The organism is Agrobacterium sp. 22-209-1, from assembly GCF_053522485.1.
Genome location: NZ_JBNWCH010000009.1, coordinates 1 through 112293, shown reverse-complemented (window position 1 = coordinate 112293; position 112293 = coordinate 1). Strand labels below are relative to the sequence as shown.

At 59.7% G+C, this 112293-nt stretch carries 108 protein-coding genes and 2 tRNA genes (1 of these 110 only partly in view); 44 read left to right on the top strand and 66 right to left on the bottom strand.

The window, feature by feature from the left end; genetic code table 11:
- The 9 genes from tatC to ACQZ48_RS18660 form a co-directional block, all read right to left on the bottom strand.
- A protein-coding gene (tatC, locus tag ACQZ48_RS18700) for a twin-arginine translocase subunit TatC (RefSeq protein WP_191218226.1) crosses the window boundary here: on the bottom strand, positions 1 to 315 show its 5' portion. The gene continues 489 nt to the left of window position 1, outside the view; the window shows 315 of its 804 coding nt (coding positions 1–315); the start codon lies at positions 313 to 315; the stop codon falls past the left edge of the window.
- A complete protein-coding gene (gene tatB / locus ACQZ48_RS18695) occupies positions 312 to 1040 on the bottom strand; it encodes a Sec-independent protein translocase protein TatB (RefSeq protein ID WP_191218225.1) in 729 nt (242 codons plus the stop codon). The genes tatC and tatB overlap by 4 nt, the downstream gene beginning before the upstream one ends.
- Before the next feature lie 158 nt (positions 1041 to 1198).
- Entirely contained in the window at positions 1199 to 1405 is a 207-nt protein-coding gene (locus ACQZ48_RS18690) for a twin-arginine translocase TatA/TatE family subunit (RefSeq protein WP_003509722.1), read from the bottom strand.
- Between the two features lie 128 nt (positions 1406 to 1533).
- On the bottom strand, positions 1534 to 2268 hold the full coding sequence (scpB, locus tag ACQZ48_RS18685) for an SMC-Scp complex subunit ScpB (protein ID WP_089153214.1): 735 nt from the start codon (positions 2266 to 2268) through the stop codon (positions 1534 to 1536).
- The gene (locus ACQZ48_RS18680; RefSeq protein WP_077982155.1) at positions 2261 to 3106 is read right to left on the bottom strand and encodes a segregation and condensation protein A; all 846 of its coding nucleotides are present in this window, start codon (positions 3104 to 3106) and stop codon (positions 2261 to 2263) included. The genes scpB and ACQZ48_RS18680 overlap by 8 nt, the downstream gene beginning before the upstream one ends.
- Positions 3107 to 3164: 58 nt before the next feature.
- The gene (nagZ, locus tag ACQZ48_RS18675; protein WP_191218224.1) at positions 3165 to 4181 is read right to left on the bottom strand and encodes a beta-N-acetylhexosaminidase; all 1017 of its coding nucleotides are present in this window, start codon (positions 4179 to 4181) and stop codon (positions 3165 to 3167) included.
- A 271-nt stretch (positions 4182 to 4452) separates the two neighbouring features.
- Positions 4453 to 7473: an SPOR domain-containing protein gene (locus ACQZ48_RS18670; RefSeq protein WP_173989237.1), complete on the bottom strand. Its 3021-nt coding sequence runs from the start codon at positions 7471 to 7473 to the stop codon at positions 4453 to 4455.
- Positions 7474 to 7539: 66 nt separating this feature from the next.
- The gene (gene argS / locus ACQZ48_RS18665; RefSeq protein WP_142912316.1) at positions 7540 to 9297 is read right to left on the bottom strand and encodes an arginine--tRNA ligase; all 1758 of its coding nucleotides are present in this window, start codon (positions 9295 to 9297) and stop codon (positions 7540 to 7542) included.
- 76 nt (positions 9298 to 9373) lie between these two features.
- Positions 9374 to 10591, bottom strand: a complete 1218-nt coding sequence (locus ACQZ48_RS18660; RefSeq protein ID WP_077982151.1) for a deoxyguanosinetriphosphate triphosphohydrolase — start codon at positions 10589 to 10591, stop codon at positions 9374 to 9376.
- A 226-nt stretch (positions 10592 to 10817) separates the two neighbouring features.
- Here ACQZ48_RS18660 and erpA point away from each other — a divergent pair, with 226 nt between their 5' ends.
- Together erpA and xth are read left to right on the top strand one after the other, a co-directional pair.
- The gene (gene erpA / locus ACQZ48_RS18655) at positions 10818 to 11150 is read left to right on the top strand and encodes an iron-sulfur cluster insertion protein ErpA (RefSeq protein WP_077982150.1); all 333 of its coding nucleotides are present in this window, start codon (positions 10818 to 10820) and stop codon (positions 11148 to 11150) included.
- Positions 11151 to 11245: 95 nt separating this feature from the next.
- A complete protein-coding gene (gene xth / locus ACQZ48_RS18650) occupies positions 11246 to 12043 on the top strand; it encodes an exodeoxyribonuclease III (protein WP_137410484.1) in 798 nt (265 codons plus the stop codon).
- Between the two features lie 74 nt (positions 12044 to 12117).
- Here the strand turns inward: xth and exoR are convergent, their stop codons facing one another.
- From exoR to ACQZ48_RS18615, 7 genes are all read right to left on the bottom strand, one after another.
- Positions 12118 to 12912: an exopolysaccharide production regulator ExoR gene (exoR, locus tag ACQZ48_RS18645; RefSeq protein ID WP_448729165.1), complete on the bottom strand. Its 795-nt coding sequence runs from the start codon at positions 12910 to 12912 to the stop codon at positions 12118 to 12120.
- Positions 12913 to 13474: 562 nt separating this feature from the next.
- Complete coding sequence (locus ACQZ48_RS18640) at positions 13475 to 14764, bottom strand: outer membrane protein transport protein (protein WP_077982146.1); 1290 nt, start codon at positions 14762 to 14764, stop codon at positions 13475 to 13477.
- Positions 14765 to 15223: 459 nt separating this feature from the next.
- Positions 15224 to 18067, bottom strand: coding sequence for a valine--tRNA ligase (locus ACQZ48_RS18635; protein WP_173989245.1), 2844 nt, complete (start codon positions 18065 to 18067; stop codon positions 15224 to 15226).
- 218 nt (positions 18068 to 18285) lie between these two features.
- A complete protein-coding gene (popZ, locus tag ACQZ48_RS18630) occupies positions 18286 to 19278 on the bottom strand; it encodes a cell division protein PopZ (RefSeq protein ID WP_191218219.1) in 993 nt (330 codons plus the stop codon).
- 389 nt (positions 19279 to 19667) lie between these two features.
- Positions 19668 to 20339: a protein-L-isoaspartate O-methyltransferase family protein gene (locus ACQZ48_RS18625; protein ID WP_077982143.1), complete on the bottom strand. Its 672-nt coding sequence runs from the start codon at positions 20337 to 20339 to the stop codon at positions 19668 to 19670.
- A 231-nt stretch (positions 20340 to 20570) separates the two neighbouring features.
- Positions 20571 to 20644: transfer RNA gene (locus tag ACQZ48_RS18620), tRNA-Cys, on the bottom strand.
- 239 nt (positions 20645 to 20883) lie between these two features.
- A complete protein-coding gene (locus tag ACQZ48_RS18615) occupies positions 20884 to 21036 on the bottom strand; it encodes a DUF3309 family protein (protein ID WP_003495626.1) in 153 nt (50 codons plus the stop codon).
- Positions 21037 to 21746: 710 nt separating this feature from the next.
- On the opposite strand from ACQZ48_RS18615, the gene ACQZ48_RS18610 reads away from it, so the two are divergent.
- A complete protein-coding gene (locus ACQZ48_RS18610) occupies positions 21747 to 22052 on the top strand; it encodes a hypothetical protein (protein ID WP_077982113.1) in 306 nt (101 codons plus the stop codon).
- A gap of 94 nt (positions 22053 to 22146) precedes the next feature.
- The gene (locus tag ACQZ48_RS18605) at positions 22147 to 22392 is read left to right on the top strand and encodes a DUF982 domain-containing protein (protein ID WP_137410489.1); all 246 of its coding nucleotides are present in this window, start codon (positions 22147 to 22149) and stop codon (positions 22390 to 22392) included.
- 24 nt (positions 22393 to 22416) lie between these two features.
- On the opposite strand, the gene ACQZ48_RS18600 is transcribed toward ACQZ48_RS18605, so the two are convergent.
- Together ACQZ48_RS18600 and wrbA are read right to left on the bottom strand one after the other, a co-directional pair.
- Positions 22417 to 22647 carry a hypothetical protein gene (locus ACQZ48_RS18600; protein ID WP_137410490.1) on the bottom strand — a complete coding sequence of 77 codons (231 nt, stop codon included), beginning with the start codon at positions 22645 to 22647 and terminating at the stop codon, positions 22417 to 22419.
- Between the two features lie 257 nt (positions 22648 to 22904).
- A complete protein-coding gene (wrbA, locus tag ACQZ48_RS18595; protein WP_191218218.1) occupies positions 22905 to 23504 on the bottom strand; it encodes an NAD(P)H:quinone oxidoreductase type IV in 600 nt (199 codons plus the stop codon).
- Positions 23505 to 23782: 278 nt separating this feature from the next.
- On the opposite strand from wrbA, the gene ACQZ48_RS18590 reads away from it, so the two are divergent.
- The 5 genes from ACQZ48_RS18590 to ACQZ48_RS18570 all read left to right on the top strand — a co-directional run bounded on the left by ACQZ48_RS18590 (position 23783) and on the right by ACQZ48_RS18570 (position 32206).
- Positions 23783 to 24574, top strand: a complete 792-nt coding sequence (locus tag ACQZ48_RS18590) for a competence/damage-inducible protein A (protein WP_137411021.1) — start codon at positions 23783 to 23785, stop codon at positions 24572 to 24574.
- Positions 24575 to 24676: 102 nt separating this feature from the next.
- Positions 24677 to 25522 (top strand): universal stress protein, encoded by an 846-nt coding sequence (locus ACQZ48_RS18585; RefSeq protein ID WP_137410492.1) that lies wholly within the window; start codon positions 24677 to 24679, stop codon positions 25520 to 25522.
- A gap of 290 nt (positions 25523 to 25812) precedes the next feature.
- On the top strand, positions 25813 to 26310 hold the full coding sequence (gpt, locus tag ACQZ48_RS18580) for a xanthine phosphoribosyltransferase (protein ID WP_448729164.1): 498 nt from the start codon (positions 25813 to 25815) through the stop codon (positions 26308 to 26310).
- A 665-nt stretch (positions 26311 to 26975) separates the two neighbouring features.
- Complete coding sequence (locus tag ACQZ48_RS18575) at positions 26976 to 30794, top strand: vitamin B12-dependent ribonucleotide reductase (protein ID WP_448729163.1); 3819 nt, start codon at positions 26976 to 26978, stop codon at positions 30792 to 30794.
- Between the two features lie 737 nt (positions 30795 to 31531).
- Positions 31532 to 32206, top strand: coding sequence for a hypothetical protein (locus ACQZ48_RS18570; protein ID WP_448729162.1), 675 nt, complete (start codon positions 31532 to 31534; stop codon positions 32204 to 32206).
- A 77-nt stretch (positions 32207 to 32283) separates the two neighbouring features.
- On the opposite strand, the gene ACQZ48_RS18565 is transcribed toward ACQZ48_RS18570, so the two are convergent.
- On the bottom strand, positions 32284 to 33609 hold the full coding sequence (locus ACQZ48_RS18565) for an Nramp family divalent metal transporter (RefSeq protein WP_448729161.1): 1326 nt from the start codon (positions 33607 to 33609) through the stop codon (positions 32284 to 32286).
- A 231-nt stretch (positions 33610 to 33840) separates the two neighbouring features.
- Between ACQZ48_RS18565 and ACQZ48_RS18560 the strand changes: the two genes are divergently transcribed.
- Positions 33841 to 34068: a hypothetical protein gene (locus ACQZ48_RS18560; protein WP_077982108.1), complete on the top strand. Its 228-nt coding sequence runs from the start codon at positions 33841 to 33843 to the stop codon at positions 34066 to 34068.
- Between the two features lie 23 nt (positions 34069 to 34091).
- On the opposite strand, the gene ACQZ48_RS18555 is transcribed toward ACQZ48_RS18560, so the two are convergent.
- Positions 34092 to 35825, bottom strand: coding sequence for an ABC transporter ATP-binding protein (locus ACQZ48_RS18555; RefSeq protein ID WP_077982107.1), 1734 nt, complete (start codon positions 35823 to 35825; stop codon positions 34092 to 34094).
- Positions 35826 to 36053: 228 nt separating this feature from the next.
- Here ACQZ48_RS18555 and ACQZ48_RS18550 point away from each other — a divergent pair, with 228 nt between their 5' ends.
- The gene (locus ACQZ48_RS18550) at positions 36054 to 37292 is read left to right on the top strand and encodes an AI-2E family transporter (protein ID WP_077982106.1); all 1239 of its coding nucleotides are present in this window, start codon (positions 36054 to 36056) and stop codon (positions 37290 to 37292) included.
- Positions 37293 to 37363: 71 nt separating this feature from the next.
- Here the strand turns inward: ACQZ48_RS18550 and ACQZ48_RS18545 are convergent, their stop codons facing one another.
- The gene (locus ACQZ48_RS18545) at positions 37364 to 37819 is read right to left on the bottom strand and encodes a GNAT family N-acetyltransferase (RefSeq protein ID WP_077982105.1); all 456 of its coding nucleotides are present in this window, start codon (positions 37817 to 37819) and stop codon (positions 37364 to 37366) included.
- A gap of 106 nt (positions 37820 to 37925) precedes the next feature.
- On the opposite strand from ACQZ48_RS18545, the gene ACQZ48_RS18540 reads away from it, so the two are divergent.
- The gene (locus ACQZ48_RS18540; protein ID WP_077982104.1) at positions 37926 to 38345 is read left to right on the top strand and encodes a hypothetical protein; all 420 of its coding nucleotides are present in this window, start codon (positions 37926 to 37928) and stop codon (positions 38343 to 38345) included.
- Positions 38346 to 38519: 174 nt separating this feature from the next.
- Here the strand turns inward: ACQZ48_RS18540 and ACQZ48_RS18535 are convergent, their stop codons facing one another.
- The 3 genes from ACQZ48_RS18535 to ACQZ48_RS18525 form a co-directional block, all read right to left on the bottom strand.
- Entirely contained in the window at positions 38520 to 39710 is a 1191-nt protein-coding gene (locus ACQZ48_RS18535) for a DUF2336 domain-containing protein (RefSeq protein ID WP_173989259.1), read from the bottom strand.
- 75 nt (positions 39711 to 39785) lie between these two features.
- Entirely contained in the window at positions 39786 to 40397 is a 612-nt protein-coding gene (locus tag ACQZ48_RS18530; RefSeq protein ID WP_077982102.1) for a flavin reductase family protein, read from the bottom strand.
- Positions 40397 to 40978 (bottom strand): nitroreductase family protein, encoded by a 582-nt coding sequence (locus ACQZ48_RS18525; RefSeq protein WP_137410499.1) that lies wholly within the window; start codon positions 40976 to 40978, stop codon positions 40397 to 40399. The genes ACQZ48_RS18530 and ACQZ48_RS18525 overlap by 1 nt, the downstream gene beginning before the upstream one ends.
- A 111-nt stretch (positions 40979 to 41089) precedes the next feature.
- Between ACQZ48_RS18525 and ACQZ48_RS18520 the strand changes: the two genes are divergently transcribed.
- Entirely contained in the window at positions 41090 to 42070 is a 981-nt protein-coding gene (locus ACQZ48_RS18520) for a hypothetical protein (RefSeq protein ID WP_137410500.1), read from the top strand.
- Positions 42071 to 42278: 208 nt separating this feature from the next.
- Here the strand turns inward: ACQZ48_RS18520 and thrS are convergent, their stop codons facing one another.
- The 4 genes from thrS to ACQZ48_RS18500 all read right to left on the bottom strand — a co-directional run bounded on the left by thrS (position 42279) and on the right by ACQZ48_RS18500 (position 45739).
- Positions 42279 to 44282: a threonine--tRNA ligase gene (gene thrS / locus ACQZ48_RS18515; protein WP_448729160.1), complete on the bottom strand. Its 2004-nt coding sequence runs from the start codon at positions 44280 to 44282 to the stop codon at positions 42279 to 42281.
- A gap of 126 nt (positions 44283 to 44408) precedes the next feature.
- A complete protein-coding gene (locus tag ACQZ48_RS18510; RefSeq protein WP_137410501.1) occupies positions 44409 to 44933 on the bottom strand; it encodes a DUF1697 domain-containing protein in 525 nt (174 codons plus the stop codon).
- Positions 44930 to 45289 carry a membrane protein insertion efficiency factor YidD gene (gene yidD / locus ACQZ48_RS18505; protein WP_077982097.1) on the bottom strand — a complete coding sequence of 120 codons (360 nt, stop codon included), beginning with the start codon at positions 45287 to 45289 and terminating at the stop codon, positions 44930 to 44932. The genes ACQZ48_RS18510 and yidD overlap by 4 nt, the downstream gene beginning before the upstream one ends.
- A 3-nt stretch (positions 45290 to 45292) precedes the next feature.
- Positions 45293 to 45739 (bottom strand): iron-sulfur cluster assembly scaffold protein, encoded by a 447-nt coding sequence (locus tag ACQZ48_RS18500; RefSeq protein WP_077982892.1) that lies wholly within the window; start codon positions 45737 to 45739, stop codon positions 45293 to 45295.
- Between the two features lie 283 nt (positions 45740 to 46022).
- Here ACQZ48_RS18500 and folE point away from each other — a divergent pair, with 283 nt between their 5' ends.
- The 3 genes from folE (at position 46023) to ACQZ48_RS18485 (ending at position 48164) form a co-directional block, all read left to right on the top strand.
- Positions 46023 to 46649 (top strand): GTP cyclohydrolase I FolE, encoded by a 627-nt coding sequence (gene folE, locus ACQZ48_RS18495; RefSeq protein ID WP_003495569.1) that lies wholly within the window; start codon positions 46023 to 46025, stop codon positions 46647 to 46649.
- A 26-nt stretch (positions 46650 to 46675) separates the two neighbouring features.
- Complete coding sequence (gene hisI, locus ACQZ48_RS18490) at positions 46676 to 47128, top strand: phosphoribosyl-AMP cyclohydrolase (protein ID WP_077982096.1); 453 nt, start codon at positions 46676 to 46678, stop codon at positions 47126 to 47128.
- A gap of 94 nt (positions 47129 to 47222) precedes the next feature.
- Positions 47223 to 48164: a patatin-like phospholipase family protein gene (locus ACQZ48_RS18485; protein WP_173989270.1), complete on the top strand. Its 942-nt coding sequence runs from the start codon at positions 47223 to 47225 to the stop codon at positions 48162 to 48164.
- A 150-nt stretch (positions 48165 to 48314) separates the two neighbouring features.
- On the opposite strand, the gene ACQZ48_RS18480 is transcribed toward ACQZ48_RS18485, so the two are convergent.
- Together ACQZ48_RS18480 and ACQZ48_RS18475 are read right to left on the bottom strand one after the other, a co-directional pair.
- The gene (locus ACQZ48_RS18480; protein WP_080790547.1) at positions 48315 to 48749 is read right to left on the bottom strand and encodes a CBS domain-containing protein; all 435 of its coding nucleotides are present in this window, start codon (positions 48747 to 48749) and stop codon (positions 48315 to 48317) included.
- A 153-nt stretch (positions 48750 to 48902) separates the two neighbouring features.
- Entirely contained in the window at positions 48903 to 49640 is a 738-nt protein-coding gene (locus tag ACQZ48_RS18475; protein WP_142912337.1) for a rhomboid family intramembrane serine protease, read from the bottom strand.
- Positions 49641 to 49993: 353 nt separating this feature from the next.
- On the opposite strand from ACQZ48_RS18475, the gene ACQZ48_RS18470 reads away from it, so the two are divergent.
- Positions 49994 to 50551: a PAS domain-containing protein gene (locus tag ACQZ48_RS18470; protein ID WP_165691128.1), complete on the top strand. Its 558-nt coding sequence runs from the start codon at positions 49994 to 49996 to the stop codon at positions 50549 to 50551.
- A gap of 183 nt (positions 50552 to 50734) precedes the next feature.
- Complete coding sequence (locus tag ACQZ48_RS18465; RefSeq protein ID WP_077982091.1) at positions 50735 to 51352, top strand: PilZ domain-containing protein; 618 nt, start codon at positions 50735 to 50737, stop codon at positions 51350 to 51352.
- A 213-nt stretch (positions 51353 to 51565) separates the two neighbouring features.
- Here ACQZ48_RS18465 and ACQZ48_RS18460 read toward each other — a convergent pair whose 3' ends face one another.
- Positions 51566 to 51841 (bottom strand): hypothetical protein, encoded by a 276-nt coding sequence (locus tag ACQZ48_RS18460; RefSeq protein WP_173989272.1) that lies wholly within the window; start codon positions 51839 to 51841, stop codon positions 51566 to 51568.
- 207 nt (positions 51842 to 52048) lie between these two features.
- Here ACQZ48_RS18460 and ACQZ48_RS18455 point away from each other — a divergent pair, with 207 nt between their 5' ends.
- Positions 52049 to 52657: a transglutaminase-like cysteine peptidase gene (locus ACQZ48_RS18455; RefSeq protein WP_003523403.1), complete on the top strand. Its 609-nt coding sequence runs from the start codon at positions 52049 to 52051 to the stop codon at positions 52655 to 52657.
- Positions 52658 to 52739: 82 nt separating this feature from the next.
- Here ACQZ48_RS18455 and ACQZ48_RS18450 read toward each other — a convergent pair whose 3' ends face one another.
- Complete coding sequence (locus ACQZ48_RS18450; protein ID WP_191217999.1) at positions 52740 to 53174, bottom strand: DUF1489 family protein; 435 nt, start codon at positions 53172 to 53174, stop codon at positions 52740 to 52742.
- A gap of 65 nt (positions 53175 to 53239) precedes the next feature.
- Positions 53240 to 54643, bottom strand: a complete 1404-nt coding sequence (locus ACQZ48_RS18445; RefSeq protein WP_077982089.1) for an L-serine ammonia-lyase — start codon at positions 54641 to 54643, stop codon at positions 53240 to 53242.
- Between ACQZ48_RS18445 and ACQZ48_RS18440 the strand changes: the two genes are divergently transcribed.
- Both ACQZ48_RS18440 and ACQZ48_RS18435 read left to right on the top strand, forming a co-directional pair.
- Positions 54642 to 55031, top strand: coding sequence for a hypothetical protein (locus ACQZ48_RS18440; protein ID WP_191217998.1), 390 nt, complete (start codon positions 54642 to 54644; stop codon positions 55029 to 55031). The genes ACQZ48_RS18445 and ACQZ48_RS18440 overlap by 2 nt on opposite strands.
- Before the next feature lie 270 nt (positions 55032 to 55301).
- Positions 55302 to 55652, top strand: coding sequence for a hypothetical protein (locus tag ACQZ48_RS18435; RefSeq protein WP_191217997.1), 351 nt, complete (start codon positions 55302 to 55304; stop codon positions 55650 to 55652).
- A gap of 9 nt (positions 55653 to 55661) precedes the next feature.
- Here the strand turns inward: ACQZ48_RS18435 and ACQZ48_RS18430 are convergent, their stop codons facing one another.
- Together ACQZ48_RS18430 and ACQZ48_RS18425 are read right to left on the bottom strand one after the other, a co-directional pair.
- Positions 55662 to 56426: a phosphodiester glycosidase family protein gene (locus tag ACQZ48_RS18430; protein WP_191218011.1), complete on the bottom strand. Its 765-nt coding sequence runs from the start codon at positions 56424 to 56426 to the stop codon at positions 55662 to 55664.
- Between the two features lie 105 nt (positions 56427 to 56531).
- Entirely contained in the window at positions 56532 to 56693 is a 162-nt protein-coding gene (locus ACQZ48_RS18425) for an entericidin domain-containing protein (RefSeq protein WP_004442283.1), read from the bottom strand.
- 192 nt (positions 56694 to 56885) lie between these two features.
- Here ACQZ48_RS18425 and ACQZ48_RS18420 point away from each other — a divergent pair, with 192 nt between their 5' ends.
- Together ACQZ48_RS18420 and ACQZ48_RS18415 are read left to right on the top strand one after the other, a co-directional pair.
- Entirely contained in the window at positions 56886 to 57662 is a 777-nt protein-coding gene (locus ACQZ48_RS18420) for a formyl transferase (protein WP_077982088.1), read from the top strand.
- Positions 57663 to 57753: 91 nt separating this feature from the next.
- The gene (locus ACQZ48_RS18415) at positions 57754 to 58674 is read left to right on the top strand and encodes a methylenetetrahydrofolate reductase (RefSeq protein ID WP_077982087.1); all 921 of its coding nucleotides are present in this window, start codon (positions 57754 to 57756) and stop codon (positions 58672 to 58674) included.
- A 114-nt stretch (positions 58675 to 58788) separates the two neighbouring features.
- Here the strand turns inward: ACQZ48_RS18415 and ACQZ48_RS18410 are convergent, their stop codons facing one another.
- Positions 58789 to 59727 carry a LysR family transcriptional regulator gene (locus ACQZ48_RS18410; protein ID WP_170985519.1) on the bottom strand — a complete coding sequence of 313 codons (939 nt, stop codon included), beginning with the start codon at positions 59725 to 59727 and terminating at the stop codon, positions 58789 to 58791.
- Between the two features lie 125 nt (positions 59728 to 59852).
- Here ACQZ48_RS18410 and ACQZ48_RS18405 point away from each other — a divergent pair, with 125 nt between their 5' ends.
- Both ACQZ48_RS18405 and ACQZ48_RS18400 read left to right on the top strand, forming a co-directional pair.
- On the top strand, positions 59853 to 60071 hold the full coding sequence (locus ACQZ48_RS18405; RefSeq protein ID WP_077982086.1) for a hypothetical protein: 219 nt from the start codon (positions 59853 to 59855) through the stop codon (positions 60069 to 60071).
- Between the two features lie 271 nt (positions 60072 to 60342).
- A complete protein-coding gene (locus tag ACQZ48_RS18400) occupies positions 60343 to 61383 on the top strand; it encodes a GlxA family transcriptional regulator (protein WP_077982085.1) in 1041 nt (346 codons plus the stop codon).
- A gap of 60 nt (positions 61384 to 61443) precedes the next feature.
- Here ACQZ48_RS18400 and ACQZ48_RS18395 read toward each other — a convergent pair whose 3' ends face one another.
- Entirely contained in the window at positions 61444 to 62919 is a 1476-nt protein-coding gene (locus tag ACQZ48_RS18395; RefSeq protein WP_448729159.1) for an NAD(P)H-hydrate dehydratase, read from the bottom strand.
- Positions 62920 to 63276: 357 nt separating this feature from the next.
- Here ACQZ48_RS18395 and ACQZ48_RS18390 point away from each other — a divergent pair, with 357 nt between their 5' ends.
- From ACQZ48_RS18390 to hspQ, 4 genes are all read left to right on the top strand, one after another.
- Complete coding sequence (locus ACQZ48_RS18390; protein ID WP_003515720.1) at positions 63277 to 63615, top strand: P-II family nitrogen regulator; 339 nt, start codon at positions 63277 to 63279, stop codon at positions 63613 to 63615.
- Between the two features lie 71 nt (positions 63616 to 63686).
- Positions 63687 to 65096 (top strand): type I glutamate--ammonia ligase, encoded by a 1410-nt coding sequence (gene glnA / locus ACQZ48_RS18385; protein ID WP_077982083.1) that lies wholly within the window; start codon positions 63687 to 63689, stop codon positions 65094 to 65096.
- Between the two features lie 99 nt (positions 65097 to 65195).
- Positions 65196 to 66116: a DMT family transporter gene (locus tag ACQZ48_RS18380; RefSeq protein ID WP_191217995.1), complete on the top strand. Its 921-nt coding sequence runs from the start codon at positions 65196 to 65198 to the stop codon at positions 66114 to 66116.
- Positions 66117 to 66201: 85 nt separating this feature from the next.
- Positions 66202 to 66531, top strand: a complete 330-nt coding sequence (hspQ, locus tag ACQZ48_RS18375) for a heat shock protein HspQ (protein ID WP_003508038.1) — start codon at positions 66202 to 66204, stop codon at positions 66529 to 66531.
- A gap of 92 nt (positions 66532 to 66623) precedes the next feature.
- Here hspQ and ACQZ48_RS18370 read toward each other — a convergent pair whose 3' ends face one another.
- Complete coding sequence (locus tag ACQZ48_RS18370) at positions 66624 to 67280, bottom strand: invasion associated locus B family protein (protein WP_077982081.1); 657 nt, start codon at positions 67278 to 67280, stop codon at positions 66624 to 66626.
- 304 nt (positions 67281 to 67584) lie between these two features.
- Here ACQZ48_RS18370 and ACQZ48_RS18365 point away from each other — a divergent pair, with 304 nt between their 5' ends.
- Genes ACQZ48_RS18365 through ACQZ48_RS18355 form a run of 3 tightly spaced genes read left to right on the top strand, consistent with a single transcriptional unit; the run spans position 67585 to position 71124 of the window.
- A complete protein-coding gene (locus ACQZ48_RS18365; protein WP_191217994.1) occupies positions 67585 to 69432 on the top strand; it encodes an extracellular solute-binding protein in 1848 nt (615 codons plus the stop codon).
- Positions 69433 to 69471: 39 nt separating this feature from the next.
- Positions 69472 to 70140, top strand: a complete 669-nt coding sequence (locus ACQZ48_RS18360; RefSeq protein WP_077982079.1) for a DsbA family oxidoreductase — start codon at positions 69472 to 69474, stop codon at positions 70138 to 70140.
- 51 nt (positions 70141 to 70191) lie between these two features.
- Positions 70192 to 71124: a DMT family transporter gene (locus tag ACQZ48_RS18355; RefSeq protein WP_077982078.1), complete on the top strand. Its 933-nt coding sequence runs from the start codon at positions 70192 to 70194 to the stop codon at positions 71122 to 71124.
- Positions 71125 to 71178: 54 nt separating this feature from the next.
- On the opposite strand, the gene ACQZ48_RS18350 is transcribed toward ACQZ48_RS18355, so the two are convergent.
- From ACQZ48_RS18350 to ACQZ48_RS18340, 3 genes are all read right to left on the bottom strand, one after another.
- A complete protein-coding gene (locus tag ACQZ48_RS18350; protein ID WP_173989294.1) occupies positions 71179 to 71508 on the bottom strand; it encodes a hypothetical protein in 330 nt (109 codons plus the stop codon).
- Positions 71509 to 71903: 395 nt separating this feature from the next.
- Complete coding sequence (gene mfd / locus ACQZ48_RS18345; RefSeq protein ID WP_448729158.1) at positions 71904 to 75401, bottom strand: transcription-repair coupling factor; 3498 nt, start codon at positions 75399 to 75401, stop codon at positions 71904 to 71906.
- A gap of 4 nt (positions 75402 to 75405) precedes the next feature.
- Complete coding sequence (locus tag ACQZ48_RS18340) at positions 75406 to 75717, bottom strand: FAD assembly factor SdhE (protein WP_077982075.1); 312 nt, start codon at positions 75715 to 75717, stop codon at positions 75406 to 75408.
- Positions 75718 to 75906: 189 nt separating this feature from the next.
- Here ACQZ48_RS18340 and recG point away from each other — a divergent pair, with 189 nt between their 5' ends.
- Positions 75907 to 78012, top strand: coding sequence for an ATP-dependent DNA helicase RecG (recG, locus tag ACQZ48_RS18335; RefSeq protein ID WP_269825153.1), 2106 nt, complete (start codon positions 75907 to 75909; stop codon positions 78010 to 78012).
- Positions 78013 to 78024: 12 nt separating this feature from the next.
- Positions 78025 to 78297 (top strand): hypothetical protein, encoded by a 273-nt coding sequence (locus ACQZ48_RS18330; protein ID WP_077982073.1) that lies wholly within the window; start codon positions 78025 to 78027, stop codon positions 78295 to 78297.
- A gap of 25 nt (positions 78298 to 78322) precedes the next feature.
- On the opposite strand, the gene ACQZ48_RS18325 is transcribed toward ACQZ48_RS18330, so the two are convergent.
- From ACQZ48_RS18325 to pcsA, 12 genes are all read right to left on the bottom strand, one after another.
- Positions 78323 to 78613, bottom strand: a complete 291-nt coding sequence (locus ACQZ48_RS18325; protein ID WP_077982072.1) for a type II toxin-antitoxin system RelE/ParE family toxin — start codon at positions 78611 to 78613, stop codon at positions 78323 to 78325.
- Entirely contained in the window at positions 78610 to 78855 is a 246-nt protein-coding gene (locus ACQZ48_RS18320; protein WP_077982071.1) for a CopG family ribbon-helix-helix protein, read from the bottom strand. Before ACQZ48_RS18320 ends, ACQZ48_RS18325 begins: the two co-directional genes overlap by 4 nt.
- A gap of 114 nt (positions 78856 to 78969) precedes the next feature.
- Positions 78970 to 79638: a DUF502 domain-containing protein gene (locus ACQZ48_RS18315; RefSeq protein ID WP_077982070.1), complete on the bottom strand. Its 669-nt coding sequence runs from the start codon at positions 79636 to 79638 to the stop codon at positions 78970 to 78972.
- A gap of 13 nt (positions 79639 to 79651) precedes the next feature.
- Positions 79652 to 80155: a GNAT family N-acetyltransferase gene (locus ACQZ48_RS18310; protein ID WP_448729157.1), complete on the bottom strand. Its 504-nt coding sequence runs from the start codon at positions 80153 to 80155 to the stop codon at positions 79652 to 79654.
- Entirely contained in the window at positions 80152 to 81978 is a 1827-nt protein-coding gene (gene glmS, locus ACQZ48_RS18305; RefSeq protein ID WP_077982068.1) for a glutamine--fructose-6-phosphate transaminase (isomerizing), read from the bottom strand. The genes ACQZ48_RS18310 and glmS overlap by 4 nt, the downstream gene beginning before the upstream one ends.
- Positions 81979 to 82080: 102 nt before the next feature.
- On the bottom strand, positions 82081 to 83442 hold the full coding sequence (gene glmU, locus ACQZ48_RS18300; RefSeq protein ID WP_137410517.1) for a bifunctional UDP-N-acetylglucosamine diphosphorylase/glucosamine-1-phosphate N-acetyltransferase GlmU: 1362 nt from the start codon (positions 83440 to 83442) through the stop codon (positions 82081 to 82083).
- 223 nt (positions 83443 to 83665) lie between these two features.
- Entirely contained in the window at positions 83666 to 84403 is a 738-nt protein-coding gene (locus ACQZ48_RS18295) for a FadR/GntR family transcriptional regulator (RefSeq protein WP_077982066.1), read from the bottom strand.
- Between the two features lie 212 nt (positions 84404 to 84615).
- Positions 84616 to 85689, bottom strand: a complete 1074-nt coding sequence (locus ACQZ48_RS18290) for a BMP family ABC transporter substrate-binding protein (protein WP_077982065.1) — start codon at positions 85687 to 85689, stop codon at positions 84616 to 84618.
- 35 nt (positions 85690 to 85724) lie between these two features.
- Positions 85725 to 86645 carry an ABC transporter permease gene (locus ACQZ48_RS18285; protein WP_191218010.1) on the bottom strand — a complete coding sequence of 307 codons (921 nt, stop codon included), beginning with the start codon at positions 86643 to 86645 and terminating at the stop codon, positions 85725 to 85727.
- Complete coding sequence (locus tag ACQZ48_RS18280; RefSeq protein ID WP_137410518.1) at positions 86645 to 87736, bottom strand: ABC transporter permease; 1092 nt, start codon at positions 87734 to 87736, stop codon at positions 86645 to 86647. The genes ACQZ48_RS18285 and ACQZ48_RS18280 overlap by 1 nt, the downstream gene beginning before the upstream one ends.
- On the bottom strand, positions 87726 to 89285 hold the full coding sequence (locus tag ACQZ48_RS18275) for an ABC transporter ATP-binding protein (RefSeq protein ID WP_448729179.1): 1560 nt from the start codon (positions 89283 to 89285) through the stop codon (positions 87726 to 87728). Before ACQZ48_RS18275 ends, ACQZ48_RS18280 begins: the two co-directional genes overlap by 11 nt.
- Before the next feature lie 210 nt (positions 89286 to 89495).
- Positions 89496 to 90221, bottom strand: a complete 726-nt coding sequence (gene pcsA / locus ACQZ48_RS18270; RefSeq protein WP_080792861.1) for a phosphatidylcholine synthase — start codon at positions 90219 to 90221, stop codon at positions 89496 to 89498.
- Positions 90222 to 90430: 209 nt separating this feature from the next.
- Here pcsA and ACQZ48_RS18265 point away from each other — a divergent pair, with 209 nt between their 5' ends.
- Positions 90431 to 91639, top strand: a complete 1209-nt coding sequence (locus ACQZ48_RS18265; RefSeq protein ID WP_137410519.1) for a UbiH/UbiF family hydroxylase — start codon at positions 90431 to 90433, stop codon at positions 91637 to 91639.
- Here the strand turns inward: ACQZ48_RS18265 and ACQZ48_RS18260 are convergent.
- Both ACQZ48_RS18260 and ACQZ48_RS18255 read right to left on the bottom strand, forming a co-directional pair.
- Positions 91623 to 92561: an AEC family transporter gene (locus ACQZ48_RS18260; RefSeq protein WP_077982060.1), complete on the bottom strand. Its 939-nt coding sequence runs from the start codon at positions 92559 to 92561 to the stop codon at positions 91623 to 91625. The two genes, ACQZ48_RS18265 and ACQZ48_RS18260, sit on opposite strands and share 17 nt — an antisense overlap.
- A 34-nt stretch (positions 92562 to 92595) precedes the next feature.
- On the bottom strand, positions 92596 to 93342 hold the full coding sequence (locus ACQZ48_RS18255) for a cytochrome c biogenesis CcdA family protein (protein ID WP_089153212.1): 747 nt from the start codon (positions 93340 to 93342) through the stop codon (positions 92596 to 92598).
- A gap of 282 nt (positions 93343 to 93624) precedes the next feature.
- On the opposite strand from ACQZ48_RS18255, the gene ACQZ48_RS18250 reads away from it, so the two are divergent.
- Positions 93625 to 93700, top strand: a tRNA-Lys gene (locus ACQZ48_RS18250).
- Positions 93701 to 93945: 245 nt separating this feature from the next.
- Here the strand turns inward: ACQZ48_RS18250 and ACQZ48_RS18245 are convergent.
- Together ACQZ48_RS18245 and ACQZ48_RS18240 are read right to left on the bottom strand one after the other, a co-directional pair.
- Positions 93946 to 95220 (bottom strand): YcbK family protein, encoded by a 1275-nt coding sequence (locus tag ACQZ48_RS18245; protein ID WP_191217991.1) that lies wholly within the window; start codon positions 95218 to 95220, stop codon positions 93946 to 93948.
- A 156-nt stretch (positions 95221 to 95376) separates the two neighbouring features.
- Entirely contained in the window at positions 95377 to 95817 is a 441-nt protein-coding gene (locus ACQZ48_RS18240; RefSeq protein ID WP_077982885.1) for a VOC family protein, read from the bottom strand.
- A 192-nt stretch (positions 95818 to 96009) separates the two neighbouring features.
- Here ACQZ48_RS18240 and ACQZ48_RS18235 point away from each other — a divergent pair, with 192 nt between their 5' ends.
- Positions 96010 to 96588 (top strand): cold-shock protein, encoded by a 579-nt coding sequence (locus ACQZ48_RS18235; RefSeq protein WP_191217990.1) that lies wholly within the window; start codon positions 96010 to 96012, stop codon positions 96586 to 96588.
- Positions 96588 to 97070, top strand: a complete 483-nt coding sequence (locus tag ACQZ48_RS18230; protein ID WP_165691125.1) for a DUF192 domain-containing protein — start codon at positions 96588 to 96590, stop codon at positions 97068 to 97070. Before ACQZ48_RS18235 ends, ACQZ48_RS18230 begins: the two co-directional genes overlap by 1 nt.
- Before the next feature lie 60 nt (positions 97071 to 97130).
- Here ACQZ48_RS18230 and ACQZ48_RS18225 read toward each other — a convergent pair whose 3' ends face one another.
- Positions 97131 to 97379, bottom strand: coding sequence for a BON domain-containing protein (locus ACQZ48_RS18225; protein ID WP_077982057.1), 249 nt, complete (start codon positions 97377 to 97379; stop codon positions 97131 to 97133).
- A 213-nt stretch (positions 97380 to 97592) separates the two neighbouring features.
- Between ACQZ48_RS18225 and ACQZ48_RS18220 the strand changes: the two genes are divergently transcribed.
- Together ACQZ48_RS18220 and ACQZ48_RS18215 are read left to right on the top strand one after the other, a co-directional pair.
- Entirely contained in the window at positions 97593 to 97862 is a 270-nt protein-coding gene (locus ACQZ48_RS18220; RefSeq protein WP_035262940.1) for a DUF982 domain-containing protein, read from the top strand.
- 213 nt (positions 97863 to 98075) lie between these two features.
- Entirely contained in the window at positions 98076 to 99218 is a 1143-nt protein-coding gene (locus ACQZ48_RS18215) for a ceramide glucosyltransferase (protein ID WP_142914250.1), read from the top strand.
- A 252-nt stretch (positions 99219 to 99470) separates the two neighbouring features.
- Here the strand turns inward: ACQZ48_RS18215 and ACQZ48_RS18210 are convergent, their stop codons facing one another.
- From ACQZ48_RS18210 to ACQZ48_RS18180, 7 genes are all read right to left on the bottom strand, one after another.
- Positions 99471 to 100694 carry a hypothetical protein gene (locus ACQZ48_RS18210; RefSeq protein ID WP_448729156.1) on the bottom strand — a complete coding sequence of 408 codons (1224 nt, stop codon included), beginning with the start codon at positions 100692 to 100694 and terminating at the stop codon, positions 99471 to 99473.
- A 625-nt stretch (positions 100695 to 101319) separates the two neighbouring features.
- Positions 101320 to 103332 (bottom strand): AAA family ATPase, encoded by a 2013-nt coding sequence (locus tag ACQZ48_RS18205; protein WP_448729155.1) that lies wholly within the window; start codon positions 103330 to 103332, stop codon positions 101320 to 101322.
- Between the two features lie 50 nt (positions 103333 to 103382).
- Positions 103383 to 103682, bottom strand: a complete 300-nt coding sequence (locus ACQZ48_RS18200) for a hypothetical protein (protein ID WP_448729154.1) — start codon at positions 103680 to 103682, stop codon at positions 103383 to 103385.
- Entirely contained in the window at positions 103679 to 103984 is a 306-nt protein-coding gene (locus tag ACQZ48_RS18195; RefSeq protein WP_448729153.1) for a hypothetical protein, read from the bottom strand. The genes ACQZ48_RS18200 and ACQZ48_RS18195 overlap by 4 nt, the downstream gene beginning before the upstream one ends.
- The gene (locus tag ACQZ48_RS18190; protein WP_448729152.1) at positions 103984 to 104520 is read right to left on the bottom strand and encodes a hypothetical protein; all 537 of its coding nucleotides are present in this window, start codon (positions 104518 to 104520) and stop codon (positions 103984 to 103986) included. Before ACQZ48_RS18190 ends, ACQZ48_RS18195 begins: the two co-directional genes overlap by 1 nt.
- A gap of 205 nt (positions 104521 to 104725) precedes the next feature.
- Positions 104726 to 105580, bottom strand: coding sequence for a hypothetical protein (locus ACQZ48_RS18185; RefSeq protein WP_448729151.1), 855 nt, complete (start codon positions 105578 to 105580; stop codon positions 104726 to 104728).
- On the bottom strand, positions 105577 to 107130 hold the full coding sequence (locus ACQZ48_RS18180) for a replication initiation protein (RefSeq protein ID WP_448729150.1): 1554 nt from the start codon (positions 107128 to 107130) through the stop codon (positions 105577 to 105579). The genes ACQZ48_RS18185 and ACQZ48_RS18180 overlap by 4 nt, the downstream gene beginning before the upstream one ends.
- Positions 107131 to 107720: 590 nt before the next feature.
- Between ACQZ48_RS18180 and ACQZ48_RS18175 the strand changes: the two genes are divergently transcribed.
- From ACQZ48_RS18175 to ACQZ48_RS18160, 4 genes are all read left to right on the top strand, one after another.
- A complete protein-coding gene (locus ACQZ48_RS18175; protein ID WP_448729149.1) occupies positions 107721 to 108071 on the top strand; it encodes a hypothetical protein in 351 nt (116 codons plus the stop codon).
- Complete coding sequence (locus tag ACQZ48_RS18170) at positions 108068 to 108460, top strand: hypothetical protein (RefSeq protein WP_448729148.1); 393 nt, start codon at positions 108068 to 108070, stop codon at positions 108458 to 108460. The genes ACQZ48_RS18175 and ACQZ48_RS18170 overlap by 4 nt, the downstream gene beginning before the upstream one ends.
- Before the next feature lie 148 nt (positions 108461 to 108608).
- Positions 108609 to 108998 carry a hypothetical protein gene (locus tag ACQZ48_RS18165; protein ID WP_448729147.1) on the top strand — a complete coding sequence of 130 codons (390 nt, stop codon included), beginning with the start codon at positions 108609 to 108611 and terminating at the stop codon, positions 108996 to 108998.
- Positions 108999 to 109051: 53 nt separating this feature from the next.
- A complete protein-coding gene (locus ACQZ48_RS18160; protein ID WP_448729146.1) occupies positions 109052 to 110545 on the top strand; it encodes a DNA cytosine methyltransferase in 1494 nt (497 codons plus the stop codon).
- 302 nt (positions 110546 to 110847) lie between these two features.
- On the opposite strand, the gene ACQZ48_RS18155 is transcribed toward ACQZ48_RS18160, so the two are convergent.
- Positions 110848 to 111378 (bottom strand): hypothetical protein, encoded by a 531-nt coding sequence (locus ACQZ48_RS18155; protein ID WP_448729145.1) that lies wholly within the window; start codon positions 111376 to 111378, stop codon positions 110848 to 110850.
- Between the last annotated feature and the right edge of the window lie 915 nt (positions 111379 to 112293).

Genomic DNA, 112293 nt, shown 5'->3' with positions numbered 1-112293 from the left:
CGCCACGAATTTATAAAGCTGTGAGGCGATCACCGGGAAGGAAATCACAATGGCGCCAAACATGGCGACCTTGATCTGCGTGAAGAAGAATTCCTGCGGCGCGGTATAGATCAGCGACGACTTCGCAACATCGAGCCCGGCCCAGATCACCGCCCATTTATAGGGAACGACCAGCAGGTTGAACAGATGTTTGGCAACGGCGAAACAGGCGATGAAGGCGACGAAGAACGCGCCGAGCGACCAGATCAGCCGCGTGCGCAGTTCCATGAGGTGCTCGATCAGCGGCTGCGGCTTATCCTCGATATCCCCGCTCATGCTTCATCCTTTTTGGGCTTTGCAGCCTTGGTTTTTGCCGTTTTAGCCGGCTTGGCCTCGGCCACGGCCGCCTTGTCTGCGGAGGACTTGCTGGCAGCCGCCTTTTTGGTGACCGTCTTCACGGCGGGCTTCAAGGCGGCGGGCTCACTGGTTTTCACGGTGGCGGCGGTTTCTGGCGCTGCGGCAACCTTGCTCCGCGCGGCACGTTTCGGCTTGGCGGCAACCGCTTCGGCCTCAACAGTCGCAATGGATTTCGCCCGCGCGCGCTTGGGCTTTTCCTCCGCGGCGACAGCTGCGGCAACCTGCGCATCAACGGCAGGCGGCGCATCCGGCAGCTTCATGTCAGGCTCAGGCACGCTGACCAGCGGCGCGACCGGCTCCCCTGTCGCCGGCGCCGGCGTGGACGAAAGGCCATCCGGCGCAGCCGTCGCCTTCTGGAGATCGGATTTGATCTCGTTGCCCAGCTGGCGAAGTGGGTTCATCGCATCGCGCAGCGAATTGGTCGGGTTTAGATTGCGGACATCGGAGATGGTTTGGCGCACATCGTCCATGTCGGCTTCTTTGAGGGCCTCATCGAACTGGCTGCGGAAATCCCCCGCCATCTTGCGAAGGCTAGCCATCGTTTTGCCGAAAGCGCGGATCATGGGCGGCAAGTCTTTAGGCCCGACGATCACGATCAACACGACCGCAATCACCAGCAGCTCGCTCCAGCCGATATCTAACATCAATATGCTCCCGAGACCCTAGCGCTCCGGCCCGACAATCGGAATCGATTTTCGACGGGAATGAAGCGCAACATACAAGTGGCAGAGCGTCCTTGGTGCGTCAAAAAAGGACGCAAGGCGCTCTAGCGCCAGTCTCACACCAAGCGGCGAAAGGCCGCTTACTTGATCTCGTCAGCCTTGTGGTCGACGGTCTTCGTGTTGGCATCGGCCGGCGGCGGCGTCTGGTCTTCGTCAGCCATGCCCTTCTTGAAGCTCTTGATGCCCTTTGCGACATCGCCCATCAATTCCGGAATCTTGCCGCGTCCGAAGAGGACGAGAACAATCACCAGCACGATGAGCCAATGCCACACACTAAAAGAACCCATAACTGAAACTCCTGAATTTCGCTTTCAGACGATGTAAGACGTTTGAAAGGCTTTTTCAAACGACAAATCACCCCTTCGACAGCGAGTGCGCATAAAGTTTTCGTGGCCGCGCCGGCAGGATGTCGATATCAGTCGTCGCCATCGCCGCCGCCGGGGGCCAGCAGGCCCAGTTCCTCGAGATCCAGCTGTGTGATCGGATCTTCATCCTCGCGCAGCTCGTCACTCATCATCGGCAAAGGTACGCCGAAATTGGAGGGAATGCGGCCCGAAAGCAGCCCTGCCCCCTTCAACTCCTCGAGCCCCGGCAGATCGCGCAACTCCTCAAGACCGAAATGATCGAGAAACTCCACCGTGGTGCCGATCGTCACCGGCCGGCCGGGGGTGCGCCTGCGGCCACGGAACCTGACCCAGCCCGCCTCCATCAACACATCGAGCGTGCCGCGCGATGTCTGCACGCCGCGAATCTCCTCGATTTCGGCGCGTGTCACCGGCTGATGATATGCGATAATCGCCAGAACTTCCAGCGCCGCGCGCGACAGCTTCTTCGGCTCCTTTTCCTCAGCGCGGATGACGAAGGAAAGATCGCCGGCGGTGCGGAAGGCCCATTGCCCGCCCACCTGCACGAGATTGACGCCCCGCTCCGCATAAAGCACCTTGAGACGCTGCAGAATGGCAACGACATCCATGCCGCGCGGCAGGCGCTCGGCGATGAAAGCCACGGAGACCGGCTCGGACGAGGCGAAGACCAAAGCCTCGGTGATCCGCTCGGCCTCCTTCAGTTGCCGTTCGGAAAATACCGTGGGTTCGAATCCCACCCCATCTGTTACGATCATCGCCTCGCCGGTCTCTTCATCATCAGTCATTGTCGCTCCTCCCGGCACTGGCCGCGGGCTCATCCCTCGTGCCGCGGCGCATATAGATGGGCTGGAAAGCGCCCTCCTGCCGGATTTGCAGCGATCCCTCGCGCACCAGTTCCAGCGAAGCGGCAAAGGCGCTGGCGATCGCCGTCACCCGCATGGCGGGATCGGGTACATATTGCAGCAAATATTGGTCGAGCACGGTCCATTCCCCGACATCGCCGAGGAGGTTGGTCAAAAGCTCACGCGCCTCGACAAGCGACCAGACCTGCCGTTTTTCAATCGTGACCTGGGTAATCGCCTGCCGCTGCCGCAGATTGGCATAGGCGCTGAGCAGGTCATAAAGGCTCGCCTCATAGGCGGAGCGGTTGATGTGCGGAATATGCTCGGGCGCGCCGCGGGCGAACACATCGCGGCCGAGCTGAGCGCGGTTGACGAGACGTTCGGCCGCCTCGCGCATCGCCTCCAGACGCTTCAGCCGGAAGGCCAGCGTGGCGGCCATTTCTTCGCCCGAGGGACCGTCATCCTTGGATTGCTGCGGAATGAGGAGCTTGGATTTCAGGAAGGCGAGCCACGCCGCCATGACGAGATAGTCAGCCGCAAGCTCGATGCGGACGCGGCGCGCGCTTTCCACGAATTGCAGATATTGTTCGGCAAGGGCCAGCACCGAAATGCGCGACAGATCGACCTTCTGCGTCCGGGCAAGATGCAACAGCAGATCGAGCGGGCCTTCGAAACCCGCGACATCGATGACCAGCCCGGCCTCGCCCGTCAGCCGCTCCGGCGTCACATCTTGCCAGAGCTTGTCCATCGGTGTCGAATTGCGAGACTTGTCTGCGGCCATTGTTCCATCCGCCGGGCGTCCGGCCTGTCGTCCCGAGTACCGGGCCGCCGCCCGACTGTCAGGAAACGGCCCACATGGCGTTGAATTCGGCTCTCAGCTCCGCTTCGTCGGAAGGGTCCGCAACAGGGAAACCCGCTTCCACGGCCCGCACCCGCTCCAGCGAACGGCCGGAAAGAACGGGAACCTCCTTCACGACCTGCAGCATTTCACCCATCACGCCGTTGCAATGCAAGACTATATCGCAGCCGCCCGCAACAATATTCGCAGCTCTTTCACCGAGCGTGCCCTTCAGCGCATTCATGGAGCTGTCGTCGGACATCAGCAGACCGTCGAAGCCGATCCGCCCGCGAATGATCTCCTCGATCACCTTCGGCGAGGTCGTCGCCGGGCGTTCACGGTCGACGGCGTTGAACACCAGATGCGCGCTCATCGCCATCAATTCGCGGTTCAGCGCCCGGAACGGCACGAAATCATGGGCGTCCAGCTCATCGAGCGGCACATCGACGACCGGCAGTTCATGGTGCGAATCCACCATGCCGCGGCCATGGCCCGGCATATGTTTCATGACAGGCAGCATGCCTCCCGCCTTCAGGCCGTCGGCCGCTGCTTGCCCCATCTCGGCCACCATGGTCGGCGTGTAGCCATAGGCGCGATTCCCGATGACATTGCTGGCGCCTTCCACCGGCACATCGAGCACCGGCAGGCAATCGACATTGATGCCGAATTTCATGAGGTCGAAGGCATGCAGGCGCGACATCAGCCAGGCGGCGCGCAGACCCGCCCCCCGGTCGCGCTCATAGATTTCACCGAGAATGCCGGCGTTCGGATAGGCCTGCAGGATCGGTGGCTTGATACGCTGCACGCGCCCACCCTCCTGATCGATCAGAACCGGCGCATCTGACCTCCCGACGGCGTCGCGCATGGCGGCGACGAGATCGGTGATCTGCTGCGGCTCGCCGATATTGCGCCCGAACAGGATGAAGCCCCAGGGCTGTTCATCGCGGTAAAGGGCAATCTCGTCGGCCGTCAGCGAAAGCCCGCTGCATCCGAGGATCATAGCTTTGCAATCGGTCATGGGTGTCACGCTCAAAGGGAAAAGAGATGGAGGGTGGGTAAAAGGGGATGTGCTCTCGGAGTGCGAAAACAGTCAGGTGGACCTGCGGCCGCCATCCTCGCATAACCTCTCCGCCGTCATCCTCGGGCTTGTCCCGAGGATCCATCGCTCCGGGTGTGGATCCTCGGGTCAAGCCCGAGGATGACGGCGGAGCGTGAGGAAAGGCCGAGTGCCATCCAAAAAGGCTGCCTCACGCGGCAGCCCCGATCTGTCTAAGCCAATCCGGCCACTATCACCGCGCCACCAGGCAGCTGCCGCCGGCTGAGCGGAACCTTTCGCACAGCGCCACGGCTTCGCTCTTGTCACCCGCCGGGATACGGACGCGGTAGAACGTGCCCTTGCCAGCGATTTCGGCGGCCTTGATGTCGACGCCGCGTCCACCGATGACCGAGCCGAACTTGGCCGACATGTTCTGGTAGGACTTCTGGGCTTCCGCCTGGCTCGGCAACGAGGCGATCTGGATGTAATAGCCGCCGGCGGAAGGCGTGCTGGTCGCCGCCGGCGTCGCCGCCGCCGTCTGCTGCTGTGCCGGAGCGTTCGTGGGGCGGACATTGCCCTGGTTGGTCACAGTCGCCACCACATTGGCTGGCTGCGAGGACGGACGCGCCGAGGGAACTGGCGCCGCCGACTGTGCTGCCGGTGTCGTGGCGGCAGGCGTGTTCGCCTGCGGCTGAGCCTGCTCCGGTGTGACCGGGACCCGCGATGCGGCGATGACGGCGGGCGCGCCCTCACCCGGCTTTGCGGTCTGTGGTGCTGCAAGCTCCTCAACCTTGTCGGCCTTCGGCGGCTGGGCGGCCGGCGCTTCGACTTCCTGGGCAACCAGCGTGCCGTCAGGCTTGACGATCATGGTGCGGACCTTACGCGGCGAAACGCCGGTTGCAGCCGAACCTTCATTCTGCGCAGCCTTTTCTTCCGGCGAAAGCAGGCGCGGATCTTCTGTTTCGCCAACCGGCGTGCCGGCGGGTTCCATATCCGCATCGTTTTCGCCTTCCAGCGGCAATTGTTCGGGGATCAGCGTACGCTGCACCACATCCACCGGCTGCTCGTTGCTGGAAATCAACGACGGCTGTTTCGGATCGGCAGCGCCGCCGCCGGCCACGCGGTCATAAACCGCCTTGTCCTGGTTCGGCACAACGCGACCGCCCGGATTTTCCGGAACGACCTTCATCGGATCGCTATCGGCGGAGATGATGACCGGCGCGCCATTCGAACCCATGCTGGACGAACCGCCGGAAACCAGCGCGTAAACGCCGCCGCCGACCAGCACCAGACCGATTGCCGCGGCAACCGGCATGATCCAGCGGCGACCGCCGCGTTCATCCTCACCACGATAATCCGCCGGATGCTCCACATAGGTATTCTCGGCGTCGCGGGATGCGTTGCCACGGGAAGCCGCAGCCTCCTGCATGGAACGACGGAAATCCTCTTCCAGCGCCCTCTCGAACTCATCGGCCTCTTCCGGAGCCGGCGCAGGACGCGCCTGGGCGGCGCCGCGACTGTCGCCATGTTTGTGACGGTCGAGACCACCGGCGACAGCAGGCGCAAACAGCGTCGCAAGCTCGGTATCGATATCGAGATCTTCCTCGTGACGGCGCGCGGCCGGCTTGGGTTCAAAAACACCGACCGGCAGTTCCGGCACATCCATTTCGACGATGGTTTCCGGATGTTCTTCCGTCTCGCCGATCTGCGAAGGATCGAAAGGCAGGCTTTCCAGCGTCTGCGGTGCGACTGGCTGCGGTGCTGCTGCAACAGCGGGGCGCGGCTGAACCGGAACGGCGGTCACCGATGCGGCCACGGAAGCCGGGCGCGGCTGCGGCGCGGGCTGTTCCCTCACCGGCTGCGGCGCGGCGGCCGCAACGGCAACCGGAGCGGCTGGCGGCTGGCGAACGGGTTGCGGCGCGGGCGTAGGTGCAACTTCCGCCTCGGCGATTTCAGACAAATCAAGATCCAGATCGAGATCGTCGAGCGCAAGCTCGAAATCATCATCGTTGAAGCCGGCGAAATCCGTGAAATCCAGCTCTTCTGCGGGTGCCGCAGGCGCAGCAGCGGCAATCGGCGCGGCCTTGACCGGCGCGGCGGCAACCACGGGCGGCTCCACCTTCGCAGCCTGCGCAGCGGGAACATCTTGCACGAGCGGTGTTTCGCCGCGACCGGGAATGGAATATTTCGCGACGTCGTAAATCAGTTCGTCCATCGGCGACAGATGTTTCGCTTCCGGCTTCTCGGCAACCTCAAACGCCATACGCTCTGCGGCAGGCGTGAAGGTCTCGGCGACCGAAGGCGCAAAGGACGGAGCGGCCTCCACTGCCTGAACGACGGCAGGCGCGGGAGCGACTTCGACCTGCGGCTCGATGCGGGCTGCGGCAGGCTGCTGCTCGGAGCGTGGCTCAACCCGCCTCGGATCGACAGCCGAAACATCCCGGCGCGCGCCGAAATTGGCGAGCGGCAGCCGCAGACTGGAAAATTCCAGCGAGGACCGGCCGCCATGCGACGGCGGACGCACGGAAACCGGTGCGGGCGCCTCCTCGGCGACAGCTATTTCCACCTCGTCGGCGAGATCGAAAGCCTGCGGCTCCGGCGCATAGGAATGACCATCGGCGTGAATGTTGCTCGAAACATCGGCGGGAAGCTCCGGCATCGCATGCCATTCGGTCGCGGCGGGTTCCGCTGCCTGCGGCTCTTCCCACCCAGCCTGCTCGGCGACGGGCTGGTAAACCATCGGCTCGGCGGGACGCGACTGGCGCGAATGCACATCGAAAACTTCCGCCACCGCGGAGGCGTCGTCGCGGAAATCCGCACGAATATCCTGCGCGGTCGTTTCGACGTAGTTGTGAATATAGGCCTGATCGACTTCCGGAAGCGGCTCTTCCATCACCTCCGGTGCGGATGCGGCAACAGGCGCGGGTTCATCCGCCGGCGCAAGCTCGGGCTCGCGGCGGGCGAAAACCTGCTCGACACGCTGCATGAAATCGTTGGGATGGATGCCTGTGCGAACATCGTTTGCCGGATCAAGAACGACCGGATCGGCATGCGGCGCATCGTAGACTTCGAACTCCCGCAGAAGCTCGTCCTCGAGATTAAATTCCGGTTCGCGGCGGGTCGCCGGCGAAGCGGCGCGCGGCGCAGCCTCGGAACCCGCATGCGAAGGACGATCTTCGAAGCCGACGATACGCGCCAGTTCTGCCAGAGGATCGTTGTCAGCGAACCCTTCGGACCGGGCGTCCCGGTTATACGCGACTTTTTTTTCGACCATTACGTGTTCCACCATCTACGCATTGCAGCTCTTGCCAGCGTATTGTGAGCAAATAATGGTGATATGTTATCGCATTTCGGCAGGTGCGTCCGCTCCTAAAAGCGTGAGGCCGGACCTTAAAACATTTGCGACAGCATTCACCAGCCCAAGTCTGGCAATGCTCAATTCTCGGTTTTTATCGTTAATAAAACGTAATTCCGGCTGGTCTTTGCCCTTGTTCCAGTGTCCATGGAAGGAACTGGCGAGGTCATAGAGATAAAAAGCAAGCCGGTGCGGCTCGTGCGAAAGAGCCGCCGATTCGATCAGGCGCGGGTATTCGGCGAGCTTTGCAACCAGCTGCAACTCGTTGATATCGCTAATCAAAGCGACGGAGGCCGCCATCTCCTCAGCCGAAGGAGAAAGCCCCGGAAACGCTTCCTGCGCCTGCCGGAAGATCGACTGTGAGCGGGCGTGCGCATATTGCACGTAAAAGACCGGATTATCCTTCGATTGTTCGGTCACTTTCGCGAAATCGAAGTCCAGCGGCTCGGAATTCTTCCGATAAAGCATCATGAATCGCACCGGGTCGCGACCCACTTCGTCGACAACATCGCGCAGCGTGACGAAGTCGCCGGAGCGCTTCGACATCTTCACCGGCTCACCATCGCGGAACAGCTTGACGAGCTGGCACAGCAGCACCGTCAGTTTCGATTTGCCTTCGGAGACGGCGCGCGCGACCGCCTCCAGCCGCTTCACGTAGCCGCCGTGGTCGGCGCCGAGCACATAGATCATCTCGGAAAAACCGCGGTCGAACTTGTTCTTGAAATAGGCGACGTCCGCGGCGAAATAGGTGTAGGAACCGTCCGATTTCATCAGCGCGCGGTCCATGTCGTCGCCCACCTCGGTGGAGCGGAACAGCGTCTGTTCGCGGTCTTCCCAGTCGTCAGGCAATTCGCCCTTCGGTGGCGGCAGGGTGCCCTTGTAGACATGGCCCTTGAACGTCAGGTCATTGATAGCAGAGAGGATCGGACCGCCATTGCCCTCATGCAGCGTGCGCTCCGAGAAGAACACGTCGTGCCGGACGTTGAGCAGCGCCAGATCCTCGCGGATCATCGCCATCATCGCGTCGATCGCCTTGTCCTTGACGATAGGCATCCACTTTTCCTCGGGCATGGCGCGCAGCTTGATGCCATATTCATCCGCCAGCGCCTGGCCGACGGGAACGAGGTAGTCGCCGGGGTAAAGACCGGACGGAATGGTGCCGATATCTTCGCCGAGCGCCTCACGGTAGCGCAGGAAGACGGAACGGGCCAGTACATCGATCTGCGAGCCGGCATCGTTGATGTAATATTCCTTGGTAACGCCGTAGCCTGCGAATGCCAGCAGGTTCGCCAGCGTGTCGCCCACAACGGCGCCACGGCAATGGCCGACATGCATCGGGCCTGTCGGATTGGCGGAAACATATTCGACGTTGATCTTCTGGCCGGAACCGATGGTGGAGCGGCCGAAATCGATGCCCTGCCCGATCATGTCTGCCAAAAGACGCTGCCAGTAACCGACCGAGACCTTGAGATTGATGAAACCAGGACCCGCGACATTGACGCTGTCGACATCGCTATCCGCCTGAAGCGCGGGCACGATGAGTTCGGCGAGCGCGCGCGGATTGGTGCCGAGCGGCTTGGCCAGCACCATGGCTGCATTGGTTGCAACATCGCCGTGGCTGAGATCGCGCGGGGATTCGACGGTAATTCGACTGAAATCGACCTTTTCGCGGTTCTCTTTCACGAGATCGAGGGTCTCGAGCGCGTTTTTGATCCTGGTATCGAAATCAGCAAAAATGTTCATCGTTCCAACCTGCGCGAAGGGCTTCTGTTTATGTCCGGCCATCATAACCGGGTCGGCTCCGCGATTGCCCGCTGCCCTATCGCAAATCGGGGGTGTGGTCAAACAGCCGCTGGTGGGCGCGCAGTGCATAACTATCGGTCATGCCGGCCAGATAGTCGCCCACATGCCGGGCTTTTGCGGCCACGCTCATGCCGGAAATGCTGTCCACCCAGTAATGGCTCTGCATTTCCGCCGGCACTTCCATATAACGGTGGAAAAGATCGGTAACGATCTGCGTGGCACCGGCGCGGATGCGCATGATTTCCGGATGGCGGTAGATATGGCCGAACAGCAGCTTCTTGATCTGCCGGTCGGTCTCGGCCATTTCCGGCGAGAAGGTCGCGACGGTGAAATCGGCGGCGCGGATATCGGCCGCGCTTCGTGGTTTCAGGCGGGCAAGATTCTGCTGGGCAACGCCGATCACATCCTCGACCATATGGGTGATCTGGCGGCGCATGATCTCATTGGCAAAACGCTCCTTGTCGAGCACGGGATATTTCGCCCGCACCTGCGCCATCAGTCCGCTGAGGAATGGCACCTCTTCCAGCATCTCGAAAGTGAGATAGCCGGCACGCAATCCGTCATCGATATCGTGGGTATTATAAGCGATGTCATCGGCAATCGCCGCCACCTGCGCCTCGAGGCTCGCATAGCTGCCGATTTCCAGATCCTGCTGCTCGCAATATTCGAGGATGGGCAGCGGAACCGGCCCCTTGATCCCCTCGCCCTTCGCATTCACCAGCGGACCGTTGTGTTTGACGAGACCTTCCAGCGTCTCCCAGGTGAGGTTGATACCGTCATATTCGGCATAACGGCGCTCCAGCTTGGTGACGATGCGCAGCGACTGGGCGTTATGATCGAAGCCGCCATAGGGGAGCAGCACCGCATCCAGCGCGTCTTCGCCGGTATGGCCGAAGGGCGTGTGGCCGAAATCATGCACCAGCGCCACGCCCTCGGCCAGATCCTCATCCAGCTTCAGCGCACGGGCGAGCGCACGGGCGATCTGCGCCACCTCGATGGTGTGGGTAAGCCGCGTGCGATAGTGGTCTCCGTCAGGGCTGATGAAGACCTGGGTCTTGTGCTTCAGGCGGCGAAAGGCCGTCGTGTGAACGATGCGGTCGCGGTCGCGCTGGAATTCGGAACGCGTCAGGCTTCCCTCTTCGGGAAAAAGACGCCCGCGCGTGGTCCATGGATCCGAGGCGAAAACCGCCCTCTCACCGCTTCCGAAACCCAATGCGCGCTGGTCTATGATCATGCATCCACCTGTTGTCTTCGCCGCCATGACCTAGACTGTGACTTCCTTTTCACCTCGGCCATTGACCTTTTCATTTACCCTTCATACCTATCGCAGAGGTCGGCGCAAAGCATCATCGCCGCGCTGACCGCCTTCACACAGGCTATAGACCGTTAATTTGACCGGTTTATAATGGTGACAACGAGATTATTGCTCTCCGGTTCTTGACCCCGGCAGGAGGAACGACATGGAAAACAGCGACATTACCCTTTCGGAAGCCGCGGCAAAGCGAATCGCCCAGATCGTCGCCGCCGACGCCGGCAAACAGGCGCTGCGCGTCTCGGTGGAAGGCGGCGGCTGCTCGGGCTTCTCCTACAAATTCGATCTGGCCGAAGACAAAACCGATGACGACATCGTGATTGCCCGCGGCGACGCCAAGGTGCTGATCGACAGCATGTCGGTCATCTATATGGCCGGCTCCGAAATCGACTTCGTCGATAATCTTCTGGGCCAGTCCTTCCAGATCAAGAACCCCAATGCCGTGGCAAGCTGCGGCTGCGGCACCAGCTTCTCGATCTGACGATTCTATCCACCACATCCTCGCCACCACCTTCCAAAAACGGTGGCAATCGGTTTTGCATCGGGTAAAAGTACCCCCACAAAAGGGAAACTCCGATGAAGATTGCCACCTGGAACATCAATGGCGTCAAGGCGCGTATCGAAAACCTCTGCCAGTGGCTGAAGGATTCATCGCCTGACATCGTCTGCCTTCAGGAAATCAAGTCGGTTGACGAGGGTTTTCCCCGGCTGGAGATCGAGGCGCTCGGTTATCACGTCGAGACTCACGGACAGAAGGGCTTCAACGGCGTCGCGCTGCTCTCGAAGGTGAAGCCGGACGAGGTCAATCGCGGCTTGCCGGGTGACGATGCCGATGAGCAGGCCCGCTTCATCGAAGGCGTGTTTTCCGTGGAAGGCGGCGCGATCCGCGTCTGCTCGCTTTACCTGCCGAACGGCAATCCGCCAGACGATCCGGTGAAATATCCCTACAAGCTTGCCTGGATGGAGCGCCTGCAGCGCTTTGCCGAAGATCGCCTTGCAATGGAAGAGCCGCTGATCCTGGCCGGCGACTATAATGTCATTCCCAAACCCTTCGATTGCCACGACCCTCGTGTCTGGGAAGGCGACGCCCTGTTCCTGCCGAAAACACGCGCGGCCTTCCGCAAGCTGGAGAATCTCGGTTTCACCGATGCCGCGCGGGCGACGACGGATGAAGCAGGACTTTATTCCTTCTGGGATTATCAGGCTGGCGCATGGCCAAAAAACAACGGCATCCGCATCGATCATCTGATGCTGTCAGCCGAAGCCGCGGACAGGCTGGAATCCGTCAGCATCGAAAAACATGTGCGGGCCTGGGAAAAACCGTCCGACCATGTGCCGGTCTGCGGTTATTTCGCTTTCAATCCGGTCGGCTGACCGGCCCCTTCAGGCGGAAGAAACCACCCTGATCGCCATTCTCAATCCGGGCCATCTCTCAATCCGGCCAACTCTCAATCCGGATCGCTAAACTGCATGTTCTGTGCGAGTGCGATTGCCGCGCGGCGATCCTTCTCACCGGCGAGCGAAAAAGCCTGCTCCTGCAGGTTCTGTATCCAGGTACAGTCCGCCGCCGCGCATTTGTCGAGCGCAGCCGTCATGAAGGCCAGCCCCCGCGTCGTTTGACCTTCCTGGAAGATCAGGTTGCCGAAGATCGACATCGCGCCGGCATGGCCGTGTTTGCGGGCCTGATTGAGCCACTTCTTGGCCTGCTGCACGTCGGCGCGACCGCCCTCGCCGGCGAGAATCATCTCCGCCAGACGGAACTGCGCCTCCGCGACGCCAAAGGTGGAGGCAACCTGGAAATAAAGCTGGCGGGCCTGCGACAGGTCCATCTTCACCGGGCTGCCGGGAATGCCGTGACGGTAATAATCGGCAAGGGAAAGCAGCGCATTGACAAAAAAGCCGGTATCTTCCGAACCGGGCTCAACGCCCTGGCTGGCGATTTCGCTGTAGATCTTGAAAGCTTCGAAGTCGTTCTTGGCAACGCCGTCGCCATAGGCATACATATTGGCAAGCGCCCAGCGAGAGCCGGTATGGCCTTTTTCAGCCGCATAGCGATAGGCCTCGACGGCTTCGCCCTTGTTGCCGTTCTTGTAGGCCTTGAAGCCGAACTTGAACAGGTCGAAGGGGCCGGATTCCTTGGTCACGCCCGCATTGATGTCAAAAGCCGCAGCAGGCATTGCGAGCGACGCAAGCAACATGCCGATGAGGAGCGGCTTTAAAACGTTGGCTTCACATTTCAGCATTTCAGCGAACTTCTCTCACTCTTCCCGGCATATAGCCAATACTTGCGGAATACTGCAAAGCCGAACTCCGCCGGGTCGCGATTTTTCGAACACACTGCGTCTTTCCGGCAGCACTTTCCAGCGCACCACCGGTGGTCTTTTGCAGCAAGTGCCCTAATTTTCCAGTGAGACAGATATAGGCATAATTTCCGGCAATATAACGGCATTTCGCCGTCCACCGGTCAGACCTGAACAAGAATGCCGGATGTAATTCCCGTATTACTTGCTTAAACCCTGAATCCAAACCCGTTTTCACTTTCCGGCCTTGCGCATCACCACATCAAACGCCTGCATGTTCTTCCATTCCCGCGTCCCTAAACATAAGCCAAGCACCCTGTTTGTGGCGGGAAATGGACAGATATGCTCACATTCCAACGCGACCACACGCTTGCAGAAAAGTGTTGCCAAATCGTCACAAAACTTTCGGCCTAGAAAATTTTATCGAGCATGAATCATAGTCGCGCACGAAAAAGGCCCGGCTGGTAAACCGGACCTTTATTTTAGCATCTGCGGAAGGATGCTGTCAGAATTTGACCTTCACGCCCGTGGAGATTGCTGCCACGAGGTCGTTGCCGAAGTCGTAGCCCACCTCGTTGCCGCAAGTGAACCCGGCACCGCACGGTCCGCCATTAATGGAAGAGCTGCCGGAGGTCAGGAGGCCGAGAGCACCGGCAATCTTGAACTCGATATTCTTGTTCGGGGAGTAGACAATCTGCGTGCCCAGCGTCCAGGTGTCGGTCTGGGTACCGATGACAGTCGATGTACCGCGATCCCAGGTCAGGCTCACAGCGCCGCTCCACTGCTCATTGAACTTGTGGCCAACGCCACCGGAAATCGTCCAGCCATCGCGGTAAAACAGGTCGAGCGTGTTCAACGTGTCTTGTCCAGCGGGAACGCAAGGTGACGTGCCGACAGCGCAGAAAGGAATGACCTGAATCTGGCTCCAGTCGGTCCATTTCACCGAACCGAAAGCAAGCCAGTCCGGCGCAATGCCGGATTGCACCTTGAGTTCGATACTGTCTGGCATGGAAACAGAGCCATAGATCGGCACGAGCTTGCCGCCGTATTTCGCAAGCGTCGGAGAAATGGACGGCGGCGTCTGCGGAATCGCCCTGACATCGGCGAAGCCGGTCAAGTCGTGATCGACGGCGCTGTTATAAACAAGGCTCGCACGGAAGGCGATCTCTGGAATCTCATAGGCCATGCCGGCGCGCCAGCCCCAGCCATCACCTTCCATCTCAAGTTTGCCAACGCCGCTGAAGCTGGACCAGGCCGGATTGAGGCCCAGAACGGCCGGCCCGAGAACCTGACGGTATTTATAACCGCTGATCTCCTGGTAGAAACCGCCGCCGATGATCGAGAAGTCGCCTTTGCCAAGATCGAACTTCACCCGGCAGGTGGTAGCGTAATTGTGCGACTTGACCTTGGTCTCGATATTGTAGCTCGATCCCTGCCAGATGCCGGGATTGAGATGTGCGCCCCATGGCTGCGAATAATCGAACATGCAGTCGCCGAAATCGCCGATTGCCGCCTTGGCACCGACGCGGGTCGACCAGAAGTTTTCAGAGTCGTCTGCGGTGCTTGACCAAGAAGCAGGTAAGGGACCGCTCTTTGCCGGGTTGTCGCGCGCATTCTCCACCTTGCGCTGCGGCGCGACGAAGGTTGCGGAACTGTCGAGAACATAATCGGACGGATCGAACAGCAGGTCGATATTGTAACCGCCACGCTCAAGGCCGCCGGCCAGTGAAGGCGTTACCGCCGCGATGCTGACTGCGAAACATACCGCGCCGCGAAAAATTGCAGTTTTTGCCATCTCTCTCCCCAATCAAGGCAATGTGATCGTCAAAAGAGTGAAGCGCTTCGCGGCAAATGACAATCTGCCGCACACTGGCACAGTTCCGCGACACTTCTCCATTTTTTACGTAAGAATTTTATGCGTATGCCCTTAAATAGTCATTTTAGGTTATTTTTCTAATCCAATTGAAGCAATCAGACATAAAATGAAACAAATTCCCACTTGAGACAGGAATTGTCGCCAAATAACCACACTTGCGAGTTTCCCGAAGAAACGCACTTATCAGGCCGTTTTTGTTGGATTTTTTGGCTGTTCCAAAGGTTTTCGGGCGGGCATGGCCTGAAATAATCGCTCTTTCGAACCCGCGTGATTCGTCGTTGCGGCGCAGCAATCAACCGGGGCGAATTGTTCCGCCAAAACAAAAAACGCCCCCTTTTCGAGGAGGCGTTTTGTATTCGTAAATGACGGAGGCAGCTATTATCCGGCTTCGCTGACCCGCGTAAGTGCTGTTCTCAAGCTTGCAAGCTGCACTTCCAGCTCCGCCTTGCGCTCGCGCTCGGCGGCCACGACTTCCGGATCGGCATTGGCCACGAACTTCTCGTTCGACAGCTTCTTGTCGATGCGTTCCATTTCCGCATCCACCTTGCCGATCGCCTTTTCGAGCCGGGCCTGTTCAGCCGCGAGATCGACGAGGTTGCCGAGCGGCAGGCAGACCGTGGCCTCACCGACGATGATCTGGGCCGAACCCTTCGGCGCGACATCGGCAGCGCGGATTTCATCCGCCCGCGCCAGACGCCGGATGGCCGCGGCATGGCGGTCCAGTCGCGCTTCCGTGGAGGTATTGGCACCGACGACGACAAGCGAGGCGGTAGCGCCCGGCGGCACGTTCATCTCCGCGCGCGCGGAGCGAATGCCGGAGACGAGATCGATCAGCCAGTTGATTTCGGCGGCTGCCGCATCATCACGGAATTCCGGCTCCGGCCAATCGGTCAGGCAGAGCAGATCGTCGCGCTCCTCGCCCTCGCCGGCCGTATGTGCCCACAGTTCTTCGGTCATGAAGGGCATGAAGGGATGCAGCAGCTTGTAGATCTCGTCCAGAACATAGGCCGCGCAGGCCTGCGATTCCCTCTTCGCTTCTTCGTCTTCGCCGCTGAAGACAGGCTTCAACAGTTCCAGATACCAGTCGCAGAACTGGTTCCAGACGAAACGGTAGAGAATTCCGGAGGCGTCGTTGAAACGGAAGTTCTCAAGCGCCGCCGTCACGTCGCGCGCCGTATTGGCAAGCTCGGTCAAGATCCAGCGATTGATCGTCAGCGACGCGGTCTCGGCGAGGAAATGCGGATCGCGCTTCACGCCGTTCATCTCGGCAAAACGGGTCGCATTCCACAGCTTGGTGCCGAAGTTGCGATAACCGGCGATACGCGCCGGATCGAGCTTCACGTCGCGGCCCTGCGCCGCCATGATGGCCAGCGTGAAACGCAGCGCATCCGCACCATATTCGTCGATCAGTTCCAGCGGATCGATGACATTGCCCTTCGACTTCGACATCTTCTGGCCGTTCTTGTCGCGAACCAGCGCATGGATATAGACCGTGCTGAAGGGTTCGACCGGATTGCCGGCATCGTCCTTCATGAAATGGAGACCCATCTGCATCATGCGGACAACCCAGAACGGAATGATGTCGAAACCGGTGACCAGCACATTGGTCGGATAATAACGCGCCAGTTCCGGCGTCTGCTCGGGCCAGCCAAGGGTCGAGAACGGCCAGAGCGCCGACGAGAACCAGGTGTCGAGCACGTCTTCGTCGCGCGTTAGGATTTCGCCCGGCTTGAAGTTTTCGAGCTTCTCTTCCACCCAGGCCTTCCACGGACCTTCATGGGCAATATAATGCTGGATGGCCGCCTGAAGCGCCTCTTCCTCGGTTTTCTCAACGAAGACCTGCCCGTCCGGGCCATACCATGCCGGAATCTGGTGTCCCCACCACAATTGCCGCGAGATGCACCAGGGCTGGATGTTCTCCATCCACTGGAAGTAGGTGTTTTCCCAGTTCTTCGGCACGAAATTGGTGCGGCCTTCGCGAACCGAGGCAATCGCCGGCTGGGCAAGCGTCTTGTTGTCCACCCACCATTGGTCGGTCAGGCGCGGCTCGATCGGCACACCGCCACGGTCGCCATGCGGCACGACGTGCTTGTGCGGCTCGATCTTGTCGAGCAGACCGGCTTCCTCGAAGATTTCGACGATGATCCTGCGGGCGGTAAAACGGTCCTGCCCTTCCAGACGGTCCCATGCGCCATGCAGCGCAGCCGGATGGCTGAGGCCTTCGAGGAAATCCTCATTCTCCTTGATGGAGATCGTGCCATCGATATTCATGACATTGATGGCGCGCAGACCGCAACGCTTGCCGACTTCGAAATCGTTGAAATCATGCGCAGGCGTGATCTTGACCGCACCCGTGCCGGCCGTCGGATCGGCATAATCATCGGCGACGATCGGGATCTTGCGTCCGACGATCGGCAGGATGACATGCTTGCCGACGATGCCCCTGTAACGCTCGTCTTCCGGGTTCACCGCAATGCCGGTATCGCCGAGCATCGTTTCCGGACGCGTCGTTGCGACGACGATGTAATCGCGGGTTTCGAACTCGGTGGGCTTGCCCTCTTCGTCGAAGGCAACCGGATACTGATAGGTAACGCCCTTTTCCAGCGGGTAACGCAGGTGCCAGAGATTGCCCTTCATCTCGATCTGCTCGACTTCCATGTCGGAAATCGCCGTCAGCAGCTTCGGATCCCAGTTGACGAGGCGCTTATCCTTGTAGATCAGGCCCTGCTTGTAGAGCGTGACGAAAACTTCGAGAACCGCTTCGGAGAGGCCTTCATCCATGGTAAAGCGTTCCCGCGACCAGTCGCAGGAGGCGCCGAGACGTTTCAGCTGGTTGAAGATGAGGCCACCGGATTCGGCCTTCCATTCCCAAACCTTTTCGACGAAAGCCTCACGGCCCATATCGCGGCGGCCCGGAAGCTGCTGTTCCATCAGCTTGCGCTCGACGACCATCTGCGTGGCGATGCCGGCATGGTCCATGCCCGGTTGCCACAGCACGTCCTTGCCGCGCATGCGCTCGAAGCGGACCAATATATCCTGCAGCGTGTTGTTGAGCGCGTGGCCCATATGCAGGGAGCCGGTCACATTCGGCGGCGGAATGACGATGGTGAAGGTTTCCGCACCCGGTTTGGCGTTGGCGCCGGCACGAAAAGCGTTAGCCTCGTCCCAGGCTTTGGCGATTTTCGGTTCGACGGAAGCGGAATCGTAGGTCTTTTCGAGCATTTCCTGACCTGAATTTTAGAGTTCTTGTGTGGATTTTTTAAATAAGGATGGACGGGAGAGAGTCAACAGAAACCCGCCCGCGAGCCAACCATTGAGCGGACCCACGGGTGACTATGCCCCCATAACACCTTCATCTTCAACAAAAAAGCCGCCCCTATGCCGGAGCGGCCCCTGTTTCGTCGCATCCGCCGCAATCGCTCGTGCGGCCGGAGGAGAACTTAGCGGCGCGAACCGCGCGCCACGCGCTCGATTTCCTCACGCACCAGACGCTCCACGAGCGTCGGAAGATTGTCTTCCAGCCAGTCCTGCAGCATCGGGCGCAGCATTTCAGCGGCCATGTCCTCGATCGAGCGCCGCTCGACGCCGTCGAAAACCTGCGCAAGCTCGCTGAAGGAACGGGCGATCTGCGCGCCGGCAGCGGCGGAAAGGAGATTGAGCGACAGGCCGCCCTCACCATCCGCCACGTCTTCTGCCTGTGGCTTGGCCAGATCGAATGCATGTTTTTCAACAGCAGGTTCCAGCACCGCCATATCGAAACGATCCGCTGTCAGCGGCGTTTCGATGGCGCCGCGCAGCGACAGCTGATCGAAGCGGTTTTCGGCCGAAGGCGCGCTCTCGATGGCGGCAGCGGCGGCGCGATCCTCGGCGGCAAAAGATACCGGCTGCTCGCTCACGCTGGATGCCGGCTGCTCGCCGACGCTCGCGGCGGCCGCAGCCATCAGCGGCCGAACATCCGTCGGGCGCTGCGGTGCGGCGCGTTCCGAAGACGTCGCGGACAAAGGCTGCGATAGAGCCGGCGGCGCGGTCTCGGACGCTCCACTGCGGGCCTGCGCGGCGAAAGCCTGCGGCCCCATGGCCGCGTTACGGTCTGCGGCGGCACGCACACGGGCGGCAACATCGGCAAGGGACATGGTCTTTTCGGCGGCGCTTTCCTGCCCTTCAGCCATTGGCTTTTCGGAAACCGGCGAAAACTCCTGCGCAGGCCGTGAGCCGAAAGCCTGGTTTGCAGCGGGGGGAACGCGCGCCGGCGGGCTGATGGGCTCCGCCACGAAGGCCGCTTCGCTCGCAGCCTCGTCTTCATCGTCATAGACCGGCGGCAACTGCCCGGAAAACGCACCGGCAGGTCCGGTCTCGTTGCTTTCGATGATCCGGCGGATAGACGCCAGAATCTCTTCCATGGACGGTTCACGCGCTACGCTTGGCTGAGCCATATCAATCCCCGGTTTCCACTCTTCGAGCGCCCTTGCCGCATCCCTCGGACACCGGATGAGCGCTCCTTGACCTGTTCAATTTGCACATCGCGTTTTCGACAACCGAAATCGATCGTCACACCGATGCTCTGAAACATGGCCGGCCAAGCGCTTGAGCATTTCGCCGTCCCTGTCGCAGGATCATGCGGGGCAGAAAAACGCACACCCCGAATCACCTTAGTTTAGGTCAGCATAGCGAGGAACTAAATCACTGATTCGACAAGTTTCGTGATGATGCACAGCTTTGTGAGAGCGGCCCGGAAGGAAGCGCTCCGCCGGCAAACCGAACATAAAAACGCCGGGGCGGAAACGTCACCCCGGCGTCAAAAGAGAAGATGATCCTTTGCCGATCAGAAAACGAATTCGGCCGCCTTGGCAAAACCCGGCAGCGGCTTGATCGAAGCATTGAAGAAAGCGGCTGCCGATGTGCTGTTGCCATCGCGGCGATAGACGGTGGCCTTTGCGGCGCCACCATATCCGACGACCACGACCAGACGTCCGCCGTCGCGCAGCTGGTCGATCAGTGCCGCCGGCACTTCTTCCACCGAGCCGTTGATGAAAATGAGGTCATAGGGCGCTTCGCCCGCATAGCCCTTTTCGAGATCGCCTGTCACGACGGCGACATTGTCATATCCGAGCGAGGCGAGCGTCTCGGTCGCCTGTGCGGCCAGCGCCTCATCGCTTTCAAGCGAAACCACCGAACCGGCAAGCTGCGAAAGGATGGCAGCCGCATAACCTGCGCCGCCGCCGACTTCCAGCACCACGTCCTCCTTCGACACGGCCGAAAGCTGCAGCAGCTTTGCCAGCGGCGAGGTCTTCATGACATAACGGGCCGGACGGCCATCGCGGGCGGGACAGATCTGCAGATCCTCGTCCACATAGGCAATCTGCCGCACGCCCGCCGGCACGAATGCCTCGCGCGGCACACTCAAAAACGCCTTCAGCACGGAATGCGACGTCACGTCGGTCGTACGCAACTGGCTGTCGACCATATTGGCGCGTGCGGTTTCGAAATCCATCATATCGTCTCGCCTCAATTTCAAGGATGCCGGTCGGGAAGCCTCGGCTCCAAAAGCTCAAAATGGCAGGGGCTCACCCTCGCCTTTGGATAATCTCATAATTGCCCAAGCGCACGCTTTCAAGCGCGGTGAGCGGGATGTGCGGGAAAAAGCGAAACAGTGGAGTTTTCCGGAGCAGCAAATTACCGCGAAGCGGGGCACAAATACCGAAAACATTGTGTTCGTGGAATTTTTTGGAGGCCTCGCCCGGAATTGAACCGGGGTACAAGGATTTGCAGTCCTCTGCGTCACCACTCCGCCACGAGGCCTCACACGCTCATCAATCAAGCGATGGCGGGCATTTAGAACGAATCCATTATGGGCGCAAGAGGGTTCGTTCCGAATGTGGTGTTTTTTCGGGCCGGACCGGCACACCACAGCAGCCGAACTCCTAAGCGCTTAAGATTATGAAGCTTTTCGTATCCGCTGCATATTTCGGAACAAAAAAAGCCCGCACCCGGCGCGTTTGCGCCGTTGCGGGCGATGCTGCATTTGCTGTGCCGGGAGGTCAGATTCGCCCAAGCAGAACCAGGATCAGGACGATGACCAGAACCAGTCCGAGACCGCCTGACGGGCCGTAGCCATAATTATGGTAACCCCAGCTTGGCAGTGCGCCGATGAGAAAAAGAATGAGAAGGATGACGAGGATGGTGCCGAGCATGTGTAACCCTCCACTATTGGCATATGTCCTGCGTGTTTGAATGATGAAACGCGCAAAAAGTTCCCTTCTCTCTATAGCCGGCAGCATAAGGGTGGAAACGCATCCTCTTCAGTTTCAACGGGTTACACCGGAAATTTTGAAATGCTGCCTTGCCGCTCCGTCTCGGGAAATAATTCTCCGCCAAGTTAGGTCGCCACAAAAGCCCTGAGGAACTGTGGCGGGCCGGCCTTCACCGGGATGACCAAAGCAGCGATTTATCCGAGGTGATTTCTCGGCCTATGTCTATTGGCGGTTGTCCGTCATATTAATGCCAGTCACCCGTCCCCTGAAACTGGCGGGAGACGGAGAGATCCGGCATCACTGGCAGTGCGCCGGATCTCTCCCGCCCCTCCCAACAGCCCCTCATATCCCCTTCACCTTCGCAGGCACACGGATATTTTACCGGCTATCTCCTGCCTTTCGCTTGCATTGCCGGTTTCACTCCGGCTAGACCCCGGACAGGGAGGGAGAAACGAGCATCACATGTCCGGTTTTGCGAACCTCATCCCGCTTTTCATCTTCGGCCTCCTCGTCTATTTTTTCTTTCGCTGGGTCGCGCGCGACATTCAGAAGCCGAAGAGCAAATAGTCGGGAAAATCGTCTCCGCTCCTCTGCCGCCGGGAACCGTCGCGCCTCGACATCGTTTTCACAGACGCACTTGGGAGGACAGGATGAAAACGCTCGTATCGTCGGCCGCTATCGCGCTTGCACTGGCGCTTGCCGGATGCACCACGGCCGGGCCGGCCGCCTATCTCGGCCCCGCGCCCTATGTCGAACCCATCCCCGGCAGCATCATCTACAGGGGCCAGCCGCGAACCAAACTGACGAAATCGCCAATCGGCAGCACTTTCACCCATGAGTTCCGCATCGACGGCAGCACGAGAGCGGTGGAAACCTACCGCATCGCGCCGGACCGCTCGCTGGAACTCATCGACCGCCGCATCATCCGCGAATGGCTGTTCGGGCGCGACGACTGACCGCACCGTAACCGGCAGAAACGCATCCGCAACGGGATTGCGCATCCTGACCGCTTGGTTTAGAGCCGGGCGCAACAACCACGATGGATAGGCGATGAATACGCGCTGGCAGAAACCCGTCCTGATCGCGTTCGAAACGCCGGGCGATTATACGAGCATCGACACCACGCAGGCCGCCTCCTGGGCGCTGATCGAGGACTGGCCGATAGAAGACGGCGATGCGCTGGACAAGGCGCTGCTGATCTGCGCCGCCGTCGATGCAGGCCGGAAAAAGCCCGAGGATGCGCGCAAGGCCTTCATCGCAGCCGCAATGGAAGCGGGCCTCGATATCAAGGCCTGACGTCGAAATAACTGGGGCCGCAGACTATAAATGCCGCCAGCAGCGCTGCGTTTTCAAAAAGACAGGTTCGATGGATCGCAACAGATGGAAGCTTCCGGAAATATGAAAAAAGCCCTGTTCATTTTTCTCCTCTCCTGCCTGGCGATCGGCCTTCTCGGCCACCTCGTGGTCGCTTTCGTCGTCACTGGCTGAAGCGTGAAAACGCCCTCCGTCGGACGGCGGAGAGGTTGGATTTGAGAATTTGCTGAATTTCATTCTTTCGTTATGGAACCGCGATAAACTTTGCCCGTTCTCTTTTCACTCGACAGGAGGATGGTTGGAATGCGTGACGGATTGAACGGTTTTCTGGAAATCTCGATGATCGGCTTCGTGGTCGCAAGCTGCCTTTTCATGGTCAACCCACCGATTTGAGCGACCTCAAAAATCTGTCTCCGACAGAACCGGCGACTTGACGTTCCGGCATAAAAAATGCGGCCTTTTGGGCCGCATTTCTGTTTCAACACATCATCCCATCAGGCAGAAAGCTTGGCCGCCATCTTGGCGACATGGGCACCCTGATAACGAGCGGCTTCCAGCTCGATTTCGGAAGGCTGGCGCGAACCGTCGCCATCGGTGATGGTGGAGGCGCCATAGGGCGAACCGCCCTTGATTTCATCGACGCCCATCTGGCCCTGGAAAGCATAGGGCAGGCCGACAACGGCCATGCCGTGGTGCAGGAAGGTGGGGATAAAGCCGAGAATGGTGGATTCCTGGCCACCATGCTGGGTGGCGGACGACGTGAAGGCCGAGCCGACCTTGCCGACCAGCTTGCCACTGAACCACAGGCCGCCTGTCTGGTCCCAGAAATTGCGCATCTGCGAGGCGACCGTGCCAAAACGTGTGCCGGCGCCGACGATGATGGCGTCGTAATCCGCCAGTTCGTCCACCGTCGCCACCGGGGCCGGCTGATCCAGCTTGAAATGGGAGGACTTTGCAACTTCTTCCGGAACGAGTTCGGGAACGCGCTTCACCACGGCTTCCGCGCCGGTGGACTTCACGCCCTCGGCAACCGCATAAGCCATTTTCTCGATATGGCCGTAAGAGGAGTAATAAAGTACCAGAACCTTCGTCATTCTCTTCGTTTCCTTTGCTGGAACTGTTTCCGGCGTACCGGCGACAAGCTTCTTTAAAAACTCGATGATCATCGGCTTTGACCTGTAAAAAGCGTATGACAAAAAGGTAGCGGACGGATCGGTCTGCCGCCAGCCGGGGATTGGCATACGCACTGTTCACGATGAGTGAACGCTCCGAGTCATCGTCAACCAATCCCCCTTCTGCGTTTCTTCAAAACCGCTTTGCATTCGCGCTGGCGCGGCGTTAACGTCGGGTGAAACAGATGACGAGTGCAACCATGTCCAATCCCTCCTCCGCTCAATCCGTCGTGACCGCCGCCATGCTCGCCATTGGCGACGAACTGCTTTCGGGCCGCACCAAAGACAAGAATATCGGCCACCTCGCGGATGTCCTCACCATGTCCGGCATCGACCTGAAGGAAGTACGCATCGTCTCCGACGAGGAGGAAGCGATCGTGGAAGCACTGAACGCACTGCGCAGCCGCTATGATTATGTCTTCACCTCGGGCGGCATCGGCCCGACCCATGACGACATCACGGCAGATGCGGTCTCTGCGGCGTTCGGCCTGCCCTGCGAACACGATTCCGAGGCGCTGCGCCTGCTGGGTGATATGTATCGCGTCCGCGAGATGGAGTTCACCGAGGCGAGGAAGCGCATGGCGCGCATGCCGAGAGGTGCGGCCCATATCGCCAATCCCGTTTCCGTCGCTCCCGGCTTTGTCATCGGCAATGTCTATGTCATGGCCGGCGTGCCGCAGGTGTTTCAGGCCATGCTCGACAATGTCATGCCAACCCTGCGCACCGGCGCCAAGGTCATGTCACAGGCGGTGCGCTCGCCCTATGGCGAAGGCGATATCGGCACGCCGCTGACGGCCATCCAGAAGGCCCATCCCGAAACCAGCATCGGTTCCTATCCGAAATATGACGGGCAGCGCTTCTCAACCGAAATCGTCGTGCGCGCCCGCGACGCCGGCGTCCTGAAGGCGGCAGCAGACGCGGTTGCCGCCATGATCGAAGCGATCGGCCAGGAAAAACAGCTGGCCGCAAGCAAGGGCGATGCAACCGCCTGAGGGAGAAATTTCAAAGGCGTCGAGTTGACCAAAATCAAGGTGGCCATCGACAAAGACGGCCATTCTGCGCACAGCAACCAGATGTCACCGAGGAGAGAGAAAATGGGTTACAAGACGATACTGGCAGTGGTCGACAATGTTTCGAACACACAGAAGCTCGGCGAATTCGTGGTGAGCCTTGCCGACCAGTTTTCCTCGCATGTGATCGGCCTTCACATGGAAACGCTGGCGGCCGTTCCGCTGGTCGCGCCGATGGAAATTCCCGACCCCGCCACCGTGCAGGCGCTGCAGGACGTAGCGCACAAGGAAACCACCGATGTCGGCGCGCTTTTCGAGCGCACGCTGTCGGCCAACGGCATCTCGCATGAATGGCGCAGCTTCGTCACCTCGGTCGGTTACGCTTCCGCCTCCGCCATCGACAGCGCACGCTGCGCCGACCTCATTATCGCGCGCCAGAGCAGTTCCTCGGCGCTATCGGACAGCCGCTCGGATATTGACGGTTTCCTTTATGAAAGCGGCCGCCCCGTTCTCCTCGTGCCGCATGTGCTGACCGTTGCCAAACCGATCAAGCGCGTCCTGATTGCCTGGAACGGCTCGCGCGAGGCGACCCGCGCCACCTTCGACGCCCTGCCCTTCCTCAAAGCGGCCGACAGCGTCGAAATTTTCTCCGTTGATCAGGCGGAAAGCGAAACGCAGTCATCAGGCCTTGCCGGTACGGAACTCGCCGCCACGCTTGCCCGCCACGGTGTCAACGTCACGGTCACCTCGCAGGAAAAGATCGCCGGCATCTCACCACAGGCGGCTATCGAAAACCGTCTATCGGATAACAGCATCGACCTTCTGGTCATGGGTGCTTACGGCCATTCCCGCTGGTGGGAACTGCTGTTTGGCGGCGTCACCCGTACATTGCTCGATTCCATGACGGCGATGACGCTGCTGTCGCGTTGAAAATGGATGGGCGCGGATACCCCCTCAACATCCGACATCAAGCGGGCGATTGCCGCTTGTTTCTTCTCCCCGCCGGGGAGAAGTCCGCGGCAGCGGGATGAGGGGGCAAGCCCTCCGCATATCTCTACCGTTGCCCCCTCATCCGGCCCTTCGGGCCACCTTCTCCCCCATGGGGAGAAGAACCAAGCCGCAATCTCCCGCACTCACCTTTTTGCGGAACTCTTGCCTTTTTGCCGGTCTTGCGGCTATTAGCCAAAGCCATCGACAATTTTGACCAGATGGTAGACGACATGTCCCTTCCCGATAAAGCCTTTCCCGTTTCCTGGGACCAGTTCCACCGCGACGCCCGTGCGCTTGCCTGGCGTCTTGCCGGTCTCGACAAAGAGTTCCGGGCAATCGTCTGCATCACCCGCGGCGGCCTCGTTCCGGCGGCGATCATTTCGCGCGAGCTCAACATCCGCATGATCGACACGGTCTGCATCGCCACCCGTCATGACTATGTCAACCAGGGCGACACGGTTCTCTTGAAGGGCGTGGCCCCCGAGCTGACGAGCGACGCCGGCGAAGGCGTACTTGTCATCGACGACCTTACCGATACCGGCAAGACGGCGCTGGAAGTGCGCGAAATGTTGCCGAAGGCGCATTTTGCCTGCGTTTACGCCAAGCCGAAGGGCGTGCCGACCATTGACACCTTCGTCACTGAAGTGAGCCAGGACACCTGGATTTATTTCCCCTGGGACATGGGCTTCACCTATCAGGAGCCGATCGCCAAGGGATCGCGCGGCTGATTGCTGCCGTCATTCAAAATCGCACATGAAAAGCCGCCCCTTCGTGGGCGGTTTTTTGTGGAGAAACGTCTTTTTTGAAAGCTGCGGAAAACACGGAAAAACCGCAGTGTCGCCATTATGCCTCACCCCGGAAATGCAGGGTTTTGCCTTTCCGTTGCGGAAACCAGCCTCGCGCAAGCTTCAAACCTTCCCGCCAAGTCACTGATTTTTCTACTAGCTTTTCCTATCCCCGTTTTCCACAGGCACTCCACACAATATCTTGTGGTTAAAAATGGGTTTCAATCTATGGCTTGACGAATCTGTGCCGCGAGAGGAAAGTGACACTTATGTTGCGGCGGCAACGGACCGGAAAGTAACGAGGCCGGTTCTTCTCCATCTTCAGCGCGCATGTCCAAACGGCGTCCCGGCCATGAGGGGGCGGCTCGCCGGTGGTTTTTCTGCGCCTTGTGGAACCGCCAAAAACATGAGGCGGGGACTGGCAGCAAGAATATGTTAATACTATATATAGTAGGCTTGCAGCCATCTTAAACACGAGATACAGGGATGACATCCAAGGATGAGCATCCCTATTAGATCGGCAAAACCCGGCTGCGCGAAGGCATCGCACGGCTGGAACGGATTTTTGCGCCCTTCACCGGGCGCCCAATGGACGAGGACACAAACCCATGCGCATTGAACGCCGCTTCACGAAGCCCGGCCAATCGCCTTATGCGGAGATCGACTTCCGCAAGGCCGTCAGTGAAATCAAGAACCCGGATGGATCCATCGTGTTCCGTCTGGCGGACATCGACGTTCCCGCGCAGTTCAGCCAGGTTGCGACCGACGTTCTGGCGCAGAAATATTTCCGCAAGGCCGGCGTTCCGAAGTTTCTCAAGAAGGTTGAGGAAAACGACGTTCCTTCCTTCCTGTGGCGCTCCGTTGCCGATGAAAAGGCGCTGAAGGACGTGCCGGAAGCCGAACGTTTCGGCTCCGAGACCGATGCGCGCCAGGTTTTCGACCGTCTGGCCGGCACCTGGGCCTATTGGGGCTGGAAGGGCAAATATTTCTCGTCCGAAGAAGATGCGCTGGCCTTCCGCGACGAGCTTGCCTATATGCTCGCAACCCAGCGTGTTGCCCCGAACTCCCCACAATGGTTCAACACCGGCCTGCACTGGGCCTATGGTATCGATGGCCCCGGCCAGGGCCACTTCTATGTCGACCCCTTCACGGGCAAGCTGACCAAGTCCAAATCCGCTTACGAACATCCGCAGCCGCATGCCTGCTTCATCCAGTCCGTTGAGGACGACCTCGTTAATGAAGGCGGCATCATGGACCTGTGGGTGCGTGAAGCGCGCCTGTTCAAATACGGCTCCGGCACCGGCTCCAACTTCTCCTATCTGCGCGGCGAAGGCGAAAAGCTTTCCGGCGGCGGCAAATCCTCCGGCCTGATGAGCTTTCTCAAGATCGGCGACCGTGCGGCCGGCGCCATCAAGTCCGGCGGCACGACTCGTCGTGCGGCCAAGATGGTGGTCGTTGATGCCGACCACCCCGATATCGAAGCCTATATCGACTGGAAGGTGAACGAGGAGCAGAAGGTTGCCGCTCTCGTCACCGGTTCCAAGATCGTCGCCAAGCACCTGAAGGCGATCATGAAGGCCTGCGTCAACTGCGAGGCCGACAATGGCGATTGCTTCGACCCGGCCAAAAACCCTGCCCTGAAGCGCGAAATCCGCGCTGCCAAGAAGGACATGGTGCCGGAAAACTACGTCAAGCGCGTCATTCAGTTCGCCGAGCAGGGTTACAAGGACATCCAGTTCAAGACCTATGACACGGACTGGGATTCGGAAGCCTACCTCACGGTATCAGGCCAGAACTCCAACAACTCCGTCTCGCTGAAGGACGACTTCCTGCGCGCTGTCGAAAATGACGGTGACTGGAACCTCACCGCCCGCAAGGACGGCAAGGTCATGAAGACGCTGAAGGCCCGCGACCTCTGGGAAAAGATTTCCCACGCCGCCTGGGCATCCGCCGATCCGGGCCTGCACTTCAACACCACCATGAACGACTGGCACACCTCGCCGGCCGAAGGCCCGATCCGCGCTTCCAATCCGTGCTCGGAATATATGTTCCTCGACGACACGGCCTGCAATCTTGCCTCGCTAAACCTGCTGCAGTTCAAGGATGCCAAGACGAAGCGCATCGACATCGGCGATTACGAACATGCCGTTCGCCTGTGGACCGTCGTTCTCGAAGTCTCGGTCATGATGGCGCAGTTCCCGTCGCGCCAGATTGCCGAACGCTCCTATGAATACCGGACGCTGGGCCTCGGTTACGCCAATATCGGCGGTCTCTTGATGTCCTCCGGCATTCCCTATGACAGCGACGAAGGCCGCGCCATTGCCGGTGCACTGACCGCCATCATGACCGGCGTTTCCTACGCAACCTCGGCTGAAATGGCTGGCGAGCTTGGCCCGTTCCCGAGCTTTGCGCCGAACCGCGACAACATGCTGCGCGTCATCCGCAACCACCGCCGCGCCGCCCATGGCCTGTCGGATGGTTATGAGGGCCTGTCCGTCAATCCGGTCGCGCTCATCCATGCCGATTGCACGGATCAGGACCTGATCACCCATGCGACAGCCGCCTGGGACAAGGCGCTGGAACTTGGCGAAAAGCACGGTTACCGCAACGCCCAGACGACCGTTATCGCACCGACAGGCACGATCGGCCTCGTCATGGATTGCGACACGACCGGTATCGAGCCGGACTTCGCGCTGGTAAAATTCAAGAAGCTCGCCGGTGGCGGTTACTTCAAGATCATCAACCGGGCTGTTCCGGAGGCGCTGCGTTCGCTCGGTTATTCCGAAAGCCAGATCGCCGAGATCGAAGCCTATGCTGTCGGCCATGGCAATCTCAACCAGGCGCCGGCCATCAACCCCTCGACGCTGAAGGCCAAGGGCTTCACCGATGAGAAGATCGAAGCCGTCAACGGCGCGCTGAAGAGCGCCTTCGACATCAAGTTCGTCTTCAACCAGTGGACACTCGGCGCCGACTTCCTCAAGGAAACGCTGAAAGTTTCCGACGAGCAGCTCTCCGACATGAGCTTCAACCTGCTCGAGCACCTCGGCTTCGGCAAAAAGGACATCGAAGCAGCGAACGTGCACGTCTGCGGCGCGATGACGCTGGAAGGCGCACCGTTCCTCAAGAACGAGCACCTGCCCGTCTTCGATTGCGCCAACCCCTGCGGCAAGATCGGCAAACGTTACCTCTCGGTCGAATCGCATATCCGCATGATGGCGGCGGCTCAGCCCTTCATCTCCGGCGCGATCTCCAAGACGATCAACATGCCGAACGATGCGACGGTGGAAGATTGCGGCGCAGCCTACATGCTGTCCTGGAAGCTGGCGCTGAAGGCCAACGCCCTTTACCGCGATGGCTCCAAGCTTTCCCAGCCGCTCAATGCTTCGCTGGTGGAAGACGAGGACGAAGAAGACCTGATCGAAGAGCTGATCCAGCAGCCCGCCGCACAGCAGGCCGTGACGATCACCGAAAAGATCGTCGAACGGGTCATCGAGCGTGTCTCGCGCGAGCGTGAAAAGCTGCCGAACCGCCGTCAGGGTTACACCCAGAAGGCAACTGTGGGCGGTCACAAGGTCTATCTGCGCACCGGTGAATTCGGTGACGGCCGCATCGGCGAAATCTTCATCGACATGCACAAGGAAGGCGCGGCCTTCCGTGCGATGATGAACAACTTCGCCATCGCCATTTCGCTCGGCCTACAATATGGCGTGCCGCTGGAAGAATATGTGGAGGCATTCACCTTCACCAAGTTCGAACCGGCTGGCATGGTGCAGGGCAACGACGCGATCAAGAACGCCACATCGATCCTCGACTACGTGTTCCGCGAACTCGCCGTCTCCTATCTCGGCCGCCACGATCTGGCCCATGTCGATACGTCGGACTTCTCCAATACCGCACTCGGCAAGGGCATCCAGGAAGGCAAGACCAACCTGCTCTCCACCGGCTGGACACGCGGTTACAAGCCGACGCTGGTTTCCAGCAACGAGGGCGAACGCGCCGCCTCCGAACCCAAGGGTTCGGCAACGGCAACCCCTGCCCGCGCCTCGGCCAACGTCACCTCCTTTGCCGGCTCTGCCGCCCGCAAGCTGGAACCGACGGTCTCCATCGCAACCTCCGAAATCGTCTCCTTCAAGCGGGACTATGAAGAGCGCGCCAAGGAACTGGCCGAAGAAATCGCCGAAGAGGTGATCGACGAGGTCGTCCAGGAAGCCCAGCAGACCGCCACCGCCCTCTTCTCCGACAAGGCCGCCGCGGACGCTGCCTCGGCCAAGACGGAAGCCAAGAAGGTCGAAAACGAACGCCGCATGCGCTCGATTGCACAGGGCTACACGGGCAACATGTGCTCGGAATGCCAGAACTTCACGATGGTGCGGAACGGCACTTGCGAGAAGTGCGATACTTGTGGTGCGACGAGCGGTTGCAGCTGATAAACCAGAACTTAAAGTAAATGGCCCGGAGGAAACTCCGGGCTTTTATTTTTTAACCACATCGCGAATCGGACATGCTTAAGAACACTACTGGCTGGGGAATTTAGACAAAAAACGGAGGTAGAGAAGATGCGTACAACCTGTGGATAGCGAACATTTCCACAGCAAAATCATTTTTTGTATTGCAAGGGATTTTCCACAATATATAGTGGATGATAAATATAAAAATCATGCATATAGATACATGACTTATGTTTTGCCGCGATTCGGATTTTTGGTCAACACAATCTTAAGGGCTGTGGAAAAGTCTTGATCTGGACAAAGCAAGCAGAACATACAAGCATAATAAAAAAGGCAGCGTGACTGGTAATCACACTGCCTTTCGGAACAGCCCGGGAGGTCCTGCCGCCCGCGTGTCCATGTGCTTCTGTAAAGCATGGCTATGCTGTTCCTCCGATCAACGGATGTCAAGCACGCAGTCGCGTTCAGACGTCAGTGAAGCAGGAGAAAGGAGAATAGCGATGCCCGTAGGACGCACAGCTCGCACTGGCGAGACATGCCCCGAAAGCGGTGTGTGGAAGGTCGTTGGTACACCGACGACTACTGCACCGATTGCAAAAGGTAACCGTGTGCCACCGTATGGTGGAAACGCCGTAACTTGGCAACTCATACAACTTGCTTGATCATCGAGGGGCCAAGAAATTGGCCCCTCTTTCCATCATTGTAAGGAGGCCGAATTGGCATCGATACCTACTTTCGGATTTTCTGCTTTTCTACGTATAGTTTGCTCAAATGAAAAGCCAAAGAGACGTGCAATAGTTGATCGACACCGTCCGTCTAAGGAAGGTGGATACGATTATCATCGTAATTTGCGAAATAGCATAAAGAAACTCGCCATCGGAAGTCACGACTTGAAAGAAATATTGGCAGAAATCGCTAATATTACTAAATCATCTGAAAGGCGCTCGACTAAGCGCGGCGTCGTTAGCTTTCTCCGATGGATCAAAGTTAATGGTGGATCTATTACTTTCTGCGATCCAGTATTCATCAATAGCCCTTCTGGTTTATTTAAAATTCGCTTCGACGCCAATTGCGTTGTTGAAATCAATGGACGCCGGACAGCTATTCATGTTTGGAACACTCAAAAACCAAAACTCAGCAGAAGAGAAGTCTTAGCGGCCCTTGCCTTGGTTCGCAGAAATGTAACTACTAAAGTCGATACCGCAGACGATTTCGCGGTACTTTCGCTACAAGACGGCGATCTTTACAAATGGTCAGATAGCCTCAAAGGTCACGATTCGCTGGCAGATTCCATCCTCCTTCAACTAGATCAGCTATGTTCCCTCGCCCGTTCAGAGTTCGGGCTTCCACAAATTGGGAATCGGCCGAACGGCCCCATTCTCTCAATCTGATCGTTTAGCCTTCGCCTAAGCGTCCAGCAGCTCGTTGTAAGCTTCTGGACGCCGGCAAACGCGCGGCCTGCCCCACCTCACCCCATAAAATCCAACAGCAACTTCACGTTCAGCGTCGCAATCACCACCGCAATCAGCCACGCAAAAGCCGAGAGCCAGAGCGGAGAACGCAACTCACCCATCTTGGCCTTGTCGGCGGTGAACATCACGAGCGGGAAGACGGCAAAGGAGAGTTGCAGGCTTAAGACCACCTGCGTCAGGATCAACAGTTCGCCCGTGCCGCTGTCGCCATAGAGAATGGTGACGCCGGCGGCGGGGATGATGGCGATGGCGCGGGTGATGAGGCGGCGCAGCCAGGGGGCGAGCCGCATCTTGAGGAAACCCTCCATCACGATCTGGCCCGCAAGCGTTGCCGTGACGGTGGAATTGATACCGCAGCATAAAAGCGCCACGCCGAACAGCGTCGGCGCAATGGCAAGGCCGAGCAGCGGTGCGAGCAGATTATGCGCCTCTCCAAGTTCGGCGACATTGGTCTGCCCCGCCTTGTTGAAGGTCGCCGCCGCGAGAATGAGGATCGCGGCATTGATGACGAGGGCGAATGTCAGCGCGATGGTGGAATCGAGCGTGGCGAATTTCAACGCCTCGCGTTTCTGCGCAATTGTTTTGCCGATTTCGCGGGTCTGCACGATGCCGGAATGCAGGTAGAGATTGTGCGGCATGACAGTCGCGCCGAGAATGCCGAGCGCCAGATAGAGCATGTCGGGGTTGGTCACGATGTCGGTCGTCGGCGCAAAACCGCGGATCACCTGGCCCCAGTCTGGATCGGCCAACGCCAGCTGGATGGCGAAACACACCGCGATGACGCCGAGCAGCGTGATGACAAGCGCTTCCACCCAGCGGAAGCCAAGCCTTTGCAGGTAAAGGATCAGGAAGACATCAAGCGCGGTGATGAGGACGCCCAGCTCCAGCGGAATGCCGAAAATCAGGTTGAGACCGATCGCCGTACCGATGACCTCGGCAATATCGGTCGCGATGATGGCGATTTCGGCCAGCAGCCACAGCACCATCGCCACAGGTTTCGGATAGGCATCGCGACAGGCCTGCGCCAGATCGCGCCCGGAACCGATCGCAAGACGGGCACAGAGCGACTGAAGGACAACGGCCATGATGTTCGACATCAGCGCCACCGTCAGCAGCGTGTAGCCGAATTTCGAACCACCGGCGAGCGACGTCGCCCAGTTGCCGGGATCCATATAACCGACCGCGACAAGATAGCCGGGGCCGAAAAAGGCCATGGCGCGCCGAAACGTCCCGGCATTCGGTTTGATGCGGATCGAGGAGTGAACGTCGGACAACGAGAGATCGTCGCCGTTCCGTCGCCATCCAAAGACAGGCTTGTCCATCTTATGCGCTTTCAAATGGGAGAATAAATTGATGCAATTGCAAATCATTCGCATAAGCGGCAGCGACTGGCAAGGGGCGTTTTGCGGCCGGATATCGGCACACGACGCCGCAGGCGCGTGTCGGGCTTGCGCCTCACAGCCTTGTCATCTGCCTGCCCTGTGGATTTCGGAACAGCTGCGCACCCGCCTGCGTTGGTCTTTGAGGAAGCACTCCAACACCGGGGGAAATTTATGCGACAGGGCCACAAATTCAGTCTGGTGAACCATCCAAGCCGGTGGCCGAAATATATTATGGCGAACAGGAAACCACGCGACTGGATGATGACGATCAGCGGAATCGTGCTGCTGTTCATTGTCGCCGCCGCGGTTGCCATGGGTTATCTCGTCACAAGCCACCCCGGCAAGCCGGAGCCAAACCCCGGCATCGTGGAGGAGCAGGCGGCAGAGAACGGCGGGTAAGCGGCGGCGCAACCGCACCGGACTCAGCTGAGGCCAGCAAGATGCCCGCTGAACTGCGCCTCATGCAGACGGCTATAATGGCCCTTGGCAGCCAAGAGTTCGGCATGCGCGCCGGTTTCGGCAATACCGCTCTGGTCCACCACCACAATGCGCGAGGCATCGCGGATTGTCGCCAGCCGGTGGGCGATGACGAGCGTGGTGCGGCCCTTGGCAAGCTCGGTCAGCGATTGCTGGATGGCGCGCTCGGTTTCCGTGTCGAGCGCCGAGGTGGCCTCGTCGAGAATGAGGATCGGCGGGTTCTTGAGGAACATGCGGGCAATGGCGAGACGCTGTTTCTGCCCACCGGACAGTTTGACGCCGCGTTCGCCGATAACGGTGTCAAGCCCGAGCGACATGGCCTCGATGACACCATCAAGACGGGCGCGCCGCGCCGCCTCCATGATCTCCGCATCCGAAGCGCCAAGCCGTCCATATTCGATATTCTCGCGGATCGTACCGCCGAACAGGAAAACATCCTGCTGCACGATGCCGATCTGGTTGCGCAGCGAGGCGAGCTTCATCTTTCTGATATCGATGCCGTCAATGGTGATCGCACCGCTCGTCACATCGTAAAAGCGCGGCAAAAGCGAGCACAGCGTCGTCTTGCCCGCCCCCGAAGGACCGACGAAGGCAACAGTCTCGCCGGCGCTGATCTTCAGGTCGATATTGGTAAGAACCGTCTTGCCCTCGGCATAACCGAAACCGACATGGCGATATTCGATATCGCCGCGCAGCAAGGGCGCTTCCACCGCATCGGGCGCATCGACGATATCGGGCGCGGTGTCCAGAAGTTCGGTAAAGCGGCGGAAACCGGCAATGCCCTTCGGATAGGTCTCGATGACCGAATTGATCTTTTCCACCGGCCGGAAAAACACGCCCACCAGCAGCAGGAAGCCGACGAAGCCGCCTTCCGTGAGATCGCCCGTCAGCACGAACCATGCACCGCAGATCATCACGATCATCTGCGTCAGGCGCATGCTCATATAGCTGAGCGAGGTGCTGGCCGCCATGATCTTGTAGGCGTCGAGCTTGGTGCGACGGTATTTCTGATTGTCCTTCTCGAACAGCGTCCGCTCGTGATCCTCATTGGCGAAGGCCTGCACCACCCGCATGCCGCCGACATTTTCCTCGATACGGGCATTGAAATCCCCAACACGGCCGTAAAGCGCGCGAAAATTCTGCGTCATGCGGCCGCCGTAACGGCTGGTCACCCAGGCGGTAACGGGCACGACGGCGGCGGTGATGAGCGCCAGCGGCACATTCACCGACAGCATCAAAAGGAACGCGCCAATGAAGGTCATGATGGCGATGAAAAGGTCTTCGGGGCCGTGGTGGGCCACCTCGCCGATCTCTTCGAGGTCCTTGGTCAGCCGCCCGACCAGATGGCCGGTCTTCTGGTTGTCGAAATAACGGAAGGAAAGCTTCTGCAGATGATCGAAAGCCAGCCGCCGCATGTCGGTCTCGATATTGATGCCGAGCATGTGTCCCCAGTAGGTGACGGTCGCCATCAGCCCGGTATTCAGCACATAGATAAGCAGCAGCCCGACCGAAGCGGCAAGGATGATGGCCCATTCACCGCCCGGCAGCAGCACATCCACAAAGGCCTTCACCGCCATCGGAAAACCGAGTTCGAGCACGCCCGACAAAACCGCGCAGGAAAAATCGAGAATGAACAGACCGCGATAGGGGCGATAATAGGCGAAGAAACGGCGGAGCATGGCATGACCTGACGATCGGGCGCGGCGACGTGATGCCGCAGAAAAACGGAGTTTAATTGTCATATTTCAATGCGCGCGCCAAGACCGATGTTCTATTTTTACCAAAATCGTTCAATAGGTTCGGCAATAAACACACAACGGTAATGTGATCGGGTTATATTGCACTTATATGTATCGGTGTGACAGAGTGAATGCACCCTTCGGGGAGAATGCGAGAAAGAGCCTGCCGTGAGTAACATTGACAGCCGTAAGCCCAGTGGCGAACCGAGATGGCTTGGTCCTGCCAGCCCGACGCGGATCGCCCTGATCCCGCCCATCTCGGCTGCGCGCTGGCTTCTCGTTCTCGTCGCTCTTGCCGGCATTTATTTCTTCCATGGCTTCCTCGTTCCCGTTCTCGCCGCTCTCGTCATCGGTTTCGCCAGCTGGCCGGTTTACACCCGGCTTCTGCGGCAGGTGGGCGGCAACACCACGCTCGGCGCCACCATCGCCATCATCCTCATCCTCGCCTTCCTCGTCGTGCCGATCTTCATCGCCGCCTCCTATACGGCAAGCGAAATCCGCGAATGGTTCGGCTGGGCGGTGCATGTCAACAAGACGGGTGCACCCGTGCCGGGCTGGATCGCCGCCCTTCCCGCCGTCGGCCCCTGGCTTGGCGAACAATGGGTGAAATATATCGGCACGCCGGGCGCCATCGGCGAACTCATCCAGCTCGTCAGCGGCGCGAATATCGGCAATATCTATCGGGCGATCCTCGCCGCCGGCAACGGCGCGTTTCATCTGGTTCTGACCCTGCTGTTCATGCTGATCGCGCTGTTCTTCGTCTACCGTAACGGCGCAGGCTTCACCCGGCAGGTCGATCTGGTGGGCGAACGCATCCTGCCGACGCGATGGGAACGCATTTCCCGCGTCGTGCCAGCCACCATCAGCTCCACGGTCACCGGCATGACGCTGATCGCCATCGGCGAAGGCATCATCCTCGGCATCGCCTACTGGATCGCCGGTGTGCCCTCACCCGTCACGCTCGGCGTGCTCACCGGCGTCATGGCGCTCATTCCGGGCGGTGCGCCGCTCTCGTTTACGCTGGTGTCGATCTATCTGGTCGCCAGCGGCTCGCCCGCCCACGGGTTGGCGCTGTTCGTGTGGGGTTCGGTGGAGCTCTTCATCGTCGACAAGACCATCCGCCCGAAACTCGTCGGCGGCCCGATCAAGCTGCCCTTCCTACCCACCTTTTTCGGCCTCGTCGGCGGCGTCAAGACCATGGGCTTCCTCGGCCTCTTCATCGGCCCGGTGCTGATGGCGCTTCTGGTGGCAATCTGGCGCGAATGGGTGCGCGAGGTGGAACTGTCCGCCGCCGCGATCCCCGAGGCTCCGCCACCGCCGCCGACAGAGGACGATTCGGTTGATGAGGTTGCCGCGCTCGAAGAGGATAGCGAGCAAACGACCGCGTTTCGGAAAGCGGCGTTTTGATCGTTGAAGTCTGCGGCAGGCGCCTCCGTGATTAGATCGCGGCAGGGTCTCGGCAAACTGGCGCCGTAGTCTTAAAGCGCCTTCTCCATGAACAGGCTGAGCGGATCCGGCTTATAAGGCGCAAAGGCCTCGATCTCCACGAACCCCGCCTTGCGGTAAAGACCGATCGCCTCCGGCTGGCTGATGCCGGTCTCGAGGCGAATGGCGGAAAGGCCAAGCTCGGCGCCGCGCGCAAGAAGCGCATCCATGATCAGCTTGCCGATCCGCAATCCCCGCGCCTCGGGATCGACGAACATGCGCTTGATCTCCGCCGTGCCGTCACCCGCCTCCACCAGCGCGCCACAGCCGACCACGCGGCCATCGTGCCGCGCCACGAAAAACGAAACATTGTCCTGCTCAAGCTGGCCGATATCGACCAGATGATTGCTTTCGGCGGGATAAAGCGAGGCCATATAGGCGTTGGAAAGGTCGATGAGGCGCAGAACCGCATCCTGCCTCGGTGTTTCAAGCTTGATTTCGGTGGCCAATGCGATGCCTGCCTTCTCTGTAAAAATGCGTATTTCGTCGTAATGTCACTGCAATCGGGATAGATGAGTTTCTAGAGCATAATTCCCGACAGAGGCAACACACCCCATGAAAACAGCCCTCGTTCTCATGACCTTCCTTGGCTGCGACGACAGCGCCACCGATTGCCATTACCTCGCCACCTCGCAGCAGCGCTGGACGAGCATCGAACTGTGCGACGCCGTGTCGGAAAAGGAGCTGGAGCGTTACGCCAACGCGCCCTACCCTGTCGTGGTAGCCGTGTGCCAGACACCGGGCGAACAGGCGCCGCAGACGGCCGGTACGCAACCTCCAGCCACTGCGCCGGCCACTGCCCCGCAGGCAACGGCAGCGGTTACGCCGAAGGAGGAGGAAAGCCTCACAAAACAGGCAATCAGCCGTGTCAGCCGTATCCTGCCTTCCACGGAAGGCATAAAGCATCTCCTGGGCACGCCGGTGAGGATGGTTGAGAACAGCTATTCGTGGATCGCAAAGCGGTTCGATAAGTGATTGCTAGGAACCGATCTTCCCTCATTCTTGTGCTTGTCACAGGAATCTAGCCAGCCCAAGTCCTTAGGGCTTAGAGCGAGTCTTTTCGCCGCGCAGACGCGCGTCGGCTGGATTCCTGTGACAAGCACAGGAATGAGAGTGTGGGGATTCTCCTGCCCGGAAACATCACGAATCTCACGCCGCCTCGAGCGAAAGCGCTTCCGCGTAATACCGCGCCTTTTGCCGCTCTTCCGCAATGGCAAGTTTGCGCACGGCATGCAGCAATTCGAACAGCGTTTCGGAACCGTTGACGTCGCGGAAATGCGCCAGCAGTTCCGCCGAGACTGAGGCCGCCACATCGGCAAGCTGCGATCGGGCAGCGCGGCGCCACAGCAGCGTCGCCTCGATAAAGACGTCGACAACATCGCCGAAAAGACCGACCGACTGGAATAGCGCCTTCAACGCATGCGGCCGCCCGGTCGCCAGAATGGCGCGCACCTTGCGGTCATCGAGACCGGAGAGATTGACCATGGCCGCCGTGAAGAATTCCAGGCGTCCCGAACAGACGGCATGGATGAGCAGCGCGGGCGTCAGCTCCAGCCGCTGGCGCAGATGCTCCACCAGCGCCGGCAGCTCCGGCGAGGAAACGTTTGATGCGATAAGGATGGTGGCGGAATCTTCCGCCTCGCGGAAAACGCTGTCGGCGCGGTTTCGCGCGATCATCGCGTGAACGAGCGCGGAGCCTGCGAGAGCTTCGCTGATGCGGCCCACCAACAGGTGACGCGCATCGGCGGGCAGCGCCTCGCGGCGAAGCAGGAGGTCGCGAATATCGGCGTCCGAGCCATGACGCTCGGCGATGCGCCTGAGCGAAAACGGCGTGATAAAGGCATCGTCGTTTTCGAGCAGGATGATGGTTTCCGGCAGTTCGCCCACTTCGGCAAGCGCTGCGCAAACACCGCGCGGCAGGCCAGGCCGTGCCGCAATGAGCGCGCGCGTCAGGCTTTCGCCGCGCCCGGCCAGATCAACCAGGTCGGCCTCACCGAGAACCGGTGAACGGGCAATGACGGTGCAGGCGATTTCCGGCTGGTCTTCGGCGAGTGAAACGAGAATGGCGCGCGGTGCGTCATGGGCGTCGGCAAGCGCTTCGGCAAGCGCCAGCCGCACACGCGGCGAAGGATCGTCAAGCAGATAGGTCATCGCCATATAGGCGGCATCGCGGTTCTCGCGCGCCATGTCGGACTGAAGATAGGCACGGCCGAGCGCATTGGCGGCCTTCGCCCGCTCGGTCGATCCAGCCTTTTCAGACCAGCGAAGAAATGCCTGTACGATCACCTGAGCCTCGAAAACATTCGCAACAATGGATGACGGCATCATCGCCGCCACCATGTATAAAACTCTAGGCGCAAATGGTTTACGTTTGGTTCACCATAAAAATTAACCGCCGCCGAAGAAGGGCTATATTTACGGCGCGGTAGAGGGGCGCTGCAGCTGGAATACATCGCTGCCGCCATCGCAGTAGTCCATATAGCCCATTCGTGCCACGGGTCGCGACAGCCCCATATCGATGCGGCCGTCGCGAATGATCGTTTCATCGATATGGATCGCCATGACCTGCCCGATCACCATCCACGAATCCGCTGGCTGGCCCTCGACGTCCGTAAGCTGCTGTATCTGGGTCACGCGGCACTCCAGAACCGCCAGCGCCTCGCCGACGAAAGGCGCATCCACCACCCGCCCGTCGACGGCAGTGAGACCGGCAAGGGCGAATTCGTCGACATCATAACCGACGGGCGCCGAAGACGCATTCATCCGGTCCACCAGATGGCGGCTGACGAGATTGGCGGTGAAGACGCCGGTTTCCTCGACGTTGCGCAGGCTGTCCTTCCTGCCGCTGGAGGAGAACATCACAAGCTTTGGCCGGTCCGAAATCGCATTGAAGAAGGAATAGGGCGAGAGGTTGAGAGAACCGTCGCTGCCCTTCGAGCCGATCCAGCCGATCGGACGCGGCGCGACGATAGCCTTGAACGGATCATGCGGCAGGCCGTGCTGATTGGTGTCCGTGGTGTAGAACATCAAACGTCCCCGACCCAGGTGACGACATCGGCAAGCTCCGGCCGCGGCCGCTCCACCGGCGGGAATGTCGTCGAGCCGATATGAATGAACCCGGCCACTTTCTCTTCCGCGCCGACCTCGATTTCCGTAAGAAATGCGGAATCGAAAGCAAGCCATTCGGTCAGCCAGTTCGCTGCAAAACCGCTGGCATTGGCGGCGAAGATGAGGTTGAGGCACACAGCACCGGCGGACATGACCTGCTCCCATTCCGGGATTTTGAAATGCGGCTTTGCGGTGCTGATAACGGCGATAACGACGGGCGCGCGGGTGAAGCGTGTCCGTTCCGCTTCCTGCTGCTGCAGGTCCAGTTCCGGGTTCTTTTCAAGCGCGATCCTGAGCGCCGTCTCACCGAGACGCACGCGCTCCTCGCCGCGATAAACGACGAAACGCCAGGGGGCCAGCTTGCCATGGTCGGGCACACGCACGGCAAGACGCAGGATTTCCTCGATTTCAGTCTTAGAAGGCCCCGGCTCGGCAAGTTGCAGGGCCGGGGTGGAACGGCGAACCTTGAGATAGTCGAGGAGCTTGATATCACTGGTCATGATTAAAAATCTTCCATTCTGCTGTCATCGCAAAAACATTGGGCCTTGAAATAGCCACGGCATTGGTTTTGAAGTGATCCGGGAAAATCAAGAAGTCAATCGGTATCGAAAATGTCGGCAATCAAAATCGCGGCACGTCTGACCATTGCATGTGCCGCGCTTGGCCTTTTATCACAAGCCGCTTTTTCGCAGGACGCCTTCAAAGACTTCAAGCAGCTCGGCGGCACGCCGAAAATGCCGAAGCTCAATGCTTTCACCGCCCCAACGGCGCCCAACGCCCCGGAAAGCGCCGCCCGTGACATCGCCATGGAAGCCAAGCTGACCAGCGAAGGCGAAGCGGTGAAGGAAGGCCTGTCATGGCGCGTATTCAGCCCCATTCCCGGCGCTGACGGCAAATTGCCGATGCTGGCAAGCTCGGAAGGCGGCTCCGCCGAATTTCATCTGGTGCCGGGCGAATATTTGGTCAACGTCGCCTTCGGGCGCGCGGGCGTCACCAAAAAGCTCAATGTCCCGACTTCAGGCAACGTGCAGAAACAGGTGCTGATTCTCGATGCCGGCGGCTTCGTACTGAATGCGGTTGCGGGTTCCGACAAGCAGATTTCCGGCAACCAGCTCAAATTTTCCGTCTATTCCTCAGACGTCCGCTCCGACGGCGAACGCGGCCTCGTCATGGCCGATATCAAGCCCAATACCATCGTGCGGCTGAACGCGGGGACCTATCACGTGGTTTCGGAATACGGCAATGTCAACGCGGTGGTGCGCGCCGACATCCAGGTGGAAGCCGGCAAGCTGACGGAAGCGACCCTGCAGCATCAGGCCGCGCAGATCACCCTCAAGCTGGTCTCAGAACCGGGCGGCGAAGCCATTGCCGATACGGCCTGGTCGGTGCTGAACGGCGGCGGCGACGTTGTCAACGAAAGTGTCAGCGCCTTTTCGACCATGGTTCTTGCCGAAGGCGAATATACCGCCATCGCCCGCAACAAGGACAAGGTCTACCAGCGCAATTTCAAGGTGACCTCCGGCCGGGATTCGGACGTGGAAGTGCTGATGAAGGACCAGGCGCCGGAAGAGATGTCCGGGGATTTTGAGTAGCCGACATTTCACATTCATCGTCTCGTCGGAGGCGAGATTGTGAGGAACGACCCACCACCCTCCACGTCCTCCTCGGGCTTGACCCGAGGATCCATTCCCCGCGCCAGACCGTGGATCCTCGGGTCAAGCCCGAGGATGACTTCAGAGAGCTTTAAGCGTCCCTTACCCCGCAAACAAAAACGGCCCCCGAAGAGGCCGTCGTTATTTGTCAAGCAACCTGCTTCTTCGCCGCAAGCTTGCGCTTTATATCCGGCGGCGTCGCCTCGTCCACGAGGCTGGTGATCGCCTCCTCGAGCGACAACGACGTCTGGTTCTGCGAACCGAGACGACGGATGTTGACGGTGCGCTCTTCCGCTTCCTTACGGCCGCAAACGATGATGACCGGAACCTTGGTCACCGAATGCTCGCGGACCTTGTAATTGATCTTCTCGTTGCGGAAATCGGTCTCGACCGCCATGCCCGCTTCGCGCAGCGCTTCGGCGACTTCGCGGCCGTAATCATCGGCATCCGAGGTGATCGTCGCGACTACCACCTGCAGCGGGGCGAACCACAAGGGCATGTGACCGGCGAAGTTCTCGATCAGAATGCCGAGGAAACGCTCCATCGAACCGCAGATGGCGCGATGGATCATGACAGGCTGCGTCTTCTCCGAGTTCTGGTCGATATAGAAGGCACCAAAACGTTCAGGCAGATTGAAGTCCACCTGCGTCGTGCCGCACTGCCACTCACGGCCGATGGCATCCTTCAGCGTATATTCGAACTTCGGCCCGTAGAATGCGCCCTCGCCCGGCAGGATGCCGGTCTTGATGCGGCCTTCGGACTGTTCCTCGATGGTCTTCAGAACCTCCATCATCACGCTCTCGGCGCGATCCCAGAGATCGTCGGAACCGACGCGCTTTTCAGGGCGCGTGGAGAGCTTGACGACAACTTCGCTGAAACCGAAATCCTCGTAGACCGAGAGGATGAGGTCGTTGATGCGCAGGCATTCCGCCGCCATCTGCTCTTCCGTGCAGAAGACATGCGCATCGTCCTGCGTAAAGCCGCGAACGCGCATCAGGCCATGTAGGGCGCCGGAAGCCTCGTAGCGATGCACATTACCAAATTCCGCAAGGCGGACGGGCATTTCGCGGTAAGACTTCAAGCCATGTTTGAAGATCTGCACGTGACCCGGGCAGTTCATCGGCTTGAGCGCAAAGACACGCTGGTCGGCTTCCTCGTCATCGGGATGGGTGAAGGCATGGGCGGATTTCACCGCGAACATGTTTTCCTGATACCAGCCCCAGTGACCTGAAGTCTCCCACAACGACTTGTCCAGAATCTGCGGCGCGTTGACTTCCTGATAGGTGTTAGCAAGCCGCCGGCGCATATACGCCGTCAGCGTCTGGAACATGCGCCAGCCCTTGCCGTGCCAGAACACGACGCCCGGACCTTCTTCCTGGAAATGGAACAGGTCCATCTCGCGGCCGAGGCGGCGGTGGTCGCGCTTTTCGGCTTCGGCCAGAACGTGCAGATAATTATCCAGCTCTTCCTGGGTCGCCCAGGCGGTGCCATAGATGCGCGACAGCATCGCATTGTTGCTGTCACCACGCCAATAGGCGCCGGCCACCTTCATCAGCTTGAAGGCCGTGCCAATCTGTCCCGTGGAGGCCATATGCGGACCGCGGCAAAGATCGAACCAGTCGCCCTGATAATAGATTTTCAGGTCCTGGCCTTCAGGAATGGCGTCGACCAGCTCGACCTTGTAGTTCTCACCCTTGGCGGCAAAAACTTCCTTGGCCTTCTCGCGCGACCAGACCTCGCGGGTAAACGGTTTGTTGCGCAGAATGATTTCCTTCATGCGCTTTTCGATCTTCGGCAGATCTTCCGGCGTGAAAGGCTCGTTCTTGGCAAAGTCGTAATAAAAGCCGTTCTCGATAACAGGGCCGATCGTCACCTGCGTGCCGGGCCACAGTTCCTGCACGGCCTCGGCCATGACGTGGGCGGCATCGTGGCGGATGAGCTCCAGCGCGCGCTTGTCGTCGCGCGTGACGATCTCGATTTTGCCATCGGTGATGGTCTCGGACAAATCGCGCACGGTGCCATCAAGCGCAATGGCGACGGCCTTCTTGGCAAGCGATTTGGAGATGGATTCGGCGACCTCACGGCCGGTCGTACCGGCGGGGTAGCTGCGCACGGATCCATCGGGAAATGTAAGGGAAATGGCTTCAGACATCGTCTCGTGCTCCTGTCCAGTCCCGCCAACGAATGCGGGTGGTGTTGGAATAATGATTTGCCCGCAACAGGCCGGCACGCAGGCTGATAAAGGCTTTTGCCATTGCAGTCAAAGGTGAAGGGTGCTTCAGCGAAGCATTTCCGCAAGGCCATTGACCGTATTGGCGTTACGGGTCGTGCCGACACCAAGCCTTTTGGTGGTCAGGACAGGCAACAGCCGGCTCTCGCTCGGTTTGCCGCAAAAATCGATCCATAGATCGCCACCGGCAAGCGTGATCTTCTCCCTGCCCCGATATTTCTCCAGCAATTCGAGGACGCTGTGGTCCAACGGCGCCCGCATGACCCTCACGCAGACATCCGGCGGATTGCCTTGCGGAAACGGATTATCCGCCGCCAGTTTCAGCCAGTCGTCGCCCGCGCGAACGAGAATATCGACATGTTTACCGAAACGCTTTTCGAAGGCGCGCTCCAGCCTGTCCTCGATCTCGCGAACAGGTGCCATCTCGGCGCGAAAAACCAGATTTCCGGTCGCGACAAGCGTCTTGCAGTCGGTAAACCCCAGCTGTTCCGCCAATGCCCTGAGATCGGCCATGATGAGCCGCTTGCCGGGGCCGAGCACGATACTGTGCAGCAGGGCAACATAATCATTCATCGATGCAGGCTCCAGTAACGCCACGGCGCCCACCAGCGCCGCGTGCTGCCGAGCGTTTCCGGCACCGGGTCCAGCCCGCTGGTGCCGCCCGGGCCGCAGCGCGCCACGCGAAACAGCGTCATCCACCCGCCGGCCCACAGCCCGTGGCGGGCAATCGCCTCATAGCCATATTCGGAACAGGTGGGGATATGGCGGCAGGAATTTCCAATGAAGCCGGATAGCGTCAGCTGATAAAGCCGGATGAAACCCACGCCCAGAAGCCGCCCCGGCGTTTTGGCGAAGCTGCCCGCCCAATTGCGGGATCGGCTCGCTTTTTCCGCTGTCTGCTGGTGCCGGCAGCCCGGTTCGCCACACATCGCCTAACCCGCAACGTTCAGAGCAGGCCGCCCCTCAATCTGGTCGAGCGCATCGACCACCGCTTCGAAGGTCAGCATGGTGGAGGCGTGGCGGGCCTTGAAATCCCGGACGGGCAAAAGCACTCGCATGTCCTCAAAACGACCCGTCGGCCCCTCACCGTCCTGTTTCAGCATGACGAGCATGTCTTCCCGCGCCTGCCGGATTTCGCCGCTGGAAGCCCCGACAATGTGATGCGCCATGATGGAGGCCGAGGCCTGCCCCAGTGCACATGCACGGACTTCGTGCGAAAAAGCCGTCACTATGCCTTCTTCAACCTTCAGATAGACCTTGAGTTTAGAGCCGCATAGTCGCGAGTGTTTTTCAGCACTCGCATCGGCATCCTCGAGAATTCCCGTCAGTGGAATATTCCCGGCGAAGTCCAGAATGCGATTGTTGTAGATATCGTCCATCGTCAGGTGCCCGGCGCGCTCAAGAATGCCCAAAAACAGGACAGGTCAGATTTTTCAAACACAGCGTTTGTCGCAGTGAAGCTTTCCTGCCCTTCATTCTCATTATATGCTAACGAGCTTTCTGGACATCAAGCCGTGATGAAATTAACGGCTCCGATACCGAAATAACAGCACCGGTCTTGCCAAAATGCTGTAAAACAACCAGATAGCAGCAACTGCGAACATGAGTTCGCGATGAAAAACGAATTCAGGTGCGGCCTTTACCCGCATCGGGAGAGACGGAATGGATGCGATCGTGAAGAATTTCCCCGGCGCTGGCGCAAAACCCGACGTGGCAGAAGCTCGCCCAAGCCAGGCCGAAGCGGAAGAAGCAGTGCGCGTTCTTTTGCGCTGGGCAGGAGAAAATCCCGCCCGCGAAGGACTTCTGGATACGCCGAAGCGCGTCGCCAAGGCCTATCGCGAGCTTTTTGCCGGTTATGAGCTGAATGTTCAGGACGTGCTTGGCACGACCTTCGAGGAAGTCGGCGGTTATGACGATGTGGTGCTGGTGCGCGACATCCCGTTCTTCTCCCATTGCGAGCACCATATGGTGCCGATCGTCGGTAAGGCGCATGTCGCCTATCTTCCGGCTGGCCGCGTGCTCGGCCTGTCGAAGATCGCCCGTGTCGTCGAAATCTTCGGCCGCCGCCTGCAGACGCAGGAAAACATGACCGCGCAGATCGCAAGATCGATCGAAGAAACGCTGAAACCGCGCGGCGTGGCCGTGATGATCGACGCCGAACATATGTGCATGTCCATGCGCGGCGTCAACAAGCAGGGGTCCACGACGCTGACCACCAGCTTCACCGGCACGTTCAAGAACGATCCGGCCGAGCAGGTGCGCTTCATGACCATGGTGCGGAACCGCTAGTCGTTCCGCCATTTTCCGGGGTTACCATGTCCATTCCCTTTCCATCCGCGCCTGCGGACAAGGAAGTGCTCGAAAACGCAGGCCTGTTCTCGCCGAAATTCGATGCTCACGGCCTCGTTACCGCCGTGGTCACCGATGCGCGTGACGGCGAATTGCTGATGGTTGCCCATATGAACGCTGAAGCTTTGTCGCTGACGCTCGAAACCGGCATTGCCCACTACTACAGCCGCTCGCGCGACAAAATCTGGAAGAAGGGCGAGACCTCCGGCAACCTGCAGACGGTGAAGGAATTCCGCACCGATTGCGATCAGGACGCCGTGTGGCTGAAGGTCTCCGTCGCCGGCCATGACGCGACCTGCCACACCGGCCGCCGCTCCTGCTTTTATCGCAAAGTCGAACTCTCCGACGGCCAGGCGGTGACGAAGATCACCGACGATACCCGCCATTTCGATCCGGCGACCACCTATTCCGCAACTTGAACGGCTACCTTCCATCGGCCGCACCAATTTGCTACCAATATAGCGGGTTCCGGGGATAGGACGGAGCCTGACGGAACTGGCAGGGAGTGCAGTCATGTTGGGATGGGGAAATCGTCACAATCAACTTTCGGCTGGCAATCCCGAATCCTTCGGCAACGAACCGCCGGTCACCCAGATCGTCGACAAGCACCGCATAGCGCTCGCGCTTGGCGGCGGGGCTGCGCGCGGCTGGGCCCATATCGGCGTCCTACGGGCGCTGGATGAGGCAGGCGTGAAGATCGGCATGATCGCCGGCACCTCGATCGGCGCGCTGGTCGGTGGTTGTTATCTCGCCGGCAAGCTCGATGAGCTGGAAGAATTTGCCCGCTCGCTGACGATGCGCCGCATTGCCGGCCTGCTCGATCTTACCATCGGCGGCGGCGGGCTCTTCGGCGGCATGCGGCTGACCAAGCGCATGCAGGAACATCTGGAAGGCCTGCGCGTCGAAAACCTCGACCATCCCTTCATCGCGGTCGCGACGGAACTGCGCACCGGCCACGAGGTCTGGATTCACCAGGGCGATCTCGTCACCGCGCTGCGCTCTTCCTATGCGCTGCCGGGCATTTTCGAACCCGTGCAGTGCAACGGCCGCACGCTGATCGACGGCGCGCTCGTCAATCCCGTACCGGTTTCGGTCTGCCGGGCCTATGAGCAGGCGCTGGTCGTCGCGGTCAATCTGAATTACGATCTTTTCGGCCGCTCCGCCGTGGTCAAGCACTCCGCGTCGCCATCGCATGGCGGCGTTGCGCCGGCTGTGGAAAGCCCGCCGCGTCCCGGCCTGCCGGGCGTCATGGTGCAGGCCTTCAACATCATTCAGGACAGGATTTCGCGCTCGCGCCTGGCGGGCGATCCGCCCGATCTGATGCTGCATCCGCGCATCAACGATATCGGCCTCTCGGAATTCCATCGCGCCAGCGAAGCCATCGACCGGGGATATGAGGAAACACGCTCCCGCATTCCGGAACTGGAGCGCATGCAGCAGGCATTCCGGCGCTGATGCGCGAGACCCTCATTCCTATGCTTGCCACACGAATCCAGCCGACGCATCTGCTTGGCGGAGGGACTCCTTTCAGCCCAAGGACTTGGGCTGACTAGATTCCTGTGGCGAGCACAGGAATGAGGGACGTGATTCGCGTCGCGAACGAAATCACCCGGCAATATAGGCCTTGATTTGCTCCGCTTCGGCTTCGATCTCGCCAATCCGCGCCTTCACCACGTCACCGATGGAAATGATGCCGGCAAGGCGGCCATTTTCTTCAACCGGCACATGCCTGAAGCGTCCGCCGGTCATGATTTCCATCAGCTGATCGGTGGTGGAATTATGCTGGCAGCGAATGACATTCTTGGTCATGGCCACCGACACGGATTGCTGGAGGGAGGCGGCGCCCTTGCCCGCCACAGCCTTTACGAGATCGCGCTCCGTGAAGATGCCGAGAACGACGCCATCGGCGTCTGTCACGACGACGGAACCGATCTTGTGAGCGTGCAGCGTTCCCGCCGCCTCACCGATGCTGACCTCCGGACCGACAGTCACGACGTCCCGGCCCTTGCGGTCGAGAAGATCCTTTACGAATGTTGCCATGCCTTCCTCCTCTTTGCAGCGACCCGCAGCGCCGCAGTCTCCTCCGGCGGTTGCAAATCATGGATATGGTGCGCTGAGGCCCGCATGAATGCAATCCCGGATGGGACGCGCGAAAGCAAATTTGCGCCACGGCCGACAAGGAGTGTGATCGGCTCAGACCAGTCGCCGATCGAAAAGCCCGAAGAACAGGAAGCCGAGCAGAAAGCCAAAGACATGCGCGTCCCAGGCGATTTTGCTGCCGACATCGCCGAACAGCGGCACGCCGACCGCAATCAGCACATTGCCGAACAGCCACATCAGCGTGAAGATCAGCACGGTGCGGTTGGAAAGCGCCCCGAGAATGCTCTGTCTCGGCATCAGATGCCCGAAGGAGGCGCTATATCCACCGCGCGCAGGAAAAGCGAAGCGGCAGGCCGCCCCCATCAGCGCCGAAACGACCCCGGACGCCCCGATCAGCACCGTCACATCGCCCCAGTTCAGCGCCGCATGGCCGAAGGCGGAAACGGCGGCGGAAATGCACCATAACAGCACGAAGCGCACTGTTCCGATCCGGCGCAGAACCGGCGCGCCAAAGGCCATCAGCCACAGGCCGTTAAAGAGAATATGCTCGATGCCGCCATGCAGGAAAGAATAGGTCACCGGCGTCCAGAGCCATTCCAGACCCTGCTGGGAAAACGGCACCGCATAACGCAGCGGAATGAAGCCGAAGGTGAAGATAAACCAGCCATTGCCTTCCTCCGAAAGAAGATAGGCGGGAACGACATAAGCGACGATCAGCGCGGCCAGAATGCCGACCAGCAGCGACGGCAAGTTGAAGACGGGATTGTTCGTGTCGTCTTTCGGCTCCGGCGTTTCCGAAACCGGCGGCTGTTCGCCGTCCCCGTAGGACATGATCCCATCCCTGTCTTGGTCGAATTTTGCGTTCCCCGAGCAATATAGGAAGCCCGAACGAAAAAAAAGCCGTCCCGCCTTCGAAGCGCGCGACGCCCAACCGCTATCGGCAAGGACGCCGGGCCGCAGACGGTCCGGCTTGCGGGCCCGCCTTGAAATAACAGGCGACGCCATCGAATTGTGCTGACGGAGCTTTCCCCGACATGGCCGTTCCGATGCCACGACTATCGCCACCGGGCAATATCAACCCTTTGTTAACCTTAATAAATCCACTTGGCACGAAAATCGCTAGACCTCCAGATACAGACGTTCGGATGGACATGATGTCCCAAAAACGAACATGGAGAGATGCTATGAAGAGCATGGCCGGACTGGAGATATACGCTTATTGGGATGAACTGCGCGGCAAGCGATCGGCCCCGCGACGCGAGGACATCGATCCCGCAAAGCTGAAACATCACCTCGGCGATCTTTTTATCCTCACGGACAAGGGAGAGAACACCCCGTTTTTCCGCCTTGCCGGTACACGTCTTTGCGACCTGTTCGGCCGGGAATTGCGGGATCGCCCGTTTTCGGAGTTATGGCAGCCGGCGAACGCCGTCTTCCCCTGCCGCGTCGCGCGCGGCATCCTGCACCACCAGTTACCCGTGGTCTTCGATGTCGAGGCGGAGGATAGCTATGGCGCGGCGCCGCTGGCATTCGAAATGCTGCTCCTGCCGCTGCGCACCGATCCCGACGCCGCCCCAAGGCTGCTCGGGGCGCTGCTTGCGGAGCGGCCGCGACACGAATTCGCCGCGCCCATCCAGTGCCTGTCCATAAAGAGCAGCCGCCTTCTGCTCCTGGACATCGCGCCGGCAGGGTATCCGGTGAATGGGATGGCCGCCGATACACCGCGCGCCGAAAGCCGCTGACGGACCTGTTCCAACGCTCCCCGCCCCTCCAGGAGAGGTCCGGCAGCACCCGAATCTCAAAAAAATACGTCAGAACTGTAACGATATTGCCGATCAGAACAATTGTAGAGATTAAACAATACAGTCTGTTAACTCGCGCAAGGTAGAAACTTACCGTCATCATTCATTACAATTGCGCTGCCCATGTTTTCGTCTCGTTCGGCCAACACCGCCCAAATCCTGCGTCCGGTTGAGGAAGCTCACCTCGACGACGCCGTCCGTGTGTCCTTCACCGGCCGCCTGATGTTGCCCGATCATGAAGAATATGATTGCACCGCAACCGAGATGACTGCCGAAAGGGCGCAGTTCACCTGCCCAGGAATTGCCCGCCGCGGTGATCGCGTCATCGCCTATCTCCAGCATATCGGTCGGATCGAAGGCACGGTGACATCACTCATCGCATCCGGATTCCTCATCGCCATCAACGCGCCGGAGCGCAAGCGGGAAAAACTCGCCGCGCAGCTCGCCTGGATCGCCAAGCGTCAATTGCTCGGCCTGCCGGAAGACCGCCGCCACGACCGTCTGACGCCGCGTAACGCCAAGGCACAGCTCGTTCTGGAAGACGGCGTGCTCGTCGCCTGCCGGCTGATCGACCTTTCCCTGTCAGGTGCGGCCATTGAGATCGAAAACCGGCCGCCGCTCGGAAGCCGGGTCCAGCTCGGCAAGAATATGAGCGGCAAGATCGTGCGCCACTTCATGGAAGGCGTCGCGGTCGAATTCGACCGGGTGCAATCGCCCGATGCGCTGATTGAATTTCTCTAGGACGTTCCATCGAACGCGGCAGGTTTTGCGCCCGTAAGAATACGGCGGCGTCTTCAGCGCGCGTTGCGCTCGCCCCATCGTCTCATAATTGAGAAGATTCCCTGATCGCGGTGTGGCGGTCTATGCTCTGCCCTTCGCGGCAGCGTCACGATCACACATCGCTCATGGCGTCCGACACTCCATTCTCTGCTTCTCGCCGCCGAACCTCCACTTTCACGCCATGACCGCGCCGGCTCTGATCCGAGACAGCGCCGCGAACCATTTAGCGCCCTCGCTCAGGTCAGCCGCCGCGCGAACTGGGACGAAAAGCGCTCCGCAAAACTTTTTTCCGGAAAAAATGCAGTTTTTTTGAAGTTTTTTTGCCGCTTTTTCCGGCCTGTCCCAGCCTGAAACAGCCATCCCGAAACGGGAAATCCACCACTTCCTTGAGCGCCGTGAACCGGCCGCGCGCCGCCATGAAAACCGCAGGATGCGGAAAATCGCTGTCAATACAGCGGTCTAGATGGCTACCAAAAGCCTAAGGCCAAGACGCGTAAAATTGTAATAAAATTTGCTTCAAACACGCATAAAAACTAGTTCAAATACAGTTCAAAACAACGGCTAATTTGCTGAAATTTAAGCTCAAATTGCGCTTCGCAAATTTCCGCCGGGTCAAAATATACCTGCGAATGTCTCCTCACCACGGGGAGACAAGCAATGAACAAGAACAACCGTTTCGTTTTCACTCTGATCGCATTCATCGTCAGCGCCTTCGCGCATCAGGCAAGCGCCTCGCCGGCCGCCGTCATGCGCGTCATCGGCAAAGCCAACCCGCCGATCGGCCACTATGAATTCTGCCAGACCTATCAGAGCGAATGCCAGCCGACCTCGCTGGACAACGGCCCGATGAAGCTGACCGAAGAGCGCTGGAAGACGATGCTCGACGTCAACTACACCGTCAACACCACCATCACGCCGATGACCGACATGGAAATCTATGGCGTCGAAGAACGCTGGGCCTATCCCACCACGGTCGGCGACTGCGAAGACTTCGTGCTCCTGAAGCGCAAGATGCTGATGAACAAGGGCTTCTCCGCCTCCAACCTCCTGATCACCGTGGTTCTGCAGCCGAATGGCGAAGGCCATGCCGTTCTGACCGTCCGCACCGATCGTGGCGATTTTGTTCTCGACAACATGCGCAACAAGGTCATGAACTGGTCGGAAACCGAATATACCTATCTGAAGCGCCAGGACACCGCCAATCCCGGCCGCTGGGTGAAAATTCAGGATGGTCGTGCCACCACTGCGGTCGGCGGCATCAACTGAACCAACAAACGACCTGTCTCCCCAAACGAAAAAGTCGGCTCCGCAAGGATGCCGGCTTTTTCATGTTCAAATCCGTTAAGCGTCAGAGCAACCCAAGCTCCGCCAGTTCCCGCCTGAGATCGGAAGGCATGTCCTCGCCGCCCGTGCCGCCGCCGAGATCGCGTGGCGCCTCGTCATCCTTCAGGTAACGCCAGCCCTGAAACGGGCGCTTCGGCGCGGGTGAGGTTTCGATGACCTCTGGGCCGAGAATGAGATCGCAGCGGGAAATACCGTCTTCGCCCTTGAAGGAGCGGATATCGAGAAGTGTCTGCCGCGCCTGCACCTGTCCCTTGATGACCCAGTAGAGAGAGCCGCCTTCCAGCAGTTCCTCGACGCGCTTTGGGATCATCCGGGTGGTGTGGACGCTATGCGGCTCAAGGCCAGCGGCAATTGCTGTCAGCGCGCGGTGCGCGACCCAGTCTCGCAAGTCCTGGATCGAATCCGCGCCAACGCAAAGTTTGATGAGATGTAGAGGCATGCCTCTATCAATGCCTTTTTGCGACGGGCGTCAAGCATCTGCACGACGCCTGCCGCCCTGCCCGCTCAGCACTCCACAACGTTGACGGCGAGGCCGCCGGTGGAGGTTTCCTTGTATTTCTCGCTCATGTCGTTGCCGGTCTGGCGCATGGTCTCGATGCAGGCATCGAGCGGCACGAAATGCTGGCCGTCACCCTTCAGCGCCAGCGAAGCCGCTGTTACCGCCTTGACGGCGCCAAGCGCGTTGCGCTCGATGCACGGCACCTGCACGAGGCCCGCGATCGGATCGCAGGTCATGCCAAGGTGATGTTCGAGCGCGATCTCTGCGGCATTCTCCACCTGTTCGGGCGATCCGCCCATGACCGCGGCAAGACCCGCCGCCGCCATGGCCGCAGCCGATCCGACTTCGCCCTGACAGCCCACTTCCGCGCCCGATATCGAGGCATTGTGCTTGATGATGCCGCCGATGGCGGCGGCCGTCAGCAGGAAGTCCCGCACGTCGTCAATCGTCGCATCCTCATGGAAATGCCGGAAATATCTGACGGTGGCCGGAACGACACCAGCCGCACCATTGGTCGGCGCGGTCACCACACGGCCGCCGGCGGCGTTTTCCTCGTTCACGGCCATGGCGTAGACGCTCAGCCAGTCATTGGCCATGACCGGGTTCAGCCGGTTGCTGCGCCATTCCGCATTCAGCTTTTCGTAAATGGAGCGGGCGCGGCGGCGCACCTTCAGACCGCCAGGCATGATGCCATCCACTTTCAGACCGCGCTCGATGCAGCCATTCATAGCTTCCCAGATCTGGTCGAGACGCTCGTTCAGTTCTTCGCGGGAAACCACCGTCTCCTCGTTGGCGCGCTTCATCTGGGCGATGGTGCGGCCGGAACGGGCCGCCATATCCAGCATTTCCCGCGCCGTCCCGAAGGGATAAGGCACGCGCGGACCGTTATCGATGGACTTGCCGCGCTGCTTGATCGCCTCCAGTTCCGTATCGGTCACGACGAAACCGCCGCCGACGGAATAATAGATGCGCTTGATGAGAAGCCTGCCCTGATTGTCGAAGGCGGAAAAAGTCATGCCGTTGGCGTGGCCGGGCAGCGGGTTCTTCTTGTCGAAGACCAGATCCTCGGCCGGATGGAACAGATAGGACGGGTGACCGGGCGGTGTGACCGTGCCCGCCTTTTCTACCGTGTCGATGATCGCATCCATGGCATCGGGATCGACAAGGTCCGGCCGCTCGCCGGTCAGGCCGAGGATGACGGCACGCCCGGTACCGTGGCCAATGCCGGTAAAGGCGAGCGAACCGTGCAGGCTGACCTTCAGCTGCGCAACGGCCGCGCCTGCCGGCCGCGGCCACTCATCGCTAAGGATCAGCGCCAGAAAGCGGTTAGCCGCCGTCATCGGCCCCATCGTATGGGAGCTCGAAGGACCGATACCGATCTTGAAGACGTCAAAGACCGAAAGAAACATGAAGTTCGCCCTGAATAAGAATGGATTCCTCCACCATCATATCCAAAGCGGCAACGGATCGCCACAAAAGAGCGTCAGCGGTTTGCGCAGCTGCGACATGAGCGTCGCGGAAACGAAAACAGCACGGTTTCCAGAGGAAAACCGCGCCGTTTCAAAACCCGTCATTCAGGAGAAGTGCTTATGGGCTGCCAAAAATGTATGTCAATGCGAGAAAAGCGGCAAAGCCTGCAAGTGCGCGCAAAGTGACGCCCCAGCAGGATTTCTGAGCGGTTTCTTCCATGATTACTCCAGCTATTCACTCTCCGGGGGATCTTCAAGACCCGGCCCGTTGAGCCAAGCATTTATTAAAATCCGGCGGCGAAGGCAAATGCAAAAAGCGGCTAAATGAAGGCGTTTTTGACAGGCTGCCATTCGCGGTATGCATAGGTATGTGAAAAAACAAGGTGTTAGCGCGATGTGTGTTTAAGCGCCATTTTGGCGATCGCCGCAATTTAGGCTAAAGTGTAACCGTTATTTAAAGCTTTCCCACAAACACCTGTTGAAAACTCATGCGGTAAAACACCTTAGAGTCGAATTTCTTTTGCCGAAGCGCCGAGTCTTGAAAGGCCGCGATTGCTGCTTTATCGACGATGGCAACGACAACGATGCGAGTCTTTCCATGCAGCAGGCATCCTCCTTTCCTGATCGCGAAACGGTCGCGTCGAAACTCACTTCGCTTGGCAGTGAGGATAAAGCCTGGGTGCTGCTGTTGATGGAAAACGCCCTGCAGGACGAAAACCTGCTGGCCGGCCTCAATCTTTATCTCGACCGGCAGGCCAATGCCCGTATCCTCAACAGCCTGAAACTGGAAACGGCGGGCGAATGGCTTGGCGGCAATGCCCCTGCCCGGCTGCAGATTCGCATCACCGAAACCGCAAGGGCCAGCCAGCACCCCGCCTATATCGCCTTCCGCAAGGGGTTGACGGCATCGGCCGGTCTCGAAAAAGCCTATCCCAAGGCGCCGATCTGATCGGCCCGCCTAGTCCGGCACCCTGTCTACAACAGCGATAATCGGCCCCATCGGAAAGAGCGAGTCCCGCCTTTTCATCGCGGGAATATCGACGCTTGAGATCGTGCCGTCGAGATAGAGCGCGTTCGGCGCATCCAGCACATCCCTGAACAGCGTGGCGAAATCGTAAAATCGCACGGTATTTTCCGAAATCGCGAAATGCACCATGCCGTCGCGGGAAACGCCGACGCCGTTGCGCCGCTTCAGACTGTCGCTATCGGGCAGAAAGCGCGGATGCAGCGCGCCGTCTATGACGAGCATCGGCCCGGATTGCGTGGCGAAATCCGGTTTCGGATCCGCCGCCAGATAGGCCCCGGTTTCCAATACGCCAGCCTTGTCCCCCTTCAGATAAAACACACCGTTCGGCAGAAGGTGAAAATTACCCCAGCCGCCCCGCGTGCTGATCGATGAGCGCTCCACCCCATTTTCAATGTAGAGGCCGACCGGCGAATAGTCGGAATGATACATGCCGCCGTTCATGGCGAAGATGCTGAACATATGCTGGCGCCACAGGGCTGAAGAAAGATCGGCGAAACTCCGATATCCCTGCCCGGAGATATGGTCGCGATCATAAATACGGATGGTGTTCTTCGCCGGATCGAAACTGCAGACGATATAGCGCCCACCCGCATGGTCGATGGCCTTGCAGAAATCCGCCTGCCCGCCGGCCTGCGCGGAAAATGGCAAAAGCAACGGCAGCAGCAACTGCGCCAGTTTCTTCATCGATAAAATCATGCCCGCCCCTTTGATTCTCATCAGGCGAACATTCGCAGGGAAATTCGGTCAAAGAAAAGGCGCCGCCCTGGTTTTCAGGCAACGCCTTTCCGGGAGGGGAGTCGATTAACGGCGCGCTGCGCGGTCCACGCTGCGGCCGGCATCCTGCGTCGCGTCAACGGCGTTTGCCGTATCCCGGCCCATGCCGCGAATGGTGTTGCCGCAGGAACTCAGGGTGACAACGGTCAGCAAGGCCACGAAAACGGTCGAAAGAATACGTGTAATCATGTGAAACTACTCCCCTATGACTTGCCGTCCAAAGGCAAGCGCCGATGTGATATGCGTCACAATAACGTGAGTCCGAAAAAACGGTTCCAGCGGCATTTCAAAAAATCCCGTCGATGAAAATTAACATGGTTTTGAAGTTCACGCGTGAAACTCGGCATCTGGATCATGGCTTAGGAAAATCCCGTGGGTGATATGACTGACATCAACAATCGGCTTCTGGTGATGACGGCCGGGGGCGCAAACCCCAATGTCATGATCAATGCGCTGGCGACACGATTTCCCGATATCCATGTTTTCATGGAACAGCCGGAAAGCAAGTCGGTGATTTTCCGGCGGCGTGCGCGCCGACTGGGCTGGATAATCGCCGCAGGCCAGATGGCGACGATGATCGCCTCACGGCTCGGCAAACGCTTCACGGTGCGTAGAAGCGCTGAGATCATCGCCGAACACGGTCTTTCCGCCGATCTCCACCACAGCCTTCCCGTCACGCAATTCGCCTCGCTCAACGATGAAGAATGCCGCAACGCCGCCAATCTGCTGAAACCGGCGGCGATCTTCACCATTTCCTGCCGCCTGCTGACGCCAGCCACGCTGCAAGCCCTGCAATGCCCGGTCATCAATTTCCACGCCGGCATCAACCCCGCATATCGTGGCCAGATGGGCGGTTACTGGGCACTGGTGGAAAGGGACCGCGGCAATTTCGGCGCGACCGTGCATCTGGTCGACAAGGGTGTGGATACCGGCGCCACGCTCTACGAAAAGCGGCTGAAACCCTCGCCTTCCGACACGATTGCCACCTATCCGCTGCTCTTGACCGCCGCTTCGGTGGACATCGCCGTCAGCGCCATAGAGGACGCCCTTTCCGGCAGCCTTGCGCCGCAGCCGCCTTCGCCCGGCAAATCGGTACTGCGCTTCCCGCCAACCATCTGGACCTGGCTGTGGAATGGCCTGACGAAACGAATCTGGTAAAACCGCACGTCAATGAATTGGGGGCGAGCTTCGTCGCAGATGCAAGCCTGTCTTGCCGCAACAGGCAAAGACTTCGCCGCGAAATAGGTGCATGGTAATAAAAAGGATCACGCACAAATTGCCCGATATTTCCGCTGCTCCCATCATTCCCGCCTCCATCGAAGCCTCGCCCGCGCAGGTGCTTGGCGCAACCGACCTTGCTGGCCTTTTTCCGCAGGGCGTGCGCGTCTATCTCACCGACACCGGAGCAGCCTCGCAGCAACGGCTCGTTGAAGCCGCAGCACATTTGCGCGACCTCGGTTACGAACCGGTGCCGCATCTTGCAGCACGACGCATCCCTTCAAGCGCGGCGTTTGTAGAACAGGTCAGACGGCTTGCCGGAGAAGCGGGCGTAACAGATGTTCTGGTTGTCGGCGGCGGCGTCGAACGGCCGGTCGGCCCCTTCGCATCCAGCATGGACATGTTGTCCACCGGCATTTTCGACCGTTGCGGCATAAATCAGATTGCCATCGCCGGCCACCCCGAAGGCAGCCCGGACTTCAACGACGACACGGCAATGGCCGCACTCCGGTTGAAACGCGATTTTGCGGAAAGAAGCGACGCCGCCATGCGCATCGTCACGCAGTTCGGTTTTGATCCCGCCCGTTTCATCGCCTGGGCGGAAGGGCTTATCGCGTCTGGCATTGAGCTCCCGGTGCATATCGGCGTTTCCGGCCCGGCCAAAATCACGACGCTCTTGAAATATGCAGCACTCTGCGGCGTCGGCAATTCCATTGCCTATCTGAAGAAAAACGCGCTTTCCCTGACGACGCTTGCCAGAGGACACTCGCCGGAAAGCATCGTCGGGCCGATCGAGCGGCACTGGCAGGCCAATCCGCAAGGGCCGATACGGCAAATTCACGTCTTTCCCTTCGGCGGATTGCAGAATTCGGCCGACTGGCTGGTCAAACGTGGAAGCTGGCAAACCGGCGCAGCGGACCGTTCTGCATCGCCGGATTCAAGGGCTGGCTAAAGCATTTCCGGGAAAAGCGGACCCCGGTTTCCGTCCGGAAATGCGCCAAAAATACTCTAAAAGCCGCCATTCCGGCGGCGCGACGGGCCATGGCCGCCGCGTACTCCCGAGGCCTCAAGCCGCCTTGGCAACCTCGAGAAACGCATTGCGAATGCTTTCAGCGACGGCAAGAACAGGACGGGACGCCTTGTCGCCCATGATCAGGCGGATATCGAAACACCCAAGCTCCGGCAGGCCTTCCTTCTCGCCCAGAATGACCATGTCGTTCTGCACATAAGATCGCGGCAGCGGCGCGATGGCGAGATCGGCGACAATCGCCGCACGTTGCGCCATGGTATGACCGCTGAGATAGGCTACCCGGAAATTGCGCCCTCGCTTTTCAAGCGAATTAATCGCTTCCGAACGCCAGATGCAGCCGTCTTCCCAGATGGAGATGGGCAGCGGATCGCGCAAATAGGCGGCGCCGCATTTGGCGCCTGCCCAGACGAGCCGCTCGCGCATCAGCACCTCGCCCGTATCCCGCAAGGGATGGGAGGCGCAGTTGACGAGGGCGAGATCGAGCCTCTGCTCATCCATGCGTTTGTAGAGATTGGAGCTGGAATCGATGGTGACGTCGATCATGATGCCGGGGAAAGCCTCGGCGAAGCGCTTGAGAATGCCCGGCAGCAGGCCGCGCTCGCCAATATCCTCCGGCGCGCCGAGACGGACGACGCCGGAAAGCTCGGGCATGACGAAACGAGACACGGCCTCGTTGGACAACGCAATCATCCGCCGCGCATAGGTCAGAAGCGTCTCGCCATGCGCCGTCAATGTCACCGAGCGGGCGTCGCGCAGGAAAAGCGTCGTTTTCAACTGCTCTTCGAGCTTCTTGATCTGCATGGAAACGGCGGAAGGCGTTCTGAACACCACTTCCGCGGCGGTGGAGAAATTTCCCGTTTCCGCGATGGCGACGAAGGTTCTCAATATGTCGTTATCCAGCAACGGCAGCGGCTGGCGGAAAGTCACGGTCATGGCACGCACCTTCAAATATTTTGATTTATAGATGGATATCATTTCGTTTGATTGAATGTCAACAAGCGCGCACCATCCGGGACATCGATTGACGGGGAGCATCGAGCCTCGTCGGCGGCGACTATAGAAATCGCAAACAGGATCGTGGTTCAGGAAAGGATCAAGACATGACCATGATACATTATCTACCGGTGGCGAACCGTTCCTCGCACCGTCCGTCATCCAGCGGCTGGCTTCATCGCCTGTCCGACCATGTTTCCACCCGTTATGCGGCATGGCGTCGCGAAAAAATGCTTCGTGCACTGGAAGCACTGCCTCCTGAAACATTGAAGGATATCGGATGGCCGACGACGGACAACAGCCGCATAAACGTCATCCGCAGATGACATTCAAACGATGGCTCGCAACGTTTTCAGATGTGCGAGCCATCCCCGCCAACCCGTCTAGTGCAAGGACGAGCGCGCAAAACAGCCTGCCTGTTTTACATGCGACACACCGCCTTTTTTTAAGACTTGTCGCAAAATTTGCATATTTCAAAAGCGATTTTTTGACAGCCCCGATTCCACGGCGTATTTTTCGTTAAAGATGTCGTAGGCAGGACATCCAGAAGACCAATTCCAAGAGAGGAATTGCGTATTCGCAACGGAGCACGGGCAAATGAGCAGGAACTCCCAGAAGAAACGCTCAATCGTCTTTTTTCTCATTCCGCAATTTACCATGCTGCCATTCGCTGCAGCGGTTGAAACGCTTCGCATCGCCAACCGAATGTTGGGCTATCAGGCCTATGAGTGGCGCCTCTCCTCGCTTGATGGCCAGAAGGTCATGTCATCAAGCGGCATCTGTCTGGAGGCCGACACCTGTCTTGCCGATGAGCGGCGTTACGTCAGCGGCGAAAACCGCCCGGAAATGGCGATCATCTGTTCGGGCATCGATGTGGACCAACACATCAACAAGTCCGTCAACGCCTGGCTGCGCGAAGCCTATAATCGTGGCATCGCCATAGGCAGCCTCTGTACCGCCGCCCATATTCTGGCACAGGCCGGCCTTTTGAACGGCAAGCGTTGCGCGATCCACTGGGAGAACCTGCCCGGTTTTTCCGAGGCCTTCCCGCAGGTGGAAGTCTATGCCGACCTCTTCGAAGTCGATAGCAACATCTACACCTGCGCCGGTGGCACGGCTTCGCTTGACATGATGCTGAGCCTGATCGGCCAGGATTTCGGTGAAAACCTCGTCAACCGCGTCTGCGAACAGCAATTGACCGACCGGGTGCGCAGCCCCAATGACCGTCAGCGCCTGCCGCTGCGCGCCCGCCTCGGCGTCCAGAACAGCAAGGTCCTGTCGATCATCGAATTGATGGAAGGCAATCTCGCCGAACCGCTGTCGCTGCTCGACATCGCCGACGCGGCCGATCTTTCGCGCCGGCAGGTGGAACGCCTCTTCCGCCAGGAGATGGGTCGCTCGCCCGCCCGCTATTATCTCGAAATCCGCCTCGACCGCGCCCGCCACCTGCTGGTGCAATCGGCCATGCCGGTGGTCGAAGTCGCCGTCGCCTGCGGTTTCGTCTCCGCCTCGCATTTTTCCAAGTGTTATCGCGAAATCTATAACCGCACCCCGCAGCAGGAGCGCGCCGAACGCAAGCTCCTGATCAGCGCATCGAGAATGGCTATGGCGAATCAGGCGGGTAAGGCCGCGCATTGAGAAGGCGGCTCTAACCTCTCAGGCGCGATCGTACGCGCCTGGCCTCAACCGGAAAACAGTTCACAAAAACGGCCGAACCGCATGACCAAGGTCCTCCGCCGTCATGCCGTCACCTGCCCTATGGCCGGCCTCTCCATGCAGCCAGACCCCGGCCGCAGCCGCTTCGAAGGCCGGCGTACCCTGCGCCAAAAGCGCGCCGATGACGCCGGCCAGCACATCGCCTGATCCAGCCGTAGCAAGGCTCGCTGGCGCATTGGTGTTGACCAGCGCCCGGCCGTCGGGTGCGGCAATCACCGTGTCCGCACCTTTATAGACCAGCACCGCGCCACTGCGCGCCGAGGCGATCTGCGCCCTTTCGATCTTGCTCAACATCTTGTCGGCGACAAGATCGGGAAACAGTCGCGCAAACTCTCCCTCATGCGGCGTCAGCACGAATTTGCCCGCGCCCGACCCGACGCGCGCAAACAGGGCCTCCCTATGATCGCTGAAAGCCGTAATTGCATCGGCATCCAGCACCACCGCCTTGTCTCCAAGCAGGGACACGTATTGCCGCGCCTTTTCGAGATCGCCGAAACCCGGGCCGAGAACGAAAGTGCCATGACGCCTATCATCCAGCCACGACCGCAGATCGTCGGCATCGTCCACCGGCGCGTTCATCACCGCCGTTAGCGTGACGGACAGCACGTCGAGCGCTTGCCTCGGCGCGGCGATGGTGACGATCCCCGCCCCCGCCTTCAGTGCACAAAGCGCGGTCATGCGGCTTGCACCCGTCGCATGGGCCGGGCCGGAAAACACGGTCAGGTGCCCGCGACGGAATTTGTGGGTTTCCATATCGGCATGAGGCAAGACATCCCGCCAGACCGGCGGGCTATTTTCCGCCACCGCTCCCGCGTGGGCATCGAGGATACGGGACGGAATGCCGATATCGAACACCTCGAGCGTTCCACAAAGCGCCCGCCCCGGCATCAGCAGATGACCCGGCTTGCGCGCCATGAAGGTCACCGTACGCTCAGCCCTGAACGATGCACCGAGAGGCACGCCCCGTCTGCCGCAGAGGCCCGAGGGCAGATCGACGGCGAGAACCGGCGCCTTCGCCTGCGTGACCGCCTCGATCACGCGGATAAGTTCCTGCGGAACATCGCGGGACAATCCAGCCCCGAATACCGCGTCGATCACCACGTCGCCCGAGAACGGCCTATAGTCGCCGAGCGGCAGCGGCGTCACGCCGCTTCGCTGGAATGCCGTCCGCGCATCGCCCCTGAGCGCGCCGACATCGCCGAGATGATGAACCGCGACGACCGCTCCGCTGTGCAAAAGCGCCCGCGCCGCCACATAACCATCGCCGCCATTATTGCCGCCGCCGCAGAGCACTACGAAACGCAGCGCCTGCGGATAGTGCCGCAACGCGGAAGAGGCGACCGCCTGACCCGCCCGCTCCATCAGATCATAGAGCGGAATGCCGGACTGCCCGGCCGCCGCATCGACAAGCGCCATCGTAGCAGGATCGAAAAGGGAAAACGGAGACAGGAATTTCATGCCCGATCATCCCTTCAAAACGCCGAAAAGGCAATCGATACAAAAATAAGCAATTTTGTGCGATGAAATAATAATCAAATGCATAAAATATAGACAATCAATCCGAGCCACATCTGCGCGCCTTCAAATATCAAGGATTCCTAAAATAATACAAATGCGCATAAATGCTGGTCGATTTTTCGGGTTTCGGCGAGAAATTGGCTGGAAAAGCGCAAAAAGCGAATGCATTTTGTGCCGGAAGGCCGGGGGATCGAAGTTTTTTCTTCAAGCCCGCTTCCGATCTGGCACAATACGTGCATTCTTGTGGCAGAGCGGGAGTTACCTGCTTTAACGGGAGAAGCGGAGAGATATTTTCTCATGAAAAAGATCGAAGCGATCATTAAGCCTTTCAAGCTCGATGAAGTGAAGGAAGCCCTTCAGGAAGTCGGACTTCAGGGAATCACGGTCACGGAAGCAAAAGGCTTTGGTCGTCAGAAGGGACACACGGAACTCTACCGCGGTGCGGAGTACGTTGTGGACTTTTTGCCGAAAGTGAAAGTCGAAGTCGTATTGGCGGATGAGAATGCGGAAGCCGTCATTGAGGCGATCCGCAATGCGGCCCAGACAGGACGTATCGGCGACGGAAAGATTTTTGTTTCCAATGTCGAGGAAGTCATCCGCATCCGTACCGGTGAAACAGGCGTTGACGCCATATAATCAAGAACGTCCCGAGCCGGGGAGGCTTGGGTTTTCACCTCGTCATCATCACACTCAAGGAAAATGTTTAAATGACGACCGCAAACGATATCTTGAAGCAGATCAAGGATAACGACATCAAGTTCGTGGACCTGCGCTTTACCGACCCCAAGGGCAAGCTGCAGCACGTCACCATGGATGTTGTCTGTGTGGACGAAGACATGTTCGCCGATGGCGTCATGTTCGACGGCTCCTCGATCGCCGGCTGGAAGGCCATCAACGAGTCCGACATGGTGCTGATGCCCGATCCGGCCACCGCCCATATCGATCCGTTCTTCGCCCAGTCCACCCTCGTCGTCCTTTGCGACATTCTCGACCCGGTCTCGGGCGAAGCCTATAACCGCGACCCGCGCGGCACCGCCAAGAAGGCCGAAGCTTACCTTAAGGCATCCGGTATCGGCGACACGGTTTTCGTCGGCCCCGAGCCGGAATTCTTCGTCTTCGACGACGTGAAGTACAAGGCAGACCCCTACAACACCGGCTTCAAGCTGGATTCGTCGGAACTGCCCTCCAACGACGACACCGATTACGAGACCGGCAACCTCGGTCACCGCCCGCGCGTCAAGGGCGGTTATTTCCCGGTTCCGCCGATCGACAGCCTGCAGGACATGCGCTCCGAAATGCTGACGGTTCTGGCCGAAATGGGCGTCGTCGTCGAAAAGCACCACCATGAAGTCGCTTCTGCGCAGCACGAGCTGGGCGTGAAGTTCGACACCATGGTCTCCAGCGCCGACAAGATGCAGATCTACAAGTATGTCGTGCACCAGGTCGCCAATGCCTATGGCAAGACGGCAACCTTCATGCCGAAGCCGATCTTCGGCGACAACGGTTCGGGCATGCACGTTCACCAGTCCATCTGGAAGGGCGGCAAGCCGACCTTCGCAGGCGATGAATATGCCGGCCTCTCCGAGACCTGCCTCTATTACATCGGCGGTATCATCAAGCACGCCAAGGCGATCAACGCCTTCACCAACCCGACCACCAACTCCTACAAGCGTCTGGTGCCGGGTTATGAAGCGCCGGTTCTGCTCGCCTACTCCGCGCGCAACCGCTCTGCTTCCTGCCGTATCCCCTTCGGCTCCAACCCGAAGGCAAAGCGCGTCGAAGTCCGCTTCCCGGATCCGACCCAGAACCCCTATCTCGGTTTTGCGGCCATGCTGATGGCCGGCCTCGACGGCATCAAGAACAAGATCCACCCCGGCAAGCCGATGGACAAGGACCTTTACGACCTTCCTGCCAAGGAACTGAAAAAGATCCCGACCGTCTGCGGCTCGCTGCGCGAAGCGCTCGAAAGCCTCGACAAGGATCGCAAGTTCCTGACCGCTGGCGGCGTGTTCGACGACGACCAGATCGACTCGTTCATCGAACTGAAGATGCAGGAAGTCATGCGTTTCGAAATGACCCCTCACCCGGTCGAATTCGACATGTACTACTCGGCCTGATCGGCCCTGCGAGCGCTCTACAGGAGCGCTCGATCCATCTCGGCGGTTTTCCCCGGAAAGCCGCCGTTTTCTTTTGGAACCCAGCCATCATTGCGAAGAATGTCGAACAAGCCAGCCTCTCAGCAAACGCGCCTCACGGACTGGCTTATCTTTCTGGCGGTGCCGTTCTTTTTCTCCAGCAATGTCATTTTCGGCCGTGGCGTCGTCGGCGAAGTCTCGCCTTTCATCGCCGCCTTCATTCGCTGGATCGGCTCGACCCTCATCATCGCCCCCTTCATGATCGCGGACTGGCGCAACTGCCTTGCTTTCGTGCGGCGGAAAACCCTGCTCTGGCTCGTCCTCGGCATTCTGGGCATGGGAATTTGCGGCGGCGTGGTCTATTGGGGGCTGACCATGACGACGGCCGCCAACGGCACACTGATCTATACGACGTCGTCGCTGTTCATCATCCTGTTCCAGCGCGTCTTTCAGGGCCGCCCGATCCGCAGGCTCGAAGTGGCTGGCATGGTCATCGCCTTTGCCGGCGTGGCGGCCATCGTGCTGAAGGGCGATGTGTCCGCCCTCTGGCGCCTGAATTTCAACATTGGCGATTTCGCGATCCTGACCGCAGCCATCTGCTTTGCGATCTACTCGCTGCTGCTGCGCGATCCCGCCGCGCGACAGATGGCCTCTTTCAGCCTTTTCGGCCTGATCGCCTTTTCCGGCGCGCTCGTGCTTCTGCCGCCGGCGGCGCTGGAACTGGCGCAGGGCGGCATGTTGCCCGCCACCCCAATGGCCTGGGCCAAGATCGGAGGCATCATCCTGTTCGCCTCACTCTTGGCCTTTTATTGCTTCACCCATACCGTACGCGTCTTCGGTCCCGCCACGGCGGGGGTCACGCTTTATATGATGCCGCCGGTCTCGATCCTCATGGCCACGCTGTTCCTCGGGGAGACCTTCGAGGCCTATCACGCGGTGGGAATTGTGCTGGTCACCGGGGGCGTCATTCTGGCCACCGCGCCGATCGGCAGAAGACGCTGAGCCGGCCGGCAGACAGCCTCAAACCGCTAGGTCTTGATATTTCGCATTACGCACCCAACTAGTATTGGGAAAGGAAGTTCATGCCATGAAACAAAGAGACGCAAAATTCACGCTTGGCGAGATCGTTCGCCATAAGGTGTTTCCGTTCCGCGGTGTGGTGATCGACGTGGACCCGGAATATGCCAATACCGAGGAATGGTGGAACGCCATCCCCGCGGAAATCAGGCCGGATCGCGACCAGCCCTTCTATCATCTTCTGGCTGAAAACGAAGAGACTGAATATGTCGCTTACGTTTCCGAACAGAACCTCGTCCATGACGAAAACGAGACGCCGCTGAGAAATCCCAATATCGGCCGCATCTTCGACAAAGCACCGAACGGCGAATGGCGACCGAAAATGTCGACGGCGCATTGACGCCGCGCCAACTTTCTCCCGCCCTCCCCGGAACATAAAAAAACCGGTCTGTCGCCAGACCGGTTTTTCTGTTCCTGAAGCTTACGCTGCAATCAGGGCTTCGGCGCGCCCTTGGCGGCGTCCTGTGCGGCTTCCAGCTTCTTGCGGGCCTCTTCAGCCTTCTTCTGCATGCCTTCCTGCAAGCTGCGCTGGCTTTCGGCAAGCTGCGACTGCGAGATGGCCGGACCGTCAAAAGCGCCGGTGAAACCGGTGAGCGCGATCTTGATGGGGTTCGGTGCGCGGCGGAAGTTGATGGAGGTGAAGACCACCTCGTTGCCCTTCTTCAGCGAAGCGATCATGGCGTCCGTCAGCGGAACTTCGGCCGTGCACTTGTCGGGCAGGCAAACGGCGTAATCGAGCTTCTGGCCCTTGCCGCCGTCGATCTGCATCATCACGCCCGGAGGGATGAGACGCGCGGTGGGGACCGAGACCTGCAGCAGCTTACGGTTGACCTTACCTTCAACGGTAATGAGGCCGACAGCCGTGATCATCTGGCCGTTCTGGGCAAGAACCACGTTCTGCACGACGCAGACGTCGTTGTCTTCCTGCTTGGAGCAGGTCTTGAACCAGCCGAGCGGCGGAGCGCCAGCGCCCTGAGCGGCGGGAGCAGCATCCTGCGCCTGCGAGATTGCCGGAGCAGACATTGCGCCGAGAGAAAGGACCAGAGCGGACAGAGCTGTCCGGGTGAATGTGTTTGCCTTGTGCATCATAAGAGTTCCGTCTCCTGAATGTCTGCCAGAACAGAACCGCAAGATCCTGTTCGCCGATGGCGGTATCCTTCTGCCCGTTCAACTGTCGTTTAAATGAGGCAAATGCGTGACCCGTCTCTTCCGGCCACCCTGTTACATGCCGATCGCGGCGATATCCAGCACTTCTTTAACTTTTTCTTGAGCGGACCCAAGATTTCCCGCACTCGCATGGGTCCTGCAATGTCCCTGTGCTACATATCTGCCAGAATCATGACGATAAACCATCGTAACGATCATCGGACGGATAGTTAGACAGGATAATGACATGCGCAACCTTGCGGCCCTCATCCCCGCATTGTTCCTTTTGGGATCATCCGTGCTTCCAGCTGGGGCAGCGCAGGCACAGCCGCTACACGGCATCTCCATGCATGGCACGCCTGCCCTTCCTGCCGATTTCCGGCACCTGCCCTATGTCAATCCGGACGTGAAAAAAGGCGGTCGCATTTCCTACGGCGTGGTGGGCACCTTCGACAGCCTCAATCCCTTTGTTCTCAAGGGAATGCGCACCACGGCGCGTGGTGTCTGGGACCCGGAATTCGGCAATCTGCTTTACGAGCCGCTAATGCTGCGCTCGAGCGACGAGCCCTTCAGCCTCTATGGCCTGCTTGCAGAAACGGTGGAATGGGACGATGAGCGCAGCTTCGTTCAATTCAACATCAATCCAAGGGCGAAATGGTCGGATGGTCAGCCGGTCACACCTGACGATGTGATTTTCAGCTTCAACCTGCTTAAGGACAAAGGCCGCCCGCCTTTCAACAGCCGCCTCGACGGCGTGGCCAAGATGGAAAAAATTGGCGATCGCAGTGTGCGCTTCACCTTCAACGACAAGGCCAACCGCGAAACCCCGCTCATTCTCGCCTCCTCCACGCCGATCCTGCCGAAACATGCGACCGATGCGGAAAAATTCGAACAGGCGGGCCTTGGCGATGTTATCGGCTCCGGCCCCTACCGAATCAAAACGCTGCGCCCGGGTGAACGAATCATCTGGGAGCGAAACCCCGATTACTGGGGCAAGGATATTCCCGGCAAAGTCGGCTTCGATAATTACGACGAAATCAGCATCACCTATTTCCTTCAGGTCACGACCATGTTCGAGGCCTTCAAGAAGGGCGATATCGACATCTACCCAGAGGGTGACGCCATCAACGGCACCTCCGACACCTCCCATTGGGGCCAGGCTTATAATTTCCCGGCCGTCCATCGCGGCGATATCGTCAAGGACGTGTTCCAGCCGCGCCTGCCGACCGGCATGTTCGGCTTCGTCTTCAATACACGACGTCCCGTCTTCGCCGACGAGAAGGTGCGCGAGGGCCTCACCTATGCGTTCGATTTCGAGTGGATGAACAAAAACATCCTCGGCGGCTCCTTCAAGCGCACCCAAAGCTACTGGCAGAATTCGCCGCTCGGCGCTTACGGCAACGCCGCCGACGAGCGCGAGCTGGCGCTGCTGGGCGACGCAGCGAAGACCATGTCGCCGGAACTGCTGGCCGGCACCTACGCCCTGCCCGAAACCGACGGCACGGGTGCCGACCGCAAGGTGCTGAAGATGGCCGTCGACAAGCTGAAAGAGGCTGGTTACAGCATCAAGAACGGTAAGATGTCCGATGCCAATGGGCGCCAGCTCGCCTTTGAGATCATGACGCAGAACCCGGCGCAGGAACGCATCGCGCTTGCCTATCAGCGTTCGCTGAACCTGATCGGCGTCGCGATGGGCATCCGCTCCGTCGATGACGGACAATACCAGTCCCGCTCGAACAGCTTCGATTATGACATGATCATCCGCTCCCTGCCCTCGTCGCTTTCGCCTGGTATGGAGCAACTGAACCGCTGGAATTCGCTTTCGCGTGATGCGCAGGGGAGCTTCAACTATGCGGGTGTTGCCAATCCCGACATAGACCGGATGATAGAGGCGCTGTTGCAGGCCCGCTCGACGGAAGACTTTCAGGCAGCCGTGCGCGCCTACGACCGCCTGCTTGTGGCCGGCCATTATATAATTCCGCTCTATTACATCGGCGCCCAATGGATCGCACGCTGGAAATATATCGACCGCCCGGATATGACACCAATACAGGGCAATCAGAAACAGACCTGGTGGGACGCGCGGGCGCAATAACCTGCCCCCGTCAGGTCGATCATATAAGGAACCTCAGCCATGGAACGAATCGTTGTTGACGTCGTATCGGACATGGTCTGCCCGTGGTGTTACCTCGGCAAGGCGCGGCTGGATCTCGCCATTGCCGAAGTGCAGGATGAAATCAGCGTCGACGTGAACTGGCGTCCCTACCGCCTCAATCCGGACTACCCACCGGAAGGCGTCGACCAGAAAGCCGCTCTCGAGGAAAAGCTCGGCAAGGAGCGCCTGGAACAGGCCCATGCCACCCTGGTGCAACTCGGCAAGGAAGTCGGCATCAATTACGATTTCGACGCGATCGAGATCGGGCCGAACACGCTCGACGCACACCGCCTGTCGCTTTGGGCCCATTCTGAAGGCCGCGATCTCCAGGAGAAGGTCGTGACCGGCCTTTTCAAGGCCAATTTCGAGGAAGGCCGCAATATCGGCGATCATGCTGTGCTGACAGACATTGCCGCAAAGGCTGGCATGGACGCGAAAGTGGTCGAGCGGCTGCTCGCCTCCGACGCGGACAAGGATACGATCGTTGCCGAAATCGACGCTGCGCAGCAGATGGGCGTCGCCGGCGTACCCTTCTTCATCATCGACCAGAAATACGCCATAAGCGGTGCACAAACGCCTGACATCCTGATTGCTGCATTGCGGGATATTGCAAAAATCAAGGCGGACGAGCATAGATCGATGAACTGACGGCCAAACCACCGGCGGTTTTCTGCAACTCGATTTTCCGCCGGTGTTTCCGTGTCCGACCAGACCCTGAAAGGCATTCTGCTCGCCTTTGCCGCCTTCGCTGCCTACGCCTGGAGCGATGCGAGCGTTAAACTCATAGAAGGCCAGATTTCGCCGATCGAATCGGTCTTTTTCGGCGCCGTGTTCGGCCTCGTCGCCCTGCCATTCATCCGCAAGCGCAATGACAGCTGGCTGGATGTGGTGAAGACGACAAACCGGCCCTTGTGGATCATCCGCTTTTTTGCCGCCGGCACGGGTGCCGTCGGCAGCGTGACCGCCTTTACCCATCTTTCCATGGCCGAAGCCTTCGCGCTGATCTTCCTGCTGCCTTCCTTCGTCACCATCATGTCGGTGGTGTTCCTGAAAGAACAAGTGGGCATCAAGCGCTGGTCGGCCGTCATCATCGGTTTCCTCGGCGTGCTGGTCATCCTGCGTCCGGGCTTCCGCGAACTCGGCATCGGCCATCTCGGCGCCATCATAGGCGGCTTCAGCGGCGCGCTCAGCATTGTCATTTTCCGCGCCATGGGCCCGTCGGAAAAGAATGTCTCGCTTTATGGTGCTGGTGTGCTCGGCTGTCTCACCATAAGCGGCATCGCCATGGTCCCGACCTTCATCATGCCAGCCGGCGAGCAATGGCTGCTGCTGGCGGGATACGGCCTGCTCGGCGCGCTCGGCAACGTGCTGGTCATGTATGCCGCCCAATATGCGCCGGCCGCGATGATCGGCCCGACGCAATATAGCCAGATGCTCTGGGCCATCCTGTTCGGTTATCTGATATTCGGCGACCGTATCGACGGATGGATGCTGATCGGCATCGCCCTCATCGTCGGCTCCGGCCTGTTGACGCTGATCCGTGAAAAACAGAGAAAAGTACCGCTTCCCGCCTCGATTGCGGCTACCGACCAGAATGTGGCTGTTGGCATCACCCCGGAAGACAGCCGCTAGCTAAAAACATGCAAAAACCGACGACGCTCTGCACACCGCCGGTCTGCCAGTCGATCAATCGCAAACCCTGACCCGATACATGTCACCCCAGGCATTCTGCCTCCAAGCCACATGGCAGCGCGGATAAACCGGCGGGCCATAAGCCGGCGCAGCGTAGACGGGTGGACCGTAAGCCGGCGCGTAATAGGCGGGGCTGTAAGCGTAGCCCGGGTGTCTTGCCCCGGCGATAAGCGCTCCGCCGATGATCGTGCCTGCGATGCCGGCGGCAAGGCCGCGGCCGAAATTATTGCGCGCTTCCGCCTGACTGGTGGTGGCAATTGTGGTGCCCGCAATTGTCAAAGCAACCAGACCAGCGGTGGCAAACCTGTTGATATTGGTCAACATCGTCCTGCTCCTTCATCACCCGGCGGCTTCACGATCCGCCGCACCGGGTATGAGGCAAAGATTACGCCCGCAAAGACTACCGGCGCATGTCCGTTTCGTTACATCGCGGTAATTCTCGCTGAGCCTTGCGGGCTGGGTTTTCCGAGGATTGGCCATTTGTTAGCGGGCCGAAGGTGGGTGGGGTTTACCCCCCTCTGCCCTGCCGGGCATCTCCCCCTCAAGGGGGGAGATCGATCTGCGGCTAGGTTTCGCCCCTCTCAACGTTTGAGGATGAAGCGAGGAAAGGGCCTCCTGCCGATCTCCCCCCTTGAGGGGGAGATGCCCGGCAGGGCAGAGGGGGTAAACCCCACCCACCTTCGGTCAGTTGTCGAACGGGCACCCCCTGAAGCTCAAATCTACGACCGAGCCAGTTCCGCAAGCTGCGTCATGATCATTGCCGCACCCGTCAGCCGCTTTTCCGGCGTCGGCAGATCGCGGTTCAGGAACAGGCTGTGATCGGGGCGGATTTTCGCCATCGATCCCTGCTTGCCGATGTAACCGACCAGCGCGCCCGGATTCGGGAATTCCTTGTTGCGGAACTGCACGACAACGCCCTTCGGCCCGGCATCCAGCTTCTCGACATTGGCAATGCGGCAGAGAGACTTGATGTAGACGATCTTGAGCAGATGCTGCACCTCTTTCGGCAGCGGGCCGAAACGGTCGATCATTTCCGCGCCGAAACCGTCGATCTCGCTGATGTCGGCAAGCTCGCCAAGGCGGCGGTAAAGCCCCATGCGCAGATGCAGATCGGGAACATAATCTTCCGGAATCATGACCGAGGTGCCGACCGAGATTTGCGGCGACCAGCCGCTATCCTGCACCTGCTCATCGCCCTTCACTTCGGCAACCGCCTCTTCCAGCATCTGCTGGTAAAGCTCGAAACCGACTTCCTTGATATGGCCGGATTGTTCCTCGCCGAGCAGATTGCCCGCACCGCGAATATCGAGGTCGTGGCTCGCCAGCTGGAAGCCGGCGCCCAGCGTATCGAGCGACTGCAGCACCTTCAGCCGCCGCTCGGCCATCGTCGTCAGCACCTTGTTGACCGGCAGGGTGAAGAGCGCGAAGGCGCGCACCTTGGACCGGCCGACGCGGCCGCGTAGCTGGTACAGTTGGGCGAGGCCGAACATATCGGCGCGATGCACGATCAGCGTGTTGGCAGTCGGCACGTCAAGGCCGGATTCGACGATGGTGGTCGACAGCAGCACGTCATATTTGCCGTCGTAGAAGGCATTCATGATGTCTTCCAGTTCGCCCGCCGGCATCTGGCCGTGCGCCACCGCTACCTTCAGCTCCGGCACATCCGATTGCAGGAACGCGTGAATGTCGGCAAGATCGGCAAGACGGGGGCAGACGTAAAAGCTCTGGCCGCCTCGATAATGCTCGCGCATCAGCGTCTCGCGGATCACCAGCGGATCAAACGGCGAGATGAAGGTGCGCACCGCCATGCGGTCCACCGGCGGTGTGGTGATGAGCGATAGTTCGCGCACGCCTGTCATGGCAAGCTGCAAGGTGCGCGGAATGGGCGTTGCAGAAAGCGTCAGCACATGCACATCGCTCTTCAGCTCCTTCAGGCGCTCCTTGTGCTTCACGCCGAAATGCTGCTCTTCATCGATGATGAGCAGGCCGAGATTGGCAAAACTGATGCCCGCACCCAGCAGCGCATGGGTGCCGACGACGATATCGGTCTTGCCATCAGCCACTTCCTTTTTCGTCAGCGTCAGTTCCTTGGAGCCGACAAGGCGCGATGCCTGCTGCACCCGGATGGGCAACCCGCGGAAACGTTCCGAGAAAGTGCGGAAATGCTGGCGCGACAGCAGCGTCGTCGGCACCACCACCGCCACCTGCACGCCATTCATGGCGGCAAGGAAAGCGGCGCGCAGGGCCACTTCTGTCTTGCCGAAACCGACGTCGCCGCAGATGAGCCGGTCCATCGGCCGGCCGGCACCGAGATCCTCGCGGATGGCTTCGATGGCGTTCAGCTGGTCTTCCGTCTCGTCATAGGGGAAACGGGCGGCGAATTCGTCATAAAGCCCATCCGGCGCTGTCAGCACCGGCGCATGGCGCACCAGACGCGCGGCCGCAATGCGGATAAGCTCATCGGCCATGTCGAGCAGGCGCTTCTTGAGCTTGGCCTTGCGCATCTGCCATGCGCCACCGCCAAGCTTGTCGAGCTGCGCTTCCGCCGCATCGGAACCGTAACGGGACAAAAGATCGATGTTTTCAACCGGCAGGAACAGCTTGGCGTCATCGGCATAATGCAGTTCCAAACACGCACGCGGCGCACCCGCCGCCTCGATGGTCCGCAGGCCGACGAAACGGCCTATACCATGTTCGGCATGGACGACCAGCGAGCCCTCGTCCAGCCCGGCCACTTCCGAGATGAAATCGGCACCGCGCTTGCGACGCTTCGAGCGACGCACCATACGGTCGCCGAGAATATCCTGCTCCCCGATGACGGCAAGGTTTCCAGTCTCGAAACCCGCTTCGAGGCTCAGCACCGCCGAGGCCGCCTCGCCCTTGCCGAGCTTCTCCACCTCTTTCAGCGAGGTGACCGGCTTGATCTTCTCAAGCCCGTGCTCGTTCAGCACCTGCAACAACCGGTCGAGCGAACCTTCCGACCAGCCGGTGATCAGCACCTTCCAGCCCTTGGCGCGGCGTTCGGCAATGTGCTTCACGGCCAGATCGAAAACATTGACCCGTTCTTTGCTCTCGCCTTCGGTTGGCGGACGCGCCCAGCGCGGACCGACATGGGCATCGAGCGTCGCGACCGGGCGGCCTTCGCTGTCCTGCTCGTTGAAGGGCGTGAGACGCACCGCATTGACGGCAGCAAGCGCGGCATCGAAGCTCTTGCCGTCGAGATAAAGCTGGCCGGGCGAAACCGGCTTGTAGGGCGCACCCTGCGTCGAGCCCTTGGTTTCGCCGGAGCTGCGGCGCGCATCGTAATAATCGAGCACCAGCTTGGAGCGTTCTTTCGCCGCCTCCCGCGCCGTATGATCGGTGACGATGCGGAAATCCTTCAGATAATCGAAAGCGGTCTCCAGCTGCTCATAAAACAGTGGCAGCCAATGCTCCATACCGGCATAACGGCGGCCTTCGGAGACAGCCTGATAAAGAGCATCGTCACGCGTCGCCGCGCCGAACAGCGACAGGTAATTCTTGCGGAACCGGCTGATCGTATCCGGCGTCAGCGTCACTTCGCTCATCGGGTTCAGATCGAGCGAGCGCGCCTGGCCGATGGTACGCTGGCTGGCCGGATCGAAGGTGCGGATGCTTTCCAGCGTATCGCCGAAGAAATCGAGCCGCACCGGTTCTTCCGTGCCCGGCACGAAGACATCGAGAATGCCGCCGCGCACGGCGAACTCGCCCACCTCACGCACCGTTGCCACCCGGTCGAAACCGTTGCGCTCCAGCCGCGCGGCAATCTCCTCCATGCGAATCTGGTTGCCGGGGCGCGCCGAAAAGCCCAGGCTTTCGATAATGTCGCGTGGCGCCATCTTCTGCAGCATGGCGTTGACGGTGACCAGCACGATGGCCGGATGCGGCTTCTTGGCGTGAGAGATCAGACCGGAGAGCGCCGCCAGCCGGCGCGCAGAGGTGTCGGCGCTCGGTGACACGCGGTCATAGGGCAGGCAGTCCCAGGCCGGCAGCGTCATAACAGGAATATCCGGTGCGACGAAACCGAGGATCTGTTCGAGATCGGCGACCCGCTGGCCGTCCGACATCACATAGGCCACCGACGTGCCCGCCCGTGCCATGTCAGCAAGCAAAAGGGCTTCCATGCCTGATGGTACGTTTCCGATGGTCAGCGGCGTATCGGCCGACGACACCAGCTTTGCATCGAATCCGGCTATCATATTCTCAGGCTTTCAGGGTGTCAGTGGTGACGAGATCGAAATCGGGACGGTAGGAGGCGATCTTCTCGAACAACGGGGTCTGGAATTTTTCCGGTATGGCAAGCGCGCCGGTCACCATCTTGACGAGGTCGTTATCCTCTTCCGCCATGATGACTTCCAGCTCATCGAGCTGCTCATCGGAAAGCCCGGCAATATTGTCTTCCGCGAATTGCCCGAGCACCAGATCCATCTCGCGAATGCCCCGGTGCCAGCAGCGGTAAAGAATCCGCCGGCGTCTCGGATCGAGGTCGGCACTCGTGCGCACCAGTCCAGTCATCGCATTCACCTTTCGGTTGATTAATCAACAAATTGTTGACTGCGACCTCCTATAGAACAGGAGGCGAACGCTTGGGAACCGGTTTTTATCGAAATAATGCCGAAGTAGTGAAAATCTGCCGGTGATAACCCGCCTTTGTGACCAGCGAAGTCTTGCATAAGCCGCCCCCTTCCCCGATTTTGCTGACCCATGCGCCCGGCCATTCTCGATCCGCTGTTTGCCTCCGTCGCCACCCTTGCCGGTGTGGGGCCGAAGCTTGCCGATCTTCTGGCCAAGCTCTTGAGCCGGGAAAGCGCCGACGACACCCGCGTGATCGATCTCCTGTTCCACGCGCCATCCAACGTCATTGACCGCCGCAACCGCCCCGGCATTGCGCTGGCCAGCCCCGGCGCCATTGTCACCATTCAGGGACGCGTCGACCGCCACCAGCCGCCACCGCCGGGAAACCGCTCCGCGCCTTATCGCGTCTTCCTGCATGACGAGACCGGCGAACTGGCGTTGACCTTTTTCCGCGCCAAGGGCGACTGGCTGTCCAAGGCCCTGCCCGTCGATGAAGAGGTTCTCGTCAGCGGCAAGGTGGACTGGTTTAACGGCCGCGCCTCCATGGTGCATCCGGATTTCATGGTGAAGCTTTCCGAGGCGGAAAACCTGCCTCTGGTGGAAGCGGTCTATCCCATGACCGCCGGTCTATCGCCCAAGGTGCTGCGCCGCGCCATCGAGGGCGGGCTGTCAAAGCTGCCGGCCTTCCCGGAATGGATCGACGAGACGCTCAAGACCAGGCAGGGTTTCGGCGATGTTGCTTCGAGCTTCCGTGAACTGCACGATCCGCGCGACAGCGCCGATATCGAACCGCAGGCCCCGGCGCGCAGGCGGCTCGCCTACGACGAATTCCTCGCCGGACAGCTGTCACTGGCGTTGGTGCGCCAGCGACTGCGCAAGGTGGCGGGCCAGCCGATCCGCGCCAAGGGTGATGTCGCCGCAAAAATCCTGTCTCAGCTGCCCTTCTCGCTGACGGCGAGCCAAAGCGCTGCGGTCAAGGATATCCTGACCGACATGGCCGGCGAAGACCGCATGTTGCGGCTGCTGCAGGGCGATGTCGGTGCGGGCAAGACGCTGGTGGCGCTGATGGCCATGGCGACTGCGGTCGAGGCCGGCGGACAGGCGGTGCTGATGGCGCCCACCGAAATCCTCGCCCGCCAGCATTACGCCACCATCTCCAAACTCGCTCAGGCAGCCGGCATCACCGTCGAAGTGCTGACCGGCCGCACCAAGGGCAAGGAGCGCCGCGAGATCGAGGAGCGGGTGGCCTCGGGCGAAGCGCAGATCGTCATCGGCACCCACGCGCTGTTTCAGGACAGCGTGAGTTACAGGAACCTCGTGCTGGCCGTTGTGGATGAACAGCACCGTTTCGGCGTGCACCAGCGCCTGCGCCTCACCGCCAAGGGCATCACGCCGCATATGCTGGTCATGACCGCCACGCCCATTCCCCGCACACTGGTTCTGGCCGCCTTCGGCGATATGGACGTTTCCAAGCTCACCGAAAAACCGGCCGGCCGCAAACCCATCCAGACCGTGACGATCCCCACCGAACGCATCGGCGACATCGTCGAACGGCTGCGCGCAGCGCTAAAAGACGGCAAGAAGGCCTACTGGATTTGCCCGCTGGTGGAGGAGACGGAAGAATCCGACCTGATGTCCGCAGAAGAGCGGCATGCGGTTCTGTCGCAGATGCTTGGCGCCAATATCGGCCTCATCCACGGACGCATGAGCGGCCCGGAGAAGGATGCTGCGATGCTCGCTTTCAAGAGCGGCGAAACCCGGCTGCTGGTGGCGACGACCGTGGTGGAAGTCGGTGTCGATGTGCCGGATGCGACGATCATGGTCATCGAACATGCCGAACGTTTCGGTCTTGCTCAGCTTCACCAGCTGCGCGGCCGCGTCGGACGCGGCGACGAGGCTTCCACCTGTATCCTGCTCTACAAGGGCCCGCTCAGCGAAAACGGCCGCGCACGACTCTCCATCCTGCGCGACAGCGAGGATGGCTTCCTGATCGCCGAGGAGGATTTGAAGCTTCGCGGTGAAGGCGAGCTGCTCGGCACCCGCCAGTCCGGCACGCCGGGCTTCCGCATCGCCAGCCTCGAGGCCCATGCCGATCTTCTCGAAATCGCCCGCAAGGACGCAGCCTATGTCATCGAGCGTGATCCCGAACTGACAGGTCCACGCGGCGATGCCCTACGCACCCTGCTCTACCTGCACCGCCGCGACGAAGCGATTCGTTTCCTGCACGCTGGCTGAAAGTGAACGCCCATGAACATGATCGACCCGCGCCGCCCACCGCCCGCCTTCAGGAAAGGCTACGCGCTCTGCTCGCCGCAGAATATTCTGCAGCCCGAGACATTTGCGAAAAGCGAGAAAAAAGCCATCGGCAAGGCCTTCAAGAAACCAGGCCGCAAGAAGGCATGGACGGAGGCACTGGAACAGGGCTGGACCGTGCGGCTGGTCTATATGCGGCTTTTCGTTCCGGTTTTCCACGCGACCACGACGGGGACAGAGATGGACGATCTGGATGACGAGGATTGATCGGGGCGCCTGAGAAATAGTTTGGTTAAAGTGCCGACGGCCATCGCTGCGAGGTGTGAATAACCGTCAGGATTTCGATATCCCGGCCAACACGATAGGCAACGATGTAGGAAATGTCGGACAGCACGGCTTCCCGCGTTCCCTTAATGCGCCCGACCCGTCCCATAGCTGGTTGATCCACCAACATGTCGGCCGCTGACACAATACGGGAAATCACGCGGGCGGCAGCTGCAGGATTGTCCGTTTCGATATGCCTACCGATTTCATCGAGCCGTCGCAGCGCCCGCACAGTCCAGCGAATTCTCCGGTCGCTCATGACGGCCGAGCGGACTTTACATATTTCCCGACAATGTTTGCCAGATCGTCTTGCGTTCCAAACTCGCCGCGATCCGCTTCCGCCAAACCGGCCTCGATTTCCGCGAGCTGCCACTCTTCGCGAGCAACAAAGTCCTCAATCGCCCGTGCCGCCATGTAGGACCGCGAGCGATCAAGCTTTTCCGCCAGCTGTTCAAGCTTGTTGGCAACTTCGTCCGGCAAGCGCACCGTGAATGCAGTCATGGTTGCGACCTTTCGTGGTTCACTATGATTATCGGTGAACCATATTGGTTCGTCAACCGTGGGCATGAAAACTCAAGGGAGAACAGAGCAACGAACCCAGTGCGTCACAAATCCTCAAACCGGCGCAATCATTTTCGGCGGCGTGAAATCCGGGGCCACCAAACCGCCGGATATCAGCAGTTTCGCCGCATCTTCCGGCGTCATGTCCAGCATCACGATCTTGTCTTTCGGCACGAACAGCAGGAAGCCCGCCGTCGGCACCGGCGTGGGCGGCAGGAACACGGCGACCATCTGCTGGCCCATTTCGTTGAAACGATGGGCAAGCTCGCCCTTGGCCTCAGACGCGACGAAGACCATCGCCCAGGTGCCGGATGACGGAAACTCGATCAGGCCCACCTTCTTGAAGGAGTTCGAATGCTCTTTCAGAACGGATTCGAACAGCTGCTTGATGCTTTTATAGATCGGCCGCACCAGCGGCATGCGGTTGAGGATGGATTCGCCGACGCCGACGATCCATTTGCCGATCAGGTTGTTGCCCAGAAAGCCGATGAGTGTGATGCCGATGACGGCGATCAGCAGGCCGAAACCGGGGATCGCCACATCGAAATATTGCTCCGGATCGTAACGGGCCGGAATATAGGGCTTCACCCAGCTATCCGCCCATTGCAGGAAGCTCCACACCAGCCACATGGTGATGGTGACAGGCGCAAGGATCAGAACGCCCGTGAGGAAACTGTTGCGCAGGCGGGCTGCGAATGAAATTTTTACTGGAATATCGGTCATTTACCGTTCGGAATTAAGCGTTGTCGCCATCGAAACCCGGATGAAAACCGACAATGCCGGATGGAGTTCCACCATGCAAGCGAAGAACTGTGAAATATTCGTCAGGAATCCCTTCCGCATTCACCCCATCGACATGGCGAAAACCGAAGCGGCCATAGTAGTCCGGATCGCCCGCGACGACCACGCCGGAAGCATTCAGACGCTCCAGGGCGGCAAGCCCGTCCCGCACCAGCCTGGAGCCGACACCCTGCCCCTGCCGTTCCGGCGTTACGGAAAGCGGCGCAAGGCAGAACCAGCCGGTCTCGCCGCTGGTAAGCGTCACCGGCGAAAAGCCGACATGACCGATGATGCCTTCGCTGTCCTCGGCAACCAGTGAAACGGTGAGCGCACCTGCCCTGCGCAACCGCCCGACGATGAGATGCTCCGTCTTGTCGCTGTAATCGACGTCACGGAAGGCATCTTCCGTTACGCGAGCAATCGCCTCTTCATCACCCTGCCGCTCCGGCCGGACGATCATTCCACCGTGACCGACTTCGCCAGATTGCGCGGCTGGTCCACATCCGTGCCCATGAAGACAGCGGTGTGATAGGCAAGCAGCTGGATCGGCAGCGAGAAGACCATCGGCGCAATCAGCTCGTCGACATTGGGGAGCGTGATCGTCGCCATGGTGTCGAGCGTGGAGGCAGCAGCCCCCTTCTCATCGGTGATGAAGATGATGCGGCCGCCGCGCGCGGCGACCTCCTGCATGTTCGAAACGGTCTTTTCAAAGAAACGGTCATGCGGGGCGATGACGATAACAGGCATGTTCTCGTCGATCAGCGCGATCGGCCCATGCTTCAGCTCGCCGGCAGCATAACCTTCAGCGTGGATATAGGAGATTTCCTTGAGCTTCAAAGCACCCTCCAGCGCCAGCGGGAAGCTGGTGCCGCGGCCGAGATAAAGCACGTCCTTGAAGCGCGACAGATCGCGCGACAGCGCCTCGATCTGCGGCTGGATGAGGTTCAGCACCTTGCTCATGATGCGCGGCATCTCGATCAACTGCTGCACCAGCTCCTTTTCCTCGCCCGGCTTCAGCGTACCGCGCGCCTTGCCCGCGGCGATTGCCAAAGACGCGAGGACCGCAAGCTGACAGGTGAAAGCCTTGGTGGAGGCGACGCCGATCTCCGGGCCTGCAAGGATCGGGAAAATGGCGTCGGATTCCCGCGCGATGGTCGATTCCCGCACATTGACGATGGCGCCGATCTTGAGATCGTTTTCCTTGCAATAGCGCAGCGACGCCAGCGTATCGGCGGTCTCGCCCGATTGCGAGATGAACAGCGCCGCCTGGGACGGCTGAAGTGGCATTTCGCGATAACGGAATTCCGAGGCGACATCGATTTCCACCGGCAAGCGTGCATAACGCTCAAACCAGTATTTACCGATCAGGCCGGAAAGATAGGCCGTCCCGCAGGCGGAAATGGCAAGGCCGGAAAGCTTGGCGAAATCAATGGCCGTGTCGGCCTGCTTCACGGTCTTGGAGGCGAAGTCCACGTAATGGCTGAGCGCATGGGAAATGACTTCCGGCTGCTCGTAGATTTCCTTTTCCATGAAGTGGCGATGGTTGCCCTTGTCGACCACATAGGCCGTCGCCTGCGATATCTGCCGCTCGCGCTTCACCGGTTTGCCGGAGAAATCGATGATCTCAGCACCCTGCCGGGTCACGATGGCGCAATCGCCATCCACCAGATAGGTGATCTCATTGGTAAACGGCGACAGCGCGATGGCATCAGACCCCAGGAACATCTCGCCCCGACCGTAACCAACGGCAAGCGGCGGGCCGGAACGCGCCGAGAGAAGCGTGCCGGGATCGTCCTTGAACATCACCACCAGCGCATAGGCACCCGTCACGCGGTTCAGCATCTTTAGCATCGCCTCGCGATGGCCGAGACCCTCGCGGGTATATTTCGCCAGGAGCTGCGCCACCACTTCGGTATCGGTCTGGGTGGTGAAGCTCGCACCCTCGGCTGTCAGCTCCTCGCGCAGTTCGGCGAAGTTTTCGATGATGCCATTGTGGACCACGGCAACGCCATCGACGAAATGCGGATGGGCATTGGTTTCGTTCGGAACACCATGCGTCGCCCAGCGCGTATGGGCGATGCCGACCACACCCGGCAGCGGCTTTTCAGAGACCAGCTTCTCGAGATTGAACAGCTTGCCTTCCGCCCGGCGGCGATCCATCGCGCCATTGTCGATGGTGGCGACACCAGCCGAATCGTAACCGCGATATTCGAGACGCTTCAGCGCATCGACAAGCCGTTCAGCAACTGGCTGGGTTCCGACAATTCCGACAATTCCGCACATATATTTCTCCAGACGGCGATCTCTTCGCCGAAACTACTAACCGTTCCCGAACAATCCGCAATTATGGCGCCGGTCACTTTCGGTATCGTTTGGTAACGTCCGTCAGGACGACTTTTTATTCGCTTCCTTCAGCGCTTTTGCCCGCTCGCGCACCACGGTCGCGCGACCGGGTTTCACCTCCTGCCGTGCGCGCCCGAAAGCCAGGCCCTCAGCAGGCACGTCATTGGTGATGACGCTGCCGGAAGCGATATAGGCCCCCTCGCCAATGGTGACAGGTGCAACCAGCGACGAGTTCGAGCCAATGAAGCTGTTGGCCCCGATCCGCGTTTCCGCCTTGTTGTAACCGTCATAATTGCAGGTAATCGTGCCCGCACCGATATTGCTGCCCGCGCCGATGAAGGCATCGCCGATATAGGTCAGATGATTGACCTTGGCGCCCTCACCGATCTCAGCCTTCTTGACCTCGCAGAAATTGCCCACCTTGGCATTGGCGTGCAGGTTCGCGCCCGGACGCAGCCGCGCATAGGGACCAACGGCCGCGCCTTGCGCAACATACGCCCCTTCCAGATGCGAAAACGCATGAATGACGGCGCCCGGCTCAATGGTGACGCCGGGACCGATCACGACATTCGGTTCGATCAATACGTCCTGCCCGATCTTCGTATCGAAGGAAAGGAATACTGTCTCGGGCGCGACCATCGAGACGCCATCGACCATCAGCTCATGACGGCGGCGCTCCTGCCAGAGCTTCTCGATAAAGGCCAGTTCGGCACGGTTGTTGCAGCCGACCAGTTCCGTTTCGGGCGCATCGATGGCGACGGCGCGGCGGCCGAGGGAACGGGCGATCTCGACCACATCGGTCAGATAATATTCGCCCTTCACATTGCTGTTGCCGATGCGGTCGAGCAGATCAAGGGCGTTGCGGCCGTTGATGGCCATCAATCCGCTATTGCACCAGGTCACCTTACGCTCCGCATCGGTCGCGTCCTTCTCCTCGCGGATCGCGACAAGTTCGCCATCCTTGACCAGAAGCCGGCCGTAACCGGTCGGGCGGTCGGTATGGAAGCCGATGACGGCGACATCGGCGCCGGCGGCAATCGCCTCACGCGCCCGGTCGAGCGTTGCAGACGTGATGAGCGGGACATCGCCATAGGCAACGATGAGATCGTCAAAACCGCGTTCGATAGCTGCGCGTGCGGCAAGCACCGCATGGCCGGTGCCCTTGCGTTCCGTCTGCACGAAAGCTTCCACCTCAAGGCCCGGCAGGCTTGCGGCCGCAGCGACATTCTCGGCATCGCGCCCAACCACCAACGCCACCGTGCTGACGCCAGATCCAGCCACCGCCCCCACCACATGGGCGATCATCGGACGCCCGGCGACCGGATGCAGCACCTTGGATTTCGACGATTTCATGCGCGTGCTGTCGCCCGCTGCGAGAATAACGGCTAGAGAGCTGCGCTCCATAAGACCTCCAACACCACGTCACCGACCGCAGGACGGTCAGGACGGCGGCATATGTTTGACTTCACGCCGTCCGGCAAAACGAACGGGCGCATCGGTAATTTCATTCCGAAATTGCTATAACGGCGGCCCACTTAAGAAACCATGCAAATCTGCACCAAATTTCCGCACCGATTTTCATCAAACGTGATTGCAACGGTATCGCATCCCGTTCCCTCGGTCTGATTTATCGCCGTGGATTGCGGGCAGTGAATTCCAGCACCTGCTGGCGGCCGTTTTCGATCAGCCTTTCCATCTCGCGGCGCGCTGCACCCTCATCGCGCAGGCGAAACGCCTCCACGAGCCGCAGATGCGAGGCGGACACGTCGGAAATCTCATTGGGATCGGTTTCCGGGTTGCTCATCCGGAAAATGCCCACCAGAGCCGCCTTTATCAGCGAACCGACGGTGCGCATGAACGGATTACCGGACATTTCGGTGATGAGCACATGGAAATTCATATCCGCAAGCGCGCGCTTTTCCTTGGAATAGGCCGTATTGCCCATCTCGTTGGCGTAAGCGGCGAGCTTGGCGATATCGGCGTCCTGCGCCCTGATGGCAGCGAGCCCCGCGCCATAGGGCTCGAAGGCCTGACGGATATCGTAAAGATGCAACAGAAACTCGTCGCTGACGCCAGCCTCGAAATGCCAGAGCAGCACCTCGCTGTCGAACATGTTCCAGCTTTCGCGCTCCGTCACCCGGGTGCCGATCCGCGCCTTGGGGGAAATCATACCCTTGGCGGTCAGCGTCTTCATCGCTTCGCGCAGCACTGTGCGCGATACTTTCAGGCGGTCCATCAGCTCGGCATCGCCCGGCAGTATATCACCCGTCTTGAAGACGCCGGACACGATATCGAGACCGAGCTTGTGAACGACCTGTGCATGATTTGTCCGCAGCTTTCGAAAACCGATCGCCGCATCGAGCATTCCGCGCTGCAAGTGCCATATCCTTCCGTTCGGTTGGCGATCTTGAAAAAATCGCGCCAGACGTGTGTATCTCAAGTCAGATTATAGTGAAAAACATCAAGTTGCATGAAAAGCAAAGGTAAACTTCATCCCTGCAATAAAACGCGTGAAAATAAGCAAGGCCGCACATGACATATGTGCGGCCTTGCTTCAGTAACGATGGCTAAAAAGCATTATTGGGGCAGCTTGTCGTCCACACCGGCGACGTAGAAATTGAGGCCGAGCAGAACGCCGTCCTCGGCCTTCTCACCCGCCTTCAGCCATTCCGAACCGTCCTGCTTCTTCACCGGACCGGTGAAGGGATGCAGCTCGCCCGACTTGATCTTGGCTTCGGTGTCTTCAGCCATCTTCTTCACGTCATCAGGCATGTTGGTGTAAGGCGCCATGGTCAGGATGCCGTCCTTCAGGCCGTCCCATACCGATTCGGACTTCCAGGTACCATCGAGAAGAGCCTGCGTGCGCTTGATGTAGTAGGCGCCCCAAGTGTCCTTGATGGCGGTAAGCTGCGTCTTCGGACCGGCCGCGATCATGTCGGACGCCTGACCGAAGGCCTTGATGCCGCGTTCTGCGGCAACCTGCATCGGCGCGGTGGTGTCGGTGTGCTGGGTCAGAATATCGACGCCCTGGTCGATCAGCGCCTTGGCGGCATCGGCTTCCTTGCCGGGGTCGAACCAGGTGTTGGCCCAGACGACCTTCACCTTGAAGTCCGGATTAACGGACTGCGCGCCGAGCACGAAGGCGTCGATGCCCATCACCACTTCCGGGATCGGGAAGGACGCGATGTAGCCGGCGAGACCCTTCTGCGACATCTTCGCGGCGATCTGGCCCTGAATGTAGCGGCCTTCATAGAAGCGCGAATTGTAGGTCGCGACATTTTCGGCGGTCTTGAAGCCCGTAGCGTGTTCGAACTTCACCTTGGGGAACTTCTGGGCAACCTTGATGGTGGCGTCCATGAAGCCGAAGGAGGTGGTGAACACCAGTTCGCAACCCGAGCGGGCCATGCGTTCGATGGCGCGTTCGGCATCCGGACCTTCCGGAACGCTTTCGAGGAACGGCGTTTCGATCTTGTCGCCGAAATGCGCCTGCAGTTCCTGACGGCCGATATCGTGCGCCTGTGTCCAGCCGCCGTCGGTCTTTGAACCGACATAGATGAAGCAGACCTTCTTGGCGTCGGCGGCCTCAGCCGAGGAAACGACGCCGCCGAGAGCCGCAACGGAAGCGGCGAGTGCGATGACCAGTTTTTTCATTTTTACCCCTGTTGGTTTGGAGACGTGAGAATGCTTCACCTGTCCGGCACGAAGGACTTGCCAAGCGAGGCCGGTGTATTGATCAAGGTCGTGCGGCGATTATGCGAGATGATGACCAGCACGACAATAGTGGCGACATAGGGCAGCGCCGACAGCAATTGCGACGGCACCCCGATGCCGAACGCCTGCGCATGCAATTGGCCGATGGTGACGGCGCCGAACAGATAACCGCCCGCCAGCACTCGCCATGGGCGCCACGAGGCGAAGACGACGAGCGCCAGCGCAATCCACCCGCGCCCGGCCGCCATGTTTTCCACCCATTGCGGCGTATAGACCAGCGACAGCTGCGCCCCCGCAAGCCCCGCACAGGCGCCGCCGAACATGACGGCCAGATAGCGGGTGCGGATGACATTGATGCCGAGCGCATGGGCCGAAGCGTGATTATCGCCGATGGCGCGGATTTTGAGACCCATGCGGCTTTTGAACAGAAACCAGCTGATGCCGGCGACAAGCGCGATGGAGAGGTAGAAGATCAAATCCTGCCGGAAAAGCAGCGGACCGAGGAAGGGAATGTCCGACAGCAGCGGAAAGACGATGGGCTGCAGCTTGATGCCCGGCAGGCCGACGAAACTTTCACCCAGCATGCCCGAAACGCCGAGGCCGAGAATGGTAAGCGCAAGACCCGTCGCCACCTGGTTGGTAACGAGCGTCAGCGTCAGGAAACCGAAGAGCAGCGAAAAAACCGCACCGGAGGCAATGCCGGCCAGAATGCCGAGATAGGGAGATCCGGTCATATGCGCGGCCGCGAAAGCGCAGACCGCACCCATGATCATCATGCCCTCGACACCCAGATTGAGGACGCCGGAGCGCTCCGTTACCAGCTCGCCGGAAGCGGCGATGACGAGCGGCGTGGCGGCGGTGATGACTGTGAGGAGAATGGCCTGAAGCATATCCATCATGCCGCTCCTTCTTTACGATGCGCCTTGCCGGGAAAGAACACCCTGATGCGATAGAAGATCAGCGTATCGCAGGACAGCACGAAGAACAGCATCAGCCCCTGAAACACGCGCGTCACCTTGTCCGACACACCGATTGAAAGCTGCGCCGCTTCGCCGCCGAGATAGGTCAGCGCCAGCACCAGCCCGGAAAGGATGATGCCGAGCGGATTGAGACGACCGAGAAAGGCGACGATGATGGCGGTAAAGCCGTAACCCGGCGAAATGCTGGGCTGGAGATGGCCGATGGAGCCGGAGGCCTCCGATATGCCAGCAAGCCCCGCCAGCGCGCCGGAAAGCAGCAGCGAAAACCACACCATGCGGCTCGACGAAAACCCGGCGAAACGCCCTGCCCGCGCCGATTGGCCAAGCACGGTGACTTCGAAGCCCTTCAGCATGTAGCGCATCATGAACCACAGCGCGATGGCCGCAACGATGGCGAAAACGAAACCCCAATGCGCCCGGCCCGAGGCCAGCATTTCCGGCAGCACGGCACTCTCGTTGAAGGGCTTGGTCTGCGGGAAGTTGTAGCCGCCCGGATCGCGCCAGATGCCGCGCGTCAGCCAGTCGAGGAAAAGCTGCGCAACATAGACCAGCATCAGGCTGACGAGGATTTCGTTGGTGTTGAACTTCGTCTTCAAAAGTGCGGGAATACCCGCATAAAGCGCGCCGCCCACGGCGCCCATCACCAGCATCAAAGGCAAAAGCAGCGGCGAATGCCAATCGGGATAAAGCACCGGCAGGATGGAACCGGTGATCGCGCCGATGGTGAACTGCCCCTCCGCGCCGATGTTCCAGTTGTTGGAGCGATAACAGATCGATAGCCCGACGCCGATCAGGATCAACGGTGCGGCCTTGATCGCCAGTTCATGGAGCGACCAGACTTCCAGCAGCGGCTCGACGAAAAAGGCATAGAGCGCGTCCAACGGGTTCTTGCCGAGCATGGCGAACATGATGGCGCCGACAAGCAGCGTCAGCGTGAGCGCCAGAAGCGGCGAAAGCAGGGTGAAAAGCCGGGAGACGCCTGCGCGTTTTTCAAGTTCAATGCGCATACTGGGCGGCTCCCGAATGTGACGTGTGAATGCCGCCCATCAACAGGCCGATCTTTTCGAGCGTCATTTCCTCCACCGAATGGGTCTCTGACAGCTTGCCGTCGGAAATGACAGCGATATTGGTGGCGACTTCGAAGATCTCATCGAGATCCTGACTGATGACGATGACGGCCGAGCCCGCTTTGGCAAGGTCGACAAGCGCTTGACGGATGCGGCTCGCCGCACCCGCATCCACGCCCCAGGTCGGCTGGTTGACCACCAGCACGGCAGGCTGGCGGTCAAGCTCGCGCCCGACGATGAATTTCTGCAGATTACCGCCAGACAGCGACCCGGCGAGCGGATCGGCCCCGCTTTTGCGCACATCCATCGTTTCCGAAATGCGTCGCGCCGCAGCCCTGATGACTGAGCCACGCACGATGCACAGGAAACCGCCGGTCAGAAACGCCTTGCGGTCGGAGCGCGCCCGCGCCAAGAGCAGATTGTCGGACAGACTCATGCCGGGAACGGCGGCGTGGCCGTGGCGCTCTTCCGGCACAAAACCCGCGCCCATCAGCCGGCGGCCATTGATGCCGATGCGACCGACTGGCTTGCCGCGCAGGCGAATGGCGTCATTGTTATAGACCGGATATTCGCCCGAAAGCGCATCGAACAACTCACCTTGGCCGTTGCCGGCCACACCGGCAATCGCCAGCACCTCGCCGGCGCGCACCTGCATGGATATCGATTTCAGCGCCACGGCAAAAGGCGTGCGTGGCGCCACCGAGAGCCCACTGACCTCGATCTGCGGCGCGCCGAGCGTCTCGCCCGTGGCCCGCGAAACGCTTGCGACATCGCTGCCGACCATCATGCGCGCCAACGACGCTGGCGTTTCCTTGCGCGGATCGCAGGCGCCCGTCACCTTGCCATGCCGCAGGACGGTGGCACGGTCGCAGATGCGCTGCACTTCTTCGAGACGATGGCTGATATAAAGCACAGAACGGCCTTCAGCCTTCAGCTTCTCCAACGTCTCGAACAGCTTGTCGGCCTCCTGCGGCGTCAAAACCGAGGTTGGCTCATCGAGAATGATCAGGCGCGGGTTCTGTAAAAGCGCGCGGACAATTTCGATGCGCTGGCGCTCGCCGACCGAAAGATCGGCCACATGCGCATTGGGATCGAGCGGCAGGCCATAGGCGCGCGACAACATTTCCGCTTGCCCGGCGATTTCCTTCAGTGAAATTTTCGGGTCGAGCGACAGGGCGATGTTTTCAGCCACCGTCAGCGCTTCGAAGAGCGAAAAATGCTGGAACACCATGCCGATGCCAAGCCTGCGGGCCTCGCTTGGCGAGGCGACGGAAACCGGCTGGCCCTGCCAGACAATCTCGCCTTCGCTTGGCGCGAGAACACCGAACAGCATCTTGACGAGCGTGGATTTGCCCGCGCCGTTTTCACCCAGAAGCGCGTGGATTTCGCCCGGCGCAATATCGAGATCGATGCCGTTGCAGGCGGCGAAATTGCCGAACAGCTTGGTCAGCTTGCGAACGGACAGGAGAGGCACGGCCTCCGGCGCCAAAGTTCCAGTCACGAGTTCCCTCTCTCACCGACCGCCGCGCCTTCTTCGAAGCGTTTCCAACGATCGTGGTCATTGTTCCCAATCGGACGCCAATGCGTATGCAATCTCATCCAATCAAGACTTATTGATAACGGTTTTGCTGCTGCGCACAACTGAAAAAGAAGCCGCTTAAATGCAATTTGCACAAACAATAAACGGCTTTACCCGTTCTTACTTCGCGCCGAGCGAGGGGAAAAACTGCAATATTCCACCGATGCAATAAAGATAGAGGCCACTTGCCACAAAGCCGATCACGGCCCAGCTCGGGGTTTCGAAGTGCATCAGCAGCGAATAACCGCCAAGCGCGCACCAGATGAAGACCACGGCGAGATTGAGCGGCCGCAATCGCTTCACCCGCACCGGATGCAGGAAGTTGATCGGCAGAAATGTCAAAAACACCGAAACGGTAACGACAACCATTGCCGTCGTGGCGCTGGCGTCCATGACGAACAGGGTGAACACCACCATATTCCACACCACCGGAAAGCCGGAGAAGAAATACTCGTCCGTCTTCATGCCCATGTCGGCGTAATAAATGGCGCTCGACACCACGATCATGCCGGCTGCCACGAAGGACAGCGGCTCGCCGATCATGCCCTTCTGATAAAGCGCAAAGGCGGGCAACAGCACATAGGTGACATAGTCGATGATATTATCGAGCGTATCACCGGACCAGTTGGGCAGCACTTCCTTCACCCTGACCTTGCGGGCGATGGGACCGTCGATGCCATCCACCAGCAGCGCAAGCCCCAGCCACCAGAACATATCGACGAAGCGGTGTTCGGCTGCGGCGACAACACCGAGAAAAGCCAGAAACGAGCCGGAGGCCGTGAGCATGTGGACGGAAAAGGCGCGGATTTCCGCGTAGGGAACACGCTTATAGTTGAAAATTTTCATGGTCAGCGTCTGCGCCCCGTTTTTCATCCGCCCTGTTTGTTCCGGTATGCGGCCATTCACCACGCTTTGCAACCGGCTCAATCCGCTTATCCTAGGACTAATATAGCGGCACAACTAACGAATCTTCGCAACCGGATGTTCCGGGACCGAAGTGGATTTACCCAACCGAAGCCTTTATGATGGTTTGGAAATAACAACGGATCACGACCATGAGACACTTCGATATCGCCATCACCGGTGCGGGACTTGCGGGGCAGATCGCGGCCATCGCTCTGGCGCGGGCGGGCCGCCACGTGGCGCTCATCGCACCTTCCAGCGACAGGAAGGACCAGCGCACCACCGCGCTGATGGACCAGTCCATCCGTTTCATGGACCGCCTTGGCCTCTGGTCGCGCATCGCGCCTTCGGCCGCACGCCTTTCCACCATGCAGATCATCGATGGCACCGACCGCCTGCTGCGTGCACCCACCGTGCAGTTCCGTTCCTCCGAAATCGGGCTGGACGCCTTTGGCTGGAACATCCCCAACGAGGCGCTGCTCGGCGTCCTGAGCGAAGCGGTCGAGCAGGAACACAATATTTCCCGCCTCGACACGTCCGCCGAGACAATCGACATCGGCAACGACCGCATGACAGTGACCCTTGCGAATGGCGAAACGCTCTCCGCCGATTTCCTCATCGGCGCGGATGGTCGCAAATCCATGGTGCGGGATGCAGCTGGCATCGGCGTCAAATCCTGGTCCTATCCGCAGACCGCCATTGTTTTGAACTTTGGCCATAGCCGGCCGCACGGCAATGTCTCGACGGAGTTCCACACACCCACCGGGCCTTTCACACAGGTTCCCTTGCCCGGCGACCGCTCCAGCCTCGTCTGGGTCGTTACCCCGCAGCAGGCGGAAGAGTTGACGGCGCTGCCGCTGGAGACGCTCAGCCTGCGCGTCGAGGAGCGCATGCAATCCATGCTGGGAGCGGTCACTGTCGAGGACAGCGTTCAGGCCTGGCCGCTTTCTTCCATGACTGCGCACCGCTTCGGCAAGGGCCGCGTCGCCCTGATCGGCGAGGCAGCGCACGGTTTTCCGCCCATCGGCGCGCAGGGGTTGAACCTCAGCCTGCGCGACATCATCGCGCTGACGGAATTGCTGAGCGCCGTCTCCGACCGGCCGATTGCGGCCGACGCCGGCGATAGATTCGACCGCAAGCGGCGAGCGGATGTCTATAGCCGCACGCTGAGCGTCGATCTCCTGAACCGCTCGCTGCTTTCCGATCTCCTGCCGGTACAGATGGCGCGCGCGGCGGGACTGCATGTGCTTTCCGGCATCGGCACGCTTAGAAGCATGGTCATGCGCGAAGGCATCGAGCCGGGTCGCGGGCTGAAGGCCCTGCCCTCGCTGCTGTTCGGCAGCTTCAAAAAGGCTGGATGAAATAAACCACGCCGGTCAGCGTGAAGACAGACAGAACCGTCGAAATCAGGATCGTCGCAGACGCCCTCTCCTGCCAGACGTGATATTGCTGGCCGATGACGAAGACATTCGTCGCGGTCGGCAGCGCGGCCAAAAGCACGGCTGAATAGATCCACACCGGCTCGAACCGCCCGAGCGACGACAGCACGAGATAGGCGGCGAGCGGATGCAGGATCAGCTTTGCCGGCACGATATAGCTGATTTCCACCGGCACACGTTTCATCGGCCGAAGCGCCAGCGTCACGCCCATGGCAAACAGTGCGCAGGGCGCCGCCGATTGCGCCAGATAATCCACCAGCCGCTGCACCGCCTCCGGCGGCTGCCACGACAGCGATGCGGCCAGAAAGCCGGCGATGACGGAGACGATGAAGGGATGGGTAATGACCTTGCGCGCCACATCCAGCGCAAGCCTTGGCGGGGAACGCTTGTCGCCGCCGGCAACCGCCATCATCGCCGGGGCGACGATGAAATGGGCGGCGTTTTCAAGGCAGACGATCAACGCCACCGGCACCGCCGCCTTCTCGCCAAGCGCCAGAAGCGCTAGGCCCGGCCCCATATAACCGATATTGCCGTAGCTGGCCGCGAAACTCTGGATCGTGGTTTCGGAAAGGCTGTTTTTCCGTACGAATCGGCCGATCAGGAACACAGCCAGGAAAACGCCATAGGTGCAGGCGAGACTGGCCGCGACGAAATCCATCCGCGCCAGCTCTTCCACCGGCGTTTTAGACACAAGCTTGAAAAACAGCGCCGGCAGCGCCGCATAGATGATGAAAGTGTTCAGCCAGCCCATCGCCTCGACCGGCTGCTTCGTGATGCGCGCCGCACCGTAGCCGATGAAGATCAGGCCGAAAAACGGCAACAGCAATCCGACGATATCCGTCACTATATTTCCCCCGCAAGCAACTCCAGCGGGAGGCTTAGCCGATTTGCATCAGGATCGGAAAGGTCTCCTGGAACCAGATCGCCACATTGGTGATAAAACCGGACATGAAAGCGAGACCGGTCAGCACCAGCAACACGCCCAGCAGCTTTTCCACGAGCCCAAGATGGCGGCGGAAGCGGACGAGGAAACGCATGAAGGAGCCGGAAAACGCCGCCGCGATCCAGAACGGCACCGCAAGGCCAAGAGAATAGACCGCAAGCAGCGCCGCACCGTCGCCAACCGTATCGCGTGCGGCGGCGACGCCGAGAATAGCCCCCAGAACCGGACCGATGCAGGGCGTCCAGCCGAAAGCGAAGGCAAGGCCCATGACATAGGCCCCGGACAGCGTGGCCGGCTTGCCCGCGCCTTGAAACCGCGCCTCGCGCGAAAACAGGCCGATGCGGAACACGCCGAGGAAATTCAGCCCCATCAGAATGATGATGAAACCACCGACCTTGGCGAGAATATCCAGATTCTGACGCAGGAGCGTACCGATCGTCGAGGCGCCTGCCCCAAGCGCCACGAAGACCGTGGCGAAACCGAGCGTGAAGAAGAAGGCTGAAAACAGCACGGCCCTGCGAATCTCCGGCCGCGGCGCGGTATCTTCCGTCCTGAACTGCTCGACCGAAACACCCGCCATATAACAGAGATAAGGCGGCACCAGCGGCAGGACGCAGGGCGACAGAAACGAAAGAGCGCCGGCCAGAAGCGCGCTGAACAGGGAAATATCGGCAATCGACAACAAAGAACTCCGCATCCCGCAAAGCCGCCGCGATTCTCAAGCTGCGCCGCCGCTTCACGCTTCATTTTCGTGCATGTCATTGCTGCAAAAGGATTTCACCCGTCCAGCCGACATGTCTGAAGCCGGTTTTATCCCCAGCCGCCCCCTCTCTCCAATCACCTTTTCGGGGGTGCGACAAAAAAAACCGGATTGATTGTCGAAACCGCTTTTTTTGGGTTGACCGAACGGATCGCTCTACCTATGTTCCGCGCACTTCCGAAGGGCAACCAAGCCCCGACACGGGAGAGCGTAGCTCAGCCGGTAGAGCAACTGACTTTTAATCAGTAGGTCCAGGGTTCGAATCCCTGCGCTCTCACCACCTCAAGTCCAATTTCCTGATATTTCACAAAGAGTTATCACTGAAGGTGATCAAACTCCCATGGGAGCGGAAAAGATTCGCTCGCAGTCTTCGCAATGCAGCCAGCGATATCCAGCGCAAGCCTGGTTTCAGGGCAGCCGCAGCGACAAAGGTCACCGGCTCACGTACCAGCACCCCGGCAAAACCGGGCCAGTCGCTTTCGATCGCTAGGAATAGTTCCTCAGGCTAAGGGCCAAACCCGGAAATCACTTGCGCGCGGCAGTACGGCGGCAACGCCAGTTCCAGTCTCTCGGCTCACCCGTGTCCATATGGACCGACTCGGTGTGGCAATAGGTGCCGACGCCGCCGCGTTCAGGCAGGGAACGCAGATAGGTCGCAAGCTCCCATTTGGAGACGCCCTTGATCTGGATATCGGCGGCATCGCAGGTATAGTGCTTGGAGCCCCGCCTTATGCCCTTCGGCGGACGATAACCCGAGGTGACGATCGCCGGTCTGTTGTAGTGGCGCTCCACATCCTTGATCATCCGCACCAGTTCCGGCTTGAAACAGCCGACTTCGACACGGTCCGTCTGCAGGAAAAGCCCGTTCGGGGCGACGCGGGTGAGGCCGGAGAGTGAAGCGAGTTTCATCAGGCCTGTCGGCTGGTCATCCTCTTCATCGAGATGGGCATCGTCGAATTCGTCGGACATCACCGAGCGGCCGGAAAGCGCAATGCCCATCGTCCCGTCCGTAGCTCCGGGAAGCGCAGCGACCTGCGTATTGCCCGCAGTCCCGCTTTCAATCATTTTCGGCAGACGTTTCTTGGCCGCACCGGCAAAAAATGCCGCAAGCGTCATGCCCTGCCCATCGGCTCCCTGCTTCTCGCCGGTCGCTCCGGCGCTGGCGGCTGGTTGCGCGGCAGCCGCCGCGAGCTGTCCAGATGCCGATTGCGGAAGGGGTACGGGAGCCGGCTGAAGATTTTCGCTGTGCTGCTCCGCCGACGCCTGTCCGGCTGGCGGGACCTGAGCCGGCGCTGCCGCCGGTTGCGGCTGTGCGGCCTGCACCGGCGCCGAATAGACGCTGCTGACGGCGGGAGTGATTCTCTGGGAAGGAACACCCGTAGCGACGGCGCCGCCCGGTGCCCCTGCGGCACCGGCGGGCGCTGCTGCGGCGGAGGCGGTCGAATAAATGCTTGCCGTACCTGCCGAGATCGCCGTTGGCTGCGTCGTCAACCCGGCGATATCGGGGGCGGCGCCATAGGCCTGCGCCGGGCCGCCCGCTGCCTGAGGCTGGACCGGCGCGGCCGCTCCAGCCGCCGACGCCACGGCCGGATCCACATAATGTCCCGGTTGCGCGCCGGCCGCCGCAGTTGAAGCGGCGGTCTGCGGCTTCTGTTGTGTGGAAATTTCCGGCTTTTTGGTCGTGCCGGCCATCTCGTCGTCGGTCACCGCCGAAACGCATCCGGAAAGCCCAAACAGTGAAACCGCGATGACAAGACGCTGACGAAGCAGACGTCCTTTCGCGCTCTCGACAGTTTTCATGGGTGGCCTCCGTATCTTGCATTTCCAACAGCAACACGGGAACGGGCGCGTGTGCTTCCCCAAAACGGGACTGGCCGTTTTGATTCGCGGACTATGCCTCATCCCCTCGGGACAAGGCAAGAGCACCCGAAAACGCCGCTGCTCACCGGAAAGTCCCTACCAGGAACCGGTATTCTGCATAGATATCCAGGGCTCAGCTGGTGCGAGGCTTTCGCCCTTCTGCAGAATCTCGAACGAAATACCATCCGGCGAGCGCACGAAGGCCATGTGCCCGTCACGCGGCGGCCGGTTGATGACGATGCCGTTCTGCTGCAGATGCGCGCAGAAATCGTAGATATTGTCGACCTCGTAAGCCAGATGGCCGAAGTTGCGGCCGCCGGTATAATCCTCGGTATCCCAATTATAGGTGAGTTCTAGGCAGGGAGCCTTGTTTTCCTTCGCCGCAGCAATGTCATCGCGCGCCGCAAGAAACACCAGAGTGAACCGACCTTTTTCGTTCTCGATTCGGCGTATTTCCGTAAGGCCGAGCAGATCGACATAGAATTTCAGTGATTCGCCAAGGTCTTTGACGCGAACCATTGTGTGCAGATACCGCATTTTCTTCCTCTCCATTACACGGGTCCGGAGCCGTTAAACGCGTGGCGGCAAGCCCCGGACAAGGACGGCGACATAAAAGCAGCTGCGTAAATCAAAAACTAGGGCTTGCGTGAAACCGTTACCAAGATGTTAATCTGGCGCACAGGAATCAGTTGACCGGTGTATGGCGCGTAATTGAGGGGTTGGCAGGATATGGCTGATAGGATGTCATCGAAAACGATAGTCGATGTCGAGGACCTTTCGGGCGATACCGTGGACCTGACCGAAATTACCGGCGTGGTGAAGTGGTTCGACGTCGCCAAGGGTTTCGGCTTCATCGTGCCCGACAATGGCACACAGGATGTGCTGCTGCACGTCTCCTGCCTACGCCGTGACGGTTACCAGACAATTCTTGAAGGCACGCGCATCGTTGCCCTCATACAGCGGCGCGACCGCGGTTTTCAGGCGTTCCGTATTCTCTCCATGGACCAGTCGACCGCTGTCCATCCCTCGCAGATGCCGCCGGTGCGCACCCATGTGCAGGTAACGCCGTCCAGCGGGCTGGAGCGCGCCATCGTCAAGTGGTTCAATCGCACCAAGGGCTTCGGCTTCCTGACGCGCGGCGAAGGAACGGAAGATATTTTCGTGCATATGGAAACGCTGCGCCGTTTCGGCCTGACGGAGCTTCGCCCCGGCCAGGTGGTGCTGGTGCGTTACGGCGATGGCGACAAGGGCCTGATGGCGGCGGAAATCCACCCCGACAACCCGGTTTCCATCGGGATGTCGCATTGATGTCCGCCCTGCCCCATATGGTGAAAAGCGCCGTTATGGCGCTTCTTTTTTTTACGCTGGCCGCCGCAGCGCAGGCCCAGCAACAGCAGACATTCACGTCCGAACCGCTGCAGATTGAGACCGCCGGGGGAAAGAGCCACGATTTCACTGCCGAACTGGCGCTGAACAATGCCCAGCGCGAACAGGGGCTGATGTTCCGCAAGAGCATGCCGCTTGAAAACGGAATGTTGTTCGATTTCGGCGAAGCGCGTGATGTGGCCATGTGGATGCGGAATACGCTTATTCCGCTCGACATGCTTTTTATCGGCCGTGACGGCCGTATTACCCATATTCACGAAAACGCGGTTCCGCATTCGGAGGCAATCATCAGCTCCCGCGGGCCAGTAAAATTTGTGCTTGAACTCAATGGAGGCACTGCGAAGCGCTATGGCATCAAGCCGGGTGATATGGTTCGCAGCGCGCAAATCGGCAACCGGAAATGACATTGCCGCGTCATTGCGTTAGAATTAGCCGGACGAGGTTTCGCCCGGCTGGCGCAATGGTCAGTAGACCGGCTCGATATGGCTCAGAATCCGGCAATTGGAAATGGAAGAGGCAAGGTTGATGGCGATGTCGATCGCCTCTACCGAATCGGCCGTACCTTCCAGATAGATCACATCATTTTCGACAGTTGCCGAAATCCGCGACTTCTCTAACCCGGATTCGAAAGCCAGAGCCGACGTGATTGCCTGACATACGCCGGCCATGCGGTCCCCGAAGAAGCTTTCCTGAATGCCTGACAAATTGAACATATGCGTTCTCCTTCTTATGGACATAACAACGCCCTGATGGCGGTTTTGTTCATCTCCGGTTCATCTGTTTGTTCATCTTCCATTCATCTTGGAAAATTGGAACCCCCTGACCGATCACATTTTTGGTGATCGGGAACCATTTCGTGAGGCAGGCATTTCGCGCATAGGAGAGAGAACGACCTCCAAGACAGCTAAAACAGGGAGGAAAATGATATGCTGATTAACAGAACAGAGCCGTGTCACCACGCCTCGTGGATGAAACCGGTGGCGATTCACCTGCCGCTGTGCGTCGCCGTAGAAATCTACAGCCCGCTGGTGGCGCTGGACATGCTGATGTACCGCTGGCCCGAGGAACACGGGCCGGAATATGAAGAGGCGCGCAGGAACTGCCTCGATGCCATCGCGGGCAGATGCGACATCGAGAAAGCACGGGAATCGTTTCTCGTCGCAAGCAGTCATGCCCATATCCTGAACGTCCACTAAAATTTATCGACTGTCATGACGATTGCGCCCTTCCATGCGGAGGGCTTTTCTTTTGCGCACGCAGCTTCTGCGGCGCCCTGATGCACGGCGTTGCCTCCCCACAAGCCGATGATGACATGTAACTGTCACGCAAACGTTATAATCGGCAGAGACGAATTCCATGGAATCGATTGGCGCGCAGACCGCCGAAGCTTGGGAGTGGAACTGGCCAGCATGGAAACTGTCTTTGCCCTTTGCGCAATTCTGCTCCTCGGCTTCAATCTTCTCGGCATCGTTCTGGCCGGCTGGCGACTGACGAGACCCGACGCGGAAAACGATCTTGTCCGGCAAACACCGGCTGTCTCGCTTGTGGTGCCGCTGCGCGGTGTGGAAAACTTCACGTCGCTGACCCTGTCGCGCGCCTTCGAACTCAACTGGCCCAATTATGAGCTGCTGTTTTGCGTCGCCGATGAATTCGATCCCGTGATCGAGGAAGTTCGCACCGCGCAAGCCGCCTTTCCCTCGGTTTCCATGCAATTGCTCATTGGCGATGACCGTATCAGCGCCAATCCGAAACTGAACAATTGCGTCAAGGGCTGGCGCGCCGCCAAACATGAATGGGTGATTCTCGCCGATTCGAACGTGCTGATGCCGAAGTCCTATATAGCCACCATGATGTCGGCCTGGCGGCCGGACAGCGGGCTGGTCTGCTCGCCGCCGCTCGGCTCCCGTCCGGCCGGTTTCTGGGCCAATGTGGAATGCGCCTTCCTGAATGGCTCGCAGGGACGCTGGCAATATGCGGCGGAAGCGATCGGCATCGGTTTCGCGCAGGGCAAATCTATGTTGTGGAACAAGCCGTTTCTAGAAGACCACGGCGGCATTCGCGCCCTTGCTGCAGAAATCGCCGAGGACGCCGCCTCGACGAAACTGGTGCGAAACGCCGGCCGCAAGGTGCATCTGGTCAGCGCCCCGTTCGAGCAGCCGCTCGGCCAGCGTCATGCCGGCGAGATCTGGTCGCGCCAGACCCGCTGGGCGCGGTTGCGACGCGTGACCTTCCCGCAATATTTCGCGCCGGAAATCTTCACCGGGGCGCTTCCCCCGCTCCTCTTCGCGCTTGCCGCCGCGGCGATGATGGATGTAAACCTCGCCGCAACCGCCTTTGCCGTCCTCGCCCTCATGTACGTGCCGGAACTTGCGCTCGCGGCCCTAAACCGCTGGCCGGTATCGCTCCACACACTGCCGGCGATGATCGCCCGCGACATGATCATGCCCATCGTCTGGGCGCGCAGCTGGATCGGCAGCGCGGTGGCATGGCGCGGCAATGTCATGACAATCGGCACGGCAGAAAGCACCCTGGCCGGTCCATCAACGGAATAAATCACAGCTATTTGGAAGACGTTACGCCGGAAAGCTGATGTTTTGCTTTAAAATGGTCGGAGTGGAGAGATTCGAACTCCCGACCCTCTGGTCCCAAACCAGCGCCTCGGACGGCAAGACAAGCATTGTTGATATCTGAGAACGCCCGTTGATACCCGTTCGTTCCCGTTAAATTCCGTTGTTCCGTTGGCGGTTCGTTGGCGGTAAATTGCCACCGGAACAACTGCTGAATGGACCGACTCCCGACAGGAGTCAAGCCGCTTTCTCCTCCGCAAGGAAGCGGTCGCGGCGCGTTTCCGATCCAACCCGCTTCTTTCGGGCGAACGCCTGGTTGACTGGGGAGTATTCCCCGGGAATCACATGGCTGTAGGTCTTCCGGAGCGTCTGGACATCGGTGGAGACGTAGGTCGAGACATCCTCGATCGGAACCCCGGCCTGAAGCAGCCACGTAACGCAGGTGTGCTTGAAGGAGTGTCGGTTGAGCTGCGCAGCACGCTCCTCGGACATGACTTCGCGACGAAGACGAAGGAACGCCTTCTTGCAGTCGACAGCCTCTCCTGCGAACTCCACTAGGTATCGTGAGGGCTTCACCTTCCCGTAGCCGTCCCGCCAGCGCTTCATGACTTCGACGAGGCGGTCAGGGATCCGGCACGGGTTTGCCTGCTTGTTGTGGGGAACCCGTTCGCCGTCGGCAGCGCGATAGTAGATCTGGTTGTCGAGATCCACCCACGGGCGCCCCGGCTCGTCGTAGAACGATGCCGTGATGATGTCGGCCGTCCGGCTTCCGGTCAGCGCGGCGACGACCATGAAGCGGGCGATGTGGGTGGCGACCCTGTGGGTGGGCTTGCCATGCCACATGTGGCGCCTGCGGCGCGCAGCCTTGTAGAGATTCAGGAACTCCTCCAACGAGTAGTAGTGCATGCGCGCGGGAAGGCTTGGAGGGATGGCGTAGTTCAGCTCGCCGTCATACTTCTTTACCTTTCCCTCGGAGGCGCAGAAGTTCACGATCGCACGGAACTGGATCAACTCATTGCGGACAACCGACTGGCTGCGGCCCTTCTGGTATTCCTGAGATTTCTTGCGCTTGATCTCGGAGACGAACAACTCACCCCAGAATGCATTGAGCCGCTCGATCATGCCGAGCAGTTCACGCTTCTTAGCAGGCTTCATAGCCTCGATGATCTCCGCCTGCTCCTGCAAATAGTACAGGATCAGATCCCCAACCTTAACTTCGGAAGCTAGCAGACCACCCTTGATCTCGACCTTCGCGTAGCGCTCCACATTGTATTCGTGGAGCTTCAGAAGCGCTTCCTGCCTCGCTATCTTAGCTTCTTCAGCATTTGAGAAACTGCATCCTGTCGCAACTTGCTTGCTTCCGTGCTTGATGAACCAGGTGCCTTTGTGGGTGAGCTTGCCCGCTTTGTCGTAGCGGGGCTTTCGTTCGAGAATGTGGGGTTCGTCGACTTCTCTCGGCATCCGTCCAGCCACTCCTTTATCATCGTTCTCGTCACGTACATGTTCTTGTCGTTCGGCCGGAGGACAGCTAGCTGCCCACGCGATATGGCCCCGCGAAGCGTCTTGACCGTGAAGTTTGGACTGGGCGTTCCCGGGAGGTCCTTGCCGACATAGAGTTGGCCGCCCAGCTCCGGCAGGCACACGACCTCGAACAAGGTCAGCGGCTCATCCGGATGCGGATCCCGAACCTTCCGAGCTGGAACCGACGACTTCGGATCCAGGACGCGGCGGATGTCGTCGAGCGCCGCCAGGGCATCCTCTTGGTCACGAACCTGACGATCCACCAGATCCTCGAACTCCGCCATCACCCGGTTGACCTCGCGGTCGATACGACTGATGAAGCCGCCGTCGGGATCCTCAGGTCCGTCGTGCTCGGTCAGGCCGCGCGATGCCAGATAGCGATCCCAGTTATCCAACTGCTCTTCCGTCTCGCGCTGCTGCTCGTCCCGTTCGGCGTAGTATTCCCGCTCGTTGCGCTCGGCAGCCTGCAGGCGGTCGATGAACGGCTTGAGACTAACGATGTTGTCGATCACGGATACCTCCGTTGTTGTTCTGTTGTTCAACCCGGCAACCTATCGTCGGCGCCTTAACGCTGTGCTGACGGTTGCGGTGAATCCTTTGTAAAATCCCCATTAACCGAACGCGGGGTTTGTGTCCGGGTGATTTCTGCAGATTGCGCCAGCACGGGCTGGAGGGGCTTGCTGTGATCGCGAACGGCAGCCGCCACCACTTCGCCGGAGATCTCGCCCTTGTCAGCCAGCTCCTCAGCAAGGCGCTCGATGACGTCGCGATAGCGTTCCACAAGCTGGCTCGCGCGCAGGAGCTGCTCGTGCAAGATCTCGTTGACCTCGGGTTCGAGGCGGTGGCGGCGCAGCGACATGTCCGCTCCATAGCCGTCCGACATCAGGCCGGCGCCGAATCCGGCGACCGCGAGCATGTGCAGGGCGGCATCGGTGGCCTGCTGCAGGTCATGAGCGGCACCGTCGCAGTGATCCCCGATGAGCAGCGTCTCGGCTGCTACGGATCCGAGATAGATCGCGATCTCGTTCTGCCACCATCCTTTGCTCTTGCGCTCTCCGAACTTCCCGGAGAACTCGGCGTAGCCAGCCGCCTGCGCCGCGACGTTGGCGAAAACCTGCTTGTGGACGACGATGTTCTTGAGATCGCGGTGACCCAAAGCAATGCCCACAACCGCGTGGCCGAGTTCATGGATGGCCGTCTCCAGACGCTGCTCGCGCGACAGCGGGCGCATTTCCGGCATCGACGCGGAGACATGCTCAACGCTGACCGGCACCTGCTTGCGGCGCGCCATACGGCGCGCATCGCGAGCGATGCGCTCCAGATCTGCGCCGGAGAACCCTTCCGCGCGGGCGACGACGGACGAGACATCCACGGTTGCCTGCAGATGATACTGCAGGATCGCGGAGCGCGCGGCAGCGTCGGGCAGCTCGATGGCAATGTGGCGGTCGAGACGGCCCGGGCGCAGCAGCGCAGCGTCGATGTTGCCGGGATGGTTGGTCGCCCCGATGACTATCACGCCGGGGCGGTCGATAGCGCCGTCGAGGCATTCGAGAAGGCCGTTCACGACACCGCGATTCCAGTCGTCGTGGGAGGCCTTGCCCAGCGATCCGCGCTGCGGGAAGTTGTCGATCTCGTCGATGAGAATGACGGCCGGCGCATTCTTGCGAGCTTCATCGAAAGCGTCACGCATCGCGCGCAGCAGGCTTCCCTGGTGGCCGTCACGCGTGCCGAGCCAGGTCGAATAGCTGCCGACGACAAGGTGCGCGCCGAGGCTTTTCGCCAGCGCACGGGCGAACGTCGTCTTTCCGCAGCCGGGCGGGCCGGACAGGAGCAGGCCGGAATCGACGTCGTCCCACCCGATGACGCTCGCATCGTAGTCTTCGAGATCACGCTTCAGCTCCAGACCCCATTCCTTCGCGCTACCGTAGCCGTGCAAATCCTCGAGACGCGGGCCATCGTCCGTCTTCTGCGGCAGAACGGGAGCAGCTTCCGCCTGGGGCGGCTGGAATCCGCGCATACGCTGCAGGACGTTCTTCACGCCGCGTCCGGTCTTGCGGAGCACCAGACGGACTTCGGCGGGCAACGACATGATCTCGCTGGCCTCGTCGACGGTGACCTCGGTGCCCGTGACCTCCATGATGGCGCGCTGCACCAGCGCCATGTCCAGATCGGCGACGTCGATGACGGCATCGGCGATGGCGGACGTGCGTGAAGCGAGGACGGCCTCCTTGTCACCGCGGCGGCAGATGAAGACCGAACGGAAATTGGCGAAGGTCACCGTCGTCCAGGGATCATCCTTGTTGGGAATGACCTTCTCGTTCACCTTGCGCGGAGTGATTTCGAACAAGTCCGCGCGGTAGTCGTTGCGGCGAGAGAAGTCATATTCATCCTCGCATTCGCTCTCCGTCGCCATTGCCTTGAGGATGTCGTAGGCCGCCTGCTGCCAGTGGCCAGCACCATCGTCGCCCGGAATGACGACAACAAGGACAAACGCGCGGTTGGTGCGATACGGACGCAGCGCGCGATGCAGATGGAATTCGGCGATCCAGCGATCGATGGATTTCGTTTCGTCGGACATGTGTCACCCACATTGTTGATCGGAAAAGCGGTTCTGTGGGTTGATGGGAATCAGTTGCGGCATTCATCGCAGATCGCGAAGACGCGGCCGGGATGGACTTGTGCGCGGTGGCTGCCGCACTCGGAGCAGATGTGCCAGGACATCGATGAATAGCCCTCGCAGAATTTCAAAGCCCGCCAGTTCTGCTCTACACCGACAGAATGCTTGTCGAAGTCGACGGTGAGCCAGCCACCAGGGTTAGCGGAGATGTTCGTGAAGACAATGCCGCCGAACTGCTTGCGCGCCTTTTCGAGCAGCTCCTGCGCCATCGCGCGCCAGCCTCTTGGGAGAAGGTCGAGGTCAATGGTCATTCGTCGGTCTCCTTCATAGCGGGCAGATAGAAACTCCAGTCGGCGATGGCATCCTCGATCAGGCGCTTCCGGCGCTTGGACAACCCATCGTGCCGATAACGGAAGTGCGAGATCAGCCAGCCCGGTGCGCGCTCCTCGAAGCCGGTGAACTCGATGTCGTGGAGGAAGCCTCTTTCGTGAAGCGCGGCGAGCATCTGTTCGATGAACGGCTCCATTTCAGCCCTGACCAAGATGCGGTCGGCAGCAGGAACAGCATCTCCGTACCGAGCGAAGAGAGCGTCTCGCCATGCGGTGTCAGACATCACTTCATCCCTTCCGTCAGTTCCTTGAACGTCGACGGCGTGAACCGAACGTCCGGCATGTCGACACCAACATCCCGGGACCGACCGATACCGGGCAGCGCGCCATGAGCGTGGCCGTAGAAATGGTAGCCGCCCTTGCGCTCCCACTGCCAGGACCGCTGGGCGTAGTGTGCGAGGACGAGCTTGTGGCCTTCGTCTTCGGCGAAGATGAATCCTTCGGGGCGCTTGTCCCACGGCAGGCCGGCGATCGTGGGATGCAGCTCGCCATGGCGGAGGTCGTGATTGCCGATGCACAGACGCTTGCGGCCATTCAGGCGGGAGAAGATCCAGCGGATCTTGTCGGCCTTCTCGTTCAAGCTGAAGGCGAAGTCGCCGAGGTGATAGACGATATCCTGCTCGCCGACGACCGCGTTCCATTGCTGGATCAGATGTTCGTCGTGCGCCTCGATCGACGTGAAGGGGCGGTTGGAGAGCTGCAGGATATTGTCGTGCAGGAAGTGAGTGTCGGAAATGTAGAACTTGCGGACGAAGGACATGTGGAAACTCCAGAAACATAGACACAGAAGAGCGGCCGCCTCGTGGGCGGTTCAATCGTCTATTCGGGCTATGAGGAGTTCCATGGTCATGTTGACGTCGTTTCCTTTATCCGGGACAAGACTTAGCAGGACCCGGAGAGGTTGTGAGCCCTTCGTGTACCGGATCCTGCGGAAGTGGTAAAGGATTATTTAACGGATATATCCGTTATTTGCATCCACCCAGCATCAGCGTGCGGATCGATAGCTTTTCATCATGGTAATCGCTGAACTGCTCGCGAAGAGCAGCATGGAGATCCTCCTTGGTTTTCCATTTGCGGTCGAATTTCTCCCCCGTGACGAGTTCGAATTCGGAGATCAGATTCCTCGCGTGAACTCGGAGCCAGCGCTTTTCCTCGTCCTCGCGCGCTCGAGCCTTTTCCCGGATCTTCTCCTCTTCGGTCATGTTCATTTCGTGGCGGATCATCGAGATCATCGAGCGCCTAGCACGATCGCCGATCTCGCCATCTCGGTAGAGTTTTCTGTTGCTGTAGACGGCGAGCGTGGCTTCGTCGTTCATCTTCTTCCGGATGCGCTCGCGAAGGACGGGATCTGCGACGTCGGATAGCGAACGAACGCCCGACAAGAATGCCTGAGGGTTCTTGGCCTCATCGGCATCAGGCTCCTGTCCGCTCGTATCGAGCAGTTCTTCCAGCTTGTCCTGGTAGTCGACCATGTAGTTCGCGGAAGCGAGCATGTGCTGCGGCCGGCCGTCGGCAAGGTCATTGGCCCAGGTCTGTCTCCACATCAGCCACTCGGGCAACCGCCGGCCATCAACGATCACCTGCAGGGATGCAACGAGGATGCCCTTCATAATTTCATCTGCGCGGGCGACGTTCGGAAACCGTCCGCCTCGAATGGTGCCGATGATGTAGCTGAACTGGTTGCTCGTCCGGCTGGGATCCTTGCTGGCAGAATAGGTCGAGAAGAGGTTCGCAAGCTTCTTGCCTTCTTCCTTCGCCTCGTTCGAGAGCAGGAAGCGGAGGCGCGGCCGGACCTCATGGAAATCAATGGTCTCGGTCATGCGGCGTACTCCATGGAGCCTTCGATGTGGTTCGACAGGCGCTTGGCAAGCTCCATTGCATCGCCTTCTGAAATCCTCTTCCGGAAGATCATGTGATCCTCGGCTCCGTCCAGCCGCCATTGCACTTTCAAGGTCTTCTCCTGCTCACCACTCCAGGCCCGGTAGTATTGGATCGGATCGAGAACCATTTCTTCGATCGCATCGATCGTCGTCAGCGTATCGTTGAGCGTCAGCCTGATATCGCTGCAGGATTCGAAGAGCACCGCGGGAGCGTGCTGAACCAGAGAGTTCCCGGGTAAGCTAGCGACCGGCTTCGCGTCATCCCCCCAGACGCGACTGCGGCGCGCAGATTCGCCGACGCTGGCGATCTCGATCCTTTCCTGCTTGCTTCTGCTGAGCAGATCCGGATCCTCCGCCTCTTCCTGGACAAAGCCCCACGCGGCAGCATCTGGGCCGAGCCTGTCGATCTGATCGCGGAGGCTTTCACCGCGGAAGATACGGTTGTGGTATCCCTCCGAGATCGGCTCCCCGTTCAGCATTTCATTAATGGCGGCCGTCCAGAGGCGGAACAGGACCTGATGGCTCAGATTGACATATGAGGTGTCGGTGGCGATGAGCTGGTTGATGGCTTTCAACCAGATGTCCGATCGGACACGATACTCTTCAATATCCGTGCCGCCGAACTGCTTGATCCCGGCGCCGTCGTAGCTGGCGCGGATGCGGCGGTGGTCGGGAGCGGCGAGCGTGATTTCGAACTCGACTTCGACGATCGGGTTGCCCCGGGTCGTGCCCCTGATCGGATTGACCGCGATCTTGAAGGCCCGAATGCGCTCGAAGTCCCGAGCGACGTTCTCAAGCATTCGCGTGCGCAGCTTGCCGCTGTGGATGCTGCCATCCTTCTCCCGCGGGAAACTGACCCATGTTCCGATCTCGTCAACGCTGGCGGTCACGACGACGGTGTTGTCCTCGCCCGGGAACCATACGCGGCCGGACTCCCACACCTTTGCCAGGAGGACACGATAGAGCGGCTGCGAGAACTTGCATTTCATCTTCGGCAGCGCAGCGAGTTCGAGATACGCGAACTCCCGCTTCTCGGTCATGATCCTGCGCATTGGATCCGGCAGGCCGAAGTGGATGGTCTCGACGTCGTTTTTGCTGGAGAGCCAGGAGACGAGCAGCGGTACCTGTTGATAACGCTGGCCGTCGTCCGTGCCGAAGGACACCGTGTTCTTCAGTAGGCGCCTCAATGATGCCTTCACGGCATCCCGGCGAGCTTCCGCACCGAAGTAGTGCAGGACATGCGACATAGGAATCGTGTGCATATCGGCGGTCAGACCACGATCGGCTTCATAGGCCGAGGACAGAAGCAGATCGTGCAGCGCGGCATCGTCTGATGTCAGCTTCGAATTCCCGTCGACCGTCATTCCCTTGAGCAGCTCGACCGGCCTCGGAGATTCCGGAGCAATGTGCTCCAGGTTGCTCGGCTTCGCGAGAGCGGTTGAAAGGGAGCCGCGTGGCTTCGGTCTGAAATTCTGGCGGTGTGGTCTCATGTGTCGTCCTCCTGCAACTATGATTGTCGCCGGCGGAGAACGGTGCAACGTCTTCGTCCACCTCGCGATGGAAACAGGACGAAACCTTGCGCCGCAGGGGTTTCAGCGTCTTCGTCCTGTGTTCGTTACAGACTGAACGAAGACGCGGTAGTGATGGCGATGAAGGTCTTCGTCCCAGAAATCCCGCACACTGGACGAGAACGAGCGGAAAAGTCGGGATTTTTGAGACGAAGACGTATTTCAGGCGATGCTAAAGTCGGGATTTTTGAGACGAAAACAAAATGGACAAATCCTTGCGACGCGGGAGCTGTGGGCCTGTCCAAATTGTCAACTCTGGACAACCCTAAGAGAGTTTGCGTGTGTGGGCGTGCGCGCGACCTCGGAAGGGTCATCACCGCCGCGATGTTCCGGATGGGCTTACGACTCTCCAGGATGCGACAAACCTGACGGTTCTCGTGAGCGCTCCGCTCCCGCTCCGCTCGACCAGCTACCGCGTTTCCACCTACTGGAGTAGTGCCGGCCTTTTTGTCCCTTGCAACGCCACGCCCGATCTTTTGCGTAGTGCAGGTTAGTGCGGAAAGGAGGACGGGATGCCGAGGATTGCTAATCCGAAGAACGAGGTGGGTCGCCGGAGAACCGCGGCGTATCGCAAGGCGCAGGCGGCTCTGGGTGCCAAAGAGACGAAGGGTCGACCCGAAGCATCGGACGTTGACCGGGCGCTGGCCGCCGCCGTTGCGGTGTTCTGTGGCCTTGGTCATCCGTCTTCTGAAATGCAGGGCATCATCCGCCTGGCGAAGGACCTCCTGAAGCAACGAGGCTTTGACACGCGCGAGACGAAGCTGAAGATCCAGTCCAGAATCCTCCTGCGCTCCGATCTTCACCAGCTTCGCGAAATTCACCGTTCCGGGTCTTCGGAGGCGCCGACAGGAGCATCACTATGACCAGTCTCGATTCATCGCCGTCCTCCCATTACTTCTCACTTGAGAATCAGGAATCTCCGGATTTCCGTAGTGACGGCCCGACCGCCACGCCCGTCACGATCCGACCTGTCTTAAGGCTAAAGTTCCGCGCGCCGACACACCACCCACGCCGCAAGGCGATCAAGGCGGCCCTGGAGGCTTTGAAGATCGTGGCGGATCGGGACGCGGACTACGCCCGGACACAGAACGGTAAAGGATTCAGCAAGTCCGATTCCTCGTCCGGCCACATGCTGAGCGAAGCGACGATCGAGCGGGCCATGCAAGACGACCAGCTCGCCGAGCGAATCCTGAAGATGGCCGCCCGATACAGGCGGCAGGTGCTGCGCCTCAGGCAGATGGATCTTCTGTGACGGCCTTGCGGCCGGCGAAGGCGGAGCACATCATCATATCGAACATTTCATGTTCTTATCTCGTACGACTTTGGCCGGGCACTGCTCGGCCATTTTTCGTTGTGCGGTTCTCGCCGGTGATCGATCATCATTCTGGGAGGACGACAGAATGAATATCGAGACATTTCCGGAATACACGGCAGCGACACGCCAGGAGCCATCGTTCGTCCACATCGGTCAGGTGTGGGAGATGGAAATCCTCGCCCGGGTGTTCACGGTTCTCGGCTGCACGAACCTGATCGTTTCCGACGGGCTTTCGTTCCTCGCCGATCGGCTGGTGAATGGCGCCCGCCACGAATCCTTCGTCTACATCTCCGACCAGGATGATGATCATGGCTATGTCGACATCTGCGACTTCCTGCTCGACGATCTTCAGGATGGCTGCGCGCAGCTCGCGGTCGCCATTGCCAAGGATCAGTGCTCCGCCGCGCCTCGAATCCTTAAATCGGCAGCCGATCACGCCTCAAACTTCTGCCGCGAGATCTGCCATCTGAGCTGATCGATAGGGCTTTACGAAGGATTCAGATACGGTCCTTATTCACGGAGGGAACCGTGAAGGATCCGAACATGCGCTTTATCGAACTTTTCGCCGGAATCGGCGGGCTTGGCCTAGGACTGGAACAAGCTGGTCTCCAGCCGCTGACGGGCTATGAGAAGTGGGACAAGGCGATCGATGTCTGGCAATTCAACAACAAGTCCAAGGCGTTCCAGGTCGACCTCGGCGACGTCGCCGCGGCCTCTCTGCATATCATGGGATCCTCGCCACGGATGATCGTGGGAGGTCCGCCTTGCCAGGACTACTCGACCGCTGGCAAAGGCGTTCTCGGCAAGAACGCAGCGATGACACAAGCTTTCGCGATGACGATCGTCGTCGTTCGGCCAGAATGGTTCATCTTCGAGAATACTCAGCGCGCGCCACTGAGCCTCAACTACCGCCAGGCCCGGGCGATATGGAAAAGAGCGGGGTATGGTCTTACGGAACTCATGGTGATGGCTTCGCACTACGGCACACCACAGGCCCGAAAGCGTTTTTTCTGCATCGGTCGTCTTGGCGAAGTGGACGGATTCCTGGAGTCCGCCATCCGGGATGCAGCTTCGAAAACACCTGTGCCTGTCCGATCGATCCTTGATCCCGATCGCTTCCCCGACGACGCTGAATTGATCCGCCGAGGAGGATACTTCGTTCGGCCCTACACGAATGGAAAGGGCGTTCATCGGCTCGACAGGCCAGCACCAACGATCATCAGGTCGTCGACGGGCAAGCCGAACAAGGCCTATCGCGAGAACCCGCACCGAACAGATCACATGACCTATGACGAAGCCTTCCAGCTCAAAGAGCACCAGGCCATGCGGATTCAGGGCTTTCCCGCCGACTTTGACATGGGCGGATATCGTCTTCGACGGACGGGCAAGGAATATTCGAAGCGTGACGTCATGCAGATGATCGCCAACGCCGTACCGCCGCCTTTGGCCGAGAAGCTCGGTGAAGTCATCCTCGCCCGGGCCGAGGGCAGATCCATTCCAGCGATTGACCCGGGATTCGAGAAGTTCCTGCAGGATCATCCTGATAAGGATTTCACTCCGGCGAGCATTGCCAACGTCAAGTCGCGCGTGAACCGCGCCCGGCGACTGCTGCACGGCAGGACATACCAGGACATCGCCCTCGAACTCGCCGATCTGGAAGACACGGTGGAGTTCGCCACTCTCGATGTGCGGCAGAAGTCCGACCTTCGCGCCGCGCTGCGCCTCTACCACGAATACATGTCCGACCGGCCGCCTTCGAAATACGCTCGCAAGATCCTGAAGAAGGGCGAGAAGCCCAAGCCGGTTATGCCAGACTTCGGCCGCCGCCCGCACGCTACCGATGTCTCCGACGTGGCGCCTTCCGAATCCTCTGGCAAAACGAAGCTCCGCAGACGCTGGGCGCCAGAGACACCGAACGAAGAGGCCAGTGACTTCCACATCGATGTCGGTCCTAACATGGATCCGCGCCACGAGCCGGACGTGAAGCCCTCCGACAGCGACCGTCTACCTCGCGACAAATAAACTGAAACCAGCCGGATCCGGGTGCAGTTCCCCGCTGCAAGGGCATTCTATCGGCCACTCGGTAGCGAGGAATACATCTTGCTTGCCGAGCATCATGCAGATCCGGAAAGGAGGACGCATGACCGAACCCGAATCTTGAGACAGAGCCATCGAAGCCGCCAGTCGACTGATCGCCGCTGCAGACGGAGAACGGCTGCCCCTCGATGAGCGGCCGCGCTTCTCGATCCCATGCCGCCCGGACTACGACGATGACATCGTACTGATGGATTTCCTGCGTGCGGTGCCGATCAACGGCGGCTGCATCAAGCGTTGAAATGATCCCGCAGCGCCTTCAGCCTCGCCGCCATCTCGTCAGCGGTGAGTGGCACTGGAGCTGACGGCGCCCGCACCTTGATCGCCTTCGGAGGCCGCTCCGGCTTCGGTGTGGCCACAGCTTCCTTCACGCGCTGCTTCCGAGCCTTCTGCCGCGCCTGCTCGAACTTGTTCTGCTCCGGCAGCTTGGATGTTGTCGACTGCGGCGCCGTCGGCTTTCGGGGGCTGTCCCCGAAGATGCGGCCGAGCAGGAAATAGACGGTTCTCGGATTCCACTCGGCTCCGGCGGCGGTCTTGATGCCTTCTTTGTTCAGGAGCCGGGAGACATCGGCCGGCTTGCGGAAGCCCGCCCGGGCGTATCCTCTGATCTTCTCCGTCAGCGTCGTGGCCATCTTCGCCGCGGCTGCCTCCGTCAGGCCAAGATGGGCGCGATCCTCCTCCCGGTTCTTTGGCGGAAGCTTGCCGTAGTCGGATTCCTTCGACATCGGCGCCCGATCACGCTTCTGGGCGCCACGCTGCATCGATCTGACCTGAGACTTGCTCCCCATCATCTCCCCCGAGTTGCCCGCCGTAGATTATGCGCGCCCGGCTTGTTGTCAACGATGCCGATACCAGTTGCGCCGGCGGGGTTGCGGGTTCCGCGCTCTCGCCCAGGATTGTGGGCGGCTGCGCTGGACTGTCTGTGTGCATGTGCTGGTGTGGTCGGGTGTGCCTGCAGGCGCCGATGCGTGTTCGGGTGCGTTCTTCGTATCCCTTCGACGGTCGACGTCGATTTCGGATCCGCCTGCCGTCCAGTATCCTCGAATGCCTCATCAATCGATTACAAGGGGCATACAGAGCCTCTGGCGCCATTCCGGCATTCGGTATCAGGAGAATTCTCAGAGGCCACTTCTTGACCCGCTTTTTGAGCATTCTCATCACCGTCTTCATGACGGCGGACTGGCGTGAAGTGCAGCGGAAGAAATGACAAGATTTGTGTCATTTATTGTCAGCATTTCAACGGATAACTCCGTCATCCCTTGCCGCTGCAGTCGATGACCCCGTTTTACCGCCGGCCGATTGCGCCGGTGGAAATTTCGACATCCGGAAATGAGCTGTTCTGGGGCGATAACAGGCGAATTTGTCAGCATATTTTGAGGGTTTGCTTTAGCGCGTCATCAGAACCGATGACCAACCGCCGGCGGAATCTGGCCACCAGGCGGCTCTGCAGGGCGACATACCGGCGGATCCGATCGTAAAAAGTTTGTTTACAGATCCTCATAATTACTACTGCAACAAAAACTACACTGAAAAATATTCCGATTTATTCGATTTTATGCTTGCGCCGTCATCGATCTTGAACCGCACCGGATTTACCGGAGACCCCAACTCGTGAGAAGTAGGGTCTATGACAAGCAAGACGACGAACAAATTCTCCCCTGAAGTCCGCGCCCGTG

What these genes read in the sequence shown, in the direction of transcription:
- ACQZ48_RS18535 (WP_173989259.1), bottom strand. Translation starts at nt 39,710, where the DNA reads ATGGTGGCGGCGATGATGCCGTCATCCATTGTTGCGAATGTTTTCGAG.
- ACQZ48_RS18165 (WP_448729147.1), top strand. Translation starts at nt 108,609, where the DNA reads ATGAATATCGAGACATTTCCGGAATACACGGCAGCGACACGCCAGGAG.
- ACQZ48_RS18395 (WP_448729159.1), bottom strand. Translation starts at nt 62,919, where the DNA reads ATGAAATTCCTGTCTCCGTTTTCCCTTTTCGATCCTGCTACGATGGCG.
- ACQZ48_RS18360 (WP_077982079.1), top strand. Translation starts at nt 69,472, where the DNA reads ATGGAACGAATCGTTGTTGACGTCGTATCGGACATGGTCTGCCCGTGG.
- ACQZ48_RS18310 (WP_448729157.1), bottom strand. Translation starts at nt 80,155, where the DNA reads ATGATCGTCCGGCCGGAGCGGCAGGGTGATGAAGAGGCGATTGCTCGC.
- ACQZ48_RS18510 (WP_137410501.1), bottom strand. Translation starts at nt 44,933, where the DNA reads ATGAATGATTATGTTGCCCTGCTGCACAGTATCGTGCTCGGCCCCGGC.
- ACQZ48_RS18560 (WP_077982108.1), top strand. Translation starts at nt 33,841, where the DNA reads ATGCGACAGGGCCACAAATTCAGTCTGGTGAACCATCCAAGCCGGTGG.
- recG (WP_269825153.1), top strand. Translation starts at nt 75,907, where the DNA reads ATGCGCCCGGCCATTCTCGATCCGCTGTTTGCCTCCGTCGCCACCCTT.
- ACQZ48_RS18635 (WP_173989245.1), bottom strand. Translation starts at nt 18,067, where the DNA reads ATGCTCGAAAAGACCTACGATTCCGCTTCCGTCGAACCGAAAATCGCC.
- popZ (WP_191218219.1), bottom strand. Translation starts at nt 19,278, where the DNA reads ATGGCTCAGCCAAGCGTAGCGCGTGAACCGTCCATGGAAGAGATTCTG.
- ACQZ48_RS18185 (WP_448729151.1), bottom strand. Translation starts at nt 105,580, where the DNA reads ATGACCGAGACCATTGATTTCCATGAGGTCCGGCCGCGCCTCCGCTTC.
- ACQZ48_RS18575 (WP_448729163.1), top strand. Translation starts at nt 26,976, where the DNA reads ATGCGCATTGAACGCCGCTTCACGAAGCCCGGCCAATCGCCTTATGCG.
- thrS (WP_448729160.1), bottom strand. Translation starts at nt 44,282, where the DNA reads ATGTCTGAAGCCATTTCCCTTACATTTCCCGATGGATCCGTGCGCAGC.
- erpA (WP_077982150.1), top strand. Translation starts at nt 10,818, where the DNA reads ATGGAAAACAGCGACATTACCCTTTCGGAAGCCGCGGCAAAGCGAATC.
- tatB (WP_191218225.1), bottom strand. Translation starts at nt 1,040, where the DNA reads ATGTTAGATATCGGCTGGAGCGAGCTGCTGGTGATTGCGGTCGTGTTG.
- ACQZ48_RS18615 (WP_003495626.1), bottom strand. Translation starts at nt 21,036, where the DNA reads ATGCTCGGCACCATCCTCGTCATCCTTCTCATTCTTTTTCTCATCGGC.
- ACQZ48_RS18340 (WP_077982075.1), bottom strand. Translation starts at nt 75,717, where the DNA reads ATGACTGGACTGGTGCGCACGAGTGCCGACCTCGATCCGAGACGCCGG.
- ACQZ48_RS18380 (WP_191217995.1), top strand. Translation starts at nt 65,196, where the DNA reads ATGTCGAACAAGCCAGCCTCTCAGCAAACGCGCCTCACGGACTGGCTT.
- ACQZ48_RS18325 (WP_077982072.1), bottom strand. Translation starts at nt 78,613, where the DNA reads ATGAGCGACCGGAGAATTCGCTGGACTGTGCGGGCGCTGCGACGGCTC.
- ACQZ48_RS18670 (WP_173989237.1), bottom strand. Translation starts at nt 7,473, where the DNA reads ATGGTCGAAAAAAAAGTCGCGTATAACCGGGACGCCCGGTCCGAAGGG.
- ACQZ48_RS18605 (WP_137410489.1), top strand. Translation starts at nt 22,147, where the DNA reads ATGAATACGCGCTGGCAGAAACCCGTCCTGATCGCGTTCGAAACGCCG.
- nagZ (WP_191218224.1), bottom strand. Translation starts at nt 4,181, where the DNA reads ATGACCGATTGCAAAGCTATGATCCTCGGATGCAGCGGGCTTTCGCTG.
- ACQZ48_RS18315 (WP_077982070.1), bottom strand. Translation starts at nt 79,638, where the DNA reads ATGACCGATATTCCAGTAAAAATTTCATTCGCAGCCCGCCTGCGCAAC.
- ACQZ48_RS18365 (WP_191217994.1), top strand. Translation starts at nt 67,585, where the DNA reads ATGCGCAACCTTGCGGCCCTCATCCCCGCATTGTTCCTTTTGGGATCA.
- ACQZ48_RS18280 (WP_137410518.1), bottom strand. Translation starts at nt 87,736, where the DNA reads ATGCGCATTGAACTTGAAAAACGCGCAGGCGTCTCCCGGCTTTTCACC.
- ACQZ48_RS18465 (WP_077982091.1), top strand. Translation starts at nt 50,735, where the DNA reads ATGTTTTCGTCTCGTTCGGCCAACACCGCCCAAATCCTGCGTCCGGTT.
- ACQZ48_RS18420 (WP_077982088.1), top strand. Translation starts at nt 56,886, where the DNA reads ATGACTGACATCAACAATCGGCTTCTGGTGATGACGGCCGGGGGCGCA.
- ACQZ48_RS18180 (WP_448729150.1), bottom strand. Translation starts at nt 107,130, where the DNA reads ATGAGACCACACCGCCAGAATTTCAGACCGAAGCCACGCGGCTCCCTT.
- scpB (WP_089153214.1), bottom strand. Translation starts at nt 2,268, where the DNA reads ATGACTGATGATGAAGAGACCGGCGAGGCGATGATCGTAACAGATGGG.
- ACQZ48_RS18350 (WP_173989294.1), bottom strand. Translation starts at nt 71,508, where the DNA reads ATGTTGACCAATATCAACAGGTTTGCCACCGCTGGTCTGGTTGCTTTG.
- ACQZ48_RS18485 (WP_173989270.1), top strand. Translation starts at nt 47,223, where the DNA reads ATGTTGGGATGGGGAAATCGTCACAATCAACTTTCGGCTGGCAATCCC.
- ACQZ48_RS18330 (WP_077982073.1), top strand. Translation starts at nt 78,025, where the DNA reads ATGAACATGATCGACCCGCGCCGCCCACCGCCCGCCTTCAGGAAAGGC.
- ACQZ48_RS18610 (WP_077982113.1), top strand. Translation starts at nt 21,747, where the DNA reads ATGAAAACGCTCGTATCGTCGGCCGCTATCGCGCTTGCACTGGCGCTT.
- ACQZ48_RS18245 (WP_191217991.1), bottom strand. Translation starts at nt 95,220, where the DNA reads ATGAAAACTGTCGAGAGCGCGAAAGGACGTCTGCTTCGTCAGCGTCTT.
- exoR (WP_448729165.1), bottom strand. Translation starts at nt 12,912, where the DNA reads ATGCTGAAATGTGAAGCCAACGTTTTAAAGCCGCTCCTCATCGGCATG.
- ACQZ48_RS18170 (WP_448729148.1), top strand. Translation starts at nt 108,068, where the DNA reads ATGACCAGTCTCGATTCATCGCCGTCCTCCCATTACTTCTCACTTGAG.
- ACQZ48_RS18285 (WP_191218010.1), bottom strand. Translation starts at nt 86,645, where the DNA reads ATGGATATGCTTCAGGCCATTCTCCTCACAGTCATCACCGCCGCCACG.
- ACQZ48_RS18155 (WP_448729145.1), bottom strand. Translation starts at nt 111,378, where the DNA reads ATGCAGCGTGGCGCCCAGAAGCGTGATCGGGCGCCGATGTCGAAGGAA.
- ACQZ48_RS18220 (WP_035262940.1), top strand. Translation starts at nt 97,593, where the DNA reads ATGCTGATTAACAGAACAGAGCCGTGTCACCACGCCTCGTGGATGAAA.
- ACQZ48_RS18400 (WP_077982085.1), top strand. Translation starts at nt 60,343, where the DNA reads ATGAGCAGGAACTCCCAGAAGAAACGCTCAATCGTCTTTTTTCTCATT.
- ACQZ48_RS18480 (WP_080790547.1), bottom strand. Translation starts at nt 48,749, where the DNA reads ATGGCAACATTCGTAAAGGATCTTCTCGACCGCAAGGGCCGGGACGTC.
- ACQZ48_RS18290 (WP_077982065.1), bottom strand. Translation starts at nt 85,689, where the DNA reads ATGAAAAAACTGGTCATCGCACTCGCCGCTTCCGTTGCGGCTCTCGGC.
- ACQZ48_RS18265 (WP_137410519.1), top strand. Translation starts at nt 90,431, where the DNA reads ATGAGACACTTCGATATCGCCATCACCGGTGCGGGACTTGCGGGGCAG.
- ACQZ48_RS18470 (WP_165691128.1), top strand. Translation starts at nt 49,994, where the DNA reads ATGAAGAGCATGGCCGGACTGGAGATATACGCTTATTGGGATGAACTG.
- ACQZ48_RS18370 (WP_077982081.1), bottom strand. Translation starts at nt 67,280, where the DNA reads ATGATGCACAAGGCAAACACATTCACCCGGACAGCTCTGTCCGCTCTG.
- ACQZ48_RS18455 (WP_003523403.1), top strand. Translation starts at nt 52,049, where the DNA reads ATGAACAAGAACAACCGTTTCGTTTTCACTCTGATCGCATTCATCGTC.
- xth (WP_137410484.1), top strand. Translation starts at nt 11,246, where the DNA reads ATGAAGATTGCCACCTGGAACATCAATGGCGTCAAGGCGCGTATCGAA.
- ACQZ48_RS18590 (WP_137411021.1), top strand. Translation starts at nt 23,783, where the DNA reads ATGTCCAATCCCTCCTCCGCTCAATCCGTCGTGACCGCCGCCATGCTC.
- argS (WP_142912316.1), bottom strand. Translation starts at nt 9,297, where the DNA reads ATGAACATTTTTGCTGATTTCGATACCAGGATCAAAAACGCGCTCGAG.
- ACQZ48_RS18390 (WP_003515720.1), top strand. Translation starts at nt 63,277, where the DNA reads ATGAAAAAGATCGAAGCGATCATTAAGCCTTTCAAGCTCGATGAAGTG.
- ACQZ48_RS18425 (WP_004442283.1), bottom strand. Translation starts at nt 56,693, where the DNA reads ATGATTACACGTATTCTTTCGACCGTTTTCGTGGCCTTGCTGACCGTT.
- gpt (WP_448729164.1), top strand. Translation starts at nt 25,813, where the DNA reads ATGTCCCTTCCCGATAAAGCCTTTCCCGTTTCCTGGGACCAGTTCCAC.
- ACQZ48_RS18225 (WP_077982057.1), bottom strand. Translation starts at nt 97,379, where the DNA reads ATGTTCAATTTGTCAGGCATTCAGGAAAGCTTCTTCGGGGACCGCATG.
- ACQZ48_RS18320 (WP_077982071.1), bottom strand. Translation starts at nt 78,855, where the DNA reads ATGACTGCATTCACGGTGCGCTTGCCGGACGAAGTTGCCAACAAGCTT.
- ACQZ48_RS18210 (WP_448729156.1), bottom strand. Translation starts at nt 100,694, where the DNA reads ATGCCGAGAGAAGTCGACGAACCCCACATTCTCGAACGAAAGCCCCGC.
- ACQZ48_RS18500 (WP_077982892.1), bottom strand. Translation starts at nt 45,739, where the DNA reads ATGGACGATATCTACAACAATCGCATTCTGGACTTCGCCGGGAATATT.
- ACQZ48_RS18445 (WP_077982089.1), bottom strand. Translation starts at nt 54,643, where the DNA reads ATGTTTCTTTCGGTCTTTGACGTCTTCAAGATCGGTATCGGTCCTTCG.
- ACQZ48_RS18175 (WP_448729149.1), top strand. Translation starts at nt 107,721, where the DNA reads ATGCCGAGGATTGCTAATCCGAAGAACGAGGTGGGTCGCCGGAGAACC.
- ACQZ48_RS18475 (WP_142912337.1), bottom strand. Translation starts at nt 49,640, where the DNA reads ATGTCCTACGGGGACGGCGAACAGCCGCCGGTTTCGGAAACGCCGGAG.
- ACQZ48_RS18525 (WP_137410499.1), bottom strand. Translation starts at nt 40,978, where the DNA reads ATGACCAGTGATATCAAGCTCCTCGACTATCTCAAGGTTCGCCGTTCC.
- ACQZ48_RS18520 (WP_137410500.1), top strand. Translation starts at nt 41,090, where the DNA reads ATGTCGGCAATCAAAATCGCGGCACGTCTGACCATTGCATGTGCCGCG.
- ACQZ48_RS18235 (WP_191217990.1), top strand. Translation starts at nt 96,010, where the DNA reads ATGGCTGATAGGATGTCATCGAAAACGATAGTCGATGTCGAGGACCTT.
- ACQZ48_RS18585 (WP_137410492.1), top strand. Translation starts at nt 24,677, where the DNA reads ATGGGTTACAAGACGATACTGGCAGTGGTCGACAATGTTTCGAACACA.
- ACQZ48_RS18190 (WP_448729152.1), bottom strand. Translation starts at nt 104,520, where the DNA reads ATGTCCTTCGTCCGCAAGTTCTACATTTCCGACACTCACTTCCTGCAC.
- ACQZ48_RS18565 (WP_448729161.1), bottom strand. Translation starts at nt 33,609, where the DNA reads ATGGACAAGCCTGTCTTTGGATGGCGACGGAACGGCGACGATCTCTCG.
- hspQ (WP_003508038.1), top strand. Translation starts at nt 66,202, where the DNA reads ATGAAACAAAGAGACGCAAAATTCACGCTTGGCGAGATCGTTCGCCAT.
- ACQZ48_RS18555 (WP_077982107.1), bottom strand. Translation starts at nt 35,825, where the DNA reads ATGCTCCGCCGTTTCTTCGCCTATTATCGCCCCTATCGCGGTCTGTTC.
- ACQZ48_RS18435 (WP_191217997.1), top strand. Translation starts at nt 55,302, where the DNA reads ATGCAGCAGGCATCCTCCTTTCCTGATCGCGAAACGGTCGCGTCGAAA.
- folE (WP_003495569.1), top strand. Translation starts at nt 46,023, where the DNA reads ATGGATGCGATCGTGAAGAATTTCCCCGGCGCTGGCGCAAAACCCGAC.
- glmU (WP_137410517.1), bottom strand. Translation starts at nt 83,442, where the DNA reads ATGGAGCGCAGCTCTCTAGCCGTTATTCTCGCAGCGGGCGACAGCACG.
- ACQZ48_RS18230 (WP_165691125.1), top strand. Translation starts at nt 96,588, where the DNA reads ATGTCCGCCCTGCCCCATATGGTGAAAAGCGCCGTTATGGCGCTTCTT.
- ACQZ48_RS18195 (WP_448729153.1), bottom strand. Translation starts at nt 103,984, where the DNA reads ATGTCTGACACCGCATGGCGAGACGCTCTCTTCGCTCGGTACGGAGAT.
- ACQZ48_RS18200 (WP_448729154.1), bottom strand. Translation starts at nt 103,682, where the DNA reads ATGACCATTGACCTCGACCTTCTCCCAAGAGGCTGGCGCGCGATGGCG.
- ACQZ48_RS18540 (WP_077982104.1), top strand. Translation starts at nt 37,926, where the DNA reads ATGAAAACAGCCCTCGTTCTCATGACCTTCCTTGGCTGCGACGACAGC.
- glmS (WP_077982068.1), bottom strand. Translation starts at nt 81,978, where the DNA reads ATGTGCGGAATTGTCGGAATTGTCGGAACCCAGCCAGTTGCTGAACGG.
- yidD (WP_077982097.1), bottom strand. Translation starts at nt 45,289, where the DNA reads ATGTGTGGCGAACCGGGCTGCCGGCACCAGCAGACAGCGGAAAAAGCG.
- ACQZ48_RS18530 (WP_077982102.1), bottom strand. Translation starts at nt 40,397, where the DNA reads ATGTTCTACACCACGGACACCAATCAGCACGGCCTGCCGCATGATCCG.
- ACQZ48_RS18690 (WP_003509722.1), bottom strand. Translation starts at nt 1,405, where the DNA reads ATGGGTTCTTTTAGTGTGTGGCATTGGCTCATCGTGCTGGTGATTGTT.
- ACQZ48_RS18215 (WP_142914250.1), top strand. Translation starts at nt 98,076, where the DNA reads ATGGAAACTGTCTTTGCCCTTTGCGCAATTCTGCTCCTCGGCTTCAAT.
- glnA (WP_077982083.1), top strand. Translation starts at nt 63,687, where the DNA reads ATGACGACCGCAAACGATATCTTGAAGCAGATCAAGGATAACGACATC.
- ACQZ48_RS18600 (WP_137410490.1), bottom strand. Translation starts at nt 22,647, where the DNA reads ATGAAATTCAGCAAATTCTCAAATCCAACCTCTCCGCCGTCCGACGGA.
- ACQZ48_RS18440 (WP_191217998.1), top strand. Translation starts at nt 54,642, where the DNA reads ATGAAGTTCGCCCTGAATAAGAATGGATTCCTCCACCATCATATCCAA.
- ACQZ48_RS18680 (WP_077982155.1), bottom strand. Translation starts at nt 3,106, where the DNA reads ATGGCCGCAGACAAGTCTCGCAATTCGACACCGATGGACAAGCTCTGG.
- ACQZ48_RS18660 (WP_077982151.1), bottom strand. Translation starts at nt 10,591, where the DNA reads ATGATCATAGACCAGCGCGCATTGGGTTTCGGAAGCGGTGAGAGGGCG.
- ACQZ48_RS18430 (WP_191218011.1), bottom strand. Translation starts at nt 56,426, where the DNA reads ATGATTTTATCGATGAAGAAACTGGCGCAGTTGCTGCTGCCGTTGCTT.
- ACQZ48_RS18295 (WP_077982066.1), bottom strand. Translation starts at nt 84,403, where the DNA reads ATGCTCGATGCGGCGATCGGTTTTCGAAAGCTGCGGACAAATCATGCA.
- ACQZ48_RS18405 (WP_077982086.1), top strand. Translation starts at nt 59,853, where the DNA reads ATGACCATGATACATTATCTACCGGTGGCGAACCGTTCCTCGCACCGT.
- mfd (WP_448729158.1), bottom strand. Translation starts at nt 75,401, where the DNA reads ATGATAGCCGGATTCGATGCAAAGCTGGTGTCGTCGGCCGATACGCCG.
- hisI (WP_077982096.1), top strand. Translation starts at nt 46,676, where the DNA reads ATGTCCATTCCCTTTCCATCCGCGCCTGCGGACAAGGAAGTGCTCGAA.
- ACQZ48_RS18410 (WP_170985519.1), bottom strand. Translation starts at nt 59,727, where the DNA reads ATGATATCCATCTATAAATCAAAATATTTGAAGGTGCGTGCCATGACC.
- ACQZ48_RS18205 (WP_448729155.1), bottom strand. Translation starts at nt 103,332, where the DNA reads ATGTCCGACGAAACGAAATCCATCGATCGCTGGATCGCCGAATTCCAT.
- pcsA (WP_080792861.1), bottom strand. Translation starts at nt 90,221, where the DNA reads ATGAAAATTTTCAACTATAAGCGTGTTCCCTACGCGGAAATCCGCGCC.
- ACQZ48_RS18625 (WP_077982143.1), bottom strand. Translation starts at nt 20,339, where the DNA reads ATGATGGATTTCGAAACCGCACGCGCCAATATGGTCGACAGCCAGTTG.
- wrbA (WP_191218218.1), bottom strand. Translation starts at nt 23,504, where the DNA reads ATGACGAAGGTTCTGGTACTTTATTACTCCTCTTACGGCCATATCGAG.
- ACQZ48_RS18640 (WP_077982146.1), bottom strand. Translation starts at nt 14,764, where the DNA reads ATGGCAAAAACTGCAATTTTTCGCGGCGCGGTATGTTTCGCAGTCAGC.
- ACQZ48_RS18240 (WP_077982885.1), bottom strand. Translation starts at nt 95,817, where the DNA reads ATGCGGTATCTGCACACAATGGTTCGCGTCAAAGACCTTGGCGAATCA.
- ACQZ48_RS18450 (WP_191217999.1), bottom strand. Translation starts at nt 53,174, where the DNA reads ATGCCTCTACATCTCATCAAACTTTGCGTTGGCGCGGATTCGATCCAG.
- ACQZ48_RS18415 (WP_077982087.1), top strand. Translation starts at nt 57,754, where the DNA reads ATGGTAATAAAAAGGATCACGCACAAATTGCCCGATATTTCCGCTGCT.